Annotated in this window: 97 protein-coding genes, 1 tRNA gene, 1 pseudogene and 1 riboswitch (2 of these 100 cut by a window edge); of the genes and pseudogenes, 20 read left to right on the plus strand and 79 right to left on the minus strand. The window is 66.2% G+C overall.

Features of this window, described 5'->3' with window-relative positions; translation table 11 throughout:
* The 8 genes in view from ACFPN5_RS21400 to gspG are tightly spaced (at most 41 nt apart) and all read right to left on the minus strand, a layout consistent with a single transcriptional unit that may run on beyond the window.
* Positions 1 to 211: the 5' portion of a secretin N-terminal domain-containing protein gene (locus ACFPN5_RS21400; protein WP_379785859.1), read on the minus strand. It extends 1,832 nt beyond the left edge of the window; only the first 211 of its 2,043 coding nucleotides appear in the window; the start codon lies at positions 209 to 211; its stop codon lies off the left edge, out of view.
* The gene (locus ACFPN5_RS21405) at positions 211 to 837 is read right to left on the minus strand and encodes a hypothetical protein (protein WP_379785860.1); all 627 of its coding nucleotides are present in this window, start codon (positions 835 to 837) and stop codon (positions 211 to 213) included. The genes ACFPN5_RS21400 and ACFPN5_RS21405 overlap by 1 nt, the downstream gene beginning before the upstream one ends.
* Positions 834 to 1,415: a hypothetical protein gene (locus ACFPN5_RS21410; RefSeq protein WP_379785861.1), complete on the minus strand. Its 582-nt coding sequence runs from the start codon at positions 1,413 to 1,415 to the stop codon at positions 834 to 836. Before ACFPN5_RS21410 ends, ACFPN5_RS21405 begins: the two co-directional genes overlap by 4 nt.
* On the minus strand, positions 1,412 to 1,957 hold the full coding sequence (locus ACFPN5_RS21415; RefSeq protein ID WP_379785862.1) for a PilN domain-containing protein: 546 nt from the start codon (positions 1,955 to 1,957) through the stop codon (positions 1,412 to 1,414). The genes ACFPN5_RS21410 and ACFPN5_RS21415 overlap by 4 nt, the downstream gene beginning before the upstream one ends.
* On the minus strand, positions 1,954 to 2,796 hold the full coding sequence (locus ACFPN5_RS21420; protein WP_379785863.1) for a hypothetical protein: 843 nt from the start codon (positions 2,794 to 2,796) through the stop codon (positions 1,954 to 1,956). Before ACFPN5_RS21420 ends, ACFPN5_RS21415 begins: the two co-directional genes overlap by 4 nt.
* Positions 2,789 to 4,441 carry a GspE/PulE family protein gene (locus tag ACFPN5_RS21425; RefSeq protein ID WP_379786097.1) on the minus strand — a complete coding sequence of 551 codons (1,653 nt, stop codon included), beginning with the start codon at positions 4,439 to 4,441 and terminating at the stop codon, positions 2,789 to 2,791. Before ACFPN5_RS21425 ends, ACFPN5_RS21420 begins: the two co-directional genes overlap by 8 nt.
* A gap of 41 nt (positions 4,442 to 4,482) precedes the next feature.
* Complete coding sequence (locus tag ACFPN5_RS21430) at positions 4,483 to 5,670, minus strand: type II secretion system F family protein (protein WP_379785864.1); 1,188 nt, start codon at positions 5,668 to 5,670, stop codon at positions 4,483 to 4,485.
* Positions 5,671 to 5,697: 27 nt separating this feature from the next.
* Positions 5,698 to 6,138: a type II secretion system major pseudopilin GspG gene (gspG, locus tag ACFPN5_RS21435; RefSeq protein ID WP_379785865.1), complete on the minus strand. Its 441-nt coding sequence runs from the start codon at positions 6,136 to 6,138 to the stop codon at positions 5,698 to 5,700.
* A gap of 629 nt (positions 6,139 to 6,767) precedes the next feature.
* Between gspG and ACFPN5_RS21440 the strand changes: the two genes are divergently transcribed.
* A complete protein-coding gene (locus tag ACFPN5_RS21440; RefSeq protein WP_379785866.1) occupies positions 6,768 to 7,562 on the plus strand; it encodes an NF038120 family PEP-CTERM protein in 795 nt (264 codons plus the stop codon).
* Between the two features lie 41 nt (positions 7,563 to 7,603).
* Positions 7,604 to 10,807: a S8 family serine peptidase gene (locus ACFPN5_RS21445; protein WP_379785867.1), complete on the plus strand. Its 3,204-nt coding sequence runs from the start codon at positions 7,604 to 7,606 to the stop codon at positions 10,805 to 10,807.
* Positions 10,808 to 10,892: 85 nt separating this feature from the next.
* Here the strand turns inward: ACFPN5_RS21445 and ACFPN5_RS21450 are convergent, their stop codons facing one another.
* Positions 10,893 to 11,333: a hypothetical protein gene (locus ACFPN5_RS21450; RefSeq protein ID WP_379785868.1), complete on the minus strand. Its 441-nt coding sequence runs from the start codon at positions 11,331 to 11,333 to the stop codon at positions 10,893 to 10,895.
* Between the two features lie 310 nt (positions 11,334 to 11,643).
* Here ACFPN5_RS21450 and ACFPN5_RS21455 point away from each other — a divergent pair, with 310 nt between their 5' ends.
* Entirely contained in the window at positions 11,644 to 11,934 is a 291-nt protein-coding gene (locus ACFPN5_RS21455) for a hypothetical protein (RefSeq protein ID WP_379785869.1), read from the plus strand.
* An 83-nt stretch (positions 11,935 to 12,017) separates the two neighbouring features.
* On the opposite strand, the gene ACFPN5_RS21460 is transcribed toward ACFPN5_RS21455, so the two are convergent.
* From ACFPN5_RS21460 to ACFPN5_RS21595, 28 genes and pseudogenes are all read right to left on the minus strand, one after another.
* Positions 12,018 to 12,599, minus strand: a complete 582-nt coding sequence (locus ACFPN5_RS21460; protein ID WP_379785870.1) for an NF038129 family PEP-CTERM protein — start codon at positions 12,597 to 12,599, stop codon at positions 12,018 to 12,020.
* Between the two features lie 11 nt (positions 12,600 to 12,610).
* The gene (locus tag ACFPN5_RS21465; RefSeq protein WP_379785871.1) at positions 12,611 to 15,601 is read right to left on the minus strand and encodes an ExeM/NucH family extracellular endonuclease; all 2,991 of its coding nucleotides are present in this window, start codon (positions 15,599 to 15,601) and stop codon (positions 12,611 to 12,613) included.
* A gap of 165 nt (positions 15,602 to 15,766) precedes the next feature.
* The gene (locus ACFPN5_RS21470; RefSeq protein WP_379785872.1) at positions 15,767 to 16,804 is read right to left on the minus strand and encodes a TIGR03790 family protein; all 1,038 of its coding nucleotides are present in this window, start codon (positions 16,802 to 16,804) and stop codon (positions 15,767 to 15,769) included.
* Positions 16,805 to 16,849: 45 nt separating this feature from the next.
* Positions 16,850 to 17,599: a PEP_CTERM-anchored TLD domain-containing protein gene (locus ACFPN5_RS21475; RefSeq protein WP_379785873.1), complete on the minus strand. Its 750-nt coding sequence runs from the start codon at positions 17,597 to 17,599 to the stop codon at positions 16,850 to 16,852.
* 185 nt (positions 17,600 to 17,784) lie between these two features.
* Positions 17,785 to 19,203, minus strand: a complete 1,419-nt coding sequence (locus ACFPN5_RS21480) for a mannose-1-phosphate guanylyltransferase/mannose-6-phosphate isomerase (RefSeq protein WP_379785874.1) — start codon at positions 19,201 to 19,203, stop codon at positions 17,785 to 17,787.
* 29 nt (positions 19,204 to 19,232) lie between these two features.
* Positions 19,233 to 20,366 (minus strand): sugar phosphate nucleotidyltransferase, encoded by a 1,134-nt coding sequence (locus ACFPN5_RS21485; protein WP_379785875.1) that lies wholly within the window; start codon positions 20,364 to 20,366, stop codon positions 19,233 to 19,235.
* A gap of 151 nt (positions 20,367 to 20,517) precedes the next feature.
* Entirely contained in the window at positions 20,518 to 21,528 is a 1,011-nt protein-coding gene (galE, locus tag ACFPN5_RS21490) for a UDP-glucose 4-epimerase GalE (RefSeq protein WP_379785876.1), read from the minus strand.
* A 143-nt stretch (positions 21,529 to 21,671) separates the two neighbouring features.
* On the minus strand, positions 21,672 to 22,445 hold the full coding sequence (locus ACFPN5_RS21495) for a WecB/TagA/CpsF family glycosyltransferase (protein WP_379785877.1): 774 nt from the start codon (positions 22,443 to 22,445) through the stop codon (positions 21,672 to 21,674).
* A complete protein-coding gene (gene wecB, locus ACFPN5_RS21500; protein WP_379785878.1) occupies positions 22,445 to 23,560 on the minus strand; it encodes a non-hydrolyzing UDP-N-acetylglucosamine 2-epimerase in 1,116 nt (371 codons plus the stop codon). The genes ACFPN5_RS21495 and wecB overlap by 1 nt, the downstream gene beginning before the upstream one ends.
* 41 nt (positions 23,561 to 23,601) lie before the next feature.
* Positions 23,602 to 25,587 carry a heparinase II/III family protein gene (locus ACFPN5_RS21505; protein WP_379785879.1) on the minus strand — a complete coding sequence of 662 codons (1,986 nt, stop codon included), beginning with the start codon at positions 25,585 to 25,587 and terminating at the stop codon, positions 23,602 to 23,604.
* Entirely contained in the window at positions 25,584 to 26,663 is a 1,080-nt protein-coding gene (locus ACFPN5_RS21510) for a glycosyltransferase family 4 protein (protein WP_379785880.1), read from the minus strand. The genes ACFPN5_RS21505 and ACFPN5_RS21510 overlap by 4 nt, the downstream gene beginning before the upstream one ends.
* A 133-nt stretch (positions 26,664 to 26,796) precedes the next feature.
* Entirely contained in the window at positions 26,797 to 28,101 is a 1,305-nt protein-coding gene (locus tag ACFPN5_RS21515; RefSeq protein WP_379785881.1) for a phenylacetate--CoA ligase family protein, read from the minus strand.
* Entirely contained in the window at positions 28,083 to 29,372 is a 1,290-nt protein-coding gene (locus tag ACFPN5_RS21520; protein WP_379785882.1) for a glycosyltransferase, read from the minus strand. The genes ACFPN5_RS21515 and ACFPN5_RS21520 overlap by 19 nt, the downstream gene beginning before the upstream one ends.
* Positions 29,373 to 29,615: 243 nt before the next feature.
* Complete coding sequence (locus ACFPN5_RS21525; protein WP_379785883.1) at positions 29,616 to 31,991, minus strand: heparinase II/III domain-containing protein; 2,376 nt, start codon at positions 31,989 to 31,991, stop codon at positions 29,616 to 29,618.
* Between the two features lie 301 nt (positions 31,992 to 32,292).
* Positions 32,293 to 33,051, minus strand: coding sequence for a glycosyltransferase family 2 protein (locus ACFPN5_RS21530; protein WP_379785884.1), 759 nt, complete (start codon positions 33,049 to 33,051; stop codon positions 32,293 to 32,295).
* Positions 33,035 to 34,252: a glycosyltransferase family 4 protein gene (locus ACFPN5_RS21535; protein WP_379786098.1), complete on the minus strand. Its 1,218-nt coding sequence runs from the start codon at positions 34,250 to 34,252 to the stop codon at positions 33,035 to 33,037. The genes ACFPN5_RS21530 and ACFPN5_RS21535 overlap by 17 nt, the downstream gene beginning before the upstream one ends.
* Before the next feature lie 562 nt (positions 34,253 to 34,814).
* Positions 34,815 to 35,960: pseudogene (locus ACFPN5_RS21540) on the minus strand (lipopolysaccharide biosynthesis protein); the annotation flags it as partial.
* On the minus strand, positions 35,875 to 37,335 hold the full coding sequence (locus tag ACFPN5_RS21545; protein ID WP_379785885.1) for an O-antigen ligase family protein: 1,461 nt from the start codon (positions 37,333 to 37,335) through the stop codon (positions 35,875 to 35,877). The gene ACFPN5_RS21545 and the pseudogene ACFPN5_RS21540, both read right to left, overlap by 86 nt.
* Positions 37,332 to 38,090: an exosortase-associated protein EpsI, B-type gene (gene epsI, locus ACFPN5_RS21550; RefSeq protein WP_379785886.1), complete on the minus strand. Its 759-nt coding sequence runs from the start codon at positions 38,088 to 38,090 to the stop codon at positions 37,332 to 37,334. The genes ACFPN5_RS21545 and epsI overlap by 4 nt, the downstream gene beginning before the upstream one ends.
* On the minus strand, positions 38,087 to 39,172 hold the full coding sequence (xrtB, locus tag ACFPN5_RS21555; RefSeq protein ID WP_379785887.1) for an exosortase B: 1,086 nt from the start codon (positions 39,170 to 39,172) through the stop codon (positions 38,087 to 38,089). Before xrtB ends, epsI begins: the two co-directional genes overlap by 4 nt.
* Positions 39,173 to 40,051: a chain length determinant protein tyrosine kinase EpsG gene (gene epsG, locus ACFPN5_RS21560; protein ID WP_379785888.1), complete on the minus strand. Its 879-nt coding sequence runs from the start codon at positions 40,049 to 40,051 to the stop codon at positions 39,173 to 39,175.
* A gap of 12 nt (positions 40,052 to 40,063) precedes the next feature.
* Positions 40,064 to 41,473 carry a chain length determinant protein EpsF gene (gene epsF, locus ACFPN5_RS21565; RefSeq protein WP_379785889.1) on the minus strand — a complete coding sequence of 470 codons (1,410 nt, stop codon included), beginning with the start codon at positions 41,471 to 41,473 and terminating at the stop codon, positions 40,064 to 40,066.
* A gap of 19 nt (positions 41,474 to 41,492) precedes the next feature.
* A complete protein-coding gene (epsE, locus tag ACFPN5_RS21570; RefSeq protein WP_379785890.1) occupies positions 41,493 to 42,281 on the minus strand; it encodes a polysaccharide export protein EpsE in 789 nt (262 codons plus the stop codon).
* 90 nt (positions 42,282 to 42,371) lie between these two features.
* Complete coding sequence (locus ACFPN5_RS21575) at positions 42,372 to 43,439, minus strand: EpsD family peptidyl-prolyl cis-trans isomerase (RefSeq protein WP_379785891.1); 1,068 nt, start codon at positions 43,437 to 43,439, stop codon at positions 42,372 to 42,374.
* Between the two features lie 69 nt (positions 43,440 to 43,508).
* On the minus strand, positions 43,509 to 44,483 hold the full coding sequence (gene fcl / locus ACFPN5_RS21580; RefSeq protein ID WP_379785892.1) for a GDP-L-fucose synthase: 975 nt from the start codon (positions 44,481 to 44,483) through the stop codon (positions 43,509 to 43,511).
* Positions 44,484 to 44,762: 279 nt separating this feature from the next.
* Positions 44,763 to 46,145: an undecaprenyl-phosphate glucose phosphotransferase gene (locus tag ACFPN5_RS21585; RefSeq protein ID WP_379785893.1), complete on the minus strand. Its 1,383-nt coding sequence runs from the start codon at positions 46,143 to 46,145 to the stop codon at positions 44,763 to 44,765.
* A gap of 8 nt (positions 46,146 to 46,153) precedes the next feature.
* Positions 46,154 to 47,362 (minus strand): XrtB/PEP-CTERM-associated polysaccharide biosynthesis outer membrane protein EpsL, encoded by a 1,209-nt coding sequence (epsL, locus tag ACFPN5_RS21590; protein ID WP_379785894.1) that lies wholly within the window; start codon positions 47,360 to 47,362, stop codon positions 46,154 to 46,156.
* 351 nt (positions 47,363 to 47,713) lie between these two features.
* Positions 47,714 to 49,624 (minus strand): ATP-binding cassette domain-containing protein, encoded by a 1,911-nt coding sequence (locus ACFPN5_RS21595; RefSeq protein ID WP_379785895.1) that lies wholly within the window; start codon positions 49,622 to 49,624, stop codon positions 47,714 to 47,716.
* 243 nt (positions 49,625 to 49,867) lie between these two features.
* Between ACFPN5_RS21595 and ACFPN5_RS21600 the strand changes: the two genes are divergently transcribed.
* Positions 49,868 to 49,942: transfer RNA gene (locus ACFPN5_RS21600), tRNA-Arg, on the plus strand.
* Positions 49,943 to 50,121: 179 nt separating this feature from the next.
* Entirely contained in the window at positions 50,122 to 50,757 is a 636-nt protein-coding gene (locus ACFPN5_RS21605) for a DedA family protein (RefSeq protein WP_379785896.1), read from the plus strand.
* Between the two features lie 31 nt (positions 50,758 to 50,788).
* On the opposite strand, the gene ACFPN5_RS21610 is transcribed toward ACFPN5_RS21605, so the two are convergent.
* The 5 genes from ACFPN5_RS21610 to ACFPN5_RS21630 all read right to left on the minus strand — a co-directional run bounded on the left by ACFPN5_RS21610 (position 50,789) and on the right by ACFPN5_RS21630 (position 59,468).
* The gene (locus ACFPN5_RS21610) at positions 50,789 to 51,493 is read right to left on the minus strand and encodes a response regulator (protein ID WP_379785897.1); all 705 of its coding nucleotides are present in this window, start codon (positions 51,491 to 51,493) and stop codon (positions 50,789 to 50,791) included.
* Positions 51,494 to 51,546: 53 nt separating this feature from the next.
* A complete protein-coding gene (locus ACFPN5_RS21615; RefSeq protein WP_379785898.1) occupies positions 51,547 to 55,803 on the minus strand; it encodes a hybrid sensor histidine kinase/response regulator in 4,257 nt (1,418 codons plus the stop codon).
* A 204-nt stretch (positions 55,804 to 56,007) separates the two neighbouring features.
* On the minus strand, positions 56,008 to 57,795 hold the full coding sequence (ggt, locus tag ACFPN5_RS21620) for a gamma-glutamyltransferase (protein WP_379785899.1): 1,788 nt from the start codon (positions 57,793 to 57,795) through the stop codon (positions 56,008 to 56,010).
* Positions 57,796 to 57,911: 116 nt separating this feature from the next.
* Entirely contained in the window at positions 57,912 to 58,670 is a 759-nt protein-coding gene (locus tag ACFPN5_RS21625) for a 3-hydroxyacyl-CoA dehydrogenase (RefSeq protein WP_379785900.1), read from the minus strand.
* 126 nt (positions 58,671 to 58,796) lie between these two features.
* On the minus strand, positions 58,797 to 59,468 hold the full coding sequence (locus ACFPN5_RS21630; protein WP_379785901.1) for a hypothetical protein: 672 nt from the start codon (positions 59,466 to 59,468) through the stop codon (positions 58,797 to 58,799).
* A 180-nt stretch (positions 59,469 to 59,648) separates the two neighbouring features.
* Between ACFPN5_RS21630 and ACFPN5_RS21635 the strand changes: the two genes are divergently transcribed.
* Positions 59,649 to 60,947, plus strand: a complete 1,299-nt coding sequence (locus ACFPN5_RS21635; protein ID WP_379785902.1) for an acetyl-CoA hydrolase/transferase family protein — start codon at positions 59,649 to 59,651, stop codon at positions 60,945 to 60,947.
* 20 nt (positions 60,948 to 60,967) lie between these two features.
* Here ACFPN5_RS21635 and ACFPN5_RS21640 read toward each other — a convergent pair whose 3' ends face one another.
* On the minus strand, positions 60,968 to 61,162 hold the full coding sequence (locus tag ACFPN5_RS21640) for a DUF1059 domain-containing protein (RefSeq protein ID WP_379785903.1): 195 nt from the start codon (positions 61,160 to 61,162) through the stop codon (positions 60,968 to 60,970).
* A gap of 85 nt (positions 61,163 to 61,247) precedes the next feature.
* On the opposite strand from ACFPN5_RS21640, the gene ACFPN5_RS21645 reads away from it, so the two are divergent.
* Entirely contained in the window at positions 61,248 to 61,775 is a 528-nt protein-coding gene (locus tag ACFPN5_RS21645) for a DsbA family protein (RefSeq protein ID WP_379785904.1), read from the plus strand.
* A 61-nt stretch (positions 61,776 to 61,836) separates the two neighbouring features.
* Here ACFPN5_RS21645 and ACFPN5_RS21650 read toward each other — a convergent pair whose 3' ends face one another.
* The 7 genes from ACFPN5_RS21650 to ACFPN5_RS21680 form a co-directional block, all read right to left on the minus strand.
* Positions 61,837 to 64,014, minus strand: a complete 2,178-nt coding sequence (locus ACFPN5_RS21650) for a sodium-translocating pyrophosphatase (RefSeq protein ID WP_379785905.1) — start codon at positions 64,012 to 64,014, stop codon at positions 61,837 to 61,839.
* A 190-nt stretch (positions 64,015 to 64,204) separates the two neighbouring features.
* Positions 64,205 to 64,861: an adenylate kinase gene (gene adk / locus ACFPN5_RS21655; RefSeq protein WP_379785906.1), complete on the minus strand. Its 657-nt coding sequence runs from the start codon at positions 64,859 to 64,861 to the stop codon at positions 64,205 to 64,207.
* A gap of 332 nt (positions 64,862 to 65,193) precedes the next feature.
* The gene (kdsB, locus tag ACFPN5_RS21660; protein WP_379785907.1) at positions 65,194 to 65,946 is read right to left on the minus strand and encodes a 3-deoxy-manno-octulosonate cytidylyltransferase; all 753 of its coding nucleotides are present in this window, start codon (positions 65,944 to 65,946) and stop codon (positions 65,194 to 65,196) included.
* Positions 65,947 to 65,957: 11 nt separating this feature from the next.
* On the minus strand, positions 65,958 to 66,128 hold the full coding sequence (locus ACFPN5_RS21665) for a Trm112 family protein (protein ID WP_379785908.1): 171 nt from the start codon (positions 66,126 to 66,128) through the stop codon (positions 65,958 to 65,960).
* A complete protein-coding gene (gene lpxK, locus ACFPN5_RS21670; RefSeq protein WP_379785909.1) occupies positions 66,109 to 67,143 on the minus strand; it encodes a tetraacyldisaccharide 4'-kinase in 1,035 nt (344 codons plus the stop codon). Before lpxK ends, ACFPN5_RS21665 begins: the two co-directional genes overlap by 20 nt.
* Positions 67,144 to 67,206: 63 nt before the next feature.
* Complete coding sequence (locus tag ACFPN5_RS21675; protein WP_379786099.1) at positions 67,207 to 67,647, minus strand: ExbD/TolR family protein; 441 nt, start codon at positions 67,645 to 67,647, stop codon at positions 67,207 to 67,209.
* Positions 67,647 to 68,255: a MotA/TolQ/ExbB proton channel family protein gene (locus tag ACFPN5_RS21680; protein WP_379785910.1), complete on the minus strand. Its 609-nt coding sequence runs from the start codon at positions 68,253 to 68,255 to the stop codon at positions 67,647 to 67,649. The genes ACFPN5_RS21675 and ACFPN5_RS21680 overlap by 1 nt, the downstream gene beginning before the upstream one ends.
* Before the next feature lie 1,331 nt (positions 68,256 to 69,586).
* On the opposite strand from ACFPN5_RS21680, the gene xseA reads away from it, so the two are divergent.
* From xseA to ACFPN5_RS21705, 5 genes are all read left to right on the plus strand, one after another.
* Positions 69,587 to 70,954 (plus strand): exodeoxyribonuclease VII large subunit, encoded by a 1,368-nt coding sequence (xseA, locus tag ACFPN5_RS21685; RefSeq protein WP_379785911.1) that lies wholly within the window; start codon positions 69,587 to 69,589, stop codon positions 70,952 to 70,954.
* A gap of 132 nt (positions 70,955 to 71,086) precedes the next feature.
* The gene (locus ACFPN5_RS21690; RefSeq protein ID WP_379785912.1) at positions 71,087 to 71,665 is read left to right on the plus strand and encodes a superoxide dismutase; all 579 of its coding nucleotides are present in this window, start codon (positions 71,087 to 71,089) and stop codon (positions 71,663 to 71,665) included.
* A gap of 187 nt (positions 71,666 to 71,852) precedes the next feature.
* Positions 71,853 to 72,350, plus strand: a complete 498-nt coding sequence (locus ACFPN5_RS21695; RefSeq protein ID WP_379785913.1) for a Rid family detoxifying hydrolase — start codon at positions 71,853 to 71,855, stop codon at positions 72,348 to 72,350.
* A 20-nt stretch (positions 72,351 to 72,370) separates the two neighbouring features.
* Complete coding sequence (locus ACFPN5_RS21700; protein ID WP_379785914.1) at positions 72,371 to 73,834, plus strand: aminotransferase class V-fold PLP-dependent enzyme; 1,464 nt, start codon at positions 72,371 to 72,373, stop codon at positions 73,832 to 73,834.
* A 202-nt stretch (positions 73,835 to 74,036) separates the two neighbouring features.
* Positions 74,037 to 74,723 (plus strand): response regulator, encoded by a 687-nt coding sequence (locus tag ACFPN5_RS21705; RefSeq protein ID WP_379785915.1) that lies wholly within the window; start codon positions 74,037 to 74,039, stop codon positions 74,721 to 74,723.
* Positions 74,724 to 74,770: 47 nt separating this feature from the next.
* Here the strand turns inward: ACFPN5_RS21705 and ACFPN5_RS21710 are convergent, their stop codons facing one another.
* Complete coding sequence (locus tag ACFPN5_RS21710; RefSeq protein WP_379785916.1) at positions 74,771 to 75,469, minus strand: hypothetical protein; 699 nt, start codon at positions 75,467 to 75,469, stop codon at positions 74,771 to 74,773.
* A gap of 2 nt (positions 75,470 to 75,471) precedes the next feature.
* Entirely contained in the window at positions 75,472 to 76,365 is an 894-nt protein-coding gene (locus ACFPN5_RS21715; RefSeq protein WP_379785917.1) for a MipA/OmpV family protein, read from the minus strand.
* A gap of 402 nt (positions 76,366 to 76,767) precedes the next feature.
* On the opposite strand from ACFPN5_RS21715, the gene ACFPN5_RS21720 reads away from it, so the two are divergent.
* Positions 76,768 to 78,093 (plus strand): ATP-binding protein, encoded by a 1,326-nt coding sequence (locus tag ACFPN5_RS21720; protein ID WP_379785918.1) that lies wholly within the window; start codon positions 76,768 to 76,770, stop codon positions 78,091 to 78,093.
* Here the strand turns inward: ACFPN5_RS21720 and ACFPN5_RS21725 are convergent.
* The 7 genes from ACFPN5_RS21725 to ylqF all read right to left on the minus strand — a co-directional run bounded on the left by ACFPN5_RS21725 (position 78,062) and on the right by ylqF (position 85,272).
* On the minus strand, positions 78,062 to 78,379 hold the full coding sequence (locus ACFPN5_RS21725) for a hypothetical protein (RefSeq protein ID WP_379785919.1): 318 nt from the start codon (positions 78,377 to 78,379) through the stop codon (positions 78,062 to 78,064). The genes ACFPN5_RS21720 and ACFPN5_RS21725 overlap by 32 nt on opposite strands.
* Positions 78,376 to 79,041, minus strand: a complete 666-nt coding sequence (locus ACFPN5_RS21730) for a thiol:disulfide interchange protein DsbA/DsbL (protein WP_379785920.1) — start codon at positions 79,039 to 79,041, stop codon at positions 78,376 to 78,378. The genes ACFPN5_RS21725 and ACFPN5_RS21730 overlap by 4 nt, the downstream gene beginning before the upstream one ends.
* Before the next feature lie 112 nt (positions 79,042 to 79,153).
* Positions 79,154 to 80,029 carry a cobalamin-binding protein gene (locus ACFPN5_RS21735; protein ID WP_379785921.1) on the minus strand — a complete coding sequence of 292 codons (876 nt, stop codon included), beginning with the start codon at positions 80,027 to 80,029 and terminating at the stop codon, positions 79,154 to 79,156.
* Complete coding sequence (locus ACFPN5_RS21740; RefSeq protein ID WP_379785922.1) at positions 80,026 to 80,844, minus strand: ABC transporter ATP-binding protein; 819 nt, start codon at positions 80,842 to 80,844, stop codon at positions 80,026 to 80,028. The genes ACFPN5_RS21735 and ACFPN5_RS21740 overlap by 4 nt, the downstream gene beginning before the upstream one ends.
* Positions 80,845 to 80,855: 11 nt before the next feature.
* Positions 80,856 to 81,917, minus strand: a complete 1,062-nt coding sequence (locus ACFPN5_RS21745; RefSeq protein WP_379786100.1) for a FecCD family ABC transporter permease — start codon at positions 81,915 to 81,917, stop codon at positions 80,856 to 80,858.
* A 10-nt stretch (positions 81,918 to 81,927) separates the two neighbouring features.
* Complete coding sequence (locus ACFPN5_RS21750) at positions 81,928 to 83,928, minus strand: TonB-dependent receptor family protein (protein WP_379785923.1); 2,001 nt, start codon at positions 83,926 to 83,928, stop codon at positions 81,928 to 81,930.
* 72 nt (positions 83,929 to 84,000) lie between these two features.
* Positions 84,001 to 84,229, minus strand: a riboswitch (cobalamin riboswitch).
* An 80-nt stretch (positions 84,230 to 84,309) separates the two neighbouring features.
* Complete coding sequence (ylqF, locus tag ACFPN5_RS21755; RefSeq protein ID WP_379785924.1) at positions 84,310 to 85,272, minus strand: ribosome biogenesis GTPase YlqF; 963 nt, start codon at positions 85,270 to 85,272, stop codon at positions 84,310 to 84,312.
* A gap of 207 nt (positions 85,273 to 85,479) precedes the next feature.
* On the opposite strand from ylqF, the gene ACFPN5_RS21760 reads away from it, so the two are divergent.
* On the plus strand, positions 85,480 to 85,716 hold the full coding sequence (locus ACFPN5_RS21760) for a hypothetical protein (protein ID WP_379785925.1): 237 nt from the start codon (positions 85,480 to 85,482) through the stop codon (positions 85,714 to 85,716).
* A 77-nt stretch (positions 85,717 to 85,793) separates the two neighbouring features.
* On the opposite strand, the gene ACFPN5_RS21765 is transcribed toward ACFPN5_RS21760, so the two are convergent.
* The 4 genes from ACFPN5_RS21765 to ACFPN5_RS21780 all read right to left on the minus strand — a co-directional run bounded on the left by ACFPN5_RS21765 (position 85,794) and on the right by ACFPN5_RS21780 (position 90,184).
* A complete protein-coding gene (locus ACFPN5_RS21765; protein WP_379785926.1) occupies positions 85,794 to 86,687 on the minus strand; it encodes a hypothetical protein in 894 nt (297 codons plus the stop codon).
* A 239-nt stretch (positions 86,688 to 86,926) separates the two neighbouring features.
* The gene (locus ACFPN5_RS21770) at positions 86,927 to 88,207 is read right to left on the minus strand and encodes a choice-of-anchor X domain-containing protein (protein ID WP_379785927.1); all 1,281 of its coding nucleotides are present in this window, start codon (positions 88,205 to 88,207) and stop codon (positions 86,927 to 86,929) included.
* Positions 88,197 to 89,075, minus strand: a complete 879-nt coding sequence (locus ACFPN5_RS21775; RefSeq protein ID WP_379785928.1) for a hypothetical protein — start codon at positions 89,073 to 89,075, stop codon at positions 88,197 to 88,199. The genes ACFPN5_RS21770 and ACFPN5_RS21775 overlap by 11 nt, the downstream gene beginning before the upstream one ends.
* Before the next feature lie 176 nt (positions 89,076 to 89,251).
* Positions 89,252 to 90,184, minus strand: a complete 933-nt coding sequence (locus tag ACFPN5_RS21780; protein WP_379785929.1) for a histone deacetylase family protein — start codon at positions 90,182 to 90,184, stop codon at positions 89,252 to 89,254.
* Positions 90,185 to 90,406: 222 nt separating this feature from the next.
* On the opposite strand from ACFPN5_RS21780, the gene ACFPN5_RS21785 reads away from it, so the two are divergent.
* The 5 genes from ACFPN5_RS21785 (at position 90,407) to ACFPN5_RS21805 (ending at position 96,468) form a co-directional block, all read left to right on the plus strand.
* Complete coding sequence (locus ACFPN5_RS21785) at positions 90,407 to 91,327, plus strand: AAA family ATPase (protein ID WP_379785930.1); 921 nt, start codon at positions 90,407 to 90,409, stop codon at positions 91,325 to 91,327.
* 11 nt (positions 91,328 to 91,338) lie between these two features.
* Positions 91,339 to 92,379 (plus strand): DUF58 domain-containing protein, encoded by a 1,041-nt coding sequence (locus ACFPN5_RS21790; protein ID WP_379785931.1) that lies wholly within the window; start codon positions 91,339 to 91,341, stop codon positions 92,377 to 92,379.
* On the plus strand, positions 92,376 to 94,424 hold the full coding sequence (locus tag ACFPN5_RS21795; RefSeq protein ID WP_379785932.1) for a transglutaminase TgpA family protein: 2,049 nt from the start codon (positions 92,376 to 92,378) through the stop codon (positions 94,422 to 94,424). Before ACFPN5_RS21790 ends, ACFPN5_RS21795 begins: the two co-directional genes overlap by 4 nt.
* Positions 94,421 to 95,662 (plus strand): lytic murein transglycosylase B, encoded by a 1,242-nt coding sequence (mltB, locus tag ACFPN5_RS21800; RefSeq protein WP_379785933.1) that lies wholly within the window; start codon positions 94,421 to 94,423, stop codon positions 95,660 to 95,662. The genes ACFPN5_RS21795 and mltB overlap by 4 nt, the downstream gene beginning before the upstream one ends.
* A 467-nt stretch (positions 95,663 to 96,129) precedes the next feature.
* On the plus strand, positions 96,130 to 96,468 hold the full coding sequence (locus ACFPN5_RS21805; protein ID WP_379785934.1) for a hypothetical protein: 339 nt from the start codon (positions 96,130 to 96,132) through the stop codon (positions 96,466 to 96,468).
* A gap of 84 nt (positions 96,469 to 96,552) precedes the next feature.
* Here ACFPN5_RS21805 and cysM read toward each other — a convergent pair whose 3' ends face one another.
* The 4 genes from cysM to ACFPN5_RS21825 form a co-directional block, all read right to left on the minus strand.
* On the minus strand, positions 96,553 to 97,455 hold the full coding sequence (cysM, locus tag ACFPN5_RS21810) for a cysteine synthase CysM (protein ID WP_379785935.1): 903 nt from the start codon (positions 97,453 to 97,455) through the stop codon (positions 96,553 to 96,555).
* Positions 97,456 to 97,526: 71 nt separating this feature from the next.
* Positions 97,527 to 98,156 (minus strand): alpha/beta fold hydrolase, encoded by a 630-nt coding sequence (locus ACFPN5_RS21815; protein WP_379786101.1) that lies wholly within the window; start codon positions 98,154 to 98,156, stop codon positions 97,527 to 97,529.
* Between the two features lie 92 nt (positions 98,157 to 98,248).
* Positions 98,249 to 99,628: a M28 family peptidase gene (locus ACFPN5_RS21820; RefSeq protein WP_379785936.1), complete on the minus strand. Its 1,380-nt coding sequence runs from the start codon at positions 99,626 to 99,628 to the stop codon at positions 98,249 to 98,251.
* Positions 99,629 to 99,777: 149 nt separating this feature from the next.
* Positions 99,778 to 100,155 carry a ComEA family DNA-binding protein gene (locus ACFPN5_RS21825; protein WP_379785937.1) on the minus strand — a complete coding sequence of 126 codons (378 nt, stop codon included), beginning with the start codon at positions 100,153 to 100,155 and terminating at the stop codon, positions 99,778 to 99,780.
* Between the two features lie 178 nt (positions 100,156 to 100,333).
* Between ACFPN5_RS21825 and ACFPN5_RS21830 the strand changes: the two genes are divergently transcribed.
* Positions 100,334 to 101,101, plus strand: coding sequence for a hypothetical protein (locus ACFPN5_RS21830; protein ID WP_379785938.1), 768 nt, complete (start codon positions 100,334 to 100,336; stop codon positions 101,099 to 101,101).
* A 46-nt stretch (positions 101,102 to 101,147) separates the two neighbouring features.
* On the opposite strand, the gene rfaE1 is transcribed toward ACFPN5_RS21830, so the two are convergent.
* The 12 genes from rfaE1 to gyrA form a co-directional block, all read right to left on the minus strand.
* Positions 101,148 to 102,125: a D-glycero-beta-D-manno-heptose-7-phosphate kinase gene (rfaE1, locus tag ACFPN5_RS21835; protein WP_379785939.1), complete on the minus strand. Its 978-nt coding sequence runs from the start codon at positions 102,123 to 102,125 to the stop codon at positions 101,148 to 101,150.
* Between the two features lie 32 nt (positions 102,126 to 102,157).
* Positions 102,158 to 103,333, minus strand: coding sequence for a lipopolysaccharide assembly protein LapB (gene lapB, locus ACFPN5_RS21840; RefSeq protein WP_379785940.1), 1,176 nt, complete (start codon positions 103,331 to 103,333; stop codon positions 102,158 to 102,160).
* Between the two features lie 33 nt (positions 103,334 to 103,366).
* Positions 103,367 to 103,675, minus strand: coding sequence for a LapA family protein (locus tag ACFPN5_RS21845; RefSeq protein WP_379785941.1), 309 nt, complete (start codon positions 103,673 to 103,675; stop codon positions 103,367 to 103,369).
* A gap of 152 nt (positions 103,676 to 103,827) precedes the next feature.
* On the minus strand, positions 103,828 to 104,133 hold the full coding sequence (locus ACFPN5_RS21850; protein WP_056344442.1) for an integration host factor subunit beta: 306 nt from the start codon (positions 104,131 to 104,133) through the stop codon (positions 103,828 to 103,830).
* Between the two features lie 22 nt (positions 104,134 to 104,155).
* A complete protein-coding gene (gene rpsA / locus ACFPN5_RS21855) occupies positions 104,156 to 105,862 on the minus strand; it encodes a 30S ribosomal protein S1 (protein ID WP_379785942.1) in 1,707 nt (568 codons plus the stop codon).
* A 125-nt stretch (positions 105,863 to 105,987) separates the two neighbouring features.
* Positions 105,988 to 106,650, minus strand: coding sequence for a (d)CMP kinase (gene cmk, locus ACFPN5_RS21860; RefSeq protein ID WP_379785943.1), 663 nt, complete (start codon positions 106,648 to 106,650; stop codon positions 105,988 to 105,990).
* A 27-nt stretch (positions 106,651 to 106,677) separates the two neighbouring features.
* The gene (aroA, locus tag ACFPN5_RS21865) at positions 106,678 to 108,021 is read right to left on the minus strand and encodes a 3-phosphoshikimate 1-carboxyvinyltransferase (protein ID WP_379785944.1); all 1,344 of its coding nucleotides are present in this window, start codon (positions 108,019 to 108,021) and stop codon (positions 106,678 to 106,680) included.
* Entirely contained in the window at positions 108,018 to 108,923 is a 906-nt protein-coding gene (locus tag ACFPN5_RS21870) for a prephenate dehydrogenase (RefSeq protein WP_379785945.1), read from the minus strand. The genes aroA and ACFPN5_RS21870 overlap by 4 nt, the downstream gene beginning before the upstream one ends.
* Positions 108,924 to 110,027, minus strand: a complete 1,104-nt coding sequence (gene hisC, locus ACFPN5_RS21875) for a histidinol-phosphate transaminase (RefSeq protein ID WP_379785946.1) — start codon at positions 110,025 to 110,027, stop codon at positions 108,924 to 108,926.
* A gap of 19 nt (positions 110,028 to 110,046) precedes the next feature.
* Complete coding sequence (pheA, locus tag ACFPN5_RS21880; RefSeq protein ID WP_379785947.1) at positions 110,047 to 111,117, minus strand: prephenate dehydratase; 1,071 nt, start codon at positions 111,115 to 111,117, stop codon at positions 110,047 to 110,049.
* Between the two features lie 223 nt (positions 111,118 to 111,340).
* The gene (serC, locus tag ACFPN5_RS21885) at positions 111,341 to 112,444 is read right to left on the minus strand and encodes a 3-phosphoserine/phosphohydroxythreonine transaminase (protein WP_379785948.1); all 1,104 of its coding nucleotides are present in this window, start codon (positions 112,442 to 112,444) and stop codon (positions 111,341 to 111,343) included.
* 62 nt (positions 112,445 to 112,506) lie between these two features.
* Positions 112,507 to 114,375, minus strand: partial view of a DNA gyrase subunit A gene (gene gyrA / locus ACFPN5_RS21890; protein WP_379785949.1) — the 3' portion only. It continues 750 nt past the right edge of the window; only the last 1,869 of its 2,619 coding nucleotides appear in the window; its start codon lies beyond the right edge, outside the window; the stop codon is at positions 112,507 to 112,509.

The raw sequence follows: 114,375 nt of genomic DNA on the forward strand, positions 1-114,375 counted from the left end.
GGAAGGCGGCGTTGCCCGGATCGGCGGCCACGGCTTCGCGGTACTTGGCCAGGCCTGCCTCGACCTGGTCTTGCGCGACCAGCTGCTGGCCCTCGCGGTAGGCGGACTGGCCGGCGCAGCCGGCCAGGGACAGCGAGAAGGACAAGGCAAGCAGCGTCGCGGCGCGCGCGCGCGGCGCCTGCGGGGACATGCCATTCGGATGACTAGCCATCAGTCGAATGCTCCAATATTAAGCTGCTGAACCTGGTTCAAGGGCAGATAGGTAAGGGTCAGGATGGGCGGCGCGATGGCGTCGACCCGGTAGGTGCCGTCGATGACGGTCTTCGGTTTCACGATATAGGTCTGGCCGGCGCGTGCCAGGTAGACTTCCCAGACGCCGTTCTCGAGCGCCTTGCCGAGCAGGGTGAACGGCAGCGGCGGTGCGGTCGGCGGCGGCGGCGGTGGCGGCGCGACCGGCGCAGGCGGTGGTGGCGGCGGTGGCGTCCAGTCGCGGGTGCCGAAAGCATTGCTCCCCTGTTTCAGGCCATCGACCCGCACCAGCGCGTGGCGCGGCAGCAGGCGCAGGATGTGCGGTGTCGTCTTGGCGCCGGGCGGCTGCGCGGCGCCTGCCGGCAGGGCCTGCACCGGCGTCACCGGCGGCAGGCGCGCCGGGGTCTGGGCGCGCTGCGCCAGCCCCGCATCGGCGGCGGGTGCGGCGGCGGTTGCCGCCGCGGGTGCGGAAGGTTCGGCGCGCTCCACAGCCTCGGCCACCTCGCCCTCGGGACTGTTGTCGCCGAACGCCACCAGTGCGGCCGCAGCCACCAGGGCGGCGCCCATGATCATGTGGCGCGTCTTCATGGCGCGCCTCCCGGGCGTTCGGCCAGGTACAGGGTCAGGCGCAGGCGGGCTTCTACCTGGGCGTCGCCGATTCCCTCGCGCTTGAAGCTGATCTCGTCGAGGGAGGCGAACGGGATCGCCCGCAGCGCGCCGAGCGCGAACTGCCAGATGGCGCCGTAACTGCCCTTCACCGGCAAGGTCACTTGGTAGGTGTGCACGCGCGCGTTGCGCTCGTAGGCGGCCTTGTACTCGCCCTGGCGCAGTACTAGGCCCGACTTCGCGGCCAGCGCGAACAGCGCCCTGACCTGCTGCGCGGCATGGTCGCGCTCGCCCAGGGTGTCGTAGAACAGCGCCAGGTGGTGTTCGTCGGTGGCCGGCGGCGCCAGCGCCACCGGCGCGGCCGGCAAGGCCGCCACGCGCCGCGCCAGCAGGCGCGCTTCGCCTTGCAGCTCGCGCGCCGGCACCAGCCAGGCCAGCGCCGCTGCCGCGCCGATGCACAGCGCCAGGGCGCCGAGCGCGACCGGGTTGGCCGTGGACAGCGCGATCCTCAGGCGCAGCCAGGCGGCCGCCATCAGATTACGGCTTACTGCGCGGCTCATTGCGGCCTCCATTGGGCGTCGAGCTGGAAGCGGATCGGCCGGTTCGGGTCCTGCTCGTTGATTTCGTGGCGGGTCAAAGCGACGTTCGCAAACCACTCCAGGTCCTGCACGCGTTCGACATAGGCGAGCATGTCGTCGCTGCTGCGCGCCTCGGCGGTAATGCGCAGCACGCGCCGCTTCGCATCGGGCTCCAGCGCGAGCAGCGCCACCGCGGCGGGCGTCGTGGCTGCGACCGCATCGTGCAGGTCGCGCCATGGCAGGTTCAGTTGCAGGATGGCGGCGTTCACGGCTGCTGCCTGCGCTTCGCTGGCAACCGGCGCGCGCACCGCGACCGGCAGCGCAAGGGGGGCGGCCACGCGCGCGTTGCGTGCGGCCAGTTCCGCCTCGAAGGCGTGCTTCTCGGTCAGGTAATGGTTGGCGTACAGCGCGGCCGGCAGGGCCAGGCACACGCCCGCCGCCAATATCAACCACGCCAGGCGCGGCGTATGGAACAGCGTGCGGCGCAGTCCCGGCGGGGCAAAATCGATGCGAACGCGCTTCATGCGCCCCTCCCGGTGGCCGCGAGGCGGGCCGCGCCCGGCCATGCCGGCGAGGCTGCCGCATCGGCTTCGCCGTCGAGCAGCATGCAGTCGAATCCCGCGCCTGGCGCGCCGACCCAGGCGCGCGCGAGTCCATGCCCGCCGGCGCCGCAGACCTGCACCAGGGACGGCGCCGCAGCGCCCGTGAGCAAGGCTTCGCGCGCGATGTGGGCGTCCAGCCAGGCACGGCCGGCGGCCGGCGGTATGACAGCGGTGCGCACGGCTGCGAGCGCGCCGCGCTCGAAAACGGCCAGGGTCAGGACCGCGCCCTCCACCTGCGCGAACCAGGCGTTCGGGCGGCGCAGCTTGCGCCAGCCGTTCAGGGATGCCACGAATTGCGGCACGACCTCGACCAGGTGGAAGCGGTGTTCGGCGGCGCTTTGCCGCAAGGTGGCGAGCAGGGGCGCGGGCAGCGCGGCGGCCAGGAAGGGCCGGTCCGCATCCCAGTCGGCGCTGATCTGCCAGCCGGTGGCGGGCGCGCCGAACAGCGCCTGGAAGCGCAGTGCGGCGGCCGCTTCGAGGTCGGCCATGCGCCCTGCCCCCTGCGGCGGCGTCACCTGCCAGGTGCGCGCCAGTTCGTCGGCCAGCACGACCGCGACCGGGCGCCCGGCAGCCGGCATCCCGGCCAGCAGACGACGCAGGCCGTTGCCCAGGGCGGCGGCGCCGTCGGCGGGGTCGAGCCGGGCTTCGGCCAGCAGGCTGCGCCTTGGCTGGAAGCCGCGGCTGGCCTGGACCAGCGCCAGGCTGTCGCCGGCCACGCCAATACGTAAGGCTTGCAGCGTATTCAGGAAGCGCTCAAGCATGCAGGGTCACCCGTTTGATTTCGTCGAGGGTGGTGGCGCCGCGCCGCACCAGGTCAAGCGCGGCCAGGCGCAGGCTGCGGGTGCCGTTCGCGTGGGCGGCCGCCTTGATCTGGCGGATCGGGCGCTTGTCGACGATCAGCTCGCGGATCTCGTCGTTCAGGGTCAGGATTTCGGCGATCGAACGGCGGCCCTTGTAGCCGGTGCCGCGGCAGTCGCCACAGCCCTTGCCGCGCATGAAGACGTATTCGCCCACTTCCTCGCGCTCGAGGTGCACGCCTTCGAGTTCCGCGTCAAGCGGGTCGTACTGCGCCGCGCAGTGCGGGCAGTTGGTGCGGATCAGGCGCTGGGCCCAGATGCCGTTCAGGGCCGACACGAACGCGTAGGGATCGATCCCCATGTGGGTGAAGCGCCCGAAAACATCGAACACGTTGTTCGCGTGCACCGTGGTCAGGACCAGGTGGCCGGTCAGGGCCGACTGCACGGCAATCTCGGCGGTCTCGCGGTCGCGGATCTCGCCGACCATGATCTTGTCGGGGTCGTGGCGCAAAATGGAACGGAGCCCCTTGGCAAAGGTCAGGCCCTTCTTTTCGTTGACCGGAATTTGCAGGATGCCGGGCAGCTGGTATTCGACCGGGTCTTCGATGGTGATGATCTTTTCGCGGCCGTTGTGGATTTCGGTCAGCGCCGCATACAGGGTGGTGGTCTTGCCCGAGCCGGTCGGGCCGGTCACCAGCAGCATGCCGTAGGCTTCCTGCGCCAGCGTGCGCAGGGTCACCAGCGAGGGCGCGTCGAAACCGAGGGCCTCGAGCGTGAGGGAGCCATAGGCTTCGATCATGGCGCGCTTGTCGAGGATACGGATCACCGCGTCCTCGCCGTGGATGCTCGGCATGATCGACACCCGCAGGTCGATCTCGCGCCCGCCCGCCTCGACCCGGAAGCTGCCGTCCTGCGGTACGCGGCGCTCGGCGATGTCGAGTTCGGCGAGCACCTTCAGGCGCGAGATGATCTGTTCGGCCGTCTCGATGCCGCCGACCGAGGTCGCATGGTCGAGCACGCCGTCGATGCGGTATTTCACCGCCAGGCCGCCGACGGTGCTTTCCAGGTGGATGTCGGACGCCCCGGCTTTCAGTGCATCGTACAGGGTCGAGTTGACCAGCTTGACGGCGGGACTGGCCCCTTCCGAGACCGAGGCGAAGGACAGCACGGCGGCGGTCTTGCCGTCGCGCCGGCCCTCGCTCGCGCCGGGCGCCAACGTGTCGACCGCGCGCGCCGACTCCTCCTGCTTCGACAGGTAGGCCTGGATATCCGATTGCAGCGCCAGGCGCATGTGCAGGGGCGCGGCGGCGCTGGCGCGCGCCTGGGTCGACAGCCAGGTCTGCAGGTCGAGGTCGAACGGATCGGCGATCACGCCCGTGAGGGCGCCGTCGGCGCCGCGCAGCAGCACGCAGTGGCGCGCCAGCGCCTGCGCCAGCGGCAGCAGCTCGAAGGCCGGCGCCTGGCTCAGCATCTCGGCCGTTTCCATCACCGGCAGGCCGAAGGGTTCGGCCAGCGCGCGCACGATCTGGCGCGGATCCAGGCCGCTGGCCGCTTCCAGCTCGGCCACCAGGGGGCGCTGCGAGGCGCGGCTGGCGGCGCGGGCGCGCATCAGCAATGCCGCATCAAATCGGCCATCAATCAAGGGGGCGTTCAGGACATGTCTCCGGCCAGGTCAAAAATGGGCATGTAGAGCAGCACCACGATGGCGCCCACGATCAGGCCGATCGCGGCCATCAGGAGCGGCTCGAAGGTGCGCGTGAAACGGTCGATCCAACGGCTGATCTCGCCGTCGTAGAAGGCGGCGGACTGGGTCAGCATCGGCCCCATGTCGCCGGTGCGCTCGCCGACGCGCAGCATGCGCAGCGAAATCGGGGTGGTCAGGCCATGGGCCTCGAATGCGGTCGAGAGCGGCTGGCCCGCTTCGATCACGGCGCGCGCCTGCGCCAGGCGCGCGCGCACCGCCGGCGAGACCATGCCCTGCACAGTCTCGATGGCCTGCACGATGACGATGCCGCCTTCGCTCAGCATGCCGAGGGTGAGGTAGAGCCGCGAGAGTTCGTAGATGCGCACGCGCTCGCCGATGCCCGGCAGGCGCTGCACCAGGCGCGCCAGGGCGCCGCTCCTGGACAGGTGGCGCAGGCCGAGCACGGCGGCGGCCAGCACGGCGGCCGCGGCGCCCGCCAGCAAGGTCCCGTGGCTTGCGGCGAACTGGCCCCAGCCGAGCAGCATCTTCGACATCCATGGCAGGTCGCGCCCGGCGCCCTGGTAAACCTCGGCGAAGCGCGGCACCACGTAGCCAATCAGGAAAGCGCTCACGCCGCCACCGACCATCAGGAGGATCACGGGATAGATCGCGGCGCTGACCAGCTTGGCGCGTACCACGTCGATGCGCTGCTGGTAGTCGATGAAACGGGAGAGCGAACGCGGCAGGTCGCTGGTGCCTTCGGCGGCGCGCACGATGCCGACATACAGGGGCGGGAACAGATCAGGCTGCTCGGCCAGTACTTTCGAAAAGCGCTTGCCTTCGCGCAGCCCGCCGAGCAGGCGCTCGAGCACGCCGCGCGTACCGGGATTGGTTTCCTTTTCCAGCAGCGCCTCGAGCCCTTCGACGATGCCGAGGCCCGCCGACAGCAGCGCCAGCAGCTCCTGGCTGAACAGCACCAGCGACAGGTGGCGGCTGCTCTTGCGGCGGCCCAGCCCGCGCGCGACCGGTTCGACCGCACTGATATAGAGGCCGCGCGCTTCGAGCTGCCGGCGCGCGTCGGCCTCGTCGGGCGCATCGACGACCTCGCTGGCAATCGACATGTCAGGCGCAAGGGTGCGGACAACAAACTGCATGGAAACCGCTTTCGGGGGGCGCGGTTATTACTGCGAGCTGACGTCGGCGTCTTCGCCGGCGCCGCCCGGCTGGCCGTCGCGGCCGGTCGAGACGATCTCGTATTCACCCTTGCTGCCCGGCGAACGGTACACGTAGGGGTGGCCCCATGGATCTTGCGGGATGCCTTTTTTCAGGTAGGGGCCGTTCCACTTCGGCGCCACCGCCGGCGGCGCGCTCATCAGGGCGGCGAGGCCCTCCTCGCTGGTCGGATAGCGGCCGATGTCGAGACGGTAGGTGTCGAGCGACTTTTCGAACGCTTCGATCTGGGCCCTGGCGATGGTCACCTGGGACTTGCCCAGCTGGCCGAAGTATTTCGGGCCGACGTAGGCGGCCAGCAAACCAATGATGACGATGACAACCAATAACTCGAGCAGCGTGAAGCCGCCGTCATGCCGACGCAGGGTCCGACCTTGTTTCATTGCATACATCCAACTGACTCCCCGATTGCTCTACGAACAAAACTGCACCGCCTTTGCCATGACCCTGGGGTGATCGGCTTGCTGCCAGACACGTTCCGGATTCGGCGTGCAAGGCTACCACGCTGTTATCTGTCACGACAACTTTTCTTTGTTTCAGCAGCGCCAAGCAAAAGACACTGTAGAACTTTCAGTTGCATAAGATAAACAACAGTTTCTCGATAAAAATCCGTTCTCGGTGTTCACAAGAGATGAGTCAATTTATTAATCGCATACGGCAAATGTGCGGCATCAGCTCGGGTTGTTTATCTTTGGAAACATTAATTTCTCCGTGAAACTTTATCCCAGCTCTCTAGGCATAAGCACCACTTTAATTAATGAGATACCGCAAGTATGTGGTCGATTTTAAACAGACTTGCATTGCATTGACAGCATGGTGTTTTTCTAGGAGGAACGGAATTTTCTCTGGAAAACCGCATTAAAAAATGTATTTTCCACGTTACAATTTTTTACACGCATCTTATTTCGCTTGCTATATTCGACGACAACCCGTGTGGAAACATTGCGGGTAAAAAATAGCAGTAAGCGCACAGTACCAAATCATTGCCATATAAAACTTAACGATAAAGGTAGACCGACTGATGACTCGCTCAAATAACCCTGCTGTGCACACCAATGCCACGGGTGTCCTGAAAAAACTGCTGTGCGTTTCCATGATTGGCGCCCTCGGTGCCGTTGCCGCCCCGGCCAGTGCTGCCGTGGTGACCTTTGACGCTGTCCAGAACATCGTCAGCCCGCAATTGAATAGCGGCGATACCGTCTACAACACCGGCGACGCCTTTACCGAAGCAGGCTTCACCCTGCGCGTGGCCAACAGCGCCACTGCCGACGCCGGCGAAGTCGGCCTGGTCGGCGCGCTGGTCGACTCCAGCGACGCCTTTGCCTGTGTCATCACCTCCTGTCCGGTGGGTAACGGCAGCACTTATTTCGCCGGCCTGAACGACGGCGTACTGAACGTCTCGGTCAACCGCGGCGCGGGCTTCCGCGTCAGCGCCCTGAGCTATGCCTTCCTGGCGCCGACCGCCGGCTTGCCGAACTTCAGCTATGGCCAGCTGGTCCTGACCGGCACCACCCAGAGCGGCGCCACGATCAGCCTGGCAAGCGCCTTCCCGGGCCAGAACGCCGCCGGCAGCTTCACCTTCGACCAGTTCATGGTGGACCGCGCATTCGGCCGCACCACGCTGACCAGCCTGTCGCTCAACGCCTGCCTGTTCGATGGCAACGGCGACTGCTCGAGCGAGCGCAGCTTCACCCAGAACCAGGCCCAGTTCGCGATCGACAACCTGAACCTGGCGGTGATCCCGGAGCCGACCTCGATCGCCCTGATGCTGCTCGGCCTGGCCGGCCTGGGCACCGTGTCGCGCCGCCGCAAGTAATCACGCGACGCCTCCCTCATACAGAACAAGGATTTGAATAAATGAACCTGCGTCCCGTCTCGTTTGCCGTGCTCACGCTGCTGTCCAGCCTGGCACTGACTGCTTCCGCCCAGGAAGTGCGCCGCTCCTACATCGTGCAACTGGCCGACAAGCCAGTCGCTTCCTACACCGGCGGCGTCGCCGGCCTGCAGGCCACCAAGCCGGCCGCCGGCCAGCGCCTGGACGTGTCGGCAGCCGACGTGCAAGCCTACATCGGCTACCTGGAGCAAAAACAGAACAACGTCCTGTCGACCGTCGGCACGGCCCAGCTGACCCACAAGTACAAGGTGGTGTTCAACGGCTTCGCAGCCCTGCTGACCGACGCCGAAGTCAAGGCCCTGAAAGGTGACCCGGCGGTCGCCGCCATCACCGCCGACGAAGAGCGCCAGCTCGACACCAACTACACCCCAGCCTTCCTGGGCCTCGACAAGCCGACCGAAGGCCTGTGGAACCAGCAATCGGGCGGCAAGGAAAAAGCCGGCGACGGCGTCGTCATCGGCATCGTCGACAGCGGCCTCTGGCCCGAGAACAAGGCCTTTGCCGACCGCGTCGACGCCAACGGCGAACCGACCTTCGATGTCAGCGGCACCCAGGTATACGGCGCAGTGCCAGCCGGCTGGAAAGGCGCCTGCGAAACCGGCGAAGGATTTACCGCCGAGCATTGCAACAACAAGCTGATCGGCGCACGCTACTTCAACAAGACGTTCAAGCTGAGCGGCCGTGCCCAGCACTGGTCCGACTTCACATCGCCGCGCGACTCGGTCGGCGGCGCAACCGGCAAGGGCGGCCATGGCACGCACACCGCCAGCACCGCCGGCGGCAATCACGGCGTGTCGGCGACCATGAACGGCCTGTCGATGGGCAAAGTCAGCGGCATCGCGCCACATGCGCGCATTGCCGCCTACAAGGTCTGCTGGACCTACGTCGACCCGACCAACCCGGACGGCAGCGGCTCGCGCAATGGCTGCTTCAACTCGGACAGCGTGGCCGCTATCGACCAGGCCGTGATCGACGGCGTCAACGTCATCAATTTCTCGATCAGCGGCTCGCAGACCAGCGTCGCCGATGCGGTCGAACTGGCCTTCTTCGGCGCGGCCGACGCCAACGTGTTCGTCGCCGCCTCGGCCGGCAACTCCGGTCCGGCCAATACCGTGGCCCACCTGAGCCCATGGATCACCACCGTCGGTGCGTCGACCCACAACCGCCTGAACGGCGCCACCGTCACCACCGGCGCCGGCATCAAGTATGTCGGTGCGTCGCTGAACACGACCGCACTGCCGCAGACACCGGCAATTTCGGCACGCGATGCCGGCCTGGTTCCGTTCGCAAGCCTGAACCCTGCAGACCAACTGGCGCGCCGCCTGTGCTATACGGCAGCCGACCGCACTGCCTATGGCGGCAGCCCCGCCGCCGCACTCGACGCCAGCCTGGTCAATGGCAAAGTGGTCCTGTGCGAGCGCGGCAACAGCGCCCGCACCGACAAGAGCCGCGCAGTGGCAGAAGCAGGCGGCGCCGGCATGGTCCTGATCGACACCGCGAACTCCCTGGTGTCGGAAATCCACAGCATCCCGACCGTGCACATCAGCCTGGCCGACGGCACGGCCCTGCGCACCTATGTCCAGGCCAACGCAGGCGCGACCGTCTCGATCGGCACCTGGTCGCCACAGGTTGGCGCCGCTCCTGCCCCTGTGATGGCCAGCTTCTCGTCGCGCGGCCCGAACCGTGGCTACAATAACATCCTCAAGCCTGACCTGACCGCTCCGGGCGTCGACATCCTGGCCGGCTATACCCCGGCCCAGACCCAGGCCGAGCGCGATGCGATCGCCGACGGCAGCCTGGTGCCAGGATCGGCATGGGCGTCTATCCAGGGCACCTCGATGTCGAGCCCGCACGTGGCCGGCCTCGCCGCCCTGCTCAAGCAGCTGCACCCGACCTGGTCGCCAGCGGCCATCAAGTCGGCCCTCATGACTACTGCCGCCGCCACCTTCAACGATGGCCAGCCAGGCGCCGCCAACGGCCGCCTGCCATGGGCCCAGGGCGCGGGACACGTGGTGCCGAACAAGGCCACCGATCCAGGCCTGGTGTATGACGCCAACACCACCGACTACCTGCGTTACATGTGCGGCGTGGGCGGCATCGTCGGCGCGGCAACCTGCCAGAGCACCGGCAGCATCCCGGCCTACAACCTGAACCTGCCTTCGCTGACCGCAGGCAACGTGCTGGGCAAGCTGACCATGACGCGTACCGTCACCAACGTCAGCGACAAGCCGTCCACCTACACCGCCACGGCCTCGCTGCCAGGCTTCTCGGTCGCCGTCTCGCCGTCGACGCTGAACCTGGCGCCGGGTGCCAAGGGTACGTTCAGTGTCGCCCTGACCCGCACCGACGCGCCAATGGACGCCTACAGCTTCGGCGCCCTGGAATGGCGTGACGGCAGCCACGTGGTCCGCAGCCCGCTGACCGCACGCCCGACGGCCTTTGTGGCCCCAAGCGTGCTGCACAGCGAGCAAGTGACCGGCAACACCGTGTTCACCGTGGGCGCCGGCTTCAGCGGCAAGCTCACCGCAAACAAGGGCGGCCTGAAAGCGGCGACCCTGAACGAGCAGAGCGTCGGCACCACGCTGGCAGCCGATGGCGGCGTGCTGGAATGCAAGAACGGCGGCTCGGCCGGCGTGACGGCAACCAGCTTCACTATCCCTGCCAACACGATGGTGGCCCGCTTCTCGCTGCGCGACATCGACACCAGCGGCTTCAAGGGCGGCAAGCCTGACGACCTCGACCTGATCATGTTCGACTCGGCTGGCGTGCAAGTCGGTTACAGCGGCACCGCCACCTCGAACGAGATGATCACCCTGATGGCGCCGGCTGCCGGCACCTACCGGGTCTGCGTGGCCGGCTACGCCCCTACCGGCGGCAGCGCGACCTACACCCTGGCATCGTGGATCGTCGGCCGCAGCGACATCGGCGGCAACCTGAAAGTCACCCTGCCAAGCAGCGTGTTCGTCGGCGGTACCGCGTCGGCAGCCGCGAGCTGGTCGGGCCTGACCGCTGGCCAGCGCTACATGGGTGCGGTCCAGTACCTGATGGGCACCACGCCACTGTCGACCACCCTGCTGGAAGTCGACGCCACCAACCCGGTCCCGTTGCCTGGCGTGACCACCAAGGTGGCAGCAGGCGCCGAGCGCACGACCGCGATGGCGCACTAAGCAGAAGTAAAGAAGTAAAAAAGTAAAAAACGCTGCGTGCCTCTGGCACGCAGCGTTTTTTTACTCCTTGCAGCGCTTTCGCGTTTTAGCTTGCGGGTGATTCGCCATTGCCCAGCTGGCAGGTGCCGGCCCGGCATACGGCGCCTGGATCAGGGATGAATCGGCAATCCGACACCATTCCCGAGGCCTGGTTCTGCGCCTGGCGTTCACCCTTGTAGCGTTCGGCGAGTGCGCGCAAGGCCGGCTCGTTCAGGTTGGCGGTCGAATAAGGCAGGTAGGCCTCCGGCCCGCCACAGGCGCGCGCCCCGACCGGCAAGGTACGGCACTGGGACGGCCCGGTGCAGGCGGCGCTGCCGATCATTGCGCGGATCTGTTCAAGCGTGCTGCCCGTGGCGGCCCCAGGGGCCGGCGCAGGCGTTGGCGCCGGCTGGGTCGCAGGTGGCGACGGTTGCCGCTCGGGCGGTGCTGAAGCATCGGTGGTACAAGCGGTGCAGGCCATGATCAGGGAAAGGAGGAGTGTTCGCATGGCACAGATAATCGCCTGCGCTGGGGGACGGGTCAAGAACGATTCGTTTCAAGACAAGCAAGTGCCGCGGCAAAACTTGGCGGCTCTTCGCAAGCCCGTCCGGAATGACACGTCGCAGTTTCGCCACGCCAGGCAATCGTCCCAATTATTGCCGCATGGCTATTTCTTCGAATAACTATTTAACTGCATTGAACGTCGGCTAACAGCCGGTTAAAAGTTCAATATCTTCGTGCAATCATCGAAAAAAGTTTCCCTTTGAAAATTTATTCACTACAATAGGCCCGTCTTCAACGAGTTTCCTTAGAGCATCATGAACCTTCGTGCCTTCCGTTCCATCCTGACCGTATCCATCCTCGCTCTGTTGACCGCATGCGGCGGCGCCGATCTTCCATCGGATACCATGAGCCCGAGCGCTGCGTTGGCAAGCAACGGCAGCCCTGCCACCGCCTCCCTCAAGACCTCGGTTTCGGCGATGCCGGTCGCCGGCGGGCAGCCGCTGCCCGACTGCCACCCTGAAGGGTGCGCCGGACTGCGCATCATCGACGGTAATGCCGAAGCCTACCGCATCGATGCCATGCGCCGCGCGCAGCAAGGCAGCTGACTTGCAGGGGAAGGTAAAAAAAAGGCACATCCGGCTGACGCCGGATGTGCCTTTTTGCTTTAGCAGCTGACTGTAGCGGGCGCTTATCCCTTGCGGCGCGCGCGCAGGGTCGAGCCCATCAAGGCCAGGCCCAGGGCCAGCGAAGCCAGCGTTGCCGGTTCCGGCACTTCGCTGACGCTCACAAAGGCGTTATCGATCGAGACGAAGTCGGCCACGCCCGGCATCAGGTCGATCTGCACCAGCGGGCCCTGCGACAGCAGCAGGTCGCTGAAGGCGGTGTCGTAGAGCGTCATGGCGAAGGTGGTGCCGTCGCCTTCACCCTGGACATCGAATTCCACGTCGAAACCGAACAGTCCGCCGAGGTTGACGCTCTGCAGGAAGCTCGTGAACTCGCTGTTGCCGAGGATGATGCCGGTTTCCAGGCTGCCGCTGACGTCGCCCTCGATCTCGCTGCCGCCATAGTTGCCGCGGAAATTGCTCAGCACTGCGGTCGCGTCGGCGGCCGTCTCGAAACCCAGGAAACTGAAGTCGAAGACGCCGCTGCCGGCCTCGCTCGAGGTATCGATGGTGACGCGGTAGATCGGGCCGGCGCTCGCAGCGCCGGCTGCACCAACCAGCATCAGCGCCAGCAGCGCACGGGTGAACAGGTTTTTCAGGTTAAACATGGTTCAGTTCCTCAGAAAGTGCCGGTGAACAGCTTCGGGGTGTAGCCGATGCTGGCTTTCGATGGGTTGGTGAAGGTCGTGCTGACGGTGATCGAGGCGCCCGGGGCGATCGAGGTGGCCGTCAACGTCAGGTAGGGCGCACCGCCCTGCTCGCCGCTCTTGCCGTCCAGGCTCACGCCCGCCGTCAAGCCCTGCATCACCAGGTGCAACGGGCCCTTGATCGTGGCGCCGCTGGTGTTGGTGATCTTCACGGTGCCGGTGTACTTGCCGGTAACGCGATTGAGGGTCAGGCCCGAGCGCGCGATCGTCGTCGAGGCGGTCGCATCGGCGAAGGTGGCGGCCAGGTTCAGGCTGACGACCACCGGATCGTGATCCGAGGCGCGGAAGGCATCGTTCGCGTACGGATCCTGTGCGGTATCGCCCAGGTTGTAGTCGATTGCTTCCGGCTCGTCGGCATTGGCATGCCATTCGGTCACGCCTGCCACCTGCGGCGACAGGCTGGCGCTTGCCAGCGCGTGGTCGAGGTAGCCGCTTTCGGCGCCGAACACATACGAGTAAGGAATGCCGTGCGGACGCACGAAGCGGTCGATTTCGTTGACATAACCGGCCGCGTTGAGCAGGCGGATCGGATCTTCCATGCCATACGCGTTCATGTCGCCCACCACCAGTATGTCAGGATCGTTGGCCGCGCTGACAACCTGAGGCAGGAAGTAGTCGCGCAGGCGTTCGGCCTGTTCGACGCGGCTGGCGTTCCAGCAACCCTGGCCGTCGCCGCTGTCGACGTTGCCGCCAGTCGAGCCACCGCAGCCGCCCTTCGACTTCAGGTGGTTCACGACGAGCGAGAACTTGCCGCCGTTGGCTGCCTTGAAGGTCTGGGCGATTGGCGCGCGGTTGTTGATACGGTCGCCATCCGACAGCGCGGCGCCCACCAGGCTCACCGACTGCGGCTTGTAGATCATCGCCACGCGGATCGCATCGGTGCCGGTCGCGGCCGGCTTCGGCACGACGGCATAGGTGCCGGCGCCCATCTTCGCGTTGAGCTGCTCGACGAGGTAAGTCACCGCGATGTCGGCGTTGTTCTGGATCTCCATCAGGCCCACGACATCGGCGTTCACGGCCGACAGCGAGGCGACGATCTTGTCGCGCTGGCGCTCGAACTCGGCCATGTTGTCGGCGCCGCGGCAGTTCGAGGCGCGCGTGGTGCCGCCGATGGTGCAGCCCTGGCCGGTGCGGCCCCAGGCGTCGGAACCGTTGGTGAAGGTGGTGAAGAAGTTCAGCACGTTGGCGCTCGCCACCTTGACGTTGCCGGCAGCCACTTGCGGCGCCAGCAAGCGCTCGTTGGTGCGCGAGAAGCGTGGCGTGACGGTCGGCTGCAGCTTGAAGGCTGCGCCGACGTCGCCGCTGGCACCGAAATCGAGCACGCCGGTCAGGTCGCTGACGGTGTCGCCGCTGCGTACGGTGCCGTCCTGGAACAGGTAAGGAATGGTGGCCGGTGTGACGAAGATGCCGTCGTCGAGGACGACGACGTTCGCCGCATTGGCAGCAGCCAGGGCCTTCGCTTCCGCCGAGCCCGGCAGGTAACGGTTGGTCGGGATTTCACGGCGGCCGGCGGACAAGACCAGCTCGCCGCGGTTGCCAAGCGAGGCGTTGCTGTTGACCGTCAGCGGCGTGGTAAAGCGCACCAGCATGCCCTCGAAACGGGCCAGGTCGTCGTTCGGCATCTCGACATTGGTCGGGGTGATGCTGCCGGTGCCGATCTTGCTCGTGGCCGTCAGGTTCGTCAGTTCGGTGTAGGAACGGGCCGCGCCGGTCGGCGTGTATTCGGTGACGGTGCCGGTGACGCGCACCAGGTCGCCTACTGCAACGCCCGCGCTCGAACCGAACACGAAGAGGCCGTCCGAGGTGGCCGGGTTGCCGTCGCCGCTCGCGTCCTGCAGGAAGTAGCCGCTGCCGACGATGGCGGTGACCACGCCCTGGGTCGTCTGCACGCTGTTGGCATACGTGCTCTTGGCGGCTGCGCCCTGGATCTGCGGAATGGTCACCACGCCGGCGACGCGCACGGCAACGTTGCAGCTCGCGCTCTGGCCGTCGCTGTTGGCGAAAGTGATGGTGACCGGATAGCTGCCGGCGGCGACGCTGGCGTCGACGTTCAGGCTGGCGCTGGCGCTTGCGCCGGTGCCGGATGCCGCCACGAAATTGCGCAACTCGATGCCAGTGACGGCGCCGGAGGCAATCACCGCGCTGTTCACGATGCTGTCGCTGTCGCGCGCCGACAGCACCGCACTGGCGCCCGCGCCCTGCTCGGCCTGCAGGCTCGCTGGGCAAGTGGTAACGATCGGTTGCAGCGCCGGGGTCCCGCCGCCACCGCTGCAGACGTTTCGCGCGCTGGCAGTGTTGCGCGGTGTCGGCGCGCCGACGGCGAAGTCGGTGTTGTTCGCGTCGGTGTCGAGGCAGCCGCCGTCTTTGCGCAGCACGGCCGTGGGGTTCGCCGGCGCCGGGGTCGGGCCGGTGCCCTCGAAGTAATTGGCGGTCGTGCCGAAGCCAACCACGTCGAGCACGGTAGCGCCGCTCGGGTTGGTGCCGCTGAGCGGAGCACGGTCGCTGACCAGCACGACCTTGCCGGCGCTAGCGCCCATGGTGGTGGAGCCCGGCGCGTCCGGGTCTGGCAAGTTGGCGGTGCCGCCAGCCCCTGCCGATGCCTGCACCAGGTAGTACTGGCCCGGCTGGAGGGTGACGTTGCCGACGTTCGTGACCGCCCAGCTGTTGCCGGTCGCGGAGGCGTATTGCACGCTCCAGTTGCCCAGGGTGACCGCTGCGCCGCTGCGATTGAACAGCTCGATGAAGTCGTTCTTGTAGGTCGAGCCGCTATTGCCGCCGCCGCCGTAGACCTGGCTGATAACGATATCTGATGCGGCAATCGCGCTGGTCGACAGTCCGGCCAGCAAGGCGGCCAGGATGGTGAGCCGGCCGGCCGGCGTTTTCGTTGCAACGTGCATTTTCATGGGCATCCTAGAGAATGGAGGGCAGAACATTTGTTGTCGGTGCTGATAGGCATTTTATTACCAGAAACAATAATACGGCTGGAATTTGACAGGAGAATGACGAAGCGCAACACGTTCTCCATCACGATGAGGTATGGCCACAACACATTGATTCCACACGGAAACTTACGGCACACGCATGCGGGAACGGCGGTCGTAGGGCGCCGCCAGTGGTTCGCCAATGAACAGGCCCTGCGCCGGCCAGGCGACGCTCTTCCAGTAGGCTTCGATCGCGCTGTCGCCGTTCAGGTAATGGCGCAGCAGCACGCTCGGGTTCGGGAATTTCTGCCAGTGGTTGCACGGCTCGCTGACGGTGCCGTAACTGGCGGTGGCGCCGGCGGCCAGCCAGCGCAGGCTGCTCATCTGGGCGGTGCCGAGCAGGTCGCCGCCGTGCGAAGTGAGGTGGTCGGCCAGCGCGCCCGGCACGAAGCGCACGGTATCGAGCCCGTCGACCTGGGCCTTGCCGAGCTGATAGACGAGCACGCCGGATGCATGTTGCAGGGCGTCGGCGCGCAACCGGTGGATCGTCACGCGGCCGCCCGCGGCCGGGCCGGGCCGGGGGAAGAACGGCGCGCGCACGTTGCGCGCCGCATCCAGTGTCTCGAGGTACCAGGCGTGCGCGGGCGCGGGGTGGAAACCGCTGGCCACGCCACGGTCGACCAGCGCGCGCGCCGCCTCGACCGACTCGATCGGCAGCAGCATCGACAGGCGCATGCCGTGCTCACGCAAGGGACGGCGCGCGGGCGAATTGAAGTAGCTGCTCGGCTGGCCGATGCGGCAGGTATCGCGGCACAGCGCAGCGTCGTAGCCGAGCGTGTAGGCGCCGGTGATGGCGTGGCAGCCGACCTGGTAGGGCGCCGTCCAGGCCATCAGCACGGCCTGCACCTCGGGACCGAGGCGGCTGTCGATCTCGGCTTTCAGCAGGCGAAAGCGCGCCAGCTCGAGCGCGCGCGGCCGCTCCGGAATGCGCACGCGCACGACGTTCGCGGCCGGAATGCCGCGCCGCCGCCCGTAGTACTCGCCGACGGCGACGCTGTCGGGGTCGTCCTCGTTAATGACCAGGCCCAGGTGCCGTGCTTCGAGCGGCCCATCGGGCGCTCCCGCGCCGGCGGCGCCCGGCAGCGCCAGCGCACAGGCAAACGCGAACGCCAACGTGACCCGCACTGATCCCGGAATGCTGGAGGGCCGCCGCCACGCCATGACCGGCGCTCAGGCCGCGCCTGGCGCCGGTCCGCCGGCGCACGCCACCCCCGGCATGCGCTGACGGCGCCGCGCCAGCAGCACCATGCCGAGCCCGCCGGCCAGCAGTGCCGCCGCGGCCGGCTCGGGAATCGGCGATACCGCATACAGTTCGAGTGCGTCGATGGCGAAGAATTGTCCGCCGACCGAGCCGTTGATGATGCTCTGCCCTTCCCCGGCCGGATCCCCATAGCTCACGCGCCACGACAGCGCGGTGTCGAGCCGGTCGTTGACCAGCAGGTCGGGCCCGGCGCCGAAGGTCGGGCCCTGGTCGAGCGCATTGAAGGTCTGGTAGGCGCCCTGGCTGGGCAGCTCGTAGGTGCTGGGCACCTGGCGGTACACCGCGGGATCGGTGTAGTTGAAGATGAAGGCGGTGCGGCGGAAGTCGCGCTCGGTGATATGCCAGCCATCCTCGGACGACCAGCTCTGCGGATTGTAGCCGCCCACCAGCCAGGCATTGCCGCTGCGGTCCGAGACGCGCACGAGCGTGAAGGTCGGGCCGCGCTCGTCGGCGGCGGCGTGGAAGTCGACCGAATCGTCGCCGGGCTGGCGCGTGTACAGGTTGGCGAAGATCTGGTCGCCGGCGCCGAGCCAGCGTTCGAGCTGGACCTCCAGCGCGGGATCGAGCGGCGGCGCGCCAGTCTGCAGGGCGGTTTGACCCGCGGCCTGCGGTGCGGCAAGGACCAGCGCGAGCGCGCCGGCAGCAAGGAGCGTCTTCATGATCACCTCCGGACGGGGTTCACCGACGGCCCATTGTATGCCGCACTTACGAGGGGCTTCACACTGTTGACTTGACGATCTTGCTCCGGCAGCAGGCCTGTTTTTCAGGATGGTCAGGCGAAAAAAAACCGGGCGTCCCCGCCCGGTTTTTTGCGCTTTGCTGCTTGCAGACCCCGCTCCCGCAATCAGGAACGCTTGTAGATGTCCTCGAAGCGCACGATATCGTCCTCGCCGAGGTAGCTGCCCGACTGCACTTCGATGATGTGCAGCGGCAGTTTGCCCGGGTTCTCGAGGCGGTGGTTCATGCCGATCGGGATATAGGTCGATTCGTTTTCCGACAGCAGGCTGACCTTGTCGCCGCAGGTCACGCGCGCCGTGCCCGACACGACCACCCAGTGCTCGGCACGGTGGTGGTGCATCTGCAGCGACAGCTTCTCGCCCGGCTTGACGGTGATGCGCTTGACCTGGAAACGGTCGCCCGCATCGATGCCCTCGTAGTGGCCCCAGGGGCGGTACACGCGCGTGTGGTGCAGGTGCTCGGTGCGCTCCTTCGACTTCAGGTGCTCGACCACTTGCTTGACGCGCTGGACGGCGCTCTTGTGCGCCACCAGCACGGCATCCTGGGTTTCGACGACGACGATGTCTTCGACGCCGACCACTGCGACGATGCGGCTTTCGGCGCGCACCAGCGAGTTCTTCACGCCGTCGAGGTAGACGTCGCCGCGGCGGGCGTTGCCGTTCTCGTCGTGCTGCTGCACTTCCCACAGCGCCGACCACGAGCCGACGTCGCTCCAGCCGATGTCGGCCGGAACCACGACGGCGTCGCCGGTGTGCTCCATCACCGCGTAGTCGATCGAGTCCGACGGGCAGCTCGAGAACGCCGCTTCGTCGAGGCGGCAGAAATCGAGGTCGCGGTAACCGTCGCCGACCGCCTTCTCGGCGGCTACGGCGATTTCCGGGGCAAATTTGGCCAGTTCAGCCAGGTAACGGTCGGCGGCGAACATGAACATGCCGCTGTTCCAGTAGTAGCTGCCGTCGGCAACAAAGGCTTCGGCGGTGGCCAGGTCCGGCTTTTCGACGAAGCGCTCGACTTTGTAGCAACTGTCGCAACCGCTCAGTGGCGCGCCGCGGCGGATGTAGCCGTAACCCGTTTCCGGGGACTGCGGGACGATGCCGAAGGTGGCCAGGCCGCCGCCGGCTACCTGCGTGGCGGCGCGAGTGACGGCTTCGCGGAACGCTTCGGTGTTGGTGATGACGTGGTCAGCCGGCAGCACCAGCATCACCGCTTCCGGGTCGATCGACTTCAGGAAATGCGCCGCCGCGGCCACCGCCGGAGCGGTATTGCGGCCGACCGGCTCGAGCAGGATCCCCAAGGGCGTGATATTGGCCGCGCGCAGCTGCTCGGCCACCATGAAACGGTGGTCGTTGCCGCACACGACCAACGGCGCCATCAGGCCCGGCAGGCCAGCCACGCGCAGCGCAGTGTCCTGCAACATGGTCTTGTCGGCCACGATCGGCAGCAGCTGCTTGGGCAGCACTGCACGCGAGAGCGGCCACAGGCGGGTGCCGGCGCCGCCGGAGAGGATCACTGGATAAATTTTCATGCGCTTGCTTTCTGTTGGTTGTTGCTGGTCTAGCCTGTAATTTCTTTACGGCTACTACGGCGCCGGTCGCGGGCGTTCAGCCATTCTTCGGAACTGTATTCGGACGCGTGCTTCATTTCTCCGGCACGGTCGACACTGTATTCCTTGAAGACGATCATTTCATTCAATGTCACATCGTGCAACACGCGAGTATATTCAAATAACACGCTGCGCACAATTTCCGCACCTTCGCAAATGTGGCTGCCATGGCCGATCCAGGTCGGTCCGACGATGTGCACACCGGCCTCGATGCGGACACCCGAGCCGATATAGACCGGGCCCTCGATCTTGGTGCCGTTCCAGTCGATGCTGCTGTTCAGGCCCACCCACAGGCCCGGTTCGATCTGGGTGCCCGGCACGTCCATGTGGTTGACCTCGCCCGTGAGGACGGTCTGCAGCACTTCCCAGTAATCGGACATCGTGCCGATGTCGAGCCAGTTGAACGGCCGGCCCTGGGCGTAGAACGGCAGGCCGCGCTCGGCCAGCAGGGGGAACAGTTCGGAACCGATGTCGAAGGGCACGCCTGACGGGATCAGGTCGACCACTTCCGGCTCGAAAATATAGATGCCGGTGCTGATGAAGTTCGACAGCGCCTCTTCCTGGCTCGGCTTTTCCTGGAACTGCTTGATGCGGCCCTGTTCGTCGGTGACGACGACGCCATACGACGACACTTTGTCCCAAGGCACTTCCTTGGTGATGACGGTGGCCATCGCGCCCTTGCGGCGGTGCTCGAGCAGCGCCGCCTTCAGGTCGAGGTCGATCAGGGCGTCGCCGCACAGTACGATCGTGGTGTCATCGAAAAAGCCGCCGAATTCCTGGATCTTCTTCATGCCGCCGGCCGAGCCGATCGGCTCGGGCACGATGGTGCCGTCGTCGGTCGTGTAGCCTTCGAAGGAATAGCCGATCTGGACGCCGAACTGCTCGCCTTCGCCAAAATACTCCTCGATCTTTTCATGCAGCCAGCTGACGTTGACCATGATCTCGGTCACGCCATGTTTCTTCAGGTGTTCGACCAGGTAAGCCATCACGGGCTTGCCCAGCAGGGGAATCATCGGTTTCGGAAGGTCGTACGTGAGCGGGCGAACACGCGTGCCCTTGCCTGCCGCGAGAATCATAGCTTTCATTGTGCATCCTTGTGGTGGGGCCTTGATAAACCTACTGCGCGTCGCCGTGTCGGCCTGCGTTACTCGCTGTACATGAGTACAGCTCCGTTACTCGGCCAACACGGCTTCCGCTCGCTACGGTTTCTCAAGGCCCTGTGAAGTTAGTGGTTGCTCAAGACGTTGTCACGTTATTGGAGGTCTGGTAGCGCCAGGTGTCGGTGCACATCTGGGCCACGTCGCGCGTTGCGACCCAGCCGAGCTCATCGCGTGCGCGCGCCGGATCGGCGTAGCACTTGGCGATGTCGCCCGGACGGCGATCGACGACCTGGTACGGGATCGGGCGGCCACAGGCCGCTTCGAAGGCGCGTACCATTTCCAGCACGCTGTTGCCGCGGCCGGTGCCGAGGTTATAGGTCAACAGGCCGGGGGCCTTCGCCAGCTTTTCCAGGGTCTTGACGTGGCCGATCGACAGGTCCACCACGTGGATGTAGTCGCGCATGCCGGTGCCGTCCGGGGTCGGGTAGTCGCCGCCGTACACCGACAGCTTTTCGCGCTGGCCTGTCGCGACCTGGGCGATGTAGGGCACCAGGTTGTTCGGGATGCCCGACGGCGACTCGCCGATCAGGCCGCTCTCATGGGCGCCGACCGGGTTGAAGTAGCGCAGCAGCGCGATGCGCCAGTCCGGCTGGGCCTTGACCAGGTCGCGCAGGATGTCTTCGATCATCAGCTTGCTGCGGCCGTAGGGATTGGTGGCCGACAGCGGGAAGTCTTCGGTGATCGGCACCGAGGCCGGGTCGCCATACACCGTGGCAGAGGAGCTGAACACGAGCGTCTTGACGCCGAATTTGGCCATCGTCTCGAACAGCACGACACTACCGGAGACGTTGTTGTCGTAGTAGCGCAGCGGCTCGGCCACTGATTCGCCGACGGCTTTCAGGCCGGCAAAGTGGATCACGGCGTCGACCTTGTGGGTGGCAAAGGCCGCTTCCATGGCCGCGCGGTCGCGGATGTCGGCTTCGACCAGTTCAAAGGTCTTGCCGGTGATTTGTTGTACGCGCTCTTGCACCGAGCGCTGGGCATTGGAGAGATTGTCGACCACGACCACGTCGTACCCGGCATTTTGCAACTCGACGACGGTGTGGGAACCGATATAACCCACGCCGCCCGTAACCAGAATCTTCATTGTCGTCACTCTCTTTAACTGTTGTTGCGCACCTGTTTTCGGCGCTCCAGAACGGCGCACAACGCGCCATCCCCCTCTTTGTCCTTCGGTGGCGGTTCTGCGACCGCGCTTTCCCTATGTTTCATGGTCCCTGCATGAGGCCGTCATGAGCCCCGTTTTTCCTTGCTCCCGCGCTTGTTCCCCCATGCCGCTTCCTTGATCAGCAGCCAGATGAAGGCCATGTCCTCGATGAAGTAACGGCGGAACATGCGGCGCGGCTCCTGCAGGAAGCGGTAAAACCACTCCAGTCCCGCCCGCTGCATCCAGACCGGCGCGCGCCTGACGCGGCCGATGGCCACGTCGAAGGTGCCGCCGACACCCATCGCGAAGGGAACGCGCATCTGCTCCTGCCAGCGGCCGAGGAACTGTTCCTTCTTCGGCGAGCTGATGGCCACGAACAGCAGGTCGGCGCCGCTGGCGCGCACCTGCTCGGCCACCGCCGCTTCTTCCGCCTCGCCCTGCCAGTAACCATGGCGCCAGCCGGCCACGATCAGGCCCGGATAGCGCCGGCGGTAGGTGTCGGCCACCGCAGAGACCACCTCCTCGCGCGCCCCCAGCAGGAACACGCGCCAGCCGGCCTCGCTCGAGCGCCGCATCAGCGCCTCGAACAGGTCGACCCCGGCTACCCGCTCCTTGAGCGGCTTGCCCAGCAAACGCGATGCCCACACGACCGGCATGCCGTCGACATTGACCAGCGCGCACTCGTTGATGATGCGGCGCAGTTCGGCATCGCGGCTGGCTTTCACCAGCTTGTCCACATTCACCACCACATGCTGATGGGGCTGGCCGGAACGGATGAACTCGCCTATACGGGCAAGCGTTTCCTCCATCGACAGATTATCGATCCGGCAGCCCATCAGCGTGATGGAGTCGGGCATCAGAGTTCCCGTGCCAATTCCTGCGTCAATACGTCCACGATGCGTTCGGCTGCCTTGCCATCCCACAGGTGCGGACGGCGGCCCTGCTTGCCTTCACCGCGCAAGACCTTGCGCGCTTCCAGGATGATCTTGTCCGGGTCGGTGCCTGCCAGCACGTTCGAGCCCTCTTCCACCGTCACCGGGCGCTCGGTGTTTTCGCGGATGGTCACGCACGGCACGCCCAGCGCCGTGGTTTCTTCCTGCAGGCCGCCGCTGTCGGTCAGCACCACGGCGGCGTCTTTCCACAGGTTGAGGAAGGCCATGTAGGCTTGCGGGCCGGCCAGGGTCACGTTCGGGCCCAGGTCGATGCCGAATTTCTCGATGTTGGCGCGGGTGCGCGGGTGCACCGGGAAAATCAGCGGCAGCTCGACCGAGATTTCCTTCAGTGCGCCGGCGATGCGGGCGAACATGACCGGATCGTCGACATTGCTCGGGCGGTGCATGGTAACGACGCCGTAGCGGCCGCCGTTCTGCTGGCGCTCGGCCTTGAAGGCAGCGGTCTCGAAACCGGAGGTATCGGCGCGGGTCAGCTTGTCGGCCTGGAACAGGACGTTGTCGACCATCACGTGGCCGACGTAGTGCACGGCAGAGTCCGGCTTGCCTTCGCGGCGCAGGTGCTCGACGGCTGCCGGCTCGGTGGCAAAGAACCAGTCCGAGATGCTGTCGGTCACGAGGCGGTTGATTTCCTCGGGCATCGACATGTCGCCGCTGCGCAGGCCGGCTTCGACGTGCGCGACCGGGATGTTGAGTTTCTTGGCGACGATCGAGCAGGCGAGCGTGGAATTGACGTCACCCACCACCAGTACGGCGGCAGGACGCTCGGCCATGCACAGCTCTTCGAAGCCGACCATGATCTTGGCCGTCTGCTGGGCGTGGCTGCCGCCGCCGGCGGCCATGAACACGTCCGGCTGGGGAATGCCGAGTTCTTCGAAAAAGACGTCGTTCATTTCGCGGTCGTAGTGCTGACCGGTGTGGATGATCTTGAAGGACAGCGTCTGCTGGGCCTGCAGCGCGCGGACGATCGGCGCGATCTTCATGAAATTGGGCCTAGCGCCCGCGACCAGATAAATAAGCATGTTTTTTGGACTTCCCTACAACTATAGTAATTATGAACTTGTTAAAAAAACGTTATTGTAAACCTGCACTCGACCGGAACGGCGGACGATACGGTGGAGATACGCAACACGTCGCTCGGCTGCTTCGATTCATAGCAGCGCGAATACCAGCCCAGGGGTGGATTCTCGGCCCCGCGCACCAGTTCCAGCTTCAGGTCGGCGCCCGTGGCATGCATTTGCAGCGCAAAGCGCTTGCCCCGCACGTGCAGGCCGGTGCTGGTCAGGCGCACGTTCAGTTCGGGCGCAAAATGCCAGAACAGTTCGATCGGGTGGGCCTTCTTTGCCGCGACTTCGTCGCGTACGACCAGGGTCGAGGTGGCGGCATCGAAGCGCACGCTGCGCAGGTGGCGCACCGGGTCCGCCAGGCGCGTGTAGCCGTCGTGCGAACCGCGGAAATCAAATTCGGACGGCGAGGCCGGCATGCGCTCGATGGTGGCTTGCGCCTTGCGCAGCCACATGAAGCGTCCACCCGAGACCGACTGGTCGCGCCCGTCCACCCGCACCGTGTTGTGGGCCGAGGTGCCGCGGAAGTAATCGCGCCACTTCTGCTCCTGCCAGTAAGAATAGGTGCCGGGATCGACCAGCACCTGTTCGCCCGCCACGGAGAGCGTCAGCGCCAGCGCGTCGGCATGGCCGTGGGCAGCGATGCCGAGGTAGCCGAGCGGGCCGCAGTCGAGCATGCCCTTGATCTCGTTTTCCTCGCCGAACTGCGAGCCGAACAGCAGGTAGCCGCCATCGGGGAAGGCCCAGCCGGTATCCGGTTCGTGGGCGTCGGCGTCGGGCCGGCGCCCGGGCAGCGCATGCAGCAGCCAGCGCACGCCGGGATGGATGCTGGCATGCTCGCCGATATGCGCATAGGGGTGGGCGGCAAAGACGGTGTCGCCGAGCGCCAGCAGCTGGGCCGCGCGGTCGCTGCCGGCGGCGTCGAGCCGGAACACGCTGCCGTCGTCGCTGTCGCCGACCATCGGCACATTGCCGCCGACATCGCGTACCGAGCGCAGGAAGCGCAGCGCGCGCTGCAGCACGCTCCAGTAGGTGCGCGAAAACGGCACATCACAGGCCTGGCCCACCAGGCCTGCAACAAATAAAAATTCGGCCGAGAACACGTGGTAGCCGAAGGCCTGCTCGCGGTTCACGCCGTCGAGCGAATACTGCAGGCGCGCCTGCTGCTCGAGTTCGCGCCGCGATTGCTCCATCCAGCCGCTCGACGCTTTCCAGCAGGGCCATACCGAGCTGGCCACGAACAGCCCGGCGAGCTCGCCGATCAGGTGGTTGTTGGCCGAGGAGTGGCGCGACAGGTTGCGCGAAATCGTACGGCAGTGGGCATGGATGCTGTCCAGCCAGTCGGCGCGCAGGCGCTGCCCGGATTCGCCGGCGAACAGGCTGCTCGCTTCGCCGCCCACGAGTTGCCAGAGCAGCGCCCAGTTGATCAGGCGGATGCCGAGCTCCATCGGGCTGACCCAGTTCGGGCCGGTCAGGGGTGGGCATTGGTCGAGCCAGCTGCGCAGCTGCTGCTCGAGCGCGTGCAGCCAGCGTACGTCGCCGCTCACGCTCCAGGCCTGGGCCAGGCGCACGAGGTGCAGGTGGCGGTTCAGTTCCCAGACGTGCTTGATGTCGCCGACCAGGTCCGGGTTGTCGATCGCGATGTCGCCCGAGAAAACGGACGGCCCCGTGACGCCGCTGTCGGGGTCGCGGTTCCAGACGGTCGGCACGCCGACGTCGAAGCTGCGGTCCGCGAACAGGACGACGTGGCCGGCACAGATGCGGTCGGCCTCGGCCAGCAGCGCCTCGATCTGGCTGGGCGCCAGGTCCGGGGCGCCCTGGATGCGGAAGGTGCGCGCGCGCGGCAAGGGCTCGGGCGCTGCCCGTCCGGCAGCCTTGCGGGCCATCTTCGTTTGCGCCGCCTGGCGCAGCCGGTAGCCGATCTCGGCCACCGACATGCAGCGCAAGCGGTTGACCCACCACACCATGCGTACTGTTGCGTTCATCTAGTCCCCGCCAAATCGTTATAGATTGCCGCCAGGCGGCCGCATACCGCCTCTGTCGAATAATGCTGTTCCACTGTGCTGCGCGCCCTGCTCCCCAGGCGCGTGCGCAGGGCGTCGTCCGCCAGCACCCGTGCCAGGGCGGCGGCCAGCGCGTCCGCGTCGCGCGGCGGCACCAGCAGGCCGTTGTCGCCGTCCTTCAGTGCTTCCGGGATGGCGCCGACCGCGCTCGCGACGGTCGCGCAGCCGGATGCCATCGCCTCCAGCAGCGACATCGGCAGCCCCTCGGCATGCGAGGGCAGGCAGAACACGGCCGCGCGCGCCAGTTCGGCGTCGCGCCCCGCCGCGTCCAGCCAGCCGGGCAGTTCGATACATTCGCCAATGCCGCGTGCCGCGGCTTCGCGCCGCCACATGCTGGCGTCGCCGGCGCCGGCCAGCACCAGGCGCAGCGCCGGGAAGCGCGGGGCCAGGAGCGCGGCCGCGTCCAGCAGTTCGGCCACACCCTTGGCAGCTTCGAGGCGCCCGAGAAACAGGATGCGCCCCGCTTCGATTTGATCACCCGCCTGGCGCTGCACCGGCATCCGCACCGCGTTCGGCACCACGGTCACGCGCGCGCGCGGGGCATAGCCGCGTACGAAATTGGCCCAGCCGTCGGAGAGCGCGATGACGAGCGAACTGCGCTCGAGGGTATGGCGGATCCAGCGGCGCATCAACCCGCCGGACTTGACGGTAGCAAATTGTCGAAAGCCACCGCCGTGCAAATGGAAAATCGTCTGGCAACCGCTGGCCCGGGCCAGCAGCAGCAGGAGGGACTTGCGCGCGAAGCTGGCGTTCGAGGCCGCATGCGCGTGGACGATCGCCGGGCGGTCGAACAGGCAGGCGCGCGCCGCGTGCCAGAAACCGGAACCCGCCGCGCCAAGTTTTGCAAGGAAGCCGCCGTCACGATGGGTGCTGACGTAGCGCACCGCGGCGCGCTCGAACAGGCCGCCCGCCTGCAGTACCGATACCAGCGCCGCCACCCCGCCGCGCCCGTCCGGCGCGGTGCCCAGCATCAGCACGCGCGGCGCGCGCAGTTTCATGCACGAACTCCGCATGCATGAATTCCAGCGCTGGAGGATGGGACAAATCTGATGGTGGGCGAAGGTTTCACGATTCTTGGTAAAGGCACAATATTTCGATCATACATCAAGTGTTACCCAATCCGCGCACGGTTCAGCCGTCGACGGCAATGAATTCGAATTTGCCGTTCGGCCCGCGGGGGATCGCCGCGACCTGCTCGACCCGCACCGCGACATTCGGCACGCGTAGCCGGAACGCAGCGAGCAGGGCCGCTTCATCGGCCGCGCCAAACCCCGGCATGGTGACGATCCGCAAACTGAAACTGCCGTCGCTGCGATACAACACCTGGCCCTCGAGCAGGTGCGCGTCGAACCCCTGGAACACTCGGTCGAGGCGCGTGACGATGCGCCCGTCGGGCAAGGTGACGCTGCGCTCGCGGCGCCCGATGACGGCCGCCACCGTTGGAAACACGCGTCCGCAGGCGCAGGGAGCGCTGCTGCCGGGCAGCACGTGGTCGCCGGTGCGGTAGCGCAGCAAGGGCATGGCCGGGTTGTTCAGCGTCGTGCCGACCAGCTCGCACAAGTCACCCTCGCCCTCCAGCAGCTCGACGCCGCCATAGTCGGTCAGCACATGGTAGTTGCCGCGCTCGCAGGTGCCGATCGCCGTGACCCGTTCGGCCTGGCCGTACCAGTCGAAGACGCGCACCCCGAAACTGCGCTCGACCGCGGCGCGCACATGGGGCTCGAGCGTTTCCGAGGATGTGAGGACGCCCTGCAGGGATGGCGCGCCATAGCGCCGCCCGCTCCTCTCGAGCCAGGCGGCGAGCAGCGCGATCGAGGACGGATAGGCGTGGATCACGACCGGATCGTGGCGCTCGAGCGCGTCGATGTAGGCCCCGATCCGCGTGTTGGATAAATGGTAGGACGACATCATGAGCACCTTGCCGAACCAGTCGTGGCACCAGTAGTACCCGTCGGGCGGGTCGGCGGCGCAGACGATGTCGCCGCGGATCCAGGCGCGTTTTTGCCCGGGGCGCCAGCCGGTCCAGCGCAGCTGGCGCTGCAGGAAGGCTTCCTCGCGGATCACGGCGCCCAGGCTTTGCACGAGGGTCAAGGGGCTGCCCGAGGTGCCGCTGGTGCGGATCGTGTTGCGCAGCAGCGTACCGGGCGTGCCCAGCGCGCGCGGCCGCACGAAGCGCCCGGGATTGTCGCGCAACTCGCTTTTCGTGAGCAGCCTGGCGGACGGATCGGCCGCAGGGTCGACCCGGCGCAGGCGCGTGCCGTCGGGATCGACCGCGACCTTCATGCGGCGTGCGCGCCGCCCGATGGATTCGGCGAGCAGCTGCGGCGAGCGCTCCACCGCCAGCAGGCGCGGGGTGACCAGCAGGCGCGCCGGCAGGCCGCGCAATGCGGTGCGCGCGATCGAGCGCAGCGTGAATTTCAGGCTCCAGGTCCACATGGCGGCGCGGATGGCACAGGCGGAGGCAAAGGGGGAGGCACCGAGGGCAGCGCCGGCAGGATACGGCTGTAGGCAAGCGCGACATCGCGCGCCAGGATGTCGTAGGTGCGGTGCGCGCGCACCCAGGGCGGTCCCCTCTCGGCGCAGGCGGCGGCCAGGACCGGGTCGCCCAGCAGGCGCAGGGTGGCGTCGGCAAAGGCGTCGGCCTGCATCGGCACGCACAGCCCGGCCCCGCTCGCTTCGATGACGAGCGCCTGGTCCGGGATGTCGTTGGCCACGCCCGGGATGCCGAGCGCCAGGTATTCGACCAGCTTGGTTGGCGACGACACGTCGAACAGCGCGCCGCGCGGGATCGGCGACAGGCCGACCTCGGCACGCACCGCATAGCCGAGCGCCAGGTGCTGCGGCAGCCAGCCCGTCAACAGGACGTGGCCGCCCAGGGCGCGCTCCGCGATGGCGCCGCGCATCCACGCCATTTCGTCGGGCGAAGGCGCGTCGCCCACGATCACGAGCAGGCTCTCGGGCAGTTGCGCGCGCAGGCGCTCGGCGACGTCGAGCAAGAAGTCCGAGCGGCGCGACTGGGCCACGCGCCCGAGGTAGAGCACGACGCGGCGGCCGTCGAGGCGCGGGTCGGTGCTGGGGACGATCGCGCTGCGTTGCAGGAGCGTGGCGTCGACGCCCATCGGCACGGCGGTCATGCGTGTGCGCGCCAGGCCCTGCCCTGCCAGCCAGTCGCACATGGCCGCGCTCTGCACGAAGACGTGGTCGGCGGTCGGAAGCACCAGCCGGTAGGCCACCAGGCGCGCGGCCCGTGCGCGCAGCGCATGCGCGAGCCAGAGCACAAGCCCACGGGTTCCCCCGCGCCTGGCGAGCGCATCGCGCCGTGCCTCGTAGCCCTCGACAATCGGAAACGACATCCAGTAGACAAACGGCACGCGCAGCATGCGCGCGGCCAGCCAGGCCAGCAGCGCGCTGGCGATCTTGTCGCGCACCTGGATGCAGTCGGGGCGCACCCGGCGCACCGCGCGCAGCAGGCCGAACGCATCCCACAGCGGCGCGAGCACGCTGGCGAAACGGCTGCCCAGGCTGCCGACCACGTGCATGCCGCCCGCGCCCCACGGCGCACCCTGGGCGGCGCCGCCCTGCCCCACGAGCTCGGTATGGATGCCATGGCGCGGCATTTCGATGCCGAACAGGGTCAGCAGGTCGGCACGCAGCGGGGGCAGCGGATCGCGGACGATGAAGGCAATGGAATGCGGACGGGTAACCATGGGAGCCCTGTCGAGATGTCGCCGTCATACTAGCGCACGCGTTCCATAACAAACCCGGTGGAGTGCAACGGCGCGGCTCGCCCGTTTGAGGGCGATCAAGGGCACGGTGCCAGCTGCCCTCGCGCTGGCGGGAGCGCATGAAAAAAACGTCCCCGCGACACGGGTCCACGGGAACGTTTTACTTTGCAGCACAGCCGCACCGGCCATGGACGGAACGCTCCCGTCCTTGCCCGGCGTGACGCATTACTTCGGGGGCGCGGCGATATTCACCGTACCTGTGGTCGAGAGCTGCAGGGCCGGCTGCAAGGCCACCTGCGAGGCCAGCTGCGGCGCCGACTGCGGGGCCAGCTGCAAGGCCGGCTGCGTGAGCGCCAGCGTGCTGCCCTCCAGCGTGACGCTTTGTCCGGCAACGGTAACAGTGCGCCCCGTGGCGGTGGCCGAGACCTGCACCGCCGGCCGCTTGCAGCCGACGTCGAGCAGGACCAGGAACTCGGCGGTCGACTTGCCGTCGTTCGGCAGGTAGAAGGCGCCGTGGTCCTCGACCACGTTGAGCTTCGCCCCCGGGCCGATCCACTTGGAAAACTTGGCGTCGGGGTTCAGCGAACGCACGCAGACCGACTGGCCGTTGATCGCGATTTTCACCGCGCTCGGGCTTTCCACCGTCATGAGCACCGGGGCGTGCAGGTTGAACTCGTAGGTGTGCGGCACGGTGGCCGACAGGCGGTCGCGCACCAGGATCGCATTGCCGGCGTCGCGCAGGTGCCAGACCTGGCGCCGCGCCATCGTCAATTGCCCGCCATAGGCGGCGGTGGCATCGCCCTCGGCAAAGTCATAGCTCGGCTGGGCGGCGTAGCCGATGATCTTGCCGTTGCGCTGCAGCTGCTCGCGGTAGCCGGTCACCAGCTGGCCCTTGCCGCCGTCGAAGGTGATCGCATTCTGCGAGCGGGTCTGGTGGTACCAGTCGGTCCAGTAAGGCGAGCCGTACCAGTCGTACCAGCCGGCCTTGACCAGCAGCGGCTGGCCGGCCACCGACAGCAGCAGGCCGTTCTGGTCGCCATGGCTGTGGCTGAACGAGCCGTAGGGGCTGGACTTGAAGTACAGCGAGCTGCGCGAGGTCAACGCGATATCGCTGTGCATCGAGACCCAGCCGATGCTCGGGTAGTAGGCGGTGTTCGATGGCGGCGACACGACCTGGGTGTCGGCCACCGGCATCGGGTACGGCGCCTGCAGCAGCGACAGCGTGTCTTCGGCGCCGCCCAGCTTGGACACGTACCAGGCCGCGCGCGGGGAGACCATGCGCGAACCGAAGGCATGGAAGACGCGGGTGTCGGGCCTGGTCTCGGAACCGTCGCCGAAGGCGTGGACCTTCGAGCCCGGCGGCGTGAACTGGATCGCGAAGTCGAGGAAGCCGAGCGCCCATGGCTTGGCGTAGAAATTCACGCCGGTGGCCTGGGTCAGCGGGTCCCACAACGCCACCAGGTAGCCGGCCGCGTACTCGGCGTAGGCGGTGCCGTTGGCAAAGCCGCCTTCCGGGCCGGCCCATGGCGACGGCGCGTTGGCATACGCCCGGAACGAGAAATCGAACCACTTCTGCGCTTCCGGGATGTCGCCCAGCGACAGCGAGGAAATCAGCACCAGGAACACGAGGCTGGTGTTGCCGTGCGAATCGAACGGGTACTGGTCGAGGCGGCCATTGTCGCCGGCCAGGTTGCGGTAGATCTCTTCGGTGCGCACGCGCACGGTCTCGAGCCACTCGGCCTTGCGCGCGCTGTCGAGGTCACCGGCCAGAATGTCGACCGCCTTGATCAGCGACACCGAGATCTGGCGCGTGGCCTGGTCCTGGTTGGTGTAGCTGGTCGGACCCTTCGTATCGAGGGCGGCGAGCTGGTCACCCCTGCGCAGCGCTTCGGTCAGGAACATGGGATCGCGCTTCATGCGCCACATGACGGTTGCCGCTTCCAGCTGGCGGCTCGCTTCGTTGATGCGTTGGCGGATGTCGGTCTGCTGCGCCGCCATCGCCGCCGTCAGCGGGGTGGAGATCACGATCGGCCAGCGGCTGTCGGAGAGGGCCGGCAGCGCAGTGATCTGCAGCTTGATTTCGTTGGTCATGCGGCTGACGTAGGGACCGAGATCGGTCTTTTTCGCGGCGCTCCAGTTCGCGTAGGGCGTGAACGACGGCGGCAGCGCGCGCGGGCGTGGATTGGCGCTGATGCGCGCGCGCAGCGTGGCGTTGTCGGGCACTTCGAACACGTTCGAGCGGGACGTCAGGGAGAAGGTGCGTGGGGTCGACCAGTCGCTGATGCCGCTCGGGCGCACGCGCCAGCTGTAATTGCCCAGCGGGAGGGCCCTGGTCGGCAGGTACCAGTTGCGGTCCACCACAGCGAGCGTCGGCGCACCGCCGCTGGGGGTGATTTCGATGTCGTAGCTGGCCGGGCCCGTCGGGTGGCGAGCCCAGGTAAAGCCGGGCGGATTCTGGGCTTGGATGGCGCCGCCTGCCGGACCCGGCTGGACGATCAGCGGGTCGGTTGCGTGCGCCCAGTCCGCATGCGCGTTCAGCGACCATGCGCATAGCGATGCCAGGGCGAGGGCCTGCAGCAGGCCCTGTCGGTTGAATTTCATGAATGAGGCTCCGAACGATGGATGACTTTCCGGGCAGGCCGGCTTAGCAAGATGGCCTGCGGTGTTGCCTGAAGCGACGCGTATTTACTGCTGACGCCGCTTGAACGAAATGATGTTACCGCAATAAGAAATTGAACAACGGCAACTTTTTCTCGTCATCCATCATTTTTTTAATTGCTTCGCAGAAATCCAACGCCCAAAGCAACAAGCTTGTTGAAGCAGCATTTTCACTCTTTTAACAGCCGTGTTTTGTTCGCAAACTTCGTGTCGTCAGGGCACGACATAACCCGGCGCTGGGTATTTACGCGGGGCGAGCGGCACGTAGTGCCCGCATGTGCTTGAGGTAACGCAGGCAATACACTGCAAAGGCCAGCGGTGCACGACGCGCATGACGCCGCCGCACGGCGAACTCTTCCTGGCGTGCCTCCACTTTATTGGCCGAGGACACGCTGCCGGGATGCTCGCGAAACACCGTCAGCGTACGGTCGAGCATGGCCGGCGGCGCCACGGCTGCCAGGCGCAGCCAGAGATCGATGTCCATCGCGTAGCGCAGCGAGGTGTCGAAAGTGCCGACACGCGCGAACAGTTCGCGGCGCACGAAGACGGCCGGATGGGGAATGGTCGCGTGGCCGGCGGCGTAGGCGCGGTAGCTGAACGGGCGCATCGCATGCGGCGGCGCCAGCTGCCCGTCGCGCAGTACCTGGATGTTGCCGACCACCCAGGCCGCGCCGCTCTCGTCGAAGCGGCGCGCCACCTGCGCCAGCACGTCCGGGGCGGCGTAGTAATCGTCCGCATGCAGGTGGGCGACGATGGCGCCGCGCGCGGCCTCGATGCCGGCGTTCATGGCGCGGCTGATGCCGCCCCCGACCCCGTGCAGCACGCGCTTGTCGCCGGGACAGGCGTCGATCATGGCGAGCGTGGCGTCCTGCGAGCCGCCATCGACAAAAATATGCTCGAAGTCCTGGCAGGTTTGACGGCGCAGCGAGTCGAGGGTGTCGCCCAGGGTCGCGGCGCTGTTCCAGGTGCAGGTGACGATCGAAAACTCAGGTGTGGGATGCATAGCAGTCCAGTATCCGGGGCAATGCCTGGAAAACGTCCATCGGCGCCTGTCGCGGGAGCGGCGCTGCGCCTGGTGGCCGCGCCAGTTCCGCGAGCAGCTTGTCGACCAGGCTGTCCATGGTCGGGGCCAGCGCCAACTGTCCGGGCCAGGCCCCGTAGGCGGCAAGTTCCGGGTTGCCGCCGCGCGCCAGCGCGAGGCAGGGCCGGCCCAGGGCCAGCGCCTCGAGGATGGTGGTGCCGCAGGGTTCTTCCCACACTGAAGGCACGACGCAGGCATGGCTGCCGGCGGTCAGCGCGGCGACCTCGGGGTTCGCCCGCCAGCCGAGGAACTGCACCTGTTCGCCGGCAAACCGGGCTTCGAGCGCAGTCCGGCCGGGGCCGTCGCCGACCACCAGCACCCGCGCTTCAAGCGGCAGGCGCTTGTGGGCCGCGGCCAGGAATTCACCGAAGCCCTTGCCCGTGTCGATCCGGCCGGCGACGAGCACCTGCCCCGGACACGGCGGTCCCACGCCCGCCGCCTGGGCCACGAGCTTGCCGTAGTCGATGAAATTGTGGATCACACACGCGCGCGCCAGGTCCGCGCCGGGCAGCGTGCGCAGGAACTGGCGGCGCAGGAAGTCGGATACGAAAATCGTCTTGTGGCGGGCAAAGGCACGCGCGGTAGCGCTGCGGTAGCGCGACACCGCATGCCCCGACAACAGCGTGCGGACCGGCCCCGGCTGCGGATGGGCGCAGCCGGCGCAGGCGCGCGCCGCGACCTGGTCGCAGACGGCCCCGTCCCTGAAGCGCAGGTGGATCACGCACTCGCTGCCCTGGTCATGGCGGGTCTGAACGAAATTCATCCCTGGCTCGAGGTACAGGCCAAGCATCGGGAGGTGGCCGTGATAATGGACGACGTCGGCGTTGCCCGCGTGGCGGCGGATGGCGCGCGCGATCTTGCGCGCAAAGTAAGGGCGCTTGAGCGGATTGAATATGCCCAGCTGCCGCTCTTTCCAGCCCGGGTGGGCGTAGTCGAAGCCGGGCACGAAGCTGCCCCTGAAGCCGATCTGTTCAGCGGCCCCAGCGGCGCCGCGGTCGCTTCGCCCGAGGATGCTTACCTCGTGGCCCCAGGCCAGCAGGGCATTGCCGAGCGTGACGACATGCTTGCCGAGGCCGCCAAGCTGTTCGCCCGGCAAGTCTTCCGATACGAGCAAGACGCGCATCTCATCCCCCCAGGGCCTTGAACTGCGCCCAGGCCCAGTGGCGGTCGTCGCGCTCGACCACGAACAGCATGCCCAGCACGGCGAGCAGGCCCGCGGTCGCGGCGAGGCTGGAAAAGAAGCCGAGGGTGTTGCCGCCGCAACAGGCATCGAGCCGGCCGGCCACCAGGGCAGCGCCGGCGGCAGCGCCGAAGCCGGGCAGGTAGCCGTGCACGCACAGCCGGGCCAGCCGCGTGGGTACCGTGCGTCCGTGCACGACGATGAGAAACGCCGATGTGAAGACGATCGAGGCGGCCAGGTGCCCCCAGGCGGCGCCATCGATGCCCCAACGCGCGACGCCGGCATAGACGAGGGCCAATCCCGCCAGGGCGCGCCCCACCGCGAACAGCCCGGACACGCGCGGGTGCCCCATGCCGTCATTGACCAGCGACGGCAGGCTGGTGAGCGAATCGACGAACTGGGACAGCGCCATCACCGCCAGCACGGTAGCGCCGCCGCGCGCAAAGGCGGCGCCCATCCACCAGGCCAGCAGCGAATGGGCGAACACGGCCAGCAGCACCAGCATCGCCGCGTTCAGGTAGACCACGTAGCGGGTCGCCTTCAGGTAGGCGCGGTCCAGGCGTGCCAGTTCGCCGCCGGCGGCCAGCGCGCTCGCCGCCGGGAAAAACACGCTTGATAGGCGGAAGGTCAGGCCCAGCACCCGGTTGGCCAGCGTCGCCGCCACGGAAAAATAGGCCAGGCCGGTCACGCCGACCAGCGACCCGATGATCAGCTTGTCGCCGTGCGCATACGACAGCGTCGCAAAGCGCGACAGGAAGGACCAGGCCGAAAAACCGAGGATGCCGCCGCGCAAACCGCGGCCGGGCCAGCGCCAGCGCAGGCCGGGGAGCAGCCGCCCTACCCCGCGCCACAGCACCAGACAATGGACGGCGCTGGCCAGTACCCGCAGCAGGATCACCTCGAACAGGCCGCCTCCCAGCAGCAGCACCGCCACCGTCAGCAGCGGCACCAGGGTGCCGAACACCATTTCGAGGCGGCCCGATACGTCGAAGCGCATCAGCGCCTGCGGCACGCTGTGCAGGTAGCTTTGCAGCTGGCCCAGCAAGAAGCCGAGTGCGGCCAGGCGCAGGCAGGCGATTGCCTCGGCCGTCAACCCGGCCGGCACCGAGAACACGCGGGTAACAAGCAGCTCGGCGCAGGCGACCAGGCCGAGCGCGCCAAGCGTGCCGATCACCGCATAGACTGCGAGGCCGAAGCACAGGGTCTCTGCCACCCGGTCGTGCTCGCCACGCGCATGCTGGGCGGAGATGAATTTGACCGACCCGGCGGTGACGTTGATGTCGATTACGGCGAAGTAGCCGACGATTGCCGTGACCAGCGCATACACGCCATAACCGGCCTCGCCCAGGCTTGCCACGACCAGCGGCACCGTGGCCAGTGCCACCAATGCCGGCATCGCCGCGCCGAGCAGGTTCGACCAGGCGTTATGGAACAGGCGCAGGTTCATTGGCATGGTTGTTGGCAGGTTCGTCGGCAGGTTCGTCGGCAGGTTCGCTGGCAGATTGCGTCGACAGGTTCGGTGCGCCCGGTAAGCGTGCGAGCGGGAAAGCGCCGGCCTTGCCCGGTCATGCCGGCGCCACATCCGGGCGCAGCCGCAGCCGGACGGCACCCCGGCGCACGGCCGGCACGCCGCTTGCCGCCAGCGCCACATACGGCAGGGCCAGCGCAACGGCCAGCATCTGCGTCGTGCGCACTTGCGGGAATGGCGTGCCGATCAGCACGTCGGGCACCATGAAGGCCAGCGCCGCGACCCCGGCCGTACCCAATCCCAGCAGATCAGGTGGCAGACCCGGCGGCAGGCTGCGCAGCGCACGGCGCGCGACCAGCACGAAGGCGCAGATCGTTCCCGTGAACAGGACCAGGCCCGGAAGTCCGCTCTTGAGCACCACGTGCAGCACGCCGCTGTGCAGGAACAGCCCGCCGTCCGGATTGGCCTGCCACGAGATGTGCTGGTAGCCCGTGTAGCGGCCCCATGCGCCAATGCCGGTGAACGGCCGCGCCAGGATATCGGCCAGCGCCAGCTTCAGTTCGAGCACACGCTCGCTTTCGGGACCGAAGCGGCGCGACTGCATGTCGTACAACAGCCCCCCGAGGCCACCGCGGTCCTGTCCCAGCCGGCGCAGGGCCGCGTAGCCGAGCGCGGCGCCGGCCAGCGGCAGCGCCGCCAGCGTCAATTGCAGGCGCCGGCGCAGCGGGAAGCGCCACAGCACGACGGCGCAGCCAAACACGAAGCCGATCCAGGCACTGCGCCGGTAAGACAGCACAATGCAGGCCGTGGTCGCCAGCAGCGCCAGCCAGGCCAGGATGCGCCAGCCGCGTCCGCCCGCCTGGCGCTCGCCGAACAGGGCCACGGCAGCGATGGCGGCAGCCATCATGCACAGCAGGCTGTCGTTGATGTCGAAAAAGGTGAGGCGGATGCCGATCGCGTTCATGTTCGCGTACACATTGTTAGGGTCGCCCCCGAAGGCCGCCCAGCGGCCCAGGCCGAATACCGCGCGGGCCAGGCCGGCGAGCATGATGAAGCGCGCCAGCTCGACGGCCTCCATGTGGGTGCGGAAGCACAGGAGCATCAGGGAAACGAGCGGCGCCATCCAGACGATGTTCGAGAAACCGGACGGGGCGAGCGCCTCTTTGAGGGGCACGCCGGCCACCACGGCGGCGCCGGCGTGGGCGGCCAGCAGCACGGCCCAGCCCGCGAACCAGGGGTAGAGGTTGCACTCCGGAAGGCTGTTGCGCCGGAAACCGGCCGCCACGCGCGCGCAGCACCAGGCGCCCAGCACATACCAGAGCACCAGCGGAAAGAACAGCAGTCCGGAGCCGCGGCTGTACACCCCGGGCGTGGCGAACACGGAGAGGCTGCCGTAGCTCGTCGAATTCATCCAGAAAAAGACGCACAGGTAGGGATAGACGAGCAGGCGCGGCCATACCAGCCCGAGGCCGACGCCGAGCACGGCAACGAGCGCCAGCAGCACGGCCGCCAGGAAGGGCAGCGTGGTAAAGAAATAGCCGAGCAGGGTGTCGGTCATGGCTGTGCGCCGAGGGCGGCCGCGTCGGCGGGCCCGGCCCGGCCCGCTGGCCCGGCGGGCGGGGCCGGGGCGGCGGCTCCGGTACCGATGAGGCGCTTGCGCTCAGGGGCGCCGATCGCATCGAGCAGCTCGGCGGCGAAGCGGTCGTGCAGGCGCCAGGCGCCGGGCGCATCGCGCGTAATGTTTGAAATGCGCACCAGCATCCCGTCCGGGATCTGGCCCGACAATCCATGCGCGAGCCGCCGAAGCTTTTGCTCGATGCCGGAGCGGGTGGCGCGGTCGCCAATCGTGATCCAGTAGGTGATCGGCTCGTTGCGGTCGCCCTGGCTGGCCACGAGGCGCTGCACCGGCAGCGCGCCGAAGCGCGTGACGAGCTGGCCGCTCCCCTCGCCCGCTACCTGGAAGCCCTGCGCCACGTAGCAGACCTCGGGCAGGTGCAACTGCAGGGCGCGGCTCTGGTCGCCGCCATACGCGATCGACAGCATGACGCGGCGGCCGGCAGGGTCGACATAGGTGCGCGACAGCGTCTGGTCGTAGATCCGCTCCAGCGCGCCCTGCTGCTCGGGACTCGGCGTCAGCGGCACGATCGTCGGATCGATCTGCCAGGAGCCGAAGCGCGCCGGAATCATGGACTCCAGGCTGAATGCGGCCTGCGCCGCCATGACCTTGGGTGAGGGCGTCAGGGCCACGGTGAGGGCCGAGGTGGCGGCCATGGCAACGCCGAGGACCAGGCTGGCGCCGAGACGGCGGTTCATGCGCCCTCCCCCTTCGCCTGGCCCTGCTTCTGCCCAGCCTCCTTGCGCCCAGCCTCCTTGCGCCCGGGCGCGTCGGGCGCCGCCACACGCCGCGCCGCGCGGCGGCGTGCCGCCCACTGCAGGCTTGAGTCGACCGCCAGGATCAGGGCGAGCGCCGTCAGGAATAACACCATCCCGGCAAAGCCGTGGAGAAAACCCTGGCCTGCGGCGTCACCGAAGTAATAGGTCACCAGCGTCAAGACGATGACGCGGATGACGTTGGCGCAAAACGAGATCGGAATGATCAGGAGGGCCAGCCCGACGTTGCGAAACGCCGACGGATGGCGCATCAGGTTCAGGTAAAACAGGCCCAGCGCCTCGAGGGTGAGCAGGGTCTGCAGGCCGGCACAGGCGTCGGCCACGAGCAGCTGGTATTGGCCGATCTGCAGGACCACGCCCGAGCGCCCGATCGGATACCCGGCCGCGAATAGCAATTGCTCGGTGGCCCAGGACACCGCCATTTTCATGGGCATGGTCACGGCGGCCACGAGTTCGCTCGGCAGCGGGACCATGAACAGCATGAAGAAGAACGGAAACCACAGGACACGCAGGGCCCGGGCGCCGTGCTTGACCAGCACGACCGCGGCCAGCACCACCAGGATGGCGCCGACCTCGAACATCAGGACGTGTTGCGAACGCCCGAGCAGGTGCAGCGCGAGGCCGAACGCCAGCACCGGCCAGCCGGCTGCGGACGAGCCTGGCGGCAGCAGCGCGACTTCCGGCCATTTGCGGTAGATGAGCCACAGGGCGAGCGCGAAGATCATCGGCCCGTGCCCCTGCTCCTCGCCGATCCAGGCGCCGGTGAACAGGTCGGCGAAGGTGGGCAGGAACAACGCCGCCAGTCCGAGCCAGACCGGCCACCACTCGGGCCAGCCTGCCTGCATTGAGCGGCGCATCCGGTCGAGCACCGCGCCAGCGGAGCGGACTGCGGAGTGGGCGGCCGTGCGGTCGGTCGCTGCGTCGCCGGCAATGCCTGGCGTCGTCCGGCCAGCGCCACCGGGAACGCCCCGTGCATGCTGGCGGGAGCGGGCCTCGCTCGTCATTCAAAACTCCATGACGACCGCGCCGACAACCTCGGCGCCGGCCTCGACAAGCTGTTCGGCCATCCGCGCGGCGTCGGGCACGCGGGTATGGTCCTTGCGCGCCACGAGCAGTACGCCGCCCGCCCGGCCGGCCGCCGCCAGCGCATCGGCGCCGGCACCGAAGGGCGCCAGGTCGTAGAGGACGACATCGAAACGGCCCTCCAGCAGCGTGTGCAGGCTGCGCAAGGCCTCGCGGCTGAGCAACTCCTGGGGATTCGGCGGCACGGTTCCTGCCGGAAGCACCGACAGGTCGCCAAAGCCGGGGACGCGCGCGATGACGTCAAGGTCGGCGCGGCCGGCGAGCAGGTCCGACAAGCCCGGCCCTGGCTTGAGGCCGAACAAGTCCTGCTGGCGCCCGCCGCGCAGGTTGGCGTCCACCAGCAGTGTCTGCTCGCCGAGCTGGGAGAACACCACCGCGAGGTTGGCCGCGAACAGCGCCGCGCCGTCGTCGGGATCGGCCCCGGCAATGGCGAGCGTGCGCCGCCCACGGGCGAACCAGCGCAGCAGCAACTGGCTGCGGATCGCGCGCAATGCCTCGACCTGCGGCGAAAACGGTGCGTACGCGGCCACCAGGCGCGGCGAGAGACCGGCCTCCCCCGGCTGCACGTAGGGATAGCCGAACTGGCGCGCCAGCATCTGCCGGATGTCGTCCTCGCTCACCAGCCCCAGGCGCATGGCTGCCTCGCCGTAGCGAATGCCGAGCTCCCGGTGCATGCGCAGCACGCGTTCAGCATTCTCGGCGGTGAGTTTGCCGGACTCGACCAGGAGCGTGCCCATGCGCGTATCGATAACGTCGGCAGCCACGTCGGCAGGCAGCGGTGACAGGATCGGTGAATTCATTGCCAGCTCCCTCTAGTTCAGGCGTAGCGGGCGTCGCGGCCCGATCAATGCGCGCAGGCCGCTGCGCGGCTGCGGCGTCGCCCATTGGATGGTGCCGAGCACCGGGATGCCGACCAGCTCCTGCAGGTCGCTGCCCGAGCGCACCGGGCGGTGCAGCAACTCGAGCAGCAGGGCCAGTCCGAGTCCGAGCACAGTGCCGAGCAGGATGGCCACGAGCGTATTGAGCAGGACGCGCGGCCCGGACGGCTCGCTTGGCGCGACAGCAGGGTTGAGCACGGCGATGTCGGACTGTTCGGCCTGCGCCTCGATCCGGGTCTGGGAGAAGCGCCCGCTGGCGGCGTCGAACGCGCGCTGCGCGCTGTCGAGGTCCTTCAGCAGCACGCCGAGTTCGTCGCGCGAACGATTCAGCTCGAGGATGCGGGTCTTTTGCGCAGCCAGCGCCGCGCGCAGCTCGTTCTCGCGCTGGCGCAGCACCTGGGCGTTGCCGCCAACACTCTTCGACACCGTGCCGAGGGCGGCGTTGAGGTCGGCACGCATCCGGTTGACCTCGGCCAGGGCCGCCTGGTACTGCGGGTGGTTGCGGCCGTACCTGGCCGCGCCCTCCGCCATCTTGGCCTCGCCCGCCGCCAGCGCCACGCGCAGGTTCTGGATCAGGGGATTGTCCGCCACGTCGGGCGAATGGACGGCCGCGCCGCCGGCCATGCGCTCGCGCGAGGTCGCCTCCAGCGCCGCGGCCTGCGCCGCCACGAGCTGGGTCGACAGGTCGTTCAGGCGCGCCAGCTCAACGTCGACGCGGTTGTTGTCGAGGCTGACGATTCCTTTTTCCTGCTGGTATTTCGACAGGCGCGCCTGCGCCGTTTCCAGGTTGTCGCGCAATTGCTTGGTCTGTTCGTTGAAGTAGGAGGCCGCCTTTTTCATCGGCTCGGTCTTGAGCTGCACGCTGGCGTTCTGGTATTCCTCGGCAAAGGCGTTCGCGACGGCAGCCGCGAACGCCGGGTCGGCGCCCTCGAAGCTGACTTCGACGACGCTCGACTCGCGCGCCGGCTTGATGTCGAGTTTGCGCAGCAGCAGGTCCGCCAGCCAGTCACGCACCGTTCCCTTGCCGTCGGTCGCTTCATGGAACTGTTCGATCACGACGGGATTGGTGGCCAGGCGCAGGCGGTCGATCACGCGCAGCGCCACGTTCTTGCTGGTGATGATGTCGATCTGGGTTGCCATGTAGCCCGGCAGCAACTGGCCCGGCATGGTCAGCCCCGTGAGGGGGTCGACACCCTTGTAGTTCAGCAGCACCGAGGCGGTCGCCGTATAAGACTTGCCCTGCACCAAGCTCCAGCCGAGGGCGAGCAGCACGGTGGCGAACAGGGTGGCCAGGATCAGCCGCCCGCGGGCACGCAGCAGCGTCAGGAATTGGCGAAGGTTCATGGCGGCTCCAGGCGACAGGTCAGAACCAGCTTTCGCGCACGGTGATGACGTCGTCGACCAGCACCGGGTCGGTCGCCCTGGCCTCGAGCGTGAACGCGCGTCCGCTTGCATCGCGGCGGGTGATGCGCATGCCGTTGTCGCTGCCGCGCGGGGTCAGGCCGCCGCCGGCCGAGATGGCCTGCTGGACCGTCATGCCGCGCTCGATGCGGAAGGCCCCCGGCCGCTGTACCTCGCCGGTGACATAGGCGCGCGGCGCACGTTCCACGTAGATGATGTCGCCGCCGGCTACCTCGACGTCCTTGTCCAGCTCGCCCTTGCGCACCATGTCGACCACATCGATCGTTTCGCGCACGGTCTTGCCGTCCCGGGTGCGCACCAGCGTAATGAGGTCGCTTCCCTCGGGGCCGACCCCGCCGGCCATCGCCAGCAGGTCGAGTACCTTGCGCCGCCCTTCGACCGGATAACGGCCGGGCCGGTTCACCTGGCCCAGCACCGACACCTGCTGGCTCGCCAGGGTCGTGACGAGCATGTTGACCTCGGCCTTCTTGAGGTAGGAGCCCTTTTCGAGCAGGCTGCCGATTTTCTTTTCCGCCGCCGCGACCGACATCCCGCCGACGCCGACCTGGCCCAGCAGCGGGAAGGTAATCGTCCCGCTTTCGCTCACGCGGGTCTCGACCGACAGGTCGGGGCTGCCGTACACCGACACCCGCACTACATCGCCCGGTCCGAGCAGCACTTCGGCGGCGCAGGCAATGCCCGTGCCCAGGGCCAGCACGGCCGCGGCAATCCAGTGTCCAAATGGTTTCATGATCGCTCCTGTTGATGAGTCGCCTTGATGCTTGCTTTCGCCTGGTGGCTGCTTTCGCTTTTTCGCTTGCTGTTGCCTGCTCCCTTGCGCTTACTTCAGGCCCGAGACGCCGCGCTCGAGCGCCGCGTTGTCGGGCCCCGCCGACCGCGCTCCCTCGTCCCCGTTGGCGCTGGCCGCAGCAGGCGGCGTGCCGCCGGCCGGGGCCGCCGCGCCCGGCGCGGCGGCGCGTGGCGTCGTCATGCTGGCCGGCGCTGCCCTGGCGCCCTGGGCCAGATCCTGGTTCAGGTATTCGATCTTCGCCGTCTTGCGCAGCCGGTCGAGCTCGGCCGCCGCGAGCTCCTTGTGCTTCCTGGTCGCCAGGTACTGCGTGATCTGGGGCGTCGCAATGGTCAAGGGCACCGGCGCCTCGCGCACCGCGGCGACCGACAGCAGCATCGCGCGCTCGCCTTCCCTGACGCTGAACAGCTGGCCCTTCGACATGGCCAGCAGCTTCTTCGACAGCTCCGGATTGAGGTCGGCAGTACTGCGCGTGACCTGGGCGCGCCCGAACTTGATGCCGTGCGCATCGAGCCAGACGGCGACTTCCTCCAGCGAGCGCGCGCCGTCGGCCGCGGCGCGCACTTCGGGTGTCAGGTCGCTTGCCGCCATGACGAGCTGGTCGAGGGTGAACTGCTTGCGCTTGTCGAAAAACTCCGGATGGGCCTTGTAATAGGCTTCGACCTCGGCCGGCGTCGGCCGGGCCACGTTGGCCAGCCGCTTTTGCATGTAGACCTGGGCCACGATGAGCGAGCGCGCGCGCTCGATCGCCCCGATCACTTTCGGGTCGCGGTCGAGCCTTTCCTGGATGGCGGCATGCTCGAGCAGTTCGCGGTCGATCAGTGCCTGCAGCAACTGCTTGCTCGCCTGCTCCTGCCGGGCTGCGGGCACACCCGCGCGCTGCATTTCCTCGTTCAGCTGGAGGACCGTGATTTCTTCGCCATTGACGTTCACCAGCGCCTGCCCGGGCTTGGCAGGCTCGGCTTTTTCGCCGCAGCCGGCCAGCATCCCTGCCGCCAGCAAGGCCGGCAAAGCCAGCAAGGCCAGTCCCCTCGCGGCGGCACCGCGCGTTGCCAGCGCGTGCCCGGCTTCCGGGAGCGATTTTCGAACCGTGTTCAACATACGTCTCCGATCATGAATATATAAACGTCCTGCCCTGCTCCATCGATGGTCCACGCCTCGGGCGCGTACTCATGCCGTGGCGTCTGCAAGCTGCACGGCAAGAAATGCCGCATACGCGCGGTGCAGGCCCTCGCGCAGCGGCGTGTTGGCGCTCCAGCCGAGGGAGCGCAGTTTCGAGACGTCGAGCAGCTTGCGCGGCGTACCGTCCGGCTTGGTGGCATCGAACACGATCCGGCCCTCGAAACCGACCACTTCGCCCACCAGGTGCGCGAGTTCGTGGATGCTGACCTCGTTGCCGCTGCCCACGTTGATGTGCGAATGCATCGGATCGGTGACGGCGGCGTAGCTTTCCAGCGGAAGACTCATCACGTGGACGCTGGCTGCGGCCATGTCGTCGACGTAGAGGAATTCGCGCATGGGTTTGCCGCTGCCCCAGATCACGACTTCGCGCGCGCCCTCGGCCTTTGCTTCGTGAAAGCGCCGCACGAGTGCGGGGATCACATGGCTGTTCTGGGGGTGGTAGTTGTCGCCCGGCCCATACAGGTTGGTCGGCATGACGCTGCGAAAATCGGTACCGTACTGCCGGTTGTAGCTCTCGCACAGCTTGATCCCGGCGATCTTTGCCACCGCATAGGGTTCGTTGGTCGGCTCGAGCGCGCCGTCCATCAGGTATTCCTCGCGGATCGGCTGCTGTGCCAGGCGCGGGTAGATGCAGGAAGAGCCGAGGAACAGGAGACGCCCTACCCCGGCGCGCCAGGCCTCGTGCACGACATTGGCCTGCACCATCAAGTTATCGTAGATAAATTCGGCCGGGTAGCTGTTGTTGGCATGGATACCCCCCACCCGGGCGGCCGCCAGATAGACATGGTCGATGCGTTCGGCCCGGAAGAAAGCACGTACCGCGTCCTGGTCGGTGAGTTCGAGCTCGTCGTGGGTGCGGGTCACGATGTTCGTGTAGCCACGGGCGCGCAAGGCGCGCACGATGGCCGAACCGACGAGGCCGCGATGGCCGGCGACATAAATGCGGGGGTCTGGATTATTCAAGGCTTCGCTCCCATCGAATGCGGTGCCGACACCGTGCCAGGTGCGACTCGTCGTGGCGCGGCTGGACGGACTGCAGCGTTAGCAAAATCCGCTAAGCCAGCATCAACAACGCCGCTGCCAGCGTACCTGTCGTGTGCTGGCTCCCGCTTGACTGGCGTCGAGGGATTTCGGGGAACTAAAAAGGCCGGGCCGGGACAATGCCGGGCGAGCGCCCTGCCCCGGCAGGGTGCGCGAACGCATTGCGGCAGGCTGATTTAAGCGGGTCTTAAGCGGTTCGTTTCAAAACGCGTTCTCCCGCGTCAAAATGACGCGAATTGTCTTTAAAATGATCCATAGGTCCAGCCACACGGACCAGTTGCGCAAGTAGTCCAGGTCGAACTGGATGCGCGCTTCCATTTTGTCGAGGGTTGTGGTTTCGCCACGCAGCCCGTTGACCTGGGCCCAGCCCGTAATGCCCGGCTTGACCTTGTGGCGCAGCATGTAGCCTTTGATCAGTTTCCGGTATTGCTCGTTATGGGCAACGGCGTGCGGCCGCGGCCCGACGATGCTCATGCTGCCCTGTAATACGTTGACGAACTGCGGCAATTCGTCCAGCGAAGTGCGGCGCAGGAAGCGCCCGACCGGCGTCACCCGTGGATCGTCCCTGCTTGCCTGCACGATCTTGCCGCCGTCGTCGAGCACCCGCATCGAGCGGAACTTGTAGACCAGAATTTCCTCCCCATACAAGCCGTAGCGGCGCTGGCGAAAGATGACGGGGCCCGGGGAGGTGGATTTCACGGCCACGGCGACGGCCAGCATCAGGGGCGCCAGCGCAATCAGGATCAGGCTGCCGAGCACGATGTCGCTGGCGCGCTTGATCATGCTGTTCAAGCCCATGAATGGCGTTTCGCAGATGGCGATGACGGGCATGCCGCCGACGGTGTCGAAGCGCGCCTGCATCAGGTCGAAGACATACACGTCCGGCAGGAAATACACCGAGGCCGTGGTGTCCTGCAACTCGTCGATCAGGTGCCGGATGCGCGGCTGGGCGGAGATCGGCTGGCTGACGAAGATCAGCTTGATGTTATGGATGCGCACGTACTGGCTCAGTTCCGACATCTTGCCCAGCAGCGGATGGTGCAGGCCAGGCGCATGGCGCGCTCCCGCGCGGTCGTCGAAAAACCCGTGCATCTGCATGAACAGGTTCGGGTGGCGGTCGCAGATGCCGGCGAATTTCACGCCGACCTCGTTGGCGCCGACCACCACGACCGAGCGCACTTCGCGGCTGCGGTCGGGCCCTCCGGCGGCGCGCCGCACGACAATATGACTGGCCAGCAAGGCCGCCGGCGTGGCGATCACCCAGGCCAGCAGGACGCGCTCGTCGTAATAGTATTTGAGGCCGCTCGCCGAGCCGAGGAAATACAGCACGCCGATGGTCACGCACCAGCCGAACACGATGTCGCGCGTGTAGGCCAGCATGCGCCCGCTGCGCCAGGTCCGGTAGGGATCGATGTGCTGATAGACCGCCGACGAAATGAAGAAGGCGAGGATCATGAGGACCAGCGAATAACCGGAAAACGGCTCCTCGAAGGCAATCGAGGACACGTACAGTGCCCCCATGATGATCAAGGGATCAAGCACGCGCTGGAAGAACGAGATGATCGGGATGTCATTGACCGTCATCGGATGGGTCAGAACTGTGCGCTGGCGTTAATGGCGAATGTGTTGGCCTTGAAGTCGCCGATCCCGAGGATGGGCGAGCCGCTGCGGGCCTGGTGGATGAACGCGGCCGACAGCGTGATCTTGCGCCTGACGGCCCAACTTGCCTTCACGGTCGCCGAGCGCAGCCTGTCGTCCAGGTCGGCGGGGACGGCCAGGCTGCTGCGCGGATTGTAGTTGCGCTCCTCATGAATGGCGTCGGCATCGACTTTGACCTTGGCGCTCACGTTCCAGGTTGCACCGACGCTGACGCCTTTGTTGAGCGTGTAGCTGACTAATGTACTTTCGATCGGGGCGAAATCGCGCCAGACCGAAGCGCGGTAGACCAGTTTGCCGTTCGGTTCGTACAGCACGGTGATGCGGCCGTTGGCGCCGCTCGTGCGGCCGCTGCCGAAGGATGGCTGGCGGCGGCGCGCGTAACCCGCGAGCGCCTGGACCGTGACGGTGCCGCCTGCCTTCCAGTCGACCCGCGCCTTCAGTTCGTCCTGGGTGAAATCGTCGGTCAGCAGGGTCTGCGCGAACGGACGCCGGTTCGGATAGTCGCCTTCGATGCGCCGCAGGACGAGGCCAACGGTGCTGCCGCTGGGGGCCAGGTAACGCCCTTCCAGTTCAAGCACATCTTCGGTGCGGTCGTTGAACGACTGCACGGCCAGCTCGTAATCGAAACGCTCGTGCGACAACGCCGTGCGCGCCTCCCAGCGCGGGTGGAGCTTCCACGCGCCTTTGAAAAAGCTGCGGCGCTGCTCGCGCAGGTTGCGCTGGTTGCTCCGGAAGTCGGTGTAGGGGGCGAGCGTTTGCTCGTAGGTGGCGCCGAGTTCTCCGGAGAACCGGTTGCCGAGCTGCCAGTACCAGGTCCCCTGGAAATCCTTGCCCTCGTAATCGAGTTGCCGGAAGTGGTCGAAGTTCACCTTCGACAGCTTGGCCACCCCGAACAGGCGCTGGCGGCCGTAGGACTTGTCGACCACCGCGCCGACCTCGAGGGTGGTCCAGGAATCGGAGCGCTGGTTGTCAAAGGCTGGCGCGCCATCGGAAATGCGCAGCAGGTTGTCGTCGCGCGCCCAGCCGATGCGGCCGTACAGGTCGAACGAGGTGCCGGGGATCGCATGGGCGGGTACGGACACGGGCAGCGACACGGCCGCGGCGACCAGGACGGCGAGCGGATGCAACCGGATTCTCGACATGGCGTTGTCTTTCGAAGGCACTGCTGGGCAAGTGGAAGCGCATCGCAGCCGGCAGGCAGGCAGGAGGCGGTCTCGATCAGACCCCGACATGTACGCCTGAGTTCCGTGAGCGCAGTTGACGAAACGGGGGTGGGAGGTTGGAGTGCGTGTTACCGTGATCTGGCGATGTGCCCACGACCGATCTGGAAGGCGGGTGATTGCCGCCGATATGGGGCGGCGTTAACAATGGCGGCTCGGGCGGGCAAGGGGACGGGCAAAAAAAACGCCACGGACAGGGTGCCGTGGCGCAGCTGTATCAAGCTAACTGCAGCAAGCTGACAGTATCAAGCTTGCTCTATCAGCCATTAAGCCTTATGCCTCGCCGCGCGAACGGGCCTCGATCCGCTCCCAGCGGTCGAGCGCGTCGAGCAGCAGTTCGTCGATCTCGGCATAACGCGCGTTGATGCGGCGCGCGTCCGCCGGGCTGGTCTTGTAGAAGTCGGGCGAATTGAGTTGCGCCGTGATGGCCGACTGCTCGTCCTCGAGCAGGGCAATCTGCTTCGGCAGCTCGTCCAGCTCGCGCTGTTCCTTGTAGCTCAGCTTCACCTTTTTCGCAGCGCTCTCGGCTGGCGCAGCATCGGCTCCTTTTGCCGGCGCGGGCTTCGGCGCGGCAACCGGCTGCGGCGCGGTGGCACGCACGCGCTCCCAGTCGCTGTAGCCGCCCACGTATTCGCGCCACAGGCCCTGCCCTTCGGCAACGATGACCTGGGTCACGACGTTGTCGAGGAAGGTGCGATCGTGGCTGACGAGGAACACGGTACCGGTGTATTCCTCGAGCAGCTCTTCCAGCAGCTCCAGGGTGTCGATGTCGAGGTCGTTGGTCGGTTCGTCAAGCACCAGGCAGTTGGCCGGCTTGGCGAACAGGCGCGCCAGCAGCAGGCGGTTGCGCTCGCCGCCGGACAGCGATTTCACGGGCGAACGGGCGCGCTCCGGCGCGAACAGGAAGTCGTTCAGGTAAGTCATCACGTGCTTGCGCTGGCCGTTGACTTCCACCCAGTCGCTGCCCGGCGCGATCGTGTCGGCCAGGCTGGCCTCCTCGTTGAGCTGGGTGCGCATCTGGTCGAAGTAGGCCACGTTCAGCTTGGTGCCGAGGCGCGTGGTGCCGTCGTCGGCCTTTTCCTCGCCCAGGATGATCTTCAGCAGCGTGGTCTTGCCCGCGCCGTTCGGGCCGATCAGGCCAACCTTGTCGCCACGCAGGATGGTGCCCGTGAAGTTGCTGACGATGACTTTCTCGCCATACGACTTGGACACGTTTTCCAGTTCGGCGACGATCTTGCCGGAGCGCTCGCCCATGCCGACGTCGAGCTTGATCTGGCCCTGCTGGTCGCGGCGTGCAACGCGTTGCTGGCGCAGCGCTTCCAGGCGGCGCACGCGGCCTTCGTCACGGGTACGGCGCGCCTGCACGCCCTTGCGGATCCAGACTTCTTCCTGGGCCAGGAACTTGTCGAATTTCGCGTTCTCGACTTCCTCGTTGGCGAGCAGCTCGCGCTTGCGCTCCTGGTAGGTCGTGAAATTGCCCGGGAACGACAACAGCTTGCCGCGGTCGAGTTCGATGATGCGGGTGGCGACGTTGTCGAGGAAGCTGCGGTCGTGGGTGATGAACAGGACCGAGCCGCGGAAGTCGCGCAGCAGTCCCTCCAGCCACATGATCGACTTGAAGTCGAGGTGGTTGGTCGGCTCGTCGAGCAGCAGCACGTCCGGCGCCGACACCAGCGCCACGGCCAGCGCCACGCGCTTTTGCATGCCGCCGGACAGTGTCTTCATTTGTGCTTCGGCGGCCAGGCCGAGGCGGTCGAGGGTGGTATCGACCTTGTTGCCGAGATTCCAGCCGTCGGTGGCGTCGAGCTTGACCTGGATGACGTGCATGCGTTCCATCAGCGCGTCGTCGTTGCCCTGGCCGAACTGGCCGGTCAGGGCCTCGTATTCGGCCAGCATGCCCTGCAGTTCGCCCATGCCGGCGGCGACGGCGTCGAACACGGTCGACTCGGGGTCGAAAGTCGGCTCCTGCTCTACATAGGCAATCTTGATGCCCTGCTGCATGACGAGCAGGCCGTCGTCGAGCTTGAAGCGCCCGGCAATGGTTTTCAGCAGCGAGGACTTGCCGGTGCCGTTGCGGCCGATCAGGCCGACGCGCTCGCCGGTTTCAAGGGAAAAGTCGGCATGGTCGAGCAGCGCGACGTGACCGAACGCGAGTTGCGCGGACGAGAGGGAAATGACAGCCATAATCTTAGTGAGCGAGCCGGGCGCGCATGTCCAAAAAAGACCGGCGGCGCAGCGGAGATGTGAAAGAAGCGGCTATTGTACCGATTGCGGCGCTTACACTTCCAATTAACGCGCTTTCCTCGGCTATAATTGCACTCGGTTCACGATACCGGCCTGCCGCATCATCTGCATATGCAGGGCCCGCTCGCCGAACTGCAGGCCCGGCCTGCGTTGTCGTGGCGCTTCAAGCGCGTCACATGCGTCCTCCCCGTAGCACAATGGATAGTGCACATGCCTCCTAAGCGTGGGATACTGGTTCGATTCCAGTCGGGGGGACCACCGATCAGGACCGCTTCTGATGCACAGGGCTGGCATCCCACGTCGCTCCCGCCCTCCCGTCCCCCCCTGTTGACCCCGTCGGCTCGCGCAGCCCGACAGATCTTTCCAGAATACATCGTACCGTCCACAGCCGGCAGCCGGGTATATCATCGCCAAACCTGTGCTTGCCTGGAGACGCGATGTTCGAGTTGATTACCGGGTTCCTGGAAAAGAGCGGCTACTTCGGCGTCTTTGCGCTGATGGCCCTGGAAAACATTTTCCCGCCCATTCCATCCGAGATGATCATGCCGTTCGCCGGCTTCGTCGTCGCTAGAGGCGACCTGAACCTGGCCGGCGTGCTGCTGGCCGGCACGGCGGGCTCGGTGGCGGGCGCCCTGCCGTGGTATTACGCGGCGAAGGTGTATGGCTGCGAGCGGCTCAAGCGGCTGGCCGAACGCCACGCGCGCTGGCTGACCATCAGCGCCACCGATATTGACGGGGCGCTCGACGCGTTTCGCCGCCACGGGCGCAAGACAGTGCTGTTCGGCCGCCTGATTCCCGCGGTGCGCACCCTGATCTCGGTGCCGGCGGGCCTGGCGAAAATGTCGCTGGGGCGGTTTTTGCTGTATTCCAGCATCGGTTCGCTTGCCTGGTCCGGCTTGCTGGTGGCGGCCGGCTTCATGCTCGAGGACAAATACACGGAAGTGTCGAAATACGTCGATCCGGTATCGAAAGCCATCTTCGGCGCCATGCTCGCCTGGTACCTGTACCGCGTAGTGACCTACCGTGCGCCGGCCAAGGCAGCCAGTTGCCCGAAACAGCACGAAGAGCGCTGACGGCGGCGAGAGCTGATCGGGTCAGGACTCGCTAGTGCGCTGTCTCGCCTGAAGCCAGCAGCCCGGCCTGGCGCACGACGTCCGCCCGCGCAGCGGCCAGGGCCTGCGCCACCGCGGCCGCCGTTTCCCCACCTCCATCCGCTCCCGCCTCCACGCGCGCCAGCCGGGCGGCCGCCCCATGCAGGCCGAGCGTCGAACAGCCGGCGCGCAGGCGCGCCAGCCACTGGCGCGATGCCAGCAGGTCACCCTGCATCAGGAATGCCGCGATTGCCGGACCGGCTTCGAGCAGTTGCCGCTCCAGGGCATCGAGGTAGAGCGCGAGGCGCGGCACATCGATGCCGAGCCGCTGCGCGCTCTCCGCCGGCGCCTCGTCGGCGGAGAGCGCCATCAGGTGCGGGCGCAGGCCTTCGATCCGGAACGGCTTGACCACATAGCCGTCGGCGCCGAGCGCTCCCGCTTCATCAATGGTCGCGCCGTCGTTTGCCGCCGACACCAGCACGAAAGGCATGCCGGAGAGCTCCGGATGGGCCCTGACGCGCGCCAGCAGCTCGGTGCCGGACAGCTGCGGCATGCGCAGGTCGCAAAAGGTGATCGCCGGGCGCAGCCCGGCTTCGAGCTGGCGCCAGGCATCCAGGCCGTCCTCGGCCTCGAGGATCTCGTACTTGCCGCAATTGTCGACCAGATGCATCAGCATCATGCGCGACACCACATCGTCGTCTACCACCAGCACCTTCATCGCGGTCCCTTACGGATTGTTGCTTTCAGGAACATTATACGAGACTTTTGGTATCAAGCGGGTAACTGCTCAAAGGTGCCAAGCATGTCTTCCAGGCCCGGCAGCCCGGCGCGCACCTCGGCCGCCCTGCCGGCATTGGCCGCCTCCTCGAGTCCTGCGCACAGGGTCACGAGACCGGCCGCACCGAGGTGGCCGGCGCTGCCGCGCAGCCCGTGCAGCACGCGCCCCGCGGCCTCCATGTCGCCGGCCTCGAGCGCGGCGTGCAGCTCGGCGCGGCGGCGCGGCAGGTCGCCGGCAAACGCGGCGCGCATGCGTGCATGGAATGCCGCGCGGCCGGGTACCGGCAAGGCGGGCGCCGGGTTGGCATACTCCGCGGCGGGCCCGGTCACGCCGAACATCGCATCGAGTTCAGCGGTGCCGGGCGGCGCAGCCAGCGTCGGCGCCATCGGCGCCAGCTTGAAGCCGCGCTGCAGCTGGCGCTCGATCGCCCGGGTCAACTGGAAGTGCAGCGCCGCCTCGTCGATCGGCTTGGCCAGGAAGCCGTCCATGCCGCAGGCAAGATAGCGGTCGCGGTCCTCGTCGCTGGCGTTGGCGGTGAGCGCGACGATCATCAGGTGCTGGTCGAGCACCGGGGCGTCGAGGGTGCCGCCGGCGCGGATCAGGCGCGTGGCGGTGGCGCCGTCGATTTCCGGCATGCGCCCGTCCATCAGGATCAGGTCGTAACGCACGCGCGCGCAGGCGGCCACCGCCAGCGCGCCGTTGTCGACGATGTCGATCTCGTGCCCCATCTCCTCGACCATCATGCGGGCGATGATCTGGTTGGTGGCGAAGTCCTCGGCGCACAGCACGCGCAGGCGGTGCGTGTGCGGCATGCGCGGCGCGTGCTCGACCACCGGCGGTTCGACGCCGTCGAACAGCGGCAGCACGAAACTGAAGGTGCTGCCCTCCCCCGGACGGCTTTCGACGCCGATCGTGCCTCCCATCAGTTCCACCAGCTGGCGGCAGATGGCCAGGCCGAGACCGGTGCCGCCATAGCGGCGCGTGGTGGTGGTGTCGGCCTGCTCGAATTTCTGGAACAGGCGCGGCAGCGCGGCCGCTTCGATACCGATGCCAGTGTCTTCCACCGAAAAACGGATCATGTGCTGCGCGCGGGCTGGAGCCTGGTCCCCGGGCCGGCGCTCGACGCGCAGCGACACCATCCCGCTCGGCGTGAACTTGAAGGCGTTGCCGACCAGGTTGATCAGGACCTGGCGCAGGCGCGTCGGGTCGCCCACCACGAAGCGCGGCAGGTCGTCGTCGAGCTCGGTGGCAAAGCCGACGCTGTGGGCGGCCGCCTGCTCCCCGAACAGCCCGACCACGTTGCCGATCGCCGCGTCCAGCGCGAAGTCGATGTTTTCGATGGTCAGCTTGCCGGCTTCGATTTTTGAAAAGTCGAGCAGGTCGTTGATGATCGCCAGCAGCGACTGGGCATTGACCTGGCCGCGCACGATCTGTTCGCGGGTCGCCTCGCGCAGGCGCTCGTCGCGCAGGGCGAAGCCGAGCATGCCGATCACGCCTGCCAGGGGCGTGCGCATCTCGTGGCTCATGTTGGCGAGGAATTCGGACTTCTGGCGCGCCGCGTCCTCGGCGCGCTTCTTGGCCAGCTGCAGGCGCTGCTCGTTCTCATACAGGGCGCGGTTGGCGTCCGCCAGCTCGACCGTGTTGCGCCGCACTTCGCGCTCGCGTTCGCGCAGCTCCTCGGTCTGGCGCTCGAGCAGCCGGTTTTGCAGCGCGATTTCCTCGGTCCGCGTGCTGACGAGCAGCTCGAGATGCGCCTTCTGGTGCGAGAGGCCGCGCATGCGCAGTGCATAGGCGGCATGGCACAGGCTGGCGACCAGCAGCAGCACGGCGGCGCGGAACCACCAGGTGCCCCAGGGCGGCGGCTCGATGGTGATGGCCAGCGTGGCCGGGGTGTCGCTCCAGACGCCGTCCTTGTTGGCCGCGCGCACCCGGAACACGTAGCGCCCCGGATCGAGGTTGGTATAGGTGGCGAAGCGCTTGCCGGCGTCGGCCTGGACCCAGCCCTGGTCGAAGCCCTCGAGCTGGTAGGCGAAGCGGTTGCGCTTCGGGGCGGCGTAGTGCAGCGCCGAGAATTCGAGCGAGAACACGGAGTGCTCGCTCGACAAGGTGATGGCGCGCGCGCTTTCCACCGGTCCGGCGAGCAGGTGCGGGTAAGCGCTCTGCACCGGGCGGTTGAACACCTGGATGCCGGTGATGACAGGACGCGGCGCCATGGCATTGTTGCGCAAGGCGCGCGGGTCGAACCCGGTGATGCCGTTGAAACCGCCGAAGTACAGCGCGCCGTCCGGGGCGCGCACGGCCGAGCCGTCGAAATAGGCGCCGTCGATGGTGCCGTCGGCCCCGGTATAGCTGCGCCAGCTGTTGGTGGCCGGGTCGAAGCGCGACAGGCCGCTGGAGGTGCTGACCCAGATGATGCCGTCCAGGTCTTCCAGGATCGAGGCGACCGAGTCGTCGACCAGGCCGTCGCGCATGGTGTAGCGCACGAAGCTGACCGAGCCGTCGGCGGCCGTGACCATCTTGTTCAGGCCGACCGCGGTGCCGACCCAGATGTTGCCGGCCCGGTCTTCCAGCAGCGCGTGGATCTCGTCGTGGCTGACGCTGGCCGGGTCGAACTCGTCGTGGCGGAAGTGGCGGAAGCGCTTGTTGGTGCGGTCGAACAGGTCGAGGCCGTTGAAGGAACCGACCCAGATCCGGCCGCGCCGGTCTTCCAGCACGGGACGGACGATATTGTCCGATAGGCTGAACTGGCGGGCATGGTCGTGGCGATAGGTTTCCAGGGCGCGCGTGCGCGGGTCGAGGCGGTGCAGGCCGCCGCGCGTGGCGATCCAGACCGCGCCGTCGCGCCCGAGGGTCATCGCGCGCACGTAGTTGGCATTCGCGTCGCCGGGCACCAGCACCTGGCGCGTGAAGCGCCCCGCCTGGGTGTCGAAGCGGGTGATCCCGGTGCGCCCGCCGACCCAGACGGCGCCGTCGCGGTCGCGCACGACGGCGTTGACCGACGCGTCGATCAGGCTGTTCGGATTGCCCGGTTCATGGCGCCAGGCACGGTAGGCGTTCGCTTTCGGCAGCGCCGGATCGTACAGCTGCAGGGTGCTGGCCGAGGCCAGCCACAGGCGGCCGCTGCCGTCGTTGTCGATGCCGCGCACACGGTTGTCGGCAGGCTGGCCCGGGCCCTCGTTGTCGCGCATGATGCGCGCGAAACCGCCGCTGCCAAGGTCGACCCGCGACACGCCCGCATACCAGGTGCCGACCCAGAAGGTGCCGAGACGGTCGCGGTACAGCGATGAGACGTGGTCGTCCGCCAGGCTGTTGCGGTCGGTCACGACCTTACGGTGCGCCTCGAAACGGCCGCGCTGCGCGTCCCAGCGGTAGGCGCCGTCGTCGTGGGTGCCGGCCCAGATCCGGCCGTGGCCGACGTCGCGCAGGGAGGTGACCCAGACCTGGGGAATGCCGTCGGCCGGCCCGAAACGACGGCGCTGGCCGGCGCCTGCACCCGACAGCGGCATGCGCTCGAGGCCGTCGAGCCTGCCGATCCACAGGGTATCGGCGCCATCGACCAGCAGTGCCTGCACCGATTTCTGGCGGCCCGGGGCTGGCCGCTCGTGCGCGAAGCGCCCGGTGACCGGGTCAAAACTGTCGAGGCCGGCCTCGGTGCCGACCCAGAGGCGCCCGCGCTTGTCGAGGGCGAGCGTGACGATGTCGTCGCTGGCCAGGCTGTGTGGATCGCCCGCGGCGTGGTGCCAGGTCGTGAAGCGGCTGCTGGCAATGTCGAAATGCTGCAGGCCGTCGGCGGTGGCGATCCACAGGCCGTCCTTGCGGTCGTCGATGATGGCGTGCACGTGGCGGTTGCCGCTGCCGCGCCGGGCCGGCTCGTCCGGCAGGTAGTGGCGGAAACCTTGGGTTGCCGGGTCGTAGCGCGCGAGGCCCCCGTCGGTGCCGATCCAGAGGCGCCCTTTCGGGTCCACGTGCAGCACCTTGATCCAGTTGTTGGGGAGCGTGGTCGGGTCGCCGGGGACGTTTCGGAAATTATGGAAGCGGTAGCCGTCGAAACGCGACAGGCCGTACTGGGTGCCGAACCACATGAAGCCGTCGGCGTCCTGGACCATCGACAGCACCGATTCCTGGGGCAGGCCGTCCTCGACGCTGAAGTGTTCGAAACGCAGGGTCGGCGCCGGGGCGCCCGCTGCCGGCGCCGGCATGGCCAGGCAGCCGGCCAGCGCCAGCCACAGGGCGAACAGCAGAGTCTTCATGCGGCCGCAGGGATGATCGGGCAGGCGCGCGCCGATGCGGCAGCCGCGCCCTTCCCTCCTACGGGGCGCGCGTGCAATGAAACAGGCCGAAAGGGGCTTGCACCACTTCCGGCCGGCGTCGATCCGGGGTGTCGTTTGCTGTCCACCCCGTCAGGTTAGCAAACAAATTTGACCATGAGGGGATTAATTGCCCATCAGTCATCCTTAGTCGCCTTTTGCAACACCTTCGCGTCGCGGATCCGCACCACCGAACCACCACGGCTCGCCATGGATGGGCATGCGCATGATGCCGTGCAGTCCCGAATTCTGCTCGCTGTGGCGTACCGCATGGCCGCGCGCCTTCAGGGCGTCGGTCGTGGCTTGGGGGAAACGCGCCGCCTCCAGCTCGGTCGGCCCGTTGCGGCTGCCAAAATTCGGCAGCGAAATGGCTTGCTGCACGTTCAGGCCCCAGTCGAGCGTGCCGACCAGCACCTTGGCCACGTAATTGATGATGGCCGGGCCGCCGGGCGAACCGACCGCCATGACCAGCTTGCCGCTCTTCTTGTCGAACACGATCGTCGGCGACATGGCGCTGCGCGGGCGCTTGCGGGGCTCGACCCGGTTCGCGATCGGCCCGTTCGCGTCTTTCGAATCGAAGGAAAAATCGGTCAACTGGTTGTTCAGGATGAAGCCGCCGACCATCTGGCGCGACCCGAAGGCGTCTTCCACCGTGGTCGTCATCGACAGGCCGGCGCCGTTGCCGTCGACCACCACCAGGTGCGAGGTCGAGGCCGTTTCGATGGCGTTGTCCTTGCCCCAGGCGACGTCCATGCCCGGCGGCGTGCCGGCCGGGGCTTCGCCCATCGAGCGCTCCTTGACCAGGGCCGCGCGCCCGGCCAGGTAGCCCTTGTCGATCAGGCCGGGCAAGCCACGGCCCGGCAGCGGCACGAAGTCGGTGTCGGCCGCGTAGCGGTTGCGGTCGGCATAGGCCAGGCGCCCGACTTCGGAGAACAGGTGCACGGCCTCCACGCCCGGCACGCCATCCGTGGGGGCGAGTTTCGCCATGTCGCGCGTTTCGAACATGCCGAGCATCTGGGCCACCGCAATGCCGCCCGAGGATGGCGGCGGCATGCCGCAGACGGTAAAGGCGCGGTAGTCGCTGCACACCGGTTCGCGCACCTTGGGCCGGTAAGCCGCAATGTCGCCTGCCGTGAGCAGGCCCGGGTTGGTCGGATGCGCCTTCACCTTGGCGGCGATGTCGCGCGCGATGCGGCCCTTGTAGAAGGCGTCGGCGCCGCCCCGTGCGATCTCGCGCAGCGTGCTTGCGAGCGCCGGGTTCTTCAGGACGTGGCCGACCGGCCAGGCTTGGCCGTCCTTGTCGTAGAAATAGCTGGCGGCAACGGGGTCCTTGCGGATGTGGGCATCCCAGGTCAGCAGGCCATTCAAGCGGCCGCTGACGGCGAAACCCTGTTCGGAGAGCCGGATCGCCGGCTCGAACAGCGTCTTCCACGGCAGCTTGCCGTGCTGCTTGTGCGCCAGCTCGAGCATGCGCAGCACGCCCGGCGCGCCGACCGAGCGCCCGCCGACGACGCCGGCCGTGCGCGAGACCGGCGTGCCGTCCGGGTTCTGGAACAGGCGCTCGTTGGCGGCGCCAGGCGCAGTTTCGCGGCCGTCGAAGGCTTGCACCTTCTTGCCGTCGTAATGCATCAGGAAAGCGCCGCCGCCGATGCCCGAACTCTGCGGCTCGACCAGGGTCAACACCAGCTGCGTGGCAATGGCCGCATCGATGGCGCTGCCGCCCTTCTTGAGTATCTGGTAGCCCGCCTCGACGGCGAGCGGATTGGCGGCGGCCACCATGTACTTGCGCGCGGCCCAGCCGCTTTTTTCGGCATAGCCGGTGGCGATTTCGGGCGCGCGCTGAGTGGCCTCCTGACGCGCTTCCTGGGCGAGGCCCGGCACGGTGGCGCAGGCCAGCAGTGCAGCGCCAAAGGCGAGCATTCTCAATTTGATCATCGGGTCTCCAAAAGAAGAAAGGGCGTGTGCGGCAAGCGCCGCGCACGCCCTTTCAGTATCCGTTTCCGTTTCCGTTGGCATCCTACATCAAATTGTCGGGCGGTTCATTCCTGCGGTTATTTTGGCTGCATGCGGATCGCTCCGTCCAGGCGGATCGTTTCGCCGTTGAGCATGACGTTTTCGATGATCGCCTTTGCCAGGTGCGCGTATTCCTTCGGCATGCCGAGGCGTGGCGGGAACGGGACCATCTTGCCGAGCGAATCGCGCACTTCCTGTGGCATGCCCATCAGCATCGGGGTTTCGAAAATACCCGGGGCGATCGTCATCACGCGGATGCCGTTGCGCGCCAGGTCGCGCGCCATCGGCAGCGTCATGCCGGCGACCGCCGCTTTCGACGAGCCGTAGGCGGCCTGGCCCATCTGGCCGTCGAAGGCCGCGACCGAGGCGGTGTTGATGATGACGCCGCGCTCGCCGTATTCGCCGGCTTCCGTATTGCCCATCGCTTCGGCGGCCAGGCGCGCCATGTTGAAGGTGCCGACCAGGTTGATGTTCACGGCGCGCTGGAACACGTCCAGCGGGTGCGGGCCGTCCTTGCCGACGGTTTTCACGGCCGGCGCCACGCCGGCGCAGTTGACCAGGCCGCGCAGCGTGCCCATGGCGACTGCTGCGGCGACGACCGCCTTGCCGTCTTCCTCGGAGGTCACGTCGCACTTGACGAACTGGCCGTTCAATTCCTGCGCCAGCGCGGCGCCGGCATCGACCTGCACGTCGGCGATGACGACACGGCCGCCAGCCTCGGTAATCATGCGCGCGGTAGCCGCTCCCAGGCCCGACGCACCGCCGGTGACGATGAACACATTGTTTTGAATTTGCATGGTTTTTCCCTTATTGTCTCTTCTTGCGTTCGTTTTGACGTTTACGTTAACGTCAACCAGCAGGATTGTAGCGAATTTTTGGCAGGAAAAACCACGATTGTCTTAAATGGTGCAGCGTGCCCAGGTTCAGAAACACTGCATCGTGTTGCCGCTGCGCGTGCACAGGCGCCCCGCGCCATTCACCGCTGCGTTGCCCACGCCCGTGTTGTAGGTGCCGCCCGCCGTATCGGTGCAGGTGCCGCCCAGGCAGCTGTTGATCTGGACCGGACCGGCATTCACGGGCGCCGGTTGCGGGGGCGGTGGCGCCGCAATCGGCAGCAGCCGGCCCGGCGCCACCTCCGGCACGGTCGCGATGCGCTGCTCGACCGAGCGGCGCGGCTTTCTTGCCGCCTGTTTCTTTGCTGGTTTCTTCGCTTCCGGCTTGGCCGGGTCGGCCGGCTGCGGCGCCGGCCGCGCCGACGGATCGACTTCCTGGTGCCGGCCCTGCGGCGGCGCGCCGGCCTTTTCTTCCTGGGCCTGCGGGGTCTGTTCGGGCTGGGCGCCGGGTTCGGACTTCGTCGGCTGCGGGTGCAGCACGGGACCATAACTCGGTCCGGCCGCAGCGGGCGCGCGTGGCTGCTGCCCGGCAGCCTGTGTGCGCGTGCCTTGCTGCTGCATCTGCTGGATCTGCGCCTGCGTTGGCTGCTGCGCCTGCCCGGCACCGGCCTGCCCTGCCGCGGTGCTGGCCGCCAGCGCGGCGATCAGGGCCACGGCGATTTGCGCGACCCAGAGCGGCTTCGAATGTTTCGCGTGCTTCATGATGAACCTCCGTGCAGCGAATATGGCGAATGCTCCAATTATCTGCTGGCACCCTGTACGGTGGCGCGCGCTTGTGCCCCGCAGTCGCGTGCGCGTCATGTCCGCGTCAGCTTCGCGCGTTAGGCTCCTTGCAAGCAGCCCGGCGAGGGCGCGGCGACCATTAAAAAAACGGAGACGGCAATGCAGACGATACGCGAGCAATACGAGGCGAAGCGCGGCAGCGCGACCGAGGCCCTGGCGCAGCTGCGCGACGACGACATGATCATCGTGCCGACCGGCGTCGGCGAGCCGCCGGCCCTGCTCACCGCGCTGTCAAGCGAGCGCACGCGCTGGCGCGGCATCCGCGTGGCGCAGATCCTGGCGATGCGCAAGTACGGCTATTTCGACCAGGACACGGCGCAGCATGTGCGCCACGCGGCTCTGTTTTTCGGCGGCGCCTCGCGTGCCAGCGGCCAGGGCGGCTGGTGCGACTTCATCCCGAATTATTTTTCCGAGATCCCGCAACTTATCGAGCGCGGCCTGATGCCCTGCGACGTCGTGTTCGCAATGGCCTCGAGCATGAATGCGCAGGGCCACTTTTCGCTCAGCCTGGGCACCGATTACACAATGGCCGCCATCGCCCGTGCACGCGTCGTCGTCCTGGAAGTCAATCCGAACGTGCCCTTCGCGCATGGGCAGTGCCATGTCCACATTTCCCAAGTGACGGCGCTGGTCGAGAGCAATGAGCCGATCCTGGAGGTCGGCCTGCCGACGATCGGCCCGGTGCAGGAAGCGATCGGCAAGCTCGTTGCCGACATGATCGACGACGGCTCGACGCTGCAGATCGGCTACGGCGGCATTCCGGATGCGGTCGTCATGCAGCTGACCGAAAAACGCGACCTCGGCGTGCACACGGAAATGATCGGCGACGGCATCCTGCGGCTGGTGGAGTGCGGCGCCGTGACGAACCGGCGCAAGACCCTGCTGCCGGGGAAGATGGTCGCCACCTTCGCCCTCGGCTCGCGCCGCCTGTACGAGTTCATGCACCACAACCCGATGCTCGAAATGCATCCGTCGAACTTCACCAACGATCCGTACATCGCCGGGCAAAACGACAATCTGGTGTCGATCAATGCCAGCCTGCAGGTCGACTTGCTCGGGCAGTGCGGCAGCGAAAGCATCGCCCACCTGCCCTATTCCGGCACCGGCGGCCAGGTCGATTTCGTGCGCGCGGCGAACCGCTCGCGCGGCGGCAAGTCCTTCATCGTGCTGCCTTCGACGGCGAAGGACGGCACCATCTCGCGCATTGTGCCGATGCTCACCCCGGGCACGCACGCAACGACCAGCAAGAACGACGTCAACTACGTGGTGACGGAGTTCGGCGTGGCCCAGCTGCGCGGCAAGTCAGCGAAGGGGCGCGCGCAGGCGCTGATCGCGATTGCCCACCCGGACTTTCGCGGGCAACTGAGAGAGGAAGCGAACCGGATGTGCGTGTTCTGATGGTCCGGCGCTCCGGCGGCTCACTCCGGGGGACGCCCGTCGTGCATGATGCCTTTCACTTCCTGGCGAAATTCCGGGGTGTCGCGCTGGCCGTGGACGCTGACTGCGTGCTGGACGGCCACCTCCATCAGTTCCTGTTCGGTGTCGGCTGCGATCGTTACCGTACAGTTCGTGTCGCTCGGAAACTCGCGGCAATCAATGTACTTGCGTGCCATGATGACCTCCTCGAACGCGGCGTTGATGCCTTCAGTGTAGGTGCGCGCCGCGCATGTTCAAGCGAACCAAACGATCGGAGGAAAGATGGACGAACGGATGCGCATCAAAGAGAACGACCACGTGCGTGGCAACAGGGAAGCGGAGCTGGTCCTGATTGAATACGCCGACTTCCAGTGTCCCTATTGCGCCCGCGCCCACAAGGCGCTCACTAGCTTGCAGCAACAGCATGGCGATCGCGTGGCGCTGGTGTATCGGCACCTGCCCCTGACAGACCTGCATCCGTTCGCCCAGCCGGCGGCCGAAGCGGCCGAGGCCGCAGGCGCGCAGGGCAAGTTCTGGGAGATGCACGATGCCCTGTTCGAGAACCAGGGCATGCTCGACGAAGACGCCTTGCCGGCGATCGCCGCCAACCTGCAGCTCGATGCGCAGCGCTTTCGCAGCGAGTTCGAGGGCGGACAGCACCGTGCCCGGGTCGAGTCGGATGTGCAGGAGGCGCATGCCGCCGGGGCCAGCGGGACGCCGACCTTTTTTATCAATGGCGAGCGGTATCAGGGGGATTCGGATCATGCGTCGCTGGCGAAGGCGATCGAGGGGGCGCTGGGCAGGGGCTGAGATGTCATGCAAAAACCAGGCGGTACACTGATGTACACGCCTGGTTTCAAAGAGTTGCTGGTCAGCGTTGCGCATGTCCCGGCTCTACCGCCACGGTCGTCGCAGCCGCAGGCGCCGCGACGGGTGCGGTTGCGGGCTGGACGACGGGATGCGCGGGGCGCTTGAGCTGGGCGATCTGCGGCTCGGACATCGAGATCCACCCCGCCGCCGGCAGCAGCGGCACCATCAGCAGCGCGACGATGTTGATGATCTTGATCAGCGGGTTCACCGCCGGGCCGGCCGTGTCCTTGTACGGGTCGCCGACCGTGTCGCCGGTGACGGCCGCCTTGTGCGTGTCCGAGCCCTTGCCGCCGAAATGGCCGTCCTCGATGTATTTCTTGGCGTTGTCCCAGGCGCCGCCGCCGGTGGTCATGGAAATGGCGACGAACAGGCCGGTGATGATGGTGCCCATCAGCACACCGCCCAGCGCCGCCGGTCCCAGCAGCATGCCGACCGCGATCGGCACCACCACCGGCAGCAGCGACGGCACCACCATTTCGCGGATCGCCGAGGCGGTCAGCATGTCGACCGCCTTGTGGTACTCGGGCTTGGCGGTGCCGGCCATGATGCCGGGAATGTCGCGGAACTGGCGCCGCACCTCGACCACGACCGCCCCTGCCGCGCGCCCGACCGCCTCCATCGCCATCGCCCCGAACAGGTAGGGAATCAGGCCGCCGATGAACAGGCCCACGATCACCATCGGGTTCGACAGTTCGAACACGATCGACTTGCCGGCCGAGTCGAGCGCATGGGTGTAGTCGGCGAACAGCACCAGCGTGGCCAGGCCAGCCGAGCCGATTGCATAGCCCTTGGTCACCGCCTTGGTCGTGTTGCCGACGGCGTCGAGCGGGTCGGTAATGGCGCGCACCGCGTCCGGCATGCCGCTCATTTCGGCAATGCCGCCGGCGTTGTCGGTGATCGGGCCGTAAGCATCGAGGGCGACGACGATGCCGGCCATCGACAGCATGGAGGTGGCTGCGATGGCGATGCCGTACAGCTGGCCGAGCTGGTAGGCCACGAGGATGGCGATGCAGACGGCCAGCACCGGGTAGGCGGTGGCCTTCATCGATACGCCCAGGCCGGCGATGATGTTGGTGCCGTGGCCGGTGGTGGACGCTTCGGCGATGTGGCGCACCGGCTTGAAGTCGGTGCCGGTGTAGTACTCGGTGATATACACCATCAGGCCGGTCAGCACGATGCCGACGATCGCGCAGCCGAGCATGGCGGTGCGCATGGCCGGGTCTTCCCAGACCATCCAGGTGACCACGACAAAGCCCAGCAGCGACAGCCCGGCCGCCCACCACAGGCCCGTGTACAGCGCCGACATGATCTTGCGCCCGGGGCGCGAGCGCACCATGCTGCAGCCGACGATCGAGCCGATGATCGACACGGCGCCCAGCAGCAGCGGATACAGCATCGCCTCGCCGACGCTGTCGGTCACCACCAGGGCGCCAAGGAGCATCGTGGCGATCAGGGTGACGACATAGGTTTCGAACAGGTCGGCCGCCATGCCGGCGCAGTCGCCGACGTTGTCGCCCACGTTGTCGGCAATGACGGCCGGGTTGCGCGGGTCATCCTCGGGGATGCCGGCTTCGACCTTGCCCACCAGGTCGGCGCCGACGTCGGCCCCTTTCGTGAAGATGCCGCCGCCCAGGCGCGCGAAGATCGAGATCAGCGAGGCGCCGAAGGCCAGGCCGATGAGCGGCGCGATGATGTCATGGCGCGTCTCGGAAGCCGCACCGCTGGCGTTCGCCGTCAAATACCAGTAGAACAGCGACACGCCCAGCAGGCCCAGGCCGACGACGAGCATGCCGGTGATGGCCCCGCCCCTGAAGGCGACAGCCAGGGCCTCCTTCATGCCGGTGGCGGCCGCCTGCGCGGTACGGACGTTCGCCCGTACCGACACGTTCATGCCGATGAAGCCGCAGGCGCCCGAGAGCACGGCGCCGGCAAAGAAGCCGAGCGCAGTCAGGGGACCGAGCAGCGCGTAGATGCCGATGAGCAGCACGAGGCCAACGATGCCGATGGTGCGGTACTGGCGCCCGAGATAGGCGGAAGCGCCCTCCTGGATCGCCTGCGCAATCTCCTGCATGCGCGGGTTACCCGCATCCTGGCGCAGGATCCAGGCGCGGGCCCACAACCCGTAGATGACCGCGATGACGCCGCATGCCACGGCAAACGTGAGATAGTTTGCTGCCATTTCGTCCCCTTAGATTTTGATCAAGTATTCACAACCACACAACGAAAGATGCTTCACCGGCCAGGCGAAGCAGTCTGCCTCACTGCGTACTGCATAACTTTGATACAAACAAATGGTGCGACTGATGGCTTGAGGTGCCCCGGGTCATCCGCGGCCAAAAAAAAGCGGACATCACTGTCCGCTTCTGGTCTTACTCGGAGAGCGCGGCGAATGCCGCGTCGCGTACCTGTTCGACTGGTCCCACGCCCGTGATCTTGCGGTACTTCGGGGCACCGGGCAGGCCCGACTGGGCCCAGTTGTTGTAGTAGCCAAGCAGCACTTCGGTCTGGTTATGGTAGACCGACAGGCGCTTCATGACGGTTTCTTCCTTGTCGTCGTCGCGCTGGACGAGCGGTTCGCCGGTGATGTCATCGATGTCGGCGACTTTCGGCGGGTTGAATTTGGTGTGGTACACGCGGCCCGAGGACGGGTGCGTGCGGCGGCCGCTCATGCGCTCGACGATCATGTCGTCAGGCACATCGATTTCCAGCACGTAGTCGACGTTGATACCGTTGTCCTTCATGGCGTCGGCTTGCGCGACGGTGCGCGGGAAGCCGTCGAACAGGTAGCCGTTGGCGCAGTCCGCTTCCTGCAGGCGATTCTTCACCAGGCCGATCATGATGTCGTCCGACACCAGGCCGCCCGCGTCCATTACCTTTTTCGCCGCCAGGCCGAGCTCGGTGCCAGCCTTGATCGCCGCGCGCAGCATGTCGCCGGTGGAGATCTGCGGAATATTGTATTTTTCCTTGATGAAGTTAGCCTGGGTGCCTTTGCCGGCGCCAGGCGCTCCTAACAGAATGAGACGCATGAAGAATTCCTAAGACAGATGTTAAAAATTGTTATTAGACATCTCGAAAAACCCACTGCGCGTTGCACTGCCGTCCTGCGCCGCCAAGGCGATAGCTCGCTGTACCCCCGTACAGTGAGCATCACCGCCTTGGCGGCTCGGACGACATTGCTGCCGCTCGCTACGGTTTTTCAAGACGTCATATTGTGTTGGCAAAGAATCGCGATTGATGCATATCTGATCACCTTGGTACGAAACTTACCACAAAAGTAAGCGTCAACGCCAATCCCCGCAGCCCCATAATCAGTTTCTTGATCTAGCGCAGACGGTCCGGTAATCAATTGCCGTGCAGATCAAGACGCATAATGCAATTGCACGCGAGCCAGGTCTTCCGGCGTATCGACGCCTGCCGGCGGCGCACTGTCGGTGATGTGGACCGCGATCGGATAGCCGTGCCACAGGACGCGCAACTGCTCCAGCGCCTCGACCTGCTCGAGCGGCGCCGGTTCGAGGCCGGGATAGGCTTGCAGGAAGGCGTTGCTGTAGGCATACAGGCCGATGTGGCGCAGCGGCGCATAGCCGGGCGGCAAAGCGTCGCGCGAGGCGGCGAACGCATCCCGGTGCCACGGAATGGTCGCGCGCGAAAAGTACAGCGCCCTGCCCGCCTTGTCGAGCACGACCTTGACCACATTTGGATTGAATACGTCGGCGACCGAGTCGATCGGATGGGCGCAGGTCGCCATCGGCACGCCAGGCGCGATGCGGGCGGCGCAGGCGGCCAGCAGGCCCGGGTCGATCAGCGGCTCGTCGCCCTGCAGGTTGACCACGACCTCGTCGTCGGCCAGCCCGAGTGCGCGCGCCACCTCGGCAATGCGGTCGGTGCCGGACGGGTGATCGATGCGGGTCATGCGGGCGTCGATGCCATGCGCGCTGCAGGCGGCCAGGATGTCGGCGTGGTCGGTGGCGACGACGATGCGCGCCGCGCCCGATTCGCGCGCACGCTCGGCGACGCGCACGACCATCGGCTTGCCGCCGAGGTCGGCCAGCGGCTTGTTCGGCAGGCGGGTCGAGGCCAGCCGTGCCGGGATGATGACGGTGAAACCCATGTCGATGCGCTTCAGGCCGGCTCGATCTTGCGCGCCTGGTCGGCCCACATGATCGGGATGCCGTCGCGGATCGGGAATGCCAGGCGGTCCGGGCGGCAAGTGAGCTCCTGCGCCTTCTTATCGTATTCGAGCGGTCCCTTGCACAACGGGCAGACCAGGATATCAAGCAGGCGAGCGTCCACGACATTTCTCCACAATTTGTTCGGCCAGCGCCGCATCGATGCGCGCAGTGACCGGGACCACCCACAGCCGCGGATCGCCCTTCAGGTTTTCAAGTTGCCCACATTTTACTGCATCCTTCTCGGTGATCAGGATGACATCGGCGTCCACCGATGCGAATGGGTTGTCGCGGAAATCGTAGTGGTCCGGCAAGGGCAGCTCGGCAAACGCCAGGCCGGCGCCCTGCAGCAGGGCGAAAAAGCGGCCCGGGTTGCCGATCCCGGCCGCGGCCAGGACGCGCTGCCCGGCGAAAGCGGACAGTGGCTGGCGCTGGCCGGGGTCCATCAGGCGCTCGGCCACCTCGCCAACCAGTTCCATGCGAAACGGCTTGCCGCCGACCGCGCGCGCCAGCCCTGGGGTCAGCTCGGGTGCGTTGATGACCGTAAAGTCGCGGCGGCGCGAGGGCGGTTCGCGCAGGGGCCCTGCCGGCAACAGCCAGCCGTTGCCGACGCCGCGGCCGTCGAACAGCACGATTTCGATGTCGCGCGCCAGCGCGTAATGCTGCAGGCCGTCGTCGGTGAGGATGACGTTCACTTCCGGGTGCGCTGCCAGCAGCGCCCTGCCCGCCTCGACCCGCTTGCGTCCCACCACGACCGGCACCCCGGCGCGGCGCGCGATCAGGAGCGGCTCGTCGCCGACGTCGCGGGTATCGGATTGGAGCGTGACCGCGCGTGGCGCATCTCCTTCGCCGCCGTGTCCACGCGAAATCACGCCGGGGCGAAAGCCGGCCTCCCGCAGTGCCCGCGCCAGCCAGATCGTCAGCGGGGTCTTGCCGGTGCCGCCAATAAAAATATTGCCGACGACGATGACGGGCACCGGCAGCCTCCCAGCCTTCAGCACACCCGCGCGGTAGAGAACAGCGCGCAGCGCCGCCAGCGCCCGGAACAGCAGCGACAGCGGCCACAGCGCGCAGGCGAGCGGGCCGCGGCGCAGCCACGCGCGGGTTAGTCGGGCTTCGAGGGAATTGTTCTTGGACATGAAGGAAGATGAAAACAGCAGCAGGCAGGCGTGTGCCCCTCCTGCTGCCGCTTGTGATACTTCTTACTTTTTCCCGCCGGTCTGCGCGGCGAAAGTCAGCTTGTCGTAACCGGCCACACGCGCCGCTTCCAGCACGTTGATCACCATCTGGTGCATCGCGAACTGGTCGGCGTTGACGATGATGACCGGGTCGGCCACCGGCTGCCCGTTCGGGCCGCGGCTGGCGGCCGTCTTCAGGTCATCGGCCAGGCCGGCTACGCCGTTGAAGGCGACCGGCGTGTTGTTCACCGTGTAATTGCCCTTGGCGTCGATGGTAACGTTGATCTCGAACGGCTTGTTCGCCACCTGGTCGGCATCGGCCGTCGGCAGCGTGATCTGCAACTCGGTGAACTTGCTGTAGGTGGTCGACACCATCAGGAAGATGAGCACGACCAGCAGCACGTCGATGAACGGGATCAGGTTGATCTCCGGATCCTCGCGCTTCTCGCCGCGGCGGAAATTCATCATTTGCGCGCCCCGTGGACGACGTCGACGAATTTCACGGCTTGCAGTTCCATGTCGATGATGAAGCTGTCGACCAGGGCGCGGAAGTGGCGGTAGGCCACCAGCGCCGGCATGGCGACCGCCAGGCCAAAGCCGGTGTTATACAGCGCCACCGAGATGCCGTGCGCGAGCTGGGCCGGGTTGGCGCCGCCGGTAGCGTTCTGCGAACCGAAGATTTCGATCATGCCGACCACCGTCCCGAACAGGCCCATCAGGGGAGCAAGCGAGGCGATCGTGCCGAGCGTGGTGAGGAAGCGTTCGAGCACGTGGGCGACGCCACGGCCGGCTTCCTCGATCGACTCCTTCATCACGTCGCGCGGCGCATCAACGTTGCGCAGGGCGGCGGCCAGCACAGTACCGAGCGGGGAATTCTGCTCGAGCGTCTGGATGATGTCGGGGGTGACTTTGTTGTTGCGGTGGACCTGGATGACTTCGCCGAGCAATTGCTTCGGCAAGATTTTTTCGCGGCGCAGGTAAATCAGGCGTTCGATGATCAAGGCGAGGGCGACGATCGAGGCAATCAGCAACGGCCAAATTGGCCAGCCTGCGGCTTGAAGAATGGCGAGCAAGAGAACTCCTGACTAAAAGAAAGAAACGAATTCGGCAATGTAGCAAGTTGGCAGCAATGCGGCAAGTATAGTTCTGCACAAGTTCTGTGGATAAAATTGTGAGCAAGCACTCTGCTGTATCCAAAGCCCGTTGATTCTTAAGGGAATTTTTCATATGCGAAAGAAACCAGCACGGGGAACAACCCGCTCAGCATTTGGCAGACGAGATGCCAGGCACCGCCGTCGACTTGCAAACATTTTCTGTGGATAAAATTGTGCGCAATGGGCCTGCCCGACGGTTAAGCCATTGATTTGTCTCAACAATATCGGATCGCTGAAAAAACGGGCGTGGCGTATCATGGCTGCGCGGTGCCTGCTGGCAAACACAGGTTTCCCACAGCTGCTGTGGACAAAATTGTGCGCAAGCGCAGTTTCCACCCCCTAAGCCTTTGTTTTTAAAAGGGAATGTTACTCTGTCGTAAAATTGAGCACTGTCAATACTGGCTCTTCGCTACTGCCTGAGTCCGTTCCCCGCTCAGGCTTTGCACGCTATGCACACTATCTGTGGAAAAGAATGTGCGCAAGGCTGTCCTTGGCTCGTCAAGTCCTTGATTTCAATGCCATTAGTCGCCCCGCCTGCTTTTTAAGCAGGCACGGCCTTCTTCGCAGGGTGCCTGGCGAGTCCGCGTCCTTGGGCCGCACCCGTGTTCTTCCTGATGTCGCGCTTGCCGTTTTCGGTGAACAATGCGGACATGTGTCCGCTCTCGCCACGGCTGACAGGATGCATCGGGCCAACAAGCGATTCCTTATGCCCTTCCCTTGCCCGGTTATCCCGTCCTGTGGGTTTCCCCACATTTTCTGTGGACAAAATTGTGTGGAAGCGTCCTGAGTTAGCTCAAGTACCTTGATTTAAAAGAAGAATATCCACATGCACAAATTTATCGCATCAGGGCTTTCCTGGTCGAAAAGTGCATGCAAACCCACAACAACCTGATGAATACGACAACAATCCGGCGACTTGCCCGGGAAGAATTCAACTCTGCACACAAACTGTGGAGAACAATGTGCGCAAGGCTACTGCTTGCTAACTAAGTGTTTGATTCCAAAGAAGATAGTTATCCTGCCCGGTTTTATGGCAGCCATCGTCATCTTACTGCCGAGTTCCCCACATTTTTTGTGGATAACATTGTGTCCAAGTGCGCCCGCCCCCTTCCAACTCATTGATTTAAAACAAATCACCCTCCCCTGCCAGCAAAAAAGGCGGCCAGCAGATGAGGACGATTTGTATCGAAAACCCTTGTCGTAACAGCAGGGATATGTCATAAGCTTCCCGCTTACGTTGTGGACACGCCATGCTCAACTATCCCGAATCCGACTCCGACTCCGCTTACACCCCTCCTCCGGTCCTGACCGTCACCGCGCTCAATGGCCAGGTGGCGCGCCTGCTCGAACGTTCCTTTCCGCTGGTGTGGATTGGCGGCGAAATCTCGAACTTCACCCGGGCTAGCTCGGGCCACTGGTATTTCACGCTGAAGGACGACGCGGCGCAGGTGCGGTCGGTCATGTTCCGCAGCCGTGCCCAGTACGCCGGATTCGTCCCGCGCGAAGGCGACAAGGTCGAAGTGCGCGCCCTCGTCACGCTGTACGGCGCGCGGGGCGACTACCAGATCAACGTCGAAACGATCCGGCGCGCCGGTGTCGGCGCCCTGTACGAAGCCTTCCTGCGGCTGAAAGAAAAGCTTTCAAGCCAGGGCCTGTTCGACGCCGACCGCAAGCGCGCCCTGCCCCTGTTTACGCGCAGCATCGGCATCGTAACCAGCCCCCAGGCCGCGGCGCTGCGCGACATCCTGACCGCCCTCCAGCGCCGCGCGCCGCACGTCAACATCGTGCTGTATCCGGCGCCCGTGCAAGGGCAATTTTCCGCCGACAAGATTGCGGAAGCCATCATGACCGCCTCACGCCGGGCTGAAGTGGATGTGCTGCTGGTATGCCGCGGCGGCGGTTCGATCGAAGACCTGTGGTCGTTCAACGAAGAAGTCGTGGCGCGCGCGATTGCCGCGTGCAGCATGCCCGTGATTGCCGGCGTGGGCCACGAGACCGACGTCACGATTGCCGACTTTGCCGCCGACATGCGCGCCGCCACCCCGACCGCCGCGGCAGAACTGGCGGCTACCCCGCGCGAGGACTGGATGGCCTCGCTTGCGGCCGACGCCACCGACCTGCGCCGCGCGATGCGGCGCCAGCTGTCGGAAGCGAGCCAGGGCCTCGACAACTACAGCCGCCGCCTGCTCAGCCCGACGGCGCAGATCGCGCACCAGCGCCTCAAGCTGCGCGCAATGGCTGCCGGCCTCACCCACGCGGTGCGCGTGCCGCTGGGCCGCGCAGGCGTGCTGCTGGCGCAGCTGCAGCAGCGCTGGGCACGCCACCGTCCCGACCTGCGCACCCTGCGCGCCCAGATCGTGTCCGAACAGCGGCAGTTGAACGCCAGCGTCTGCACGCTGGTCAAACAGCGGCGCGATGCGCTTGGCGCGCTGTCCTCGCAGCTCGAGCTGCTCAATCCGCAACGCACGCTCGAGCGCGGCTATGCAATCGTCAGCAATGCCCAGGGCCAGGCGCTGCGCGCGCCGGGGGAGATCAAGGCGCGCCAGGTGCTGACCGTGCGCCTGGCCGAGGGCAGTGCCGAGGTGAAGGTGTCGAGCGTGCAGGCGAGGCTGGAATAGGCGTTTCTGCGGGCTTGTCGGAAAGCCTATTCAGAACAATACGCAGCAAACAAGCAACGTCGGCCTATCCGGTTTAGAATATGCGCCGTTTCGGACGAATCTCACCGTTTCCAACCAATCAAGGAATAAGACATGGAACATACTCTGCCACCGCTGCCGTACGCGAAAGACGCCCTCCAGCCGCACATCTCCGCTGAGACGCTGGAATACCACTACGGCAAGCACCACGCGACCTACGTGACCAACCTGAACAACCTGATCAAGGGCACCGAGTTCGAGAACATGTCCCTGGAAGAAATCGTCAAGAAATCCTCGGGCGGCGTCTTCAACAATTCGGCCCAGGTTTGGAACCACACCTTCTTCTGGAACTGCATGACCCCGAACGGCGGCGGCGCCCCGACCGGACAAGTTGCCGACGCGATCAACGCCAAGTGGGGTTCGTTCGACAAGTTCAAGGAAGAGTTCTCGAAGTCGGCCCTCGGCAACTTCGGCTCCGGCTGGACCTGGCTGGTGCAAAAGGCCGACGGCAGCGTCGACATCGTCAACACCTCGAACGCCCACACCCCGCTGGCGTCGGACGACAAGGCCCTGCTGACCTGCGACGTCTGGGAGCACGCCTACTACATCGACTACCGCAACGCCCGCGCCAAGTTCGTCGAAGCGTTCTGGAACCTGGTCAACTGGGAATTCGTGAACAAGAACATGGCGTAACAGTTCTGCACTGCGTTCCGACACCGTCGGAACCGCGCGCATTCCCGCGGCCCGCTCATCGAGCGGGCCGTTTTTTTTCGTCGTCGCAAGATCTGCATTGCGCGCCGACAAAACTTCCTCAATAGCAATTGACCGAAACCAAACGTTCGTGCTGATGAGCTGCTTTCGCGCGCAGCTCAGGCGTTAAATGGTCTCGCACCCATTTAACGAGGAGGACCGCGTGAATACTCGAAAACTGATGACCGCCTTATGCGTTGCTGCCACCGCGATCGCGGCCAGCGGCTGCGCCGTGCACAGCCACAGGGGCAAGGAAGTCCTGAGCACCGACCAGATCTACCCGGCCATCGGGCCGTACTCGCAGATGGTCGGGCACGGCAAGGTGATCTATTTCTCCGGTGTGATCCCGCTTGACAAGACCGGTACCACGATCGTGGGGGCGACGACCGAAGAGCAGACCAGGCAGGTGCTCGATTACATTCGCGCGAAGCTGGCCTCCCAGGGACTAAACTTCAGCGATGTCCTGATGAGCACGGTCTACATGAAGGACCTGAACGACTTCGCGGCGATGAACCGCGTGTACGGCGAGTACTTCCAGAAGGACCCGCCCGCCCGCGCGACGCTCGAGGTCGCACGGCTGCCGCGCGACGCGCGGATCGAAATCGCCGTGGTTGCGGCGCGCCGCTAAGTCATCTTCAGGAGACCATCATGGACAAACGCACGGCGCAACTTGCCGCAACCGATCGGCCGGCAACCGGCACCATCTCCGAGGAACACTGGAGCCCCAGGCGGCGCGATTTCCTGCGCATCCTCGGTTCAGGCGCGCTGGCCGCCACGCTCGGCCCGATCGCCGGCTGTAGCCAGGGTAACGCCAGCAGCCTGATTGACGAACTGCGCAGGCAGCTGGTGGCGGACGATCGCTTCTGGGCCGAGGCTAACGCCATGTTCCCGCTCAACCCGGCCAAGCGTTTCATGAACATCGGCACCGCCGGCTCGATGCCGAATGTGGCGCTCGACCTGTTCGACCGCGAAAACCGCGCCAAGGCCGCCGAGTGCCTGAGCGGATACACCAACCTGCTGGCCGAGCGGACCCAGGTCGCGCCCGGCTTTGGCGTCGATCCCGACGAGCTGGCTTTTTCAAGCAATACTTCTTCCGGCATGTGCCATGCCATCCTCGGTATCCAATGGAACCCGGGCGACGTCGTCGTCACCACCAACCATGAGCATCCTGGGGGCGACGTGCCGCTGGCGATCGCTGCGGCACGCTACGGCATCGAAATCTCACGCGTCGCACTCCCGGTCGGCAACAACCAGACGGCGGCCACCTATGTCACGCTGTTCGACGACCAGATCCGCGCGCTGCGCACCCAGGGCAAGCGGGTGCGCGCGATGATGTTCTCGGCGCCGACCTACAAGACCGGCACGATGTTGCCCATTGCGGACCTGATGGAAGTGGCCAAGCGGCACGAGCTGATCAGCATCGTCGACGGCGCCCACCTGCCCGGGATGATGGCATACCACTACGGCGACCTCGGCATGGACTTCATGTCGGGCGCCGGGCACAAATGGCAGTGCGGCCCAGGCTCGACCGGCATCCTCATCGTGCGCAACAAGATCCGGCCGTCCAATCCCCTGCCGCTGCCGAACTGGTACCCGATCCATACCAGCAGCTGGACACCCCGGGCCCGCACCACGAACGGCACGGCAACCTGGGACATTGCTTCAGTCATCACCTCGTGCGGCAGCCTGCATACCCCTATGTTCCACGCGCTGGTGTCGAGCTGTGGCGTGTGGGACCAGCTCGGCCGCAAGAAGATCGAGACCTACGATTTGACGCTCGCGGCCTACCTGAAGGAGCGGATCGCGGAAGTATGGGGCGTCGACCGCTTGTATTCGCCGAAGGACGATCCGAAGCTGGTCTCCGCACTCACCTCGTTCAATCCTTTCATGACGGCCGGCGACGTCCTCAACAGCACCAAGTCGGGCCAGTTCGTGGCGCGCATGCTGAGCGACTACAGTCCGGGGTTCGTGATCCGCAATGTGAACGTGCCGGTGGTCGGCGCGCCGAGCGACCACTACGCGATCCGGATTTCCACGCACCTGTGGACAAGCGTGGACGACATCGACCGGCTGGTGGCGGCGATGTATGACCTCAGCAGGAAGATGGGCTAGCTTCCGGGCCATACCTGCCGCTCCCTCACGAAAGCCGCCTCGCGCGGCTTTTGTTTTTTCATCGTCCTGCCGCAGCGTCCGCAAGCCGCCGCGGGCGGCGTCCGTTTCGATTTGTCCAGAAAATGTATCCAACTGTCGCCAGTGTGTAGGAGTCGTGCTTCCAGCCGATTGCATCTATACAATATCGGGGAAGGAGAATGACATGTACCGAGTACTACTGGTAGAAGACGACGCACGCCTGGCCGAACTCGTCACGGAATACCTGTCGAACTATGAATTCACGGTCGAACAGGTCGCGCGCGGGGACCAGGCGCTCGAGCGCTTCCAGGCCTTCGCGCCGGACGTCGTGGTGCTCGATTTGATGTTGCCAGGCATGGACGGCATGGTCGTGTGCCGGCGGATCCGCGAGCTGTCGGAGGTGCCGATCCTGATCCTGACGGCGCGCGAGGATTCCTACGACGAGGTTTCCGGCCTCGAGCAAGGGGCGGACGACTTCGTCAACAAGCCGGTGCAGCCGCGTGTGTTGCTGGCGCGCCTGCGCGCCCTGCTGCGCCGCACCCAGCCGAAGACCGCACCCGACAGTGGCGAACTCGTGTTCGGGGCGCTGCGCATCCTCGGCGCCGACCGCACCGTGTTCTGGCGCGACGAGCTCTGCGTGCTGAGCAATACCGAATACAAGCTGCTGCTGGTGCTGGCCGAGGCGGCCGGGCGCGTGCTGTCGCGCGACGAACTGCTGAAAAAGATGCGCGGCATCGAGTTCGACGGGCTCGACCGCAGCATCGACAACTGCATCTCCAAGCTGCGGCGCAAGTTCGACGATACCAAGTCGGAAAAGATCAAGACGGTCTGGGGCGAAGGCTACCTGTTCTCGCCGTCGGCCTGGGCCTAGCCGGCACCGCGCATCCCGGGCGCCGCCTTGCCGGCGCCTTCACCTGTCTACTCGAACAGCGGCACGATCGCCAGTGGCGGATTGGCCGTGATGAGCTGCACGCGCTCGGCCCCGCCGAAGCGGTAGGACACCGTCGGGAAGGTATCGTCCATATCGCCCTGGAAAGCGGCGGCGCCGGCCACCGCCAGCGCCACGTCGCTACCGTCGGCGCGCTGCAGGCGCACGCCCGCCTCCCCGGCCCGCTTGGCGAACACGAAGCGCACGCCGCCGCAATGGCGGTTGCGCAATGAGCCGTCGCCGTAGCGCGCGAAACCGAGCGCCTGTTCGCAGGCCGTGCGCAGCTCGGCTTCCTCGTAGGCGCCATCGGCCTGCAGCGCGATCGAAATGCGCGGGCGCACCGTGAAGGCGCCGATCTTGCGGCTGAGGACCAGGGCGACGTTCTCGTCGTAGGCGGCCTTGAGCAGGGGGAAGGCGGTGCGCCCGAGCGGGTCGAGCGGCAAGTTCACCTGGTTGGTCTTGCCCGCGAGCGTCAGTTGCAGGGTGTCGACGGACGCGGTCCGGTCCTGGGGCGCGACCTGCAGCTGGCTTTGCAGATAGGTTTTCGGCCCGCCGTATTTTTCGAAGACGACCATCGCACGGTAGGCGTCGCGATAACTCACCCATTCGCCGGCGCGCATCTGTGCGCTGGCACAGGACGCGAACAGCGACAGGGCGCAACAGGCAGTGAGGTGGCGGGCCGTGGGCATCGTCAGAACCGGTAAGCGATGGCGGTGGAAACCGTCAGGTTGGTCGGCCGCTCGACCAGCGGGCTGCGGCGGGCATCGCCTTGCAGGCGGCTCGCCTGCGCGTGCGAGGTCAGCACCCAGCCAGGTGCCAGCACCCAGTTCCAGCGCGCGCCCAGGTGCACGTCCTTCAGGCCGCCGCCGGGGGCATACATCGCGTTACCGCTGCGGAAGCTCTCCTCCTCGCTGACGCCGAAAAACGCCGCGTTATGGCTGCGGTTCACCAGCGTGACCCCGGCCGCGAGCGTTACCCGGTGCTGTGCGCCGAGCTGCATGGCGAGACGCTGCACGCCGACATCGAGGCGGGCGCCGTGGCGGTCGTTGCCGGCGCCATACAAGGCGCGGCTCGTCAGGCGCCAGCGCGGGCTCAGGTACAGGTTCAGGAAGCCGCCGGCCTGCAGCCGGGTGTGGATGTCGGCCATGCCGGCGAGGCGGTTTTCCGGAAAACTCGTTGAAAAATCGGCCGGGAGTTTGGCCCCGAAATTGTCCGGCTCGGCGTACATGCCGATACGCGTGTCTTCGATGCCGCCGGCTGCGCCGCCATTGCCGCCATCGTCGCGGCGCGGCTGCACTTCGAGCAGCGGACCGAATTCGACCTGGGGCGTGCGCGCCATGTGGATGCCGGCACTCAGGCCCGACACGAAGACGCCATTACTCCACTGGAATTGAAAAACGGGCAGGACGGAACGTTCCCGGCCTGCCGCGCCCTCGTAGCGCGGCTTCGACACTACGCCCAGCCCGGCATACATGTCATGGCTGCCGTCCGGCATCGGATTGGCCGCCGGCGTCTGTGCAAGGGCCGCGCCGGATACGGCGGCGCACGCTGCAAGGGCACAGGCGAAGGCGAGAGGCTTGGTCATGGTCGGGGTAGCGAAAACGCAGGTGCCAGTATTTTACTTTGAGGCAAGCCCAGCTCCAAAATCTCGTTGCTACCCTGTTGTGCGTGGGGCCGGCCGGCGGCGAAAAACCGGCCTGTGCCCCTGGAGAAGTATGGCCGCACGCGCGCGCTGCGACCGGAATAAAAAAGCCCACCGACACTCGCATATCGAGTGGGCAAACGGAAAAGCTGTTCAACACATGGAAGTCATCTTAGCCTGTCAAAAATTTCCATTCCCACATCAGATGTAGACGAATTGTCGTGAATTTGTAATTCCCAGTGCAAAGTTTGCGCTAGTACAATGTCGGTAGGAGAAAACCATGTTGCCGAAGTTGCTGAAATTGCTAAAACGCGCAGGACAAGGGCGCACGCCGGGAGAAGCCGGGTGAACCGGATTTTCTTCCGCTTCTTCCTGCTGGTGATGCTGTCGATCACGGCCGCGACCTTTGTCATCTATTTTGCGATGAGCCGGCTCTTCGGCGACCCGCTGGACGAGATCGCGCGGCGCCAGGCCTCCGCCCAGATCTTCCTGATCGAGCAATACGTCGACGAGGCACCCACCGACGAATGGCTGGTCCGCCTGAACCGCGTGCGCGAGGTGTCCGACACCCGCTTCGACCTCATCATGGTCAACAAGGCGCGCTCGCTGCTGCCCGCCACCAGCCTCGATGCGCTCGACCGCGGCGAGGTCGTGCTCGATGTCGATGGCAAGGCGTTTTTCCGGCGCGTCGACCTGAAAGGCGAGCGCTATATCGGCAGCGAGATGGAAGTCATCTATGCGCAGGACTTGCCGATCGATATAGGGCTGGCGCTGCAGATGGAAGTGGTGCGCTATGTGATCGTGGCGCTGGCGCTGCTGCTGCCGATCCTGCTGTGGTCGCGCTCGCACTGGCAGGGCCTGCAGACCCTCTCGCGCGTGGCCGACGAGTTCGGCGCCGGCAAGCTGTCGGCGCGGGCGCGCATGCAGCCGTCCGCCAGCATCTACCCGCTGGCCGAGCGCATCGACCACATGGCCGACCGGATCGAAGATTTATTGGTGTCGCAGAAGACGCTGCTGCATTCGGTATCGCATGAACTGCGCACGCCGATTGCCCGCCTCGAGTTCGCGCTTGAGCTGCTGGGCGCCAAAGCCGGCGACCCGGCGCTCAAAAAACGCATCGCGGCCATGGAAGGCGACCTGTCGGAACTGAATACCCTGGTCAATGAACTGCTCGGCATGGCCCGGCTGGAGAGCGGGCAAGCCTTGCAGCTCGAACTCGTCGACCTGGCTGCGCTGCTCGGCACGGTCGAGGCGGCGCTGCCGCCAGGCGCGGCGGTGCTGTCCATCGACTGCGCAAACGATGCGGGGCCGGTCGCCGCCGACCCACGCAAGCTGGGTCGGGCGCTGTCGAATTTGCTGCGCAATGCACAGAAGTATGCGGCCGGCACGATCCACGTGACGGCGCGCCGCGATGGCGCGCGGGTAACGATCGCGGTCGAGGACGACGGGCCGGGGATTCCCGAGGAAGAGCGCGAGCGCGTGTTCGAGCCGTTTTACCGGCTCGACCGCAGCCGCGACCGGGCCACAGGCGGGTTCGGGCTGGGCTTGTCGATCGTGCGCAAGGCGGTGCAGTTGCACGGAGGGAGCGTGCATGTGGAGCGCTCGGCGCTGGGCGGGGCGCGGTTTGTGGTGAGTTTGCCTACTTCGCCACTTCCGGCCGCACGTGCGTGAAGCCGTACCACAGGTGTTCCCACCAGTGGTCGCGCGAGCGCACGGTGTACAGGCAGGCCTTGTCGATGCCGCCCTTGAACACCGGGTCCGGACACTTGTTCGTCAGCAGAGCGTAACGCTGGTTCTCCGCATTGACGAGGGCAATGCAAAGCCAGATGGTCAGGCCCACGAAAATGACGACGAGCGACCAGGCCACGTGGTTCACGTGGCTGGTCTCGAACAAGTCCTCTTCCCGAGGGCGGGCGCCCTCGTACATCTGGAGGACTTTGCGTTCTACATCGCTCATTTCGTTGCTGCCGCCTTTGCCACGAGTGCGTCCAGGACCTGGAAGTGCGCCTGCATGACCTGGCCGCTATCCCTGATCTTCAGCTTTTCGGCCACCAGGCCCGGCGAGGTCTGGTACTTGCCGTCGATGACGATCGTCGGGGTGCCGCTCACCTGATACGCGCTCTGCATTTGCGGCAGGCGGCGCAGCTTGGTCATGACGCCGAACGAATTCCAGACTTCCATGAACTTGGCGCGGTCGATGCCGTTTTTCGCCACCCAGTCGATGATCTGCTCGTCCTTCATGAGGCGCACGCGCTGGACGTGAATCGCATGGAAGACCTTGGCGTGCATGTCGTTCAGCCGGCCCATCGCTTCGAGCGTCAGGTACAGGTGGGCTTCCGGATCGGCCGGGCCCTGGAACGGCAGGTGGACGCGGCGCAGATTGATCTTGTCACCCTGCTTTTTGACCCATTCGTTCAGGCCAGGTTCCAGCACGTTACATGCCGGGCAGTGGTAAGCGAAGAATTCGATGACTTCGACCTTCTTGCCGACGGCCTGGACCGGCTGCGGCGCGGACAGCGTCACGTATTCGACACCGTTCTGCGGATTGGTGGGCGAGGCGAAAGCGGTGCTGGCGACCAGGCTGGCGGCGACAAGGGCGAAACGCAGGGAGCGGCGCATAAAAATCCTTCGTGTTTGAAAGTGGAGAAAACGACCCGGAGATTACCACTTTTTTTCGTTCCCCTTCGGAGCGTAACCGCGTTTTTTGCAATTGCTTACGACTGTAACGTGCTTACTTTCTCCGCGCGCGCGCCGTTTCCAGGCGCTCACATAAGCGGGCCGCGCCATGGACGATACGCGGCCCGGCCCGGGTCAGCAATTCCTCGTCGAGGGTGAACAGGTTGTTGCGGCGTACCGCCGTCATGCCATGGTAGGGCCGCCAGATCGACAGGCCGCGGTCTTGCGGGGTGTAGAGCTCGCCGCCGACGATCGCCTCCGGGTCGCGCTGCACCACCGCCTCGATCCCCACCTGCGGCGCAATCGTCTTGAGGTGCTCGAAGATATTCTTTCCGCCGCAGAGGCGGATCGCGTCGCTGGCGATCTGGTCGCCGTTGAGGGTGTACAGCGGATCGTCCCAGGCCTGGTAGAACACGGTGACGGGCGGCCGGTTGCCGTAACGCGCCCGCAGCGCCGCGACCTGGCTGCGAAAATGCGCCGCCGCCGCGCTGGCCGCCGCTTCGGTACCGAGCAGGCGGCCGAAGCGCACGACGCTGTCGGCAACCACCTCGAAGGTGCGCGGCTCGCTGTGGAAGACGGGAATGCCCAGGCTTTGCAGCTGGGCGAGCTGGCGCGCCGTGTTCCCGCTCTGCCAGACGATCAGCAGGTCCGGCTTCATCGCGATCACGCGCTCGAGGTCGATCTGGCTGTTCGAGCCGATGAGCGGGATCTTGCGCGCCGCTTCCGGGTAGTCGCTGTAGTTCATGGCGCCGGCGATGCGCGCGCCGCCGCCGGCCGCGAACAGCAGTTCGGTCACGTGCGGCGACATCGAAATCACGCGCTGGGCCGGGCGCGCCAGGCTGACGCGCCGGCCGCTGTCGTCGACGACGCTGATGGCGGCGCTTGCCAGCTGCGTGCACAGCGCCAGCAGCGTGAAAAGGATGGTTTTCAAGAGGTTCTCCGTACAGGGGTAACAGCCGCAGCAAGCGACGGCGCGGCCGAAGGCGCACCCGGCAGGAAGATAGTACGCCCATCGTGCTCGATGGCGGCGATCGGGTGGCCCAGGCAGGCGCCGAGCAGGTCGGCGCGCATCACCTGCGCCACCGGGCCGGCGCGCCAGGCGCCCTCGCCCATCAACAGCAGGGCGTGCGTGGCGCCGCTCCAGGCCAGGTTCAGGTCGTGGCCGACGCTGACCACCGCCCTGCCTTCCTCGCGGCACAGGCGCGCCAGCAGCTCCGTCATGGCAACCTGGTGCGCGAGGTCGAGCGCATTCGCCGGTTCGTCGAGCAGCAGCAGCGGCGTTTCCTGGGCCAGCAATGCCGCCAGCGCCACGCGCTGGCGCTCACCTCCTGATAAGGTGCGCACGTCGCGTTCGGCCAGGTGCAGCACATCGAGCTTGCGCAAGGCGGCTTCGGCGGCGGCGTGGTCGTCGCTGCCTTCCCAGTAATGGTCGGCGTGATAGGGGTGGCGCGCCATCAGGACTGTTTCGATGACGCGGTAGGCAAAGGCGTCGCCGCGCGATTGCGCCAGGTAGGCGCGTTCGCGCGCCAGCGCGGTCAGGGGCCAGCCCGGCAGCGGTTTGCCGGCGATATCCACGCTGCCGCCATCCGGCGCGCGCAGGCCCGCCACGGTGCGCAGCAACGTGCTCTTGCCGGCGCCGTTCGGGCCGATCACGCACCAGCTTTCGCCGGCAGCGACGCGCCAGTCCAGGTGCTCGACGAGGATGCGGCCGTCGGCGCGCAGCATCAGGCCATGGGTCTCGAACATCGGGGTCTCATTCATCGGCGGCGCAGGTGCAATTGGTGGAGCTGGAACAGGAATACCGGCACGCCGATCAGCGAGGTCAGCACGCCCACCGGCAGCTGCTGCGGCGCCAGCACGGTGCGCGCCAGCGTATCGGCCAGCACCAGGAAGCTCCCGCCCGCAAGGGCGGCAGCGGGTAATAATATTCGGTGGTCCGGCCCGAAGGCGTGGCGGCAGGCATGCGGCACCACCAGCCCGACGAAACCGATACTGCCTCCGGTGGTGACGGCACAGGCCGTCAGCAGGCCGGAACAGATGAACAGGAAACGGCGCTGCGCCACCACGTCGACACCGAGGGTGACGGCGGCGTCGGTATGCAGCGCCATGATATTGAGCGCCCTGGCCCGGCGCAGGCCGAGCACCAGCGCGGCCACCAGCACCACCCACGGCAGCAGGCGCCAGGAGGTGCCGGCCAGGTCGCCGATCATCCAGAACACCATGCCGCGCAGGCGCGACTCGGGCGCCACCGACAGCATCAGGGTGACCAGCGCCATGCAGGCCGAAGCCAGCACCACGCCGGTCAGCAGCAGCACGCCGGACTCGCCGGTGCGCGTCCCTCCCTGCCCGCCTCCACGCATGCCGCTCCGCATTCCGCTCAAGTCGCGCCGCGCCAGCAGGTACAGCAGCAGCGACACGGCGATCGCGCCGCCGAAGGCGCCCAGGTCGACCGCCCACAGCGCCGCGCCGAACAGCAGCGCCGCCAGTGCGCCGACCGCGGCCCCGGCCGAGACGCCCAGCACATACGGATCGGCCAGCGGGTTGCGCACCAGCGCCTGCATCATGACGCCGGCCAGCGCCAGCGCGGCGCCGGTGACGAAGGCGCTGCTGGCGCGCCCGAGGCGCAGGTCGAGCAGGGTTGCCGCCATGCCGTCGGGCGCGCCGGCCAACAGGCTGCCGAGGGCGCCAGGCACCTCGTGCAGGGGCACCGGCACCGAGCCAGCAAGCCCGGCCACCAGGACCGCAAACAGCGCGCAGGTGCCCAGCAGCGCCAGCGTGGCGTGCTGGCGTTGGCGCTGGCTTTGCGGAGCAGGCGGCAGCTTCACGGCATCAAAAGTCGTAGCGGGCGGAGAGCTTCAACTGGCGCGCATCGCTCGGGTAGATGCCGCTGCGGCAGCCGAAGGCCTGGCTGAAATAGCGGCGATCACCCAGGTTCAGGCCGGTGGCGGCGAACTCCCAGGCGCCGACTTTTACCGCATAGCGCGCGTCAATCGTCGTATAGGACGGAATGCGCGCGCCGCAGCTGTTGTCGAAGTCGCTGCCGTAGCGCTGGGTCGACACATACTGGGCGCCGATGTCGGCGCTGTGGCCACTGCCAGGGAGCCATGCCAGGCGCGCCGTGACGACGTTCTTCGGCACCAGCACCATTTCGCGGCCGGCGTTCGGGCCGTCCGTGAACTCGGCCTTCACGTGCTGCACGTGGCCGGTCAGGCGCAGCTTGCCTGGCACAATCGCCGGCAGGTCCAGGTGGCCGTCGAGCTCGATGCCCTGGCGGCGGGTCGGGTCGAGGTTGGTGTTGACGCCGAAGCCGCCGAACAGGGTCGGATCGAAGAAGATTTCGTCGCGCAGGCGGTGGCGGAACACACGCGCCGAGACCCGGCGCGCGTCGTTCCCGACGGTCACGCCAAACTCGAGGTCGCGCGAGGTCTGCACGTCCAGCACCTGGTTGCTGAAACGGTAGCTGTTCTCGTCCGCATTCGGTACGCGGTAGCTTTCCCCGACCTTCGCGTGCAGGGTGACACCGGCAAGCGGATCGATGCTGCCTTCGATTGACCAGGCATTCTGCGACTGCGCGCTCGATTCGCGGGGAACGGTCGCGCCCAGGTCGGCATAGTCCTTCTCGAAGCGCTCGTGGCGCGCTCCAACGGCCAGGCGCGCATTCCAGGCCGCGTCCCAGCGCACTTCGTCGCGCACATAAAAGGCGCGCGAGTCCTGGCTGGCGTCGTTGCGCATGGTGCCGAAGGCGCTGGCGTAGGTCGAGACGCGTTCCCATTCGAGCAGGTCGACGCCGGCGACGAATTCGTTGAGCATGCCGCCGGTGCGCGCCAGATGGCGCAGGCGCGGCGAAAACTGGGTCTGGCGGCTGGTGTTGGCGACGTCGCCGGTACCGAAGGCCGTCTCGTAATGGCCGCGGCTGTCGCGCTCGCGGTGCGCCAGTTCGGCGAGCAGCTCGACGGCGCCGATGCGGTGCGCACCGGACAAGCTCACGCGGTCGGTCGCCAGCGTGCCGAAGTCGTTCGGGGTCAGGCTCTGGCGCGGGTTGGCCTCGAACTCGGCCAGGTTGAGCGAACCGGGGAAGCGCGCATCCTGGCGCGCGGATTCGACGCGCAGGCCGAGGCGGCTGGCGCCTGTCGCCCACTGCACGCCGCCGCTGACCGTCTTCTGGCGGAATTCGTTGTTGTTGCGGTAGTTGTCGGTGCCCTGGTGGGCGGCAGCCAGGTCAAAGGAGAGCGCGCCTTCGCCGTGGCGCACCGAGGCGCGCGCGTCGTGCTGGTCGAAGCGGCCGCGCTCCAGGCTGACCGAACCGTGGTAGCCGGCTTCGGTGCCGCGCCTGGTGATGATGTTGATCACGCCGCCGGTCGCGCCCTCGCCGTACAGCACGCTGCTGCCGCCGCGCGCAATCTCGATGCGCTCGACCGTGTCGACCGGGATCGCCGACAGCACGGCGCCCGCCAGTTCGTTCTCGTTCATGCGCACGCCGTCGACCAGGATCACCAGGTTCTGGCTGCTGTTGGTGCCGAAGCCGCGCAGGTCGAGGCCGAAGTCGGGCGAGCCGTCCAGGCTCTGGCGGCCATACACGCCGCCGATCTTGCGGATCGCCTGGTTGACGTCGGTGACGCCGGCGCTGCGGATCTCGTCGGCGCTGATGACGGTGGCGCCCACCGTGGGCAGTGCGGCATCGGCGGGGAAGCGCGAGCCGGTGACGTGGACGGTCGAAATAGCCTGCTCCTGGGCGCTCGCGGCACCGGCAAACAGGGAAAGGGAAAATGCGCAGGCCAGCGCGATCGGCTTGATTGCCGGCGCGCTGTTCAGGTCAACAGCAAAGCTCATGTTTTGATTCTTATGAAATAGGTGCACCCGGCCTGCGTCCCCGCAAGCCGGATTCAACGGACGCCCGTGGATGGGAGTCCCCCTGTCCTGGCCGGTATCCGGGCTGACAAGTCAGACCGCTTCACCTTCCTACGCCAGGGGCACAGTGGTGTTCGAAGCAGCCAGTCGCCTGGGGCGACGCTTGTTTACCGTTGCGGGGGCAGCACACGTTGGCCAGGCGCCGAGGGCGCTGGGCGTCGTGTTTCCCGTTTAACTGCGCGCGCAGATTGCGCACGCGGGCACCAGAACGGGGGTGATTATATACGTGACAAGGGAAATGTTCACCAGTGGACCCTGGCGAGGACGCGGATATGCATGTGACACCGCGCCGCCTGGCGCTTGTTATTCCGGAGCCGCCTGCGTGCCGCGCTTGCCGCGCGCGGCCTCTTCCGCCTTCTGCGCCGCCTTCTCGGCGGCGATGCGGGCCTTTTCCGCCACCTCGGCCCGGTGCGCCTCGATGCGCGCGGAGCGGCTGTCCGGCGTCTCCAGGCTGATGCGCCCGATAGCGCCGCTGCGGTAGTCGTGCAGCAGCACGTGCGCCGCTTTTTCGACATCGAATTCGCCGCCGCGCACGCGGAAACCGCGCCGCGCCGCGACCTGCTCGACCACGCCGATGCCGTCCAGGCCCTCGGTCTTGAAGCCGTAGCGCGCCGTGAGCAGCTGGGGATAGCGCTCGAGCAGCACGTCGCCCAGGAAGAAGGCCACTTCCTCTTCAATCAGCGCATTGGTGCCGATCGCGTGGCTGGCGGCAAGCATCAGGCCGTCGCTCGGCATCTCGATCTTCGGCCACATCAGGCCAGGGGTGTCGACCAGCACCGTGTGCTTGTCGAGATACAGCTTTTGCTGGACCTTGGTCACCGCCGGCTCGTCGCCGACCTTGGCCACGCGCTTTTTCAGGAGCGCATTCATCAGCGTCGATTTGCCGACGTTCGGGATACCCATGATCATGATGCGCAGCGGCTTGGTCGGCACGCCGCGGTGCGGCGCCAGCGACAGCGCCAGCGCCGGAATGCGGGCAACGTCGGCCGGCTTCTTGGTCGTCATCGGATACGCCGTTACGCCGGGCAGCGCGTCGTAATACGCCTTCCATGCGGCGGTCGCCGCCGGGTCGGCCAGATCGGTCTTGTTCAGGATTTTCAGGATGGGACGCTGGCGGAATTTGCGCATGCGGTCGACCATCGGATTGCAGCTCGCCTCCGGCAGGCGCGCGTCGAGCACTTCGATCACCAGATCGATGAATTCCATCTGCTCCTCTGCCTGCTTCTTGGCGGAGTTCATGTGGCCCGGGAACCATTGTATCGACATGCTGTGCTTTCAAAATGTGCGCGAACGAGGCGGTATTTTACGCGGCTATCGCAGGCAGTGTCCGGACGCGTTGTTGTAAAGTTTCCTCATGGAATTGTTTTGACTTGATTCGTTGCAATATCGAGTCATCCCGGACGGGCACGATGACAGCACGGCCGCTTGTGGCCGTGCTGGGTCGACACCAGTGACAACGTCATGGAGAGCATCATGGAAATCGCGCGCAACGTCGAGGTATGGATCTTTGGGGCTTTCGCGGGACTCGGTCTCGCCGCCTGCCTGAGCGGGCCGTCGGAACGCGCCGCGCCGCTGGCGGCCGCGAACGCGGTGGCGGAAACCGAGCTGGCGCAGCCACAAGGGGCCGCGCAGCCGATGTATGTGGTGTATGTGACGGCCAAGCGCCTGAGCCCGGCGGAGAAGCGGGCGACGCGCGGCCAGGCGGGGTGATGGCTTTACGGTGGGTGGACAGGGCAATCGGTCCACTGGACTGATTGCCGTCCACCCTGCAGTGTACGTTACACCCCCTACCGCGCCAGCGCTTCCATGTCGCGCCGCACCAGCGAGGTCACGCCGCTCCAGTTCCGCTCCGTGTAGTGCCCGTAGTCCTCGCCATCGTCCCGGAACACAACCGAGTGGAAAGCCCACTTGGCCCGCCCGCCCTGGTTCGGCCCCGGGCCCGCCCTCAGGTCGTTGCAGAACCAGTCGCCCGGATTGCAGAACGAGCTGCCGCCGCTGCCCGACACCCCGCCCGCACTGTGGTAAGCCACGACCTCGTCGTCCTGCCCCGGCAGCGCGAACGAATACAGCGTGCCCCTGGCACCGGCGTACATGTAGAACCAGATGTTGCGCGTCTCGTTGTGGTTGTAGAGCGCGCGCGCGGTCGACACCTTGTGCTCGTGGGCCAGCGCCTCGCTCGTCGTCCAGGCGCCGATGTCGGCCAGTTCGCTGCCGCCGGCCGACCCGGCCGCGACGCGTACCCATTTGATGTTCCAGCCGGCTTGGGTGCCGCGGGCGCCGCCGCTGGCGGGCGCGCACACGCCGGCGGCATCCGGCCGGGCGTTCGTCAGCGGCCGCGTCGAGGCCCCGTACTGGGCCAGCGTATAGCCCATCAGCATGTCGCCGGCACTGTGCACGGCCACATAGCACCAGTTGTCGCCGGTGCAGAAACAGTCGAGCGCATTGCGGATGGTGCCGCTTTGCGAGGCAATGCTGCTGCGCCCGTCCCAGTTGACCGATTTCTTGTTGATGCCGGCGGGCGTGGCGTTCGGGCCGAAATAGCTGAAGTCGTCGTAGTTGCCGATCGCCCCGCCGCCGGTGCGGCCGTTGATCCACAGGCTGTAGTTGGTGGCGCCGGCCACGCCGGCGGCGAGCAGGCCGGGCAGGCACAGCGAAAGGGCTAGGCGCGCGGAACGTCGCATGTCATCCTCCGTTGTTATTGGTGTGCAGTGCGGGTGTGCAGCGGGACGTGGAGCGGCCGACCGCTGAAGACGATTGTTGCGACATCCTCAGCAAGCCGTCAAACGGGATGCACGGCAGAGTGGCTGGGAGGATACCGAACAGCTGCGCACGCGTGCTGGGGTCGGCGAAGCGCCAGTGGGCCACGAAAAAAACGGGCGCCCGTCCCGCGGCGCCCGCTCCCGTCCCGATCAGCGCCGGCTTACTTCACCGGCCCGCAGCTACTCGCCGGGATCGGCCCGGCCGGATCGAACTTCGCCAGTTCCGCGTGCGCCTGCCTGCGGTCCTTGGCGAATTCGGTGAGGTAGCGTTCCCGCTCTTCGCTCGTCCACTCATCGTCGGCGATGCCCTCCAGCGAGCGCGTGCGGCTGGTCATCACCGGTCCTTCCAGGCGCGGCATCAGTTCGCGGTCGGGGTCGGTATTCTCCTTCAGCAGGTAGCCGTCGACATCGCGCAGGGTCAGCGGCAGCGCCGGCGCACCATCGTGCATCAGCTTGCCGAAGGCCACCAGCCTGACCTCGTTCGGCCCCGGCCCCAGCACTTCGTTGAAGGTCGCCAGCGCGAACGGCGTCCCCCTGGCGTCGTCGATGCGGCCGGTGATGACGTAGCGGCCGGCCTGGCGCACGTCGACGCGCAGGATGAAGGCGAGCGAACCGTCCACGACCGCCTCGCGCGGCGCCCCCGCCCACACCGCCGGCACCTTCGGCGAATAAATCACGTCGAAGACCAGCACGCCGTTCCGGCCCGCCGCCGTGTAGCGCACCTCGGTGCGGATGGTGCCGTGAAAGCCCGCCAGCCCGGTCTGGGCAGGCGTGAGCACGGCGGCAAAGGCGCCGTCGCCGGCCACCGGATCGGCGCCGCTGCCATCGTCGGCAAAGGCCAGCGGCACCTGGGTGGTCGGGCGCGCGCCCGCGCCGTTGCCGATGCGCGTGATGCCCGCCGCGATCGAGCGCGTGACCACCAGCGGCACGACAGTCCCGTTCGGCTCGACCGCGCGCAGCGAGAACGCGACCGATTCGCCGGCCGCCAGGTAGACGCGTGACTGCGAGGTCTGGAGCAGGATGTTCGGATTGCTGCGGCGGTCCTCGCCGCGCATTGGGTTGACCTCCGTGACGGGACGGTTCGGGTAGGCCTGGTCGGGATTCTGCGACATCGGCCGCGAGCTGGCCGGGTACTTGCTGCCCTCGCGGTAGCTGCAATAGCTGTGGTCGGCCAACTGGAAGACTTCCACCAGTTGCTGGCGGCGGCGCGCGCGTTCGTCGGCCACGGGCGGGTCCATCTGGCCGGCTACCTGGCCGAAGAATTGCGGGCCCTGGGAAGAAGGAGCGCCCGCTGCCGGCGCCGCGCTGGGCGCCGGCTCGTCCCCCTTCAGCGCCAGCCAGCCGATGGCCGCCAGCAGCGCCACGATCAGCGAAATGGGGAGCCAGCGGGGCAGGCCTGAAGCCCTGCCCCGCTTCCCTTGCGATGGACGATCAGAGGGCACTGTTCACCACGGCGTTGCGTACCACCCCGACGATCCCGCCCCAATTGCCGTTGGCGTAGTGGTTATAGGCTTCGCCGTCGTCGCGGAAACTCACCGAGTGGTAACTCCACTTGACGGCGCCGCCCTCGTTGGCGGCCGTCCCCAGGGTCAGGTCGTTGCACAGCCAGTCGCTCGGGTTGCAATACGAGCCGCCCGAACTGCCGGCCACCCCGCCGGTACTGTGGTAGGCCACGGCTTCGTCGTCTTGGCCCGGCAGGATGCCGGAATAGGCCGTGCCCTTGGCGCCGGCATACATGTAGAACCAGACGTTGCGCGTGTTGTTGTGGTTGTACATGGCGCGCGCGGTGGTGGTTTTCAGGTCCTGCACCAGCGGCTCCGACGTCGTCCAGGAACCGGCGTCGGACAGCTCCGAGCCGCCGCCGGCGCCCGAGGCGGCGCGCACCCATTTGATGTTCCAGCCGGTCTGCGAGCTGCCGTCCGCATTGCCGCAGACACCGGTCGAGCTTGGGGCCGCGTTCTTCTTCATGCGCGCCGAGCCGCCGTAATTGGCCATCGTATAGCCCATCATCAGGTCGCCGGCGCTGTGGGTGGCGACGTAGCACCAGTTGCTGCCGGTGCAGAAGCAGTCGAGCGCGTCGCGGATCTTGCCGCTTTGCGAAGCGATGCTGCTGCGGCCGTCCCAGTTGACCGATTTCTTGTTGACGCCGGCGGCCGTCGTGCCCGGCCCCCAGTAGGTCCAGCTATTGTAGTTGCCGATCGCGCCGCCGCCGGTACGTCCGTTGATCCACAGCGTGTAGTTCGCCGCTGTAGCCAGGCCAGAGGCTGTCATCAGGCAGGCCACCATCACCATCTGTAGTGCTCTCTTCACAATCTCCTCCTTTTTAAGTGGACGCCCGAACGGCCGCCAACACTGCCGGCGAAGCCAGGCGCAGCCGCTTGTTGCGGCTGAGTCGAATGTATGCCTGAGCTCGCTACCAGTCACGCACGATTGGCGAAAAGGAGAAGGTTTTGTTGCGGATTCGCAAATACGAAAAAAGCTTGCCGCTAATCAAGTTCCGAGAGAACTTTCAGGTGTGCAACGACGCTGCGGCCCAGGGCCGACAAATCGTATCCACCCTCGAGGCAGCTGACGATGCGCCCACCCGCATGTTCGCGCGCCACCGCCATGATCGCGCGCGTGATCCAGGCGTAGTCGGCTTCGACCAGCGCCATGCCGCCCATGTCGTCGTCGCGGTGGGCGTCGAAGCCTGCCGAGATGAAGATCATTTGCGGACGGTGCGCATGCAGCGCGGGCAGCCAGTATTCCTGCACCACCTGGCGCACGACGTCGCCGCCGCTGCCGGCCGGCACCGGCACGTTGACCTGGGTGGCAGTGATCGGTTCAGGCTTGGTGTACGGATAGAACGGATGCTGGAAGAAGCTGGCCATCAGCACGCGCGGGTCGTCGCGGAAGGATTCGGCGGTGCCGTTGCCGTGGTGGACGTCAAAATCGACGATGGCGATGCGCTCGAGGCCGTGGGCTTCCAGCGCATGGCGCGCCGCGATCGCCACGTTGTTGAAGAGGCAAAAGCCCATCGGCTCGTTCGGACGCGCGTGGTGGCCCGGCGGGCGGATCGCGCAGAAGGCGTTGTCGATATCGCCTGCGATCACCGCATCGGTGGCGGCCAGGGCGGCGCCGGCGGCGCGCAGGGCGGCGTCGAAACTCGCGTGGCACAGCAGGGTGTCGGCGTCGAGCGGATAGGTTTCCCCGGGCAGGGTCGGCAGGTTGTCGCGCACCAGCGCCAGCGCGCCTTCGGTGTGGTTGCGCAGCAGCGCCGGGATCTCGGCAAGCGGCGCCAGGCGGCGCTCTAGGAGCCCGTCCAGCCGCGCCAGGATCAATTGGTCGTCGATCGCCTGCAGGCGCGACGGCGATTCCGGATGCCAGTCGCCCATGTCGTGGCGCAGGCAGTCGGGATGGCTGTAGATTGCTGTACTCATGTGGTGCGCTTCATGGTGCGCTCGATGCGCTGGTAGTAGGGACGTAACCCGGGGGCGTGCAGCCGGATACAACTCAGCCATACACCGGGTTGCGCCGTTCTCGCATAGAATCATCCGGACGGCTTGCCGCGGCGTAGGAAGAAAGTTGCCAATGGCGCTAATCTACCATGTCGACCGCAGCGCCGCACTACTCCGGCATACCACTCCCTGATCGGAACCGCTATGTTCAACAAACTGCATGCCTGCGCGCGCCAGGTCAACCAGGTCGTGGTCGGCAAGGACCAGCAGGTACGCCTCGCCTTTACCTGCCTGCTCGCCGGCGGCCACCTCCTGATCGAAGACGTGCCGGGCGTGGGCAAGACCACGCTGGCGCACGCCCTGGCCCTCTCGCTCGGGCTGAAGTTCAACCGCGTCCAGTTCACCAGCGACCTGCTGCCCGCGGACGTGGCCGGCATCTCGGTCTACGAGCGCGAGAAGAACGGCTTCACCTTCCACCCGGGGCCGATCTTCAGCCAGGTGCTGCTGGCCGACGAAATCAACCGCGCCACGCCGAAAACGCAATCGGGCCTGCTCGAGGCGATGGAAGAGCGCCAGGTCAGCATCGACGGGGTCACGCGGCCCCTGCCCGACCCCTTCTTCGTCATCGCCACGCAAAACCCGGCGCACCAGGTCGGCACCTTCCCGCTGCCGGAGTCCCAGCTCGACCGCTTCCTGATGTGCCTGTCGCTCGGTTATCCGGACGCCGCCGCCGAACGCGCGCTGCTGATGGGCGAAGACCGGCGCGCGCTGCTGCGCGAACTCAAACCCGCGATGAGTCCGGCGGAGCTGCTCGACGCCCAGGGGGCGCTGCGCGGCATCCACGCCTCCAGCGCGCTGATCGACTACGTGCAGGCGCTGGCCCAGGCCTCGCGCGGCGGCATGCTGTTTGCCGAAGGGCTGTCGCCGCGCGCGGCGATCGCGCTGCTGCAGGCCGGGCGCGCCTGGGCCGCGCTCGAGGGCCGCGACCACGTGCTGCCGGAAGACATCCAGGCCGTGCTGGTGCCGGTCTGCGCGCACCGCCTGCGCCCGCTCAAGTCGGCGCAGGGCATGGCGCTGGCCAGCCGCGACCTGGTGCTGCAGCTGCAAAAATCGGTGCCGGTGTAAGGACCCCGCTCATGGAACAGCCACGCGGTCTGCCAATTCAGCAGGCGCACAGCACGGCCGGGACGGTCGGCGACTGGCTGCGCCGCCGCAGCCTTGGCTGGCGCCGCTCGGCCGCGCGCGACAAGGGCGAGCTGTTCCTCGGCCAGCGCCGCATCTACATCCTGCCGACCGGGCCGGGCATGGGCTTCGGCGCCTTGCTGCTCGTGCTCCTGATCGGCTCGATCAACTACAACCTCGGCCTCGGTTTCGCGCTGACCTTCCTCGCCCTCTCGTGCGCGCTGGTCGACATGGTGCTCACCTGGCGCAACCTGGCGCACCTGCGCCTGAAACCCGTGCGCGCGGCGCCGGTGTTCGCCGGCCAGGAGGCGAGCTTCGAGCTGCAACTGGTGAACACGACGGCGCGCGAGCGCTGGGCCGTGTGGATCGATGTCGCCAGCGCGGGCGAAGCACGCCATGTGGTCGACGTTGCCGCGCTCGGCAGCACCACGGTACGCCTGGCGCTGCCCACCGAAACCCGCGGCTGGCTGGAGGCCCCGCGCCTGACATTGTCGACCCGTTTTCCGCTCGGGCTGTTTCGCGCCTGGAGCTACTGGCGCCCCGACCTGTCCACGCTGGTGTACCCGTTTCCCGAAGAAGGCGCGCCGCCCCTGCCGCATGGCGCCGACGGCAGCGCCGATGGTGCCGGGGGCGCCGGGGCGGACGATTTCGCCGGCGTGCGCCCGTACCGGCCAGGCGACCCGCTGCGCCGGCTGGCCTGGCGCCAGATCGCCCGGCTCGACCCGGCGGATGGCGGCCAGCTCGCCACCAAGCACTTCGAGGGCGGCGCGCGCGACGAACTGCTGCTGGATCTGACCAGCCTGCCGCCGCACCTCGACCTCGAGCTGCGCCTGTCGCGCATGACGCGCTGGGTGCTGGATGCCGAAGGGCGCGCCCTGCCCTACGCCTTCCGCCTCGGCGGCGATGAAAATGCCAACTATCCGGCCGCCAGCGGCGCCGCGCACGCGGCGGCCTGCCTGCGCGCGCTCGCCCTGTACGGCCGGGGCACGCAATGAAGGCGCTGCTGTCACCCTTATCGCGTCTGGCCGCCCTGCCTCGCGACAAGGCCGACACGCTGCTGCTGCTCGCCAGCGCCCTGCTGGTGCTCGCGCCGCACACGGCGCACCTGCCGGGCTGGGTCTCGCTGCTGTGCGGCCTGACCCTGCTGTGGCGCGCGACGATCACGCTGCAGGGCAAGCGCATGCCTTCCCCGGTGCTGCTGCTGCCGCTGGCGGGCCTGGCCATGGTGGGCGTCTCCTACACCTACCAGACCCTGCTCGGGCGCGACGCCGGCGTGGCGATGCTGGTGCTGCTGGTGGCCTTCAAGATGCTGGAAATGCATGCGCGGCGCGACCTGTTCGTGGTCGTGTTCCTGTGCTTCTTCCTGGTGCTGACCAACTTCTTCTACGAGCAGGGCATCGGCACGGCGCTGCTGATGGCCCTGTCCGTGCTGGCCCTGCTCACCGCCCAGATGAGCTTCCAGTTCAGCGGCGCGGTGCCGCCGCTGCGCCGGCGCTTCCTGATGAGCGCGCGTATCCTCGGCCTGGCCGCGCCCCTGGCGGCGGCGCTGTTCTTCCTGTTCCCGCGCCTGGACGGGCCGCTGTGGGGCATGCCGGGCGACGCCGACAGCGCGCGCTCGGGCCTGTCCGAGACGATGGCGCCGGGCACGATGGCGCACCTGGCGCGCTCCGGCGAGACGGCCTTCCGCGTCCGCTTCGACGGCCCTCCTCCGCCGCAGGAACAGCTCTACTGGCGCGGCCCGGTGCTGGCCGACTACGACGGGCGCACCTGGACCCGCGTCAAGGCCGCAGCGGGCCCGGCGCCCGGTTCTGCGCCAACCCAGTTCCGGCTTGCGCTGTCGGTGAGCGGCAAGCCGGTCGGCTACGAGGTCACGCTCGAACCCCAGCCCAGCGGCAGCCGCTGGCTGTTCGCGCTCGAAATGCCGCGGCGCCTGCCCGGGCTGGACGGCAACCTGGCCCAGGTGTCGGGCGAATTCGAACTCACGGCCGCCTTCCCGGTCGAGGCGCGCCTGCGCTATCGCATGGATTCCTTCCTCAGCTACCGCCTGCAGGCGCCGGGCGTGCCTGGCGATGCCGGCCAGTGGCTGCAACTGCCGGGCGACAGCAATCCGCGCGCGCTGATGGCCGGGCTGGCGCTGCGCGCCGAACCGGACCCGCGCAAGCGCGTCGTGGCCGTCCTGAACAGTTTCAGGCGCGAACACTATGTCTATACGCTCAATCCGCCGCTGCTCGGGCGCCATGCCGTCGACGACTTCCTGTACGGCAGCCGCGCCGGTTTTTGCGAGCATTTCGCCGGCAGCTTCGTGTTCCTGATGCGCGCGGCGGGCGTGCCGGCGCGCGTGGTGACCGGCTACCAGGGCGGCGACCTGAACCCGATCGACGGCTACGTCACCGTGCGCCAGTCCGATGCCCATGCCTGGGCCGAAGTCTGGCTGGCGGGGCGCGGCTGGGTGCGGGTCGACCCGACGGCGGCGGTGGCGCCGGAGCGCGTGCGGCGCGGCCTGGACGAGGCGATCCCGCCACCGGCGCCCTTCGGCCTCGAAGGCCTGGGCCGCCTGATGCGCTTCGATGCCGACAGCAATCCCTGGCTGGCGCAGATGCGCTACGCGGCCGGGGCCCTGAACAACGGCTGGAACCAGTGGGTGCTTAATTACTCACCGCAGCGCCAGCGCGCCTTGGCTGACAGCCTGCAATCGTCGCTGCTGGACTGGCGCCTGCCGGTGGCTCTGGTCGCTGTGGCAACTCTGTTGTTTCTCCTGAGAACTTTGCGGCGGCGCCAAGAAATTGATCCGATCGATGCGCTATACTCGGCTTTATGCGCGCGCCTGGCCCGGATGGGCCTGGCGCGCTCGGCAGATGAAAGCCCGTCCGTGTATGCCGCGCGGATCGCCGCAGCGGCCGCAACGAAGCAGCTGGCGCCGCCGGTCGCCGCGGCGGCCGCCGAATTCCTGGCCCGCTACGGCGCCTGGCGGTATGCGCCGCGCCGCAACCATGATCATCTCGCCGCGACCTTGAAGCGCCTACTTTCGCAAGTCAGATGAAATCCTTCGTACCACTCCTCGCAGCCTTCTTCCTCGCAGCAGCGCCTGTCCTCGACGCCGCCGCGGCGGCCAAGAACCATCCGGCCAAGACCCGTGCCGCCGCCCAAGCAAAGGCGGCAAAAGCGGCCAAGGCAGCCAAAGCGGCGAAGGCCAAACCCGCCAAAGGGAAACCCGTGAAATTCTCGCCCGTCGTCAAGAAAGTGCTGGCCCCGGTCGTTGCCGTCGCCGCGGTCGCCGCCGTTGCCGCCATCGATGACGCGGGCGAGCAGGTCAACTTCGCCCAATGGCAGGCCGTGCGCGAATTCATCGACGAGATGGTTGCCAAGCACAGCCTGGACCGCGCCGAGCTGGAAACGCTGATGCGCCAGGTGCGCTTCGCCGAAACGGCGGTGCAGCTGGTCAAACCCGCGCCGCCGGGCAAACCGAAGAACTGGCAAGCCTACAGCGAACGCTTCATCGAGCCGATCCGCATCAATGCCGGCGTGCGTTTCTGGAACGAGAACGCCGCCGCCCTGGCGCGCGCCGAAGCCACCTATGGCGTTCCGGCCGAGATCATTGCCGGCATTATTGGCGTGGAAACCGTGTACGGCCGCGACACCGGGCGCTTCCGCGTCATCGACACGCTTACCACCCTCGCTTTCGCTTATCCGGAAGCGCCGAACCAGGCTGCGCGCAGCGTGTTTTTCCGAAGCGAACTCGAGAACGCGCTGCTGCTGGCGCGGCACGAAAAGATCGATCCGTTCACGCTGCTCGGCTCGTTTGCCGGCGCCGTCGGGTTGCCGCAGTTCATGCCCGGCAATATCCTGAAATATGGGGTCGACTTCGACGGCGACGGCCATGTCGACCTGCGCGGCTCGACCTCGGACGCCATTGGCAGCGTCGCCAATTTCCTGATCGAGCACGGCTGGAATCCGCGCGATACCGGTCCGGCCGTCATCCCGGCCCAGGTTGCACCGCATCGGGCCTGGGAAAGCCTGCTCGGCCGCGGCCTGGCCGCGACGCTGACGCCAGTCGAGCTGCAGGCGGCCGGCGTTACCGCCACCACGCCGCTCACGGCGGGCCGCCTCTACGGCCTGGTCGACCTGCAGAACGGCGCCGAGCCAACCGAGTACTGGCTGGCGAACGATAATTTTTTCGCCATCACCAAATACAACCGGAGCTATTTCTACGCGATGTCGGTGATCGACCTCGGCCGCGCTGTGCGCGCCGCACGGGCCGCCCAGGCAGCGCAGGGATGACCGAGCGGCATTGTAGGGCAGGAAACTTGTAACATCATGTAACGTCACGCGGCAGCTGCTGCCGCAGTGCAGCAGTCTCGTATTCGGCACCTGGCCGGGTACTCCCCCGGTGTACCCCAGCGAGCCCGGTTTCCTGTACTCCACGGAAACATTCAGGCTCTGCGCATACTCCCCATTCCCTTGTCAATCAGACATATCATTTTGAAACGTGCGGCGCGCAACACGTGTTTCCCTTAAACTTCAGTTTAACGAAAAAACAATTATTTTTTCCGTGAGTTTGTGAGAGAATTGCAATGCGGCTATTGTTGCGATTAGACAACAGAGCCTAGGCTTCGCATCGAAATCTATTGCTCATAAGTACTTTAGATGAAAATAGTTGTACAATTGAGTAGATTTTTTCGAAAGAACTTCCGGAATCGAAACGCCGCTAGCGACTTTCCGTAACCCACATAGGAATTTTTGAGATCATGACAAACCAAGTCGGCATTGATATGAACAGCGATGCGGAGTCGGATGAACTGTTGCAATACAACCCGAACCGTCTGCTGGACACCCTGATCGAGAACCTGCGCCTGAAGAACGACGCAGCACTGTCGCGTGCGCTCGAAGTGGCACCGCCGGTCATCTCGAAGATCCGCCACCACCGCCTGCCGGTCGGCGCATCGCTCCTGATCCGCATGCATGAAGTGAGCGACCTGTCGATTCGCGACCTGCGCTACCTGATGGGCGACCGCCGCAACAAGTTCCGCATCAGCGACAAGCAGTTCAAGCCAAAAGAAGGCGCATCGCCTTCGGCCGGCGAGTAATCCGCATCCTCTCCGGCATTGCGCCGGGGTTTGGATCAAAAAAAACGGGGCCTGGCCCCGTTTTTTTATTGTGCTTTACCGTATTCAGGCGGGAAACACGCCCGTCGACAGATAACGGTCGCCGCGGTCGCAGACGATGAACACGATGGTCGCGTTCTCCACCGTCTGCGAAATGCGCAGCGCCACTTCGCAGGCGCCGGCGGCCGAAATGCCGCAGAAGATGCCCTCTTCCATCGCCATCCGGCGCGCCATCTGCTCGGCGGCCGCCTGGCTGACGTTTTCCACCTGGTCCACGCGCGCCTTGTCGTAAATCTTCGGCAGGTAAGCCTGTGGCCACTTGCGGATGCCCGGGATCGACGAGCCTTCCTCCGGCTGGGCGCCGATGATGCGCACGGCCTCGTTCTGTTCCTTCAGGTAGCGCGACACACCCATGATGGTGCCGGTCGTGCCCATGGCGCTGACGAAATGGGTAATCCGTCCGTCCGTATCGCGCCAGATTTCCGGGCCGGTGCCCTCATAGTGGGCGCGCGGGTTGTCATGGTTGGCGAACTGGTCGAGGATGATGCCCTTGCCTTCCTTTTGCATCTGCTCGGCCATGTCACGCGCGTATTCCATGCCGCCGGTCTTGGGCGTGAGCACGATCTGGGCGCCGTAGGCCGCCATGCTCTGGCGCCGCTCGATCGACAGGTTGTCGGGCATCAGCAGCAGCATCTTGTAGCCGCGAATCGCGGCGGCCATCGCCAGCGCAATGCCGGTGTTGCCCGATGTGGCCTCGATGATGGTGTCTCCCGGCTTGATCTGGCCGCGCTCCTCGGCATTCTTCAGCATCGACATCGCGGCACGGTCCTTCACGGAACCGGCCGGATTGTTGCCTTCGAGTTTGCCGAGAATGATGTTGTTGCGCGCAGCGGCGTCCGCGCCGCCCAGGCGCACCAGCTGCACCAGCGGGGTATTGCCGATCGTATCTTCGATGGTCTTGTAGGCCATGGTTGCTCTCTTGCAGTTCTTTAATCTGCCATTTTAATCCGAGAAGCAAGGGAGCGTACGGAGCAGGGGCGTCAGCCCGGGGTATCCCGGGCGTACGAGGACAGGTGCCGGTCAATGAGCGGCGCGACGACGCTGGCGAATGTGCTGCCGAGATTGTGGTCGCCGTCCGGAATGACATGCAGTTCTGCCTGTGGCAGCAGCGCGGCCAGGCGCTGACCGACCTTCACGGGACTGACCGGGTCGGCATCACCCCACAACAGCAGCGTCGGGATACGTAGCGCGGGCAGCCTGGGCGTCAGGTCCTCGTGATAGCTGGTGAACCAGTCCGGCAAGCCGGGATGGGCGGCCCGGATCGCCGGACGCCAGTCTTCGGCACCCTGCGCCGCCAGGTCCATCCCGCCCGAGGTCACGGAGAGCACCAGGTGGGTGACGAGCTCCGGCTTGCGCAGCGCGGCGAGCATGGCGACAACGCCGCCCATCGACTGCGCGATCAGCGCACTGGGCTGGTCGATGGCGGCGAGAACTTTTGAGACCAGGTCATCGATGCCCTGGACATTTGGGTCGCGCGGAATGCCGCTGAAGCCGGGCCAGGTCATATGGATGTGTTGGGCCGGGTGGGTCAGCAGGCCAGCCGCGGGGTGCCAGAATTCGGTCCGGCCCAACGCGCCGGGGAGGAAGAAGAGTTTGGATGGTCGCGGCATGGTCGACATGATTGGCTGGGACGTCCGCCTGTGCGCGGAGTTGGTAAGGTGGACGGCTTTGCCGTCCACCTCATGAATGCGAGGGCGAACGATCAGCGCAGCGGCAGCGGGTAGGTCGCCACACTCACGTTGCCCTCCTTATCCACCGCCTGCACGCCGAAGAAGTAATTGTCCTTCGACAGCTTGATGGTGGCCTCGTTGACATTGCCGACCAGCTTGGAACCCTGCCAGCCAGCCGCGGTGGTTTCGCGCCAGACGATGCGGTAGCCGGCGACATCCGGCTCGGCATTCGCCTGCCATACCAGCGTGGTGTCGTTGGTCAGCTTGTCGGTGCGCACCTTGACCTGCTGCGGGGCGGCGGGGGCCAGGGCCAGCGAGGCCAGGGTCGCCGCATTCACCTTCGCCACCTTGGCGGTGTAATCGAAATCGACGAACTCGATGAGGTCGCCGTAGACCTTGCCGTCTTCGGTGCGCAGGTTCTGGTGCTGGTGCGCGAAGTCCTCGTTCGGCTCGGTGAAGCGCAGCGCGGCATAGCCCTGTTCCAGGAAGGGCATGTGGTCGCCGCCGCGCAGGTAGCGGTCGTGGCGGTGGATCACGCTGACCTTGAAGCCCTTCACGTAGCGCTCGCCCTGCTCCTTGGTGTGGCGCGCGAGCTGGCGCGAGAGCGAATCGTTCTCGCCGCCGGTGGCCAGCAGGGCGCGCACGGCCTCGCTCATTTCCTTGGTGGCCGGAACGCTTTGGGAGAACAGGCGCACCTGCTTGTTGTCGACGCGGCCATCGTCCGCGCGCGAGCTGCCGATGATGTCGTTGGTGAACATGCCGGCGACGTTCAGGTTGTTGGCGCGCGCCTGCCTGGCCCAGTGGCCGGCGCCCAGCAGGCCCTGCTCTTCGGCGGCTACGGCCATGAAGACGAGCGTCGCGTCGAACTTGTGCTTGGCCATCACGCAGGCCATTTCCATCACGGCGGCGGTGCCCGAGGCATCGTCGTTGGCGCCCGGCGACTTGCCGGTGGCGTCCATCACGTCGGTATTGCGCGAATCATAGTGGCCGCTGACGACATACAGGCGCGCTTTGGACGCTTCCTGCGTGCCCGGCAGCGTGGCGACCACGTTGACGATTTCGGTCGGGCGCGAGATGCGTGCCGACACCGGGGCGACGTGGCTGTCGTAGGCGACCTGCAGGGCGGTGCCGGCGCCGCAGCGCTCGAGCTCGGCCTTGATCCAGCGGCGCGCGGCGCCGATGCCCCGGGTTTCGGACACGGTGTCGGACATCGTGTGGCGCGTCTCGAAGCTGACAAGCTTGCGCACATAGGCCTCGATGCGCTTGGGCGAAATCTCGGCGACGATCTTGTCGATCTGGGGCTGGCGGCGGGTGAGGTCGGGGCTAGCGGATGGTGCTGCGAAGACGCTTGTGGCGAACAGTGCAGTAATGAGACCGGCAGTGAGGCCGGGGGTAAGGCGAGCATGAGGCATGAGAATCCCTGGAATCGTTGCGCTTCAATCAAGCAGCATATCTTCTCATGCAGACCACGTCGCTTGCAGTATTTACATGCAAAAATTCTCGATTGCGCCGGCCGGCGCGGGGTACGCGTGCCGGCCGGCGTTTCACCTATAGGGTTTCCTTACATTGCTGCCTTGGTCTCCGCAGGCTTGGCCTTTGCTTCCTTCGTCGCCGCGGCCGCCTTGACCGGCTTGCTGTCGGCCTTGGCTTCCGCCTTGGCGACCGCGCCTTCCTTGCCCTTGCCGTTTACCTGCAGGCCGGCCTCGGACAGCTTGGCGGCCTTCTTGTCGCCGACGCCCTTGACGCGTTTCTGGAAGTCGGCCCAGTCCTTGAACTCGCCCTTGCTGCGCTCGTCCAGGATTGCTTTCGACATGCTCGGGCCGACGCCCTTTACGCTGTCGAGCGCGGCAGCGTCAGCCTTGTTGATATCGACCTGGGCAAAAGCAAAGCCGGTCGAGGCGACCAGCGTGGCAACGGCAAGCATCAGTTTCTTGATCATCGAGTGTCTCCATGTTCGGGAAGTGGGCGGCGGATGCCGGCCACCTGCGCTTAACGCGGCATGGCAGAGCTTGTTGACGCTGTACGTTTGAGCGTAGTCAAGCAAGACTGTGCGGGGAAACCGACACGCGGCCCTGCAAATGTTGAGCTTTTCGCAAAAGCGTGAAAGGATGACATGCATGAGATGCGATCCCACGCCTGCCATGCGCCGCCCAGTTCTCAGCCGACTGCTCACACTGCTGCTCTTCTCGTACCTGCCGTGCGCGAGCCCGGCATGGGCCGAGGCGCCCGCGCAAGCCGTGCAGCAGGTCGAGGTCACGGGCACGCGCACCCGGCTCGTGCCCTACGCCGACCTGTTCTACCCGATGGCCAAGGCGGTGCAGCAGGCGCTCGGCGGGCGCGCGGCGCTGGCCGTGCAACTGCGCGGCACGCGGCAGGAGGTGCGCACCGACGACCTGGAAATCTGGCTGGAAGGCGAACGCGAGAGCCTGCCGGTGCGGCTTGAACCCAGCGGCGTCTTTGTGGTCCCGGTGATCGACCAGGTGGCGATTGAAAAGGGGCACTTTCTCATCAACAAGCGCAAGGAAGACCTGCGGGTCAACCTGGTGCTGGTGCCGACCCTCGCGCCGGACCGCTGGACCATTGGTGGCGTGCGCAGCCTGCTGCAGGACGCACGCGGTTCCGTCGGCAGGTTGCTGCCGTGGTACCAGAAGCCGGTGGTGTGGGCCGTGACGCGCAAGCTCAGCGTGTCGGTGTGCAGCCGCATGCGCGACGCGGCGGTGACGCTGGTCGACGGCGAACAGGTCGTGGCGCGGCTCGCCGCCAGCGAGGAGCTGCGCAATTATGCGAACGAAACGGTGTTTTGCCGCAGCTTTAACGGGGATGAGACATATCCGGCGGCAAGCAGGCTGGTGATACCGGAGGATGGGGAGGTGTTGTTGATGTGAGGCGTGCGTAGCGTTGGTGCATATGTCACGGCACGGTTCGCCCACCCTACCCCGGAAACAATTCCTCGCGCGTGACGGTCGCCGTACCCAGCTTCCCGACCACGATCCCCCCTGCCCGGTTCGCCGTCGCCAGCGCCACATCCAGCGGCGCGCCGGCGCCGAGCATGGCGGCCATGGTGGCGATCACGGTGTCGCCCGCGCCCGACACGTCGAACACCTCGCGGGCGTCGGCGTGCACGTGCAGCACTTCGTCTGCGCTGTACAGGCTCATGCCCTCTTCCGAGCGCGTCAGCAGCAAGGCATCCAGTCCCAGCTCGACCCGGAGCGCCTGCGCCTTGGCGGTCAGCTGCTCTTCGGTCTTCCAGTTACCCACCACGCGGCGCAGTTCCGACTTGTTGGGCGTGAGCATGCTGGCGCCCGCATACGGCGAGAAATCGTCGCCCTTCGGGTCGACCATCACCACCTTGCCCGCGTCACGCGCGGCGCGGATCATTTCGGCGACGTTGACGAGGCTGCCCTTGTTGTAGTCGGAGAAAATCAATACGTCGTAGTCCGGCAGCAGCGCGCGGAACTGGGTCAGCTTGTCGCGCAGTACTGTTTCAGTAGGTGCGTCCTCGAAGTCGATGCGCACCATCTGCTGCTGGCGGCCGATGACGCGCAGCTTGATGATGGTGGAGATTGCCTCATCGCGCTTGAGGTAGCTGTGGATGCTGGAATCGCGCAGCAGGGCTTCGACCGAGGCGCCGGCTTCGTCGGCACCGACTACGCCCAGCAGGCCGCTGTGGGCGCCGAGCGCGGCGGCATTACGGGCGACGTTGGCGGCGCCCCCGAGGCGCTCCTCGCGCCGTTCGATGCGCACCACCGGCACCGGTGCCTCCGGGGAGATGCGCGAGACGTCGCCGAACCAGTAGCGGTCGAGCATGACGTCGCCGACCACCAGCATGCGTACGTTGTCGAGCCGCGGGGCGGCGGTGCGGAGGTAGTCTGCGCCCTGGAGCAGGCGGCTTGGGGTATCAGTGCTCATGTTCAGTTTTCGATGCGGCGTGATGCCATGCGTCAGTTCATGACGTTGAGTTCTTCGGTCCGGCGCGGCGGATAGGTTTCCCAGTTGTTGCAACCCGGGCATTGCCAGTAATACTGGCGCGCCTTGAAGCCGCACTGGCCACACTGGTAACGCGCCAGTTTGGTCGTGTAGCCATGGATCAGGTTCTTCACCATCGACAGCTCTTCCCAGAGGTGGGCCGGGGCGTCCATCAGGCGTGCCTCGAGCAGCTTGTCCAGGCCCAGCAGGGTCGGGTTGCGGCGCAGCTCGTCGATCACCAGTTGTTTGGCAGCGTCGACGCCGTCGAGTTCAATCACGGCCTTGAAGACGACCTCGATCAGGTCAATCGAGGACGCTTCGGCCAGGTAGGAGCGCAGCAGGTTGACGCCTTCCTGCGGCCGGCCGACGCGGCGGTAGGCATCCATCAGGCGCCCGGCCACCAGGGCCACGTGCGGCACGCTTTGCTGCTCGACCCGCTTCCAGGTCGTGATCGCGGCCTCGAGCTCGCCCCGGGCCAGCATCACGTCGCCCAGCAGCATGGTCGCGCGCACGCTGTTGCGGTCGGCGTGCAGCGCCTTGTCCAGCAGCGCCATGGCGTCGACCAGGTCGCTGCGCACGAGCGCGTCGTCCGCCAGTTCGCAATAGAACTGCGCAATTTCCTTCTGACGCGCGCCGGCGCCCGACGCCTGCAGGCCGGTGGCCGCCTCGATGGCGCGGCCCCACTCCTTTTCGCGCTGGTAGATTTCCAGCAGCGAACGCCGTGCCTGCACGCTGTAGGAACTGTCGACCAGCCCATTGAAGGTTTCTTCGGCGCGATCGAGCAGGCCCGCCTTCAGGTAGTCCATGCCGAGTTCGTACTGGGCCTGGGTGCGCTGCTCGAGCGGCAGGTCGGGACGAGCCAGCAGGTTCTGGTGGACGCGGATCGCACGCTCGATCTCGCCGCGGCGGCGGAACAGGTTGCCGAGTGCAAAGTGCATGTCGGCCGTTTCCGGGTCGAGCGTGACGATCTCGATGAAGGCGTCGATCGCCTTGTCGGGCTGGTCGTTGAGCAGCAGGTTCAGGCCCTTGAAATAGGCCCGCGGCAGGGTGCGCGATTCGGACAGGAGTTGCTTGATGTCGACCCGGGCGGCGATCCAGCCGAGGCCAAAAAAGACGGGGACGGCGAGCAGCCACCAGATTTCAAATTCCATGGAGTTCTTATTGTTGAGTCTTATTGTTTAGTGTCAGCGCGGGCTGAGCGGGACCGCGTCCGCGGGCGGCTGGGCGACGCCGGTGCCGGCGGCCGTTTGCAGGGCCTGGACGGTGTTCTTGTGCTGCGACGCTTCGCGCCGGTGGCGGAACACGGTCGGCGCCAGGGCCAGGATGCCGAGGGCGGCGCCGGCAATGAAAAAGGCCAGCAGCATCAGCACGAGCGGGCCGCGCAGTTCGTAACCGAGGAAAAAGTGCAGGTCGACTTCCTGCGTGTTCTTCAGCGCAAAGCCGAAAAACAGGACGAAGAGGATAAATCCCGCGATGGTGGAGACAAATTTCATCAGGTGGGCCTGGCGGTGGGAGATGCAAAGGCGCAGTGTCGCATATCCACACATTTATTTCAAAGCTGAGGCGGTTTTACATGGCAGACGGACATAAAAAAACGGCACCCTCGCGGATGCCGTTTCTGTTGCCTGCGCTCCGGCAGACGACGTCAGTCTTCGATGATCGGCTGCCCGACCATCGCGTCGACCCGCTCGCGCAACTGCTTGCCTGGCTTGAAGTGCGGCACCCGTTTTTCGGGCACCATCACCTTGTCGCCGGACTTCGGGTTGCGGCCGATGCGGGGCGGACGGCTGTTGAGCGCGAAGCTGCCGAAACCACGGATCTCGATGCGCTGGCCGGTCGCCAGGGCGTTCGTCATCGCATCGAGGATGGTCTTGACAGCATACTCGGCATCCTTGGCGACCAGCTGAGAATAACGCTCAGCCAGTCTTGCAATCAGCTCGGACTTGGTCATCTGGTCGCCTCAGGCTTCGGCTTTAGTTCTTGTTGTCGAACTTGGCCTTCAGCAGGGCGCCCAGGCTGGTGGTGCCGGTTGCCGCGCTGTTGTCCGATGCCAGCTTGCTCATCACTTCCTGGGTCTCGACATTGTCTTTCGCCTTGATCGACAGCTGGATGCTGCGAGCCTTGCGATCGATGTTGATGACCAGTGCTTCGACCTTGTCGCCCACTTTCAGGTGGGTGCCAGCGTCTTCCACGCGGTCACGCGAGATTTCCGAAGCGCGCAGGTAGCCTTCGACTTCTTCGTTCAGGCCGATGACGGCGCCTTTCGGCTCAACCGACTTGACCGTACCGGTGACCAGGGAACCCTTGTCGTTCAGTGCAGCGAAGTTGTTGAACGGGTCGCCTTCGAGCTGCTTGACGCCCAGCGAAACACGCTCGCGCTCGACATCGATGGCCAGGACGACGGCTTCCAGCTCGTCACCCTTCTTGAAGCGGCGGACAGCTTCTTCGCCGGCTTCGGTCCACGACAGGTCCGACAGGTGCACCAGGCCATCGATGTTGCCTGGCAGGCCGATGAACACGCCGAAGTCGGTGATCGACTTGATCGAACCACGGACTTTGTCGCCCTTCTTGTGGGTCATGCCGAAGTCGTCCCATGGGTTCGCCTTGCACTGCTTCATGCCCAGCGAGATACGGCGACGCTCTTCGTCGATTTCCAGGACCATGACTTCGACTTCGTCGCCCAGCTGCACGACTTTGTTCGGGGCCACGTTCTTGTTGGTCCAGTCCATCTCCGACACGTGCACCAGGCCTTCGATGCCCTGCTCGACTTCGACGAACGCGCCGTAGTCGGTGAGGTTCGTGACTTTACCGAACAGGCGGGTGCTCTGTGGGTAACGACGCGACAGGCCGGTCCATGGGTCGTCGCCCAGCTGCTTGACGCCCAGCGAAACGCGGTTCTTTTCCTGGTCGTACTTGAGGACCTTGGCGGTGATTTCCTGGCCAACCGACAGCACTTCCGACGGGTGACGCACGCGACGCCATGCCAGGTCGGTGATGTGCAGCAGGCCGTCGATGCCACCCAGGTCCACGAACGCGCCGTAGTCGGTGATGTTCTTGACGACGCCGGTAACCACGGTGCCTTCTTTCAGCGTTTCCATCAGCTTCTGGCGCTCTTCGCCCATCGATGCTTCGATGACGGCGCGGCGCGACAGGACGACGTTGTTACGCTTGCGGTCGAGCTTGATGACCTTGAATTCGAGGGTCTTGCCTTCGAATGGGGTGGTGTCCTTGACCGGACGGGTGTCGACCAGCGAACCCGGCAGGAATGCGCGGATGCCGTTGGTCAGGACGGTCAGGCCGCCCTTGACTTTACCGTTGACGGTACCGGTGACGATCTCGCCCGATTCCATTGCTTTTTCCAGAGCCAGCCACGATGCCAGGCGCTTGGCCTTGTCGCGCGACAGGATGGTATCGCCGAAACCATTTTCCAGCGATTCGATGGCCACGGAAACGAAGTCGCCGACGCTGACTTCCAGTTCGCCCTGGTCATTCTTGAATTCTTCGATTGGAATGAAAGCTTCCGACTTCAGACCGGCGTTGACGATCACGAAGTTGTGATCCAGACGCACGACTTCGGCGGAAATGACTTCGCCCGAACGCATATCTTGACGCGACAGGGATTCCTCGAAGAGGGCTGCGAAGCTTTCCATACCGGAAGCTTGGGTCGTTTCGATTGACATATAAGTTTGGTTTACAAGTTAACCAGCAGGACCGGCGATGGTGCGGCTCTGAACTGGGTCAGGTTGATACACACCCCCACGTTGAGCGCAGGGGCACTTTTACAACATTTTTACAACAAGCGCAGTTATAGCAAGCTATACCAGTGCAGCACTTGCTCCACTGCCACATCGACCGTCATATCCGACGTATCGAGGATGTACGCGCCTTCTGCCGGCACCAGCGGGGCGACGGTGCGATGGGTGTCTCGCTCGTCGCGCGCCTGCAAATCCGCCAGCAGACCTTCCATATTAGCAGAAATCCCTTTGTCAATCAATTGCTTATATCGGCGTTCGGCACGCGCTTCGACGCTCGCCGTCAGGAATACCTTGAGCTTTGCATTGGGAAAAATGACGGTTCCCATGTCGCGCCCGTCCGCCACCAGGCCGGGCGCCTTGCGAAAGGCCAGCTGCAGGGCGTAGAGCGCCTGGCGCACTGCCGGCAGCGCCGCGATCTTCGAGGCATTGTTGCCCACTTCCTCGGCCCGGATCACTGCCCCGACCTCTTCCTCGCCAAGGAAAATGTCGCCATTCGCGAAGCGCGCAGGCAAGGCTTCGGCCAGTTGCGCCACCGCGTGCTCATCAATCAGGCTGACGCCGGCGCGCATGCTCGACAAGGCGGTCAGGCGGTACAGCGCGCCCGAATCGAGCAGGTGAAAGCCGAGCCGCTCGGCGACTTTGGCCGCGACCGTGCCCTTGCCGGAAGCGGTCGGGCCATCGATCGTGATGACGGGGATGTGGGAACTAGGCATGGTCACCTCTGGTACGCGTAAGCGAAATTAAAACAGTTCGTTGCGCGCAATGGACGCGAACGCTTCGAAATAGTCGGGGAAGGTCTTGGCGACGCATTTCGGGTCGTTGATCCGCATGGCGTTGCCGCGCCGCGCTTTCCCATCCAATGCGGCCAGCGAAAAGCACATTGCCATGCGGTGGTCGTCATAGGTGTCGATGGTCGCGGGGGCAAGCTCCTCTGGCGGCGTGATGCGCAGGTAGTCGGCGCCCTCCTCCACCGTTGCGCCGATCTTGCGCAACTCGGTCGCCATCGCGGACAGGCGGTCCGTTTCCTTCACGCGCCAGCTGGCGATGTTGCGCAGCGTGCTCGGGCCATCGGCATACAGGGCGGCCACGGCAATCGTCATGGCGGCGTCGGGAATGTGGTTGAAGTCGGCGTCGATGGCCTTCAGTACCCCATCGGCGCCCGACCTTGCCTCGATCCAGTTGTCGCCGCGTTCGATGATGGCGCCCATGCGCTCGAGCGCGTCCGCGAAGCGCACGTCGCCCTGGATGCTGTCGCGGCCCACGCCCTCGACCCGCACCGGGCCGCCGCCGATCGCGCCGGCCGCCAGGAAGTAGGAAGCGGAGGAAGCGTCGCCCTCGACGTGGATGCTGCCGGGGCTCGCGTATTTCCGGCCCGGCTGCACGGTGAACGAGGCCCAGCCGTCCTGCTCGACCGTCACGCCGAAACGGCGCATCAGGTTGAGCGTGATTTCGATATACGGCTTGGAGATGAGCTCGCCGACAACATCGATCGTGACCGCGTGGCCGCGCGCCATCAGCGGTGCGGCCATCAGGAGCGCGGTCAGGAACTGGCTCGAGACATTGCCGCGTACCGACATGCGGTTGGCGTGAATGTGGCCGCGCTTGATGCGCAGCGGCGGAAAGCCCGGCTCGCCCGTGTACTCGATCTGGGCGCCGACGGCGGTCAGGGCGTCGACCAGGTCGCCGATCGGGCGCTCGTGCATGCGCGAGACGCCGTGCAGCGTGTAGTCGCCGCCGATCACGGCCAGCGCGGCGGTGAGTGGACGGATCGCGGTGCCGGCGTTGCCCATGAACAGGTCCGCCTCATGGTTCGGCAAGACGCCGCCATTTCCATGCACGACGATGGTGCGCTCGTCGATTTCTTCCCACTTGATGCCGAGCGAGCGCAGCGCGCCCAGCATCACCGTGGTGTCGTCGGAGGCCAGCAGGTCGTGGATGGTGGTGCTGCCTTCGGCCAGCGCGGCCAGCAGGAGCGTACGGTTCGAGATGCTTTTCGAACCCGGCAGGCGCACCGTGCCCTCGACGTGCATTACGGGTTCGAGGTCGATGTGCTGTGGGTAATGTTTCGTTTTTTGCTGCGTCATTCCGGTTCCTGAATCTGTGGCTGCGCGGGCTCGGCGCTTTCAATCGCCTCGCTCCACGCGCGCCGTGCGCGCTGCGCGTTCGTATAGATGGCCTCGATACCGGGGCCATCGTGTGCGGCAAGCCTTCCTCGCAATACTGTCAATTGTGCCAGATATGCATCAAGCTCGGTGAGGAGTGCATCCCGGTTCGCCAGGCTGATGTCGCGCCACATTTCGGGCGAGGAGCCCGCGATCCGGGTGAAGTCGCGAAAGCCGCTGGCGGCGTACTGGAACAGCTGGCCGGCATGCGGCTTTTTCGCGATGTCGTCCACCAGCGCAAAGGCCAGCAGGTGCGGTAAATGGCTCACCGCGGCGAAGATGCGGTCGTGCTGCTCCGGTGTGAGCGTGTGGACGATCGCGCCGCACAGGCGCCAGGCCGCGGCGACCAGGCCAACGTCACCCGCTGCGTTTTCCGGCAGCGGCGTAATGACCGCCTTCTTGCCCTGGTACAGGCCAGCAAGCGCCGCATCCGGGCCGTTCGACTCGCGCCCGGCGATCGGGTGCGCAGGGATGAACTGGCTGACCTTTGCGCCGAGCGCCGCGCGCGCGGAAGCCACGACATCGGATTTGGTGCTGCCGGCGTCGGTGATCACGGTGCCCGGCTCGAGGTAGGGCAGCAGCGCGGCCAGGATTGGCCCGGTCTGCGCTACCGGCGCGGCCAGCAGCACCAGATCGGCGCCTGCCATCGCTTCTGCCGCGGACTGCGTGACACTGTCCACGATGCCCAGCTCGAGCGCGCGTGCCAAGGCCTCTTGCGAGCGTCCCATCCCGACCACCTGGCGCGCCGCGCCCGCCCCTTTCAGGGCCAGCGCGAACGAGCCGCCGATCAGGCCGACCCCGACGATAACGACCTTGCCCAGCATTTAGGCCAAGGCCTTCTTCAGGGCCTCGACGAAGGTCGCGTTCTCCTGCGGCAGGCCGATCGAGATGCGCAGCCATTGCGGCAGGCCGTAGGCGGCCACCGGGCGCACGATCACGCCCTGCTTGAGCAGCGCCAGGTTGACGCGGGCGCCGGCGCCATCGTCGCTACCGACGCGCACCAGCACGAAGTTGCCGAAGGAGGGCACGTATTCCAGGCCGAGCTCCTCGAAAGCGGCGACCAGCTGCTGGTAGCCTGCCGCGTTGTTCTCGGCGCCCTTGGCCAAAAAGGCCTTGTCGTTCAGGGCGGCGATCGCGGCGGCCTGCGCCAGCGAATTGACGTTGAAGGGCTGGCGGATGCGGTTCATCAGGTCGGTCACTTCAGGCTGCGCGATCGCGAAACCGACGCGCAGGCCGGCCAGGCCATAGGCCTTCGAGAAGGTGCGCGAGACGACCAGGTTCGGGTACTTGCGCACCCAGCTGGCGGATTCGAACTGGTGCTCGGGCGCCAGGTATTCGTTATAGGCCTCGTCCAGCACGACAATGACGTTGGCCGGCACTTTTTGCAGGAAGGCCTCGATCTCGTCGGCGCCAATGAAGGTGCCGGTCGGGTTGTTCGGGTTGGCGACATACACCAGGCGGGTGTCTGCATCGATGGCGGCTGCCATTGCGGCCAGGTCGTGGCCGTAGTTCACGGCCGGGACGACGATCGCGCGCCCGCCCACGCCCTGGGTGGCCAGCGCGTACACGGCGAACGAATACTGCGCATACACCACGGCCTCGCCCTTTTGCACGAAAGCGTGGGCGGCGATTTCCAGGATGTCGTTGCTGCCGTTGCCGAGCGTGATCCAGTCGGCCGGCACGTCGTAGCGCGCGCTGAGCGCCGCCTTCAGTTCGAAGCCGTTGGCGTCCGGGTAGCGACCCAGCTCGCTTGCTGCTTTCGCCATCGCGGCCTTGCTCGACTCGGGCACGCCAAACGGATTCTCGTTGGACGCGAGCTTGACGATACTGGCTTCGTCGAGGCCGAACTCGCGGGCCACTTCAGCGATGGGTTTGCCGGCCTGGTAAGGGGCGATGGCACGGACGTACTCTGGACCGAATGTCGACATGGGTGCTCTCAGATAAGAATTAAAGGCCGACCGGGTAGGAACCCAGCAGCTTGAAAAAGGCGGCATTGTCCTGCAGTTCAGTCAGGGCGCGGGCGACCGGCTCGTCCTGGCGGTGGCCCTCCAGGTCGACATAGAAGTAATACTCCCAGGTGCCAATGCGCGCCGGGCGCGACTCGAAGCGCGTCATCGACACGCCGTGCTTGGCCAGCGGCGCGAGCAGGTTGTAGACGGCGCCGGCCTTGTTCGGCACCGCCAGCACGAGCGAGGTATGGTCGCGGCCTGAAGGATTCGTGTTCAGGGTGCCGATCACGGCGAAGCGGGTGCGGTTGTGCGGGTCGTCCTGGATGTGGGCCTGCACCACGCCGAGCTGATACTGCTCGCCCGCCATCTCGCTGGCAATCGCCGCCACCGAGGGGTCGCGGCTGGCGATCACCGCCGCTTCCGCGTTGGAGGCGACGGCGCGGCGCTCGATGCCGGGATGGTGCAGGTTGAGCCAGACCTGGCACTGGGCCAGCGCCTGCGAGTGGGCGCAGACAACGGTCACGCCATCCATGCTGCCGGTCTTGGTCATCAGGCTGTGGTGGACCGGAATCGACACCTCGCCGCTGATGACGCAGGTGGTGGCGAGCATCAGGTCGAGGGTGCGGTTGATCGCGCCTTCGGACGAGTTCTCGACCGGGACCACGCCGAAGTCGGCGGTACCGGCCTCGGTGGCGCGGAAGACTTCGTCGATCGAGGCGCAGGGCAGGCCTTCGACGGCGCTGCCGAACTGCTGGTAGACGGCCTGCTCGCTGAAGGTGCCAGGCGGGCCAAGATAGGCAACGGTGACGCGCTTTTCCAGCGCGCGGCAGGCGGACATCACTTCGCGGAAGATCGTCTGGACGTCGCCGTTTTTCAAAGGGCCGGGATTTCGCTCGGCCACGCCGCGCAGCACCTGCGCTTCGCGCTCGGGGCGGAACACGGGGGCATCGGTTTCGGCCTTCACGTGGCCGACTTCCTGGGCAATGCGGCCGCGCTGGCTCAGCAGCGCGAGGATTTGCGCGTCGATGGCATCGATCTGCTCGCGCAAGGGGGTTAGTTTGTCTGTCATGGTTGTGTGTTTAAAAGACCTGGTTCATCCGTCATCGCTTGCCGGAGGGACGTAGGGTGGGCGGGTTCCCCGCTCACGCGTTCAAGCGTCGCGTGCAAATCGCACCGTCTCTATGCGAACGTGATTTGAACGCGTGAGCGGGAGACCCGCCCACCCTACGGGTCTGGGGCACCCTGTACAGGTTGCTCATCCGGAATGGGCGTTTGCACCCATTCGCCCGATGTCACCTGCCCGCAAACTCATTCAAATAATCGACCAGGGCCTGCACCCCTTCGATCGGCATCGCATTGTAGATCGATGCCCGCATGCCCCCGACGGACTTGTGGCCCTTCAGCTGCAGCAGCCCGCGCGCCTTCGCGCCGGCCAGGAATTTCTCATTCAGTGATTCGTCACGCAAATAAAATGGAATATTCATGCGCGAGCGACATGATACATCCACGCGATTGCTGTAGAAGTCATCCTGGTCCAGCGCCGCGTACAACAGCCGCGCTTTCTCGATATTACGCTGTTCCATCGCCGCCACGCCACCCAGGGCCTTGAGGTGGGCAAACACCAGGCCGGCAATATAGATGCCATAGGTCGGCGGCGTATTGAACATCGACTCGTGCTCGGCCACGTTCTTCCAGTGGAAGGCGGACGGGCAGATGGGCAGCGCATGTTCCAGCAAGTCCTCGCGCACGATCACCAGCGTCAGGCCGGCCGGGCCGATGTTCTTCTGGGCGCCGGCGAAGATCACGCCGTATTTGGACACGTCGATTTGCCGCGACAGGATGTGCGAGGACATGTCCGCCACCAGCGGAACGCCATCGCTAACCCGCGGCACGAAGTTGTACTCGACGCCGTCGATGGTTTCGTTGGTGCAGACGTGCAGGTAGGCCGCGCCCTCGGTCAGCTTCCACGCATCCTCGGGCGGCACATGGGTAAAACCCTCGGCCTGGCTGGACGCGGCGACGTTGACGTTGGCGTAGCGCGCCGCTTCCTTGAGCGACTTGCCCGACCAGGAGCCGGTGTGGACGAAGTCGATCACGGCCGGTCCAGGCGTCGCGGGCTCGCGCACGCGCCCGAGCAGGTTGAGCGGAATGACGGCGTTCATGCCGAGTCCCCCGCCCTGCATGAACAGGATTTTGTAGTTGGCCGGGACCGCGAGCAGCTCGCGCAGATCGCTTTCGGCCTGTTTATAAATCGAGATGAATTCCGGGCCGCGGTGGCTCATCTCCATCACCGACATGCCGCTGCCGTGCCAGTCGAGCATCTCGGCGGCGGCCTGCTGCAGCACTTCTTTTGGGAGCACAGCCGGGCCGGCGGAGAAATTGAATACTTGGGTCATTGAGGTCCTTTCGTCGGCGCCCACGAAAAAAAAAGCCACCCGCGCAGGGGTGGCTTATCGTTTTACTGCGGCCCGGCTTCGAGTTCGACCTCTTCCAGGTCGGTCTCGACGATGCGTTGCAGGCCCGACAGCTTGGTGCCGTCTTCGACCGCGATCAGGGTCACGCCCTGGGTTGCGCGGCCCATTTCCCGGATCTCGGACACACGGGTGCGGATCAGGACGCCGCCGGTCGTGATCAGCATGATCTCGTCGGTCACGTCGACCAGGGTCGCGGCGACGACTTTGCCGTTACGCTCGCTGGTCTGGATCGCGATCATGCCCTTGGTGCCGCGGCCATGGCGGGTGTACTCCGTGATCGGGGTACGCTTGCCGAAGCCGTTCTCGGTGGCGGTGAGCACCGACTGCTGCTCGTTCTCGGCCACCAGCAGCGCGATGACCTGCTGGCCGTCTTCCAGGTTCATGCCGCGCACGCCTCTAGCGGTACGGCCCATCGGGCGCACGTCGTTCTCGTCGAAACGCACGGCCTTGCCGGCATCCGAGAACAGCATCACGTCGTGCTCGCCGTCGGTCAGGGCGGCGCCGATCAGGAAGTCGCCCTCGTCCAGGTCGACCGCGATGATGCCAGCCTTGCGTGGATTGGAGAAATCGCGCAGCGGGGTCTTCTTCACGGTACCGAGCGAAGTCGACATGAAGACATAATGGTCTTCCGGGAAGGTGCGGTTTTCGCCCGACAGCGGCAGGATCACCGTGATCTTCTCGTTGTCCTGCAGCGGGAACATGTTGACGATCGGTTTGCCGCGCGAATTGCGCGAACCCTGCGGCACTTCCCACACCTTCAGCCAGTACATGCGGCCACGGTTCGAGAAGCACAGCATGTAGTCGTGCGTGTTGGCGATGAACAGCTGGTCGATCCAGTCCTCGTCCTTGGTCGCCATCGCCTGCTTGCCGCGGCCGCCACGCTTTTGCGCGCGGTATTCGGCGATCGGCTGCGACTTCATGTAACCGGTGTGCGACAGGGTCACCACCATGTCCTGCGGGGTGATCAGGTCTTCGGTATCGAGGTCGCTGGCGTTGTGCTCGATGACCGAGCGGCGCGCGTCCTTGCCGTTCTCGGTGTAGTCGTTCTTGATCTGGACCATCTCGTCGCTGATGATGGTCGTCACGCGTTCCGGCTTGGACAGGATGTCAAGCAGGTCGGCGATGTGGGCCATCACTTCCTTGTACTCGTTGACGATCTTGTCCTGCTCCAGGCCGGTCAGGCGCTGCAGGCGCATCTGCAGAATTTCCTGGGCCTGCTCGTCCGACAGCTTGTACAGGCCGTCCTGCTGCATGCCGTAGTGCTTCGGCAGGTGCTCCGGACGGAAGGCTTCGATGCCGCCGATCGTGCTGCCCTCGGCGGTACGTAGCAGCATTTCGCGCACCAGGGACGAGTCCCAGGCGCGCTGCATCAGTTCCACTTTTGCCACCGGCGGCGTCGGCGCGGCCTTGATGATGGCGATGAAGTCGTCGATGTTCGCCAACGCGACGGCCAGGCCTTCGAGCATGTGCCCGCGCTCGCGCGCCTTGCGCAGTTCGAACACGGTGCGGCGCGTGACCACTTCGCGGCGGTGCGACAGGAAGCACTCGAGCATCTGCTTGAGGTTCAGCAGCTTTGGCTGGCCGTTGACCAGCGCCACCATGTTCATGCCGAAGGTGTCCTGCAGCTGCGTTTGCTTGTACAGGTTGTTCAGCACCACTTCCGGCACTTCGCCGCGCTTCAGCTCGATGACCACGCGCATGCCCGACTTGTCGGACTCGTCGCGGATGTCGCTGATGCCTTCCAGCTTCTTGTCGCGCACGTTCTCGGCGATACGCTCGAGCAGCGACTTCTTGTTCACCTGGTACGGCAGCTCGTCGATGATGATCGCGATGCGGCCGCCATCCTTGCCATA

It is taken from the genome of Massilia niabensis (assembly GCF_042655085.1).
Lineage (GTDB): Bacteria > Pseudomonadota > Gammaproteobacteria > Burkholderiales > Burkholderiaceae_D > Telluria > Telluria niabensis.

Bases quoted from the DNA above. Each gene is read 5' to 3' on its own strand.
- mltB (WP_379785933.1), top strand. From the start codon at position 94,421: ATGAAATCCTTCGTACCACTCCTCGCAGCCTTCTTCCTCGCAGCAGCG.
- hisC (WP_379785946.1), bottom strand. From the start codon at position 110,027: ATGTCGACATTCGGTCCAGAGTACGTCCGTGCCATCGCCCCTTACCAG.
- ACFPN5_RS21715 (WP_379785917.1), bottom strand. From the start codon at position 76,365: ATGACCAAGCCTCTCGCCTTCGCCTGTGCCCTTGCAGCGTGCGCCGCC.
- cmk (WP_379785943.1), bottom strand. From the start codon at position 106,650: ATGCCTAGTTCCCACATCCCCGTCATCACGATCGATGGCCCGACCGCT.
- ACFPN5_RS21725 (WP_379785919.1), bottom strand. From the start codon at position 78,379: ATGAGCGATGTAGAACGCAAAGTCCTCCAGATGTACGAGGGCGCCCGC.
- ACFPN5_RS21805 (WP_379785934.1), top strand. From the start codon at position 96,130: ATGACAAACCAAGTCGGCATTGATATGAACAGCGATGCGGAGTCGGAT.
- ACFPN5_RS21520 (WP_379785882.1), bottom strand. From the start codon at position 29,372: ATGGTTACCCGTCCGCATTCCATTGCCTTCATCGTCCGCGATCCGCTG.
- ACFPN5_RS21515 (WP_379785881.1), bottom strand. From the start codon at position 28,101: ATGTGGACCTGGAGCCTGAAATTCACGCTGCGCTCGATCGCGCGCACC.
- ACFPN5_RS21635 (WP_379785902.1), top strand. From the start codon at position 59,649: ATGCAGACGATACGCGAGCAATACGAGGCGAAGCGCGGCAGCGCGACC.
- ACFPN5_RS21690 (WP_379785912.1), top strand. From the start codon at position 71,087: ATGGAACATACTCTGCCACCGCTGCCGTACGCGAAAGACGCCCTCCAG.
- ACFPN5_RS21645 (WP_379785904.1), top strand. From the start codon at position 61,248: ATGGACGAACGGATGCGCATCAAAGAGAACGACCACGTGCGTGGCAAC.
- ACFPN5_RS21625 (WP_379785900.1), bottom strand. From the start codon at position 58,670: ATGCAAATTCAAAACAATGTGTTCATCGTCACCGGCGGTGCGTCGGGC.
- ACFPN5_RS21785 (WP_379785930.1), top strand. From the start codon at position 90,407: ATGTTCAACAAACTGCATGCCTGCGCGCGCCAGGTCAACCAGGTCGTG.
- ACFPN5_RS21455 (WP_379785869.1), top strand. From the start codon at position 11,644: ATGAACCTTCGTGCCTTCCGTTCCATCCTGACCGTATCCATCCTCGCT.
- ACFPN5_RS21710 (WP_379785916.1), bottom strand. From the start codon at position 75,469: ATGCCCACGGCCCGCCACCTCACTGCCTGTTGCGCCCTGTCGCTGTTC.
- lpxK (WP_379785909.1), bottom strand. From the start codon at position 67,143: ATGTCCAAGAACAATTCCCTCGAAGCCCGACTAACCCGCGCGTGGCTG.
- kdsB (WP_379785907.1), bottom strand. From the start codon at position 65,946: ATGGGTTTCACCGTCATCATCCCGGCACGGCTGGCCTCGACCCGCCTG.
- ACFPN5_RS21480 (WP_379785874.1), bottom strand. From the start codon at position 19,203: ATGAAAATTTATCCAGTGATCCTCTCCGGCGGCGCCGGCACCCGCCTG.
- ACFPN5_RS21845 (WP_379785941.1), bottom strand. From the start codon at position 103,675: ATGAAATTTGTCTCCACCATCGCGGGATTTATCCTCTTCGTCCTGTTT.
- ACFPN5_RS21780 (WP_379785929.1), bottom strand. From the start codon at position 90,184: ATGAGTACAGCAATCTACAGCCATCCCGACTGCCTGCGCCACGACATG.
- ACFPN5_RS21695 (WP_379785913.1), top strand. From the start codon at position 71,853: ATGGTCTCGCACCCATTTAACGAGGAGGACCGCGTGAATACTCGAAAA.
- ACFPN5_RS21415 (WP_379785862.1), bottom strand. From the start codon at position 1,957: ATGAAGCGCGTTCGCATCGATTTTGCCCCGCCGGGACTGCGCCGCACG.
- epsL (WP_379785894.1), bottom strand. From the start codon at position 47,362: ATGTCGAGAATCCGGTTGCATCCGCTCGCCGTCCTGGTCGCCGCGGCC.
- ACFPN5_RS21605 (WP_379785896.1), top strand. From the start codon at position 50,122: ATGTTCGAGTTGATTACCGGGTTCCTGGAAAAGAGCGGCTACTTCGGC.
- lapB (WP_379785940.1), bottom strand. From the start codon at position 103,333: ATGGAATTTGAAATCTGGTGGCTGCTCGCCGTCCCCGTCTTTTTTGGC.
- ACFPN5_RS21525 (WP_379785883.1), bottom strand. From the start codon at position 31,991: ATGAAATTCAACCGACAGGGCCTGCTGCAGGCCCTCGCCCTGGCATCG.
- ACFPN5_RS21760 (WP_379785925.1), top strand. From the start codon at position 85,480: ATGGAAATCGCGCGCAACGTCGAGGTATGGATCTTTGGGGCTTTCGCG.
- ACFPN5_RS21740 (WP_379785922.1), bottom strand. From the start codon at position 80,844: ATGTTCGAGACCCATGGCCTGATGCTGCGCGCCGACGGCCGCATCCTC.
- ACFPN5_RS21495 (WP_379785877.1), bottom strand. From the start codon at position 22,445: ATGCCCGACTCCATCACGCTGATGGGCTGCCGGATCGATAATCTGTCG.
- ACFPN5_RS21700 (WP_379785914.1), top strand. From the start codon at position 72,371: ATGGACAAACGCACGGCGCAACTTGCCGCAACCGATCGGCCGGCAACC.
- xseA (WP_379785911.1), top strand. From the start codon at position 69,587: ATGCTCAACTATCCCGAATCCGACTCCGACTCCGCTTACACCCCTCCT.
- ACFPN5_RS21445 (WP_379785867.1), top strand. From the start codon at position 7,604: ATGAACCTGCGTCCCGTCTCGTTTGCCGTGCTCACGCTGCTGTCCAGC.
- epsI (WP_379785886.1), bottom strand. From the start codon at position 38,090: ATGAACCGCCGTCTCGGCGCCAGCCTGGTCCTCGGCGTTGCCATGGCC.
- ACFPN5_RS21510 (WP_379785880.1), bottom strand. From the start codon at position 26,663: ATGAAACTGCGCGCGCCGCGCGTGCTGATGCTGGGCACCGCGCCGGAC.
- ACFPN5_RS21640 (WP_379785903.1), bottom strand. From the start codon at position 61,162: ATGGCACGCAAGTACATTGATTGCCGCGAGTTTCCGAGCGACACGAAC.
- adk (WP_379785906.1), bottom strand. From the start codon at position 64,861: ATGCGTCTCATTCTGTTAGGAGCGCCTGGCGCCGGCAAAGGCACCCAG.
- ACFPN5_RS21440 (WP_379785866.1), top strand. From the start codon at position 6,768: ATGACTCGCTCAAATAACCCTGCTGTGCACACCAATGCCACGGGTGTC.
- ACFPN5_RS21530 (WP_379785884.1), bottom strand. From the start codon at position 33,051: ATGCATCCCACACCTGAGTTTTCGATCGTCACCTGCACCTGGAACAGC.
- ACFPN5_RS21460 (WP_379785870.1), bottom strand. From the start codon at position 12,599: ATGTTTAACCTGAAAAACCTGTTCACCCGTGCGCTGCTGGCGCTGATG.
- ACFPN5_RS21730 (WP_379785920.1), bottom strand. From the start codon at position 79,041: ATGCGCCGCTCCCTGCGTTTCGCCCTTGTCGCCGCCAGCCTGGTCGCC.
- ACFPN5_RS21535 (WP_379786098.1), bottom strand. From the start codon at position 34,252: ATGCGCGTCTTGCTCGTATCGGAAGACTTGCCGGGCGAACAGCTTGGC.
- ACFPN5_RS21615 (WP_379785898.1), bottom strand. From the start codon at position 55,803: ATGAAGACTCTGCTGTTCGCCCTGTGGCTGGCGCTGGCCGGCTGCCTG.
- ACFPN5_RS21595 (WP_379785895.1), bottom strand. From the start codon at position 49,624: ATGGCTGTCATTTCCCTCTCGTCCGCGCAACTCGCGTTCGGTCACGTC.
- ACFPN5_RS21630 (WP_379785901.1), bottom strand. From the start codon at position 59,468: ATGAAGCACGCGAAACATTCGAAGCCGCTCTGGGTCGCGCAAATCGCC.
- ACFPN5_RS21425 (WP_379786097.1), bottom strand. From the start codon at position 4,441: ATGCGCGCCCGCGCCGCCAGCCGCGCCTCGCAGCGCCCCCTGGTGGCC.
- epsG (WP_379785888.1), bottom strand. From the start codon at position 40,051: ATGAATTCACCGATCCTGTCACCGCTGCCTGCCGACGTGGCTGCCGAC.
- ACFPN5_RS21475 (WP_379785873.1), bottom strand. From the start codon at position 17,599: ATGAAGACGCTCCTTGCTGCCGGCGCGCTCGCGCTGGTCCTTGCCGCA.
- ACFPN5_RS21850 (WP_056344442.1), bottom strand. From the start codon at position 104,133: ATGACCAAGTCCGAGCTGATTGCAAGACTGGCTGAGCGTTATTCTCAG.
- gspG (WP_379785865.1), bottom strand. From the start codon at position 6,138: ATGTATGCAATGAAACAAGGTCGGACCCTGCGTCGGCATGACGGCGGC.
- ACFPN5_RS21705 (WP_379785915.1), top strand. From the start codon at position 74,037: ATGTACCGAGTACTACTGGTAGAAGACGACGCACGCCTGGCCGAACTC.
- ACFPN5_RS21450 (WP_379785868.1), bottom strand. From the start codon at position 11,333: ATGCGAACACTCCTCCTTTCCCTGATCATGGCCTGCACCGCTTGTACC.
- ACFPN5_RS21825 (WP_379785937.1), bottom strand. From the start codon at position 100,155: ATGATCAAGAAACTGATGCTTGCCGTTGCCACGCTGGTCGCCTCGACC.
- ACFPN5_RS21485 (WP_379785875.1), bottom strand. From the start codon at position 20,366: ATGAAAGCTATGATTCTCGCGGCAGGCAAGGGCACGCGTGTTCGCCCG.
- ACFPN5_RS21750 (WP_379785923.1), bottom strand. From the start codon at position 83,928: ATGAGCTTTGCTGTTGACCTGAACAGCGCGCCGGCAATCAAGCCGATC.
- serC (WP_379785948.1), bottom strand. From the start codon at position 112,444: ATGACCCAAGTATTCAATTTCTCCGCCGGCCCGGCTGTGCTCCCAAAA.
- ylqF (WP_379785924.1), bottom strand. From the start codon at position 85,272: ATGTCGATACAATGGTTCCCGGGCCACATGAACTCCGCCAAGAAGCAG.
- ACFPN5_RS21585 (WP_379785893.1), bottom strand. From the start codon at position 46,145: ATGACGGTCAATGACATCCCGATCATCTCGTTCTTCCAGCGCGTGCTT.
- epsF (WP_379785889.1), bottom strand. From the start codon at position 41,473: ATGAACCTTCGCCAATTCCTGACGCTGCTGCGTGCCCGCGGGCGGCTG.
- ACFPN5_RS21830 (WP_379785938.1), top strand. From the start codon at position 100,334: ATGAGATGCGATCCCACGCCTGCCATGCGCCGCCCAGTTCTCAGCCGA.
- ACFPN5_RS21815 (WP_379786101.1), bottom strand. From the start codon at position 98,156: ATGCCGCGACCATCCAAACTCTTCTTCCTCCCCGGCGCGTTGGGCCGG.
- ACFPN5_RS21420 (WP_379785863.1), bottom strand. From the start codon at position 2,796: ATGCTTGAGCGCTTCCTGAATACGCTGCAAGCCTTACGTATTGGCGTG.
- ACFPN5_RS21430 (WP_379785864.1), bottom strand. From the start codon at position 5,670: ATGCAGTTTGTTGTCCGCACCCTTGCGCCTGACATGTCGATTGCCAGC.
- rfaE1 (WP_379785939.1), bottom strand. From the start codon at position 102,125: ATGAGCACTGATACCCCAAGCCGCCTGCTCCAGGGCGCAGACTACCTC.
- ACFPN5_RS21545 (WP_379785885.1), bottom strand. From the start codon at position 37,335: ATGACCGACACCCTGCTCGGCTATTTCTTTACCACGCTGCCCTTCCTG.
- rpsA (WP_379785942.1), bottom strand. From the start codon at position 105,862: ATGTCAATCGAAACGACCCAAGCTTCCGGTATGGAAAGCTTCGCAGCC.
- ACFPN5_RS21465 (WP_379785871.1), bottom strand. From the start codon at position 15,601: ATGAAAATGCACGTTGCAACGAAAACGCCGGCCGGCCGGCTCACCATC.
- ACFPN5_RS21575 (WP_379785891.1), bottom strand. From the start codon at position 43,439: ATGTTGAACACGGTTCGAAAATCGCTCCCGGAAGCCGGGCACGCGCTG.
- ACFPN5_RS21870 (WP_379785945.1), bottom strand. From the start codon at position 108,923: ATGCTGGGCAAGGTCGTTATCGTCGGGGTCGGCCTGATCGGCGGCTCG.
- ACFPN5_RS21650 (WP_379785905.1), bottom strand. From the start codon at position 64,014: ATGGCAGCAAACTATCTCACGTTTGCCGTGGCATGCGGCGTCATCGCG.
- ACFPN5_RS21820 (WP_379785936.1), bottom strand. From the start codon at position 99,628: ATGCCTCATGCTCGCCTTACCCCCGGCCTCACTGCCGGTCTCATTACT.
- epsE (WP_379785890.1), bottom strand. From the start codon at position 42,281: ATGAAACCATTTGGACACTGGATTGCCGCGGCCGTGCTGGCCCTGGGC.
- ACFPN5_RS21505 (WP_379785879.1), bottom strand. From the start codon at position 25,587: ATGAACGCAACAGTACGCATGGTGTGGTGGGTCAACCGCTTGCGCTGC.
- wecB (WP_379785878.1), bottom strand. From the start codon at position 23,560: ATGCTTATTTATCTGGTCGCGGGCGCTAGGCCCAATTTCATGAAGATC.
- galE (WP_379785876.1), bottom strand. From the start codon at position 21,528: ATGAAGATTCTGGTTACGGGCGGCGTGGGTTATATCGGTTCCCACACC.
- ACFPN5_RS21405 (WP_379785860.1), bottom strand. From the start codon at position 837: ATGAAGACGCGCCACATGATCATGGGCGCCGCCCTGGTGGCTGCGGCC.
- xrtB (WP_379785887.1), bottom strand. From the start codon at position 39,172: ATGACGAGCGAGGCCCGCTCCCGCCAGCATGCACGGGGCGTTCCCGGT.
- ggt (WP_379785899.1), bottom strand. From the start codon at position 57,795: ATGATCAAATTGAGAATGCTCGCCTTTGGCGCTGCACTGCTGGCCTGC.
- ACFPN5_RS21610 (WP_379785897.1), bottom strand. From the start codon at position 51,493: ATGAAGGTGCTGGTGGTAGACGACGATGTGGTGTCGCGCATGATGCTG.
- pheA (WP_379785947.1), bottom strand. From the start codon at position 111,117: ATGACAGACAAACTAACCCCCTTGCGCGAGCAGATCGATGCCATCGAC.
- aroA (WP_379785944.1), bottom strand. From the start codon at position 108,021: ATGACGCAGCAAAAAACGAAACATTACCCACAGCACATCGACCTCGAA.
- ACFPN5_RS21795 (WP_379785932.1), top strand. From the start codon at position 92,376: ATGAAGGCGCTGCTGTCACCCTTATCGCGTCTGGCCGCCCTGCCTCGC.
- ACFPN5_RS21765 (WP_379785926.1), bottom strand. From the start codon at position 86,687: ATGCGACGTTCCGCGCGCCTAGCCCTTTCGCTGTGCCTGCCCGGCCTG.
- ACFPN5_RS21675 (WP_379786099.1), bottom strand. From the start codon at position 67,647: ATGAATTTCCGCCGCGGCGAGAAGCGCGAGGATCCGGAGATCAACCTG.
- ACFPN5_RS21410 (WP_379785861.1), bottom strand. From the start codon at position 1,415: ATGAGCCGCGCAGTAAGCCGTAATCTGATGGCGGCCGCCTGGCTGCGC.
- ACFPN5_RS21790 (WP_379785931.1), top strand. From the start codon at position 91,339: ATGGAACAGCCACGCGGTCTGCCAATTCAGCAGGCGCACAGCACGGCC.
- cysM (WP_379785935.1), bottom strand. From the start codon at position 97,455: ATGGCCTACAAGACCATCGAAGATACGATCGGCAATACCCCGCTGGTG.